This is a genomic window from Kluyvera sichuanensis, assembly GCF_040930405.1.
GTDB classification, from domain to species: domain Bacteria; phylum Pseudomonadota; class Gammaproteobacteria; order Enterobacterales; family Enterobacteriaceae; genus Kluyvera; species Kluyvera sichuanensis.
Genome location: NZ_CP162271.1, coordinates 4,976,904 through 5,092,246 on the forward strand (window position 1 = coordinate 4,976,904; position 115,343 = coordinate 5,092,246).

The 115,343-nt window shown below is 55.8% G+C and carries 105 protein-coding genes, 1 tRNA gene, 2 pseudogenes and 1 other annotated feature (2 of these 109 cut by a window edge); of the genes and pseudogenes, 69 read left to right on the forward strand and 39 right to left on the reverse strand.

Features of this window, described 5'->3' with window-relative positions:
- Positions 1-840, reverse strand: the beginning of a protein-coding gene (gene acrB / locus AB2B48_RS23625) for a multidrug efflux RND transporter permease subunit AcrB (protein WP_185667107.1). It extends 2,307 nt beyond the left edge of the window; only the first 840 of its 3,147 coding nucleotides appear in the window; its start codon is at positions 838-840; its stop codon lies off the left edge, out of view.
- 22 nt (positions 841-862) lie between these two features.
- Positions 863-2,059, reverse strand: a complete 1,197-nt coding sequence (gene acrA / locus AB2B48_RS23630; protein ID WP_220438620.1) for a multidrug efflux RND transporter periplasmic adaptor subunit AcrA — start codon at positions 2,057-2,059, stop codon at positions 863-865.
- A gap of 142 nt (positions 2,060-2,201) precedes the next feature.
- Between acrA and acrR the strand changes: the two genes are divergently transcribed.
- A complete protein-coding gene (gene acrR / locus AB2B48_RS23635; RefSeq protein WP_185667105.1) occupies positions 2,202-2,870 on the forward strand; it encodes a multidrug efflux transporter transcriptional repressor AcrR in 669 nt (222 codons plus the stop codon).
- 102 nt (positions 2,871-2,972) lie between these two features.
- A complete protein-coding gene (gene mscK / locus AB2B48_RS23640) occupies positions 2,973-6,323 on the forward strand; it encodes a mechanosensitive channel MscK (RefSeq protein WP_185667104.1) in 3,351 nt (1,116 codons plus the stop codon).
- Positions 6,324-6,353: 30 nt separating this feature from the next.
- Here the strand turns inward: mscK and AB2B48_RS23645 are convergent, their stop codons facing one another.
- The 3 genes from AB2B48_RS23645 to priC form a co-directional block, all read right to left on the reverse strand.
- Positions 6,354-7,277 carry an Rpn family recombination-promoting nuclease/putative transposase gene (locus AB2B48_RS23645; protein ID WP_368300417.1) on the reverse strand — a complete coding sequence of 308 codons (924 nt, stop codon included), beginning with the start codon at positions 7,275-7,277 and terminating at the stop codon, positions 6,354-6,356.
- A gap of 81 nt (positions 7,278-7,358) precedes the next feature.
- Positions 7,359-7,517 (reverse strand): pleiotropic regulatory protein RsmS, encoded by a 159-nt coding sequence (gene rsmS / locus AB2B48_RS23650; protein ID WP_185667102.1) that lies wholly within the window; start codon positions 7,515-7,517, stop codon positions 7,359-7,361.
- A gap of 12 nt (positions 7,518-7,529) precedes the next feature.
- Positions 7,530-8,057 carry a primosomal replication protein N'' gene (gene priC / locus AB2B48_RS23655; protein ID WP_368300418.1) on the reverse strand — a complete coding sequence of 176 codons (528 nt, stop codon included), beginning with the start codon at positions 8,055-8,057 and terminating at the stop codon, positions 7,530-7,532.
- Between the two features lie 67 nt (positions 8,058-8,124).
- Here priC and AB2B48_RS23660 point away from each other — a divergent pair, with 67 nt between their 5' ends.
- The 15 genes from AB2B48_RS23660 (at position 8,125) to AB2B48_RS23730 (ending at position 24,945) form a co-directional block, all read left to right on the forward strand.
- Entirely contained in the window at positions 8,125-8,502 is a 378-nt protein-coding gene (locus AB2B48_RS23660) for a DUF454 family protein (protein ID WP_368300419.1), read from the forward strand.
- Positions 8,503-8,651: 149 nt separating this feature from the next.
- Positions 8,652-9,203 (forward strand): adenine phosphoribosyltransferase, encoded by a 552-nt coding sequence (gene apt, locus AB2B48_RS23665; RefSeq protein ID WP_035891847.1) that lies wholly within the window; start codon positions 8,652-8,654, stop codon positions 9,201-9,203.
- Between the two features lie 92 nt (positions 9,204-9,295).
- Entirely contained in the window at positions 9,296-11,233 is a 1,938-nt protein-coding gene (gene dnaX / locus AB2B48_RS23670; protein WP_368300420.1) for a DNA polymerase III subunit gamma/tau, read from the forward strand.
- Positions 10,563-10,627, forward strand: a sequence feature (DnaX frameshifting element). (Overlaps the previous gene by 65 nt.)
- A 57-nt stretch (positions 11,234-11,290) precedes the next feature.
- Positions 11,291-11,623 (forward strand): YbaB/EbfC family nucleoid-associated protein, encoded by a 333-nt coding sequence (locus tag AB2B48_RS23675; protein ID WP_052283815.1) that lies wholly within the window; start codon positions 11,291-11,293, stop codon positions 11,621-11,623.
- 357 nt (positions 11,624-11,980) lie between these two features.
- Positions 11,981-12,511, forward strand: coding sequence for a fimbrial protein (locus AB2B48_RS23680; protein ID WP_368300421.1), 531 nt, complete (start codon positions 11,981-11,983; stop codon positions 12,509-12,511).
- A 33-nt stretch (positions 12,512-12,544) separates the two neighbouring features.
- Complete coding sequence (locus tag AB2B48_RS23685; protein WP_368300422.1) at positions 12,545-13,237, forward strand: fimbria/pilus periplasmic chaperone; 693 nt, start codon at positions 12,545-12,547, stop codon at positions 13,235-13,237.
- Positions 13,238-13,328: 91 nt separating this feature from the next.
- Complete coding sequence (locus AB2B48_RS23690) at positions 13,329-15,836, forward strand: fimbria/pilus outer membrane usher protein (RefSeq protein ID WP_368300423.1); 2,508 nt, start codon at positions 13,329-13,331, stop codon at positions 15,834-15,836.
- A 25-nt stretch (positions 15,837-15,861) separates the two neighbouring features.
- Entirely contained in the window at positions 15,862-16,434 is a 573-nt protein-coding gene (locus AB2B48_RS23695; RefSeq protein WP_368300424.1) for a fimbrial protein, read from the forward strand.
- A 24-nt stretch (positions 16,435-16,458) separates the two neighbouring features.
- A complete protein-coding gene (locus tag AB2B48_RS23700; RefSeq protein ID WP_368300425.1) occupies positions 16,459-17,562 on the forward strand; it encodes a type 1 fimbrial protein in 1,104 nt (367 codons plus the stop codon).
- A 94-nt stretch (positions 17,563-17,656) separates the two neighbouring features.
- Positions 17,657-18,262: a recombination mediator RecR gene (gene recR / locus AB2B48_RS23705; RefSeq protein WP_333495126.1), complete on the forward strand. Its 606-nt coding sequence runs from the start codon at positions 17,657-17,659 to the stop codon at positions 18,260-18,262.
- Between the two features lie 107 nt (positions 18,263-18,369).
- On the forward strand, positions 18,370-20,244 hold the full coding sequence (gene htpG / locus AB2B48_RS23710) for a molecular chaperone HtpG (RefSeq protein WP_035891840.1): 1,875 nt from the start codon (positions 18,370-18,372) through the stop codon (positions 20,242-20,244).
- 139 nt (positions 20,245-20,383) lie between these two features.
- Positions 20,384-21,511 (forward strand): integrase core domain-containing protein, encoded by a 1,128-nt coding sequence (locus AB2B48_RS23715; RefSeq protein ID WP_368299760.1) that lies wholly within the window; start codon positions 20,384-20,386, stop codon positions 21,509-21,511.
- 271 nt (positions 21,512-21,782) lie between these two features.
- On the forward strand, positions 21,783-22,427 hold the full coding sequence (gene adk, locus AB2B48_RS23720; protein ID WP_185667094.1) for an adenylate kinase: 645 nt from the start codon (positions 21,783-21,785) through the stop codon (positions 22,425-22,427).
- A gap of 187 nt (positions 22,428-22,614) precedes the next feature.
- Positions 22,615-23,577, forward strand: coding sequence for a ferrochelatase (hemH, locus tag AB2B48_RS23725; RefSeq protein ID WP_368300426.1), 963 nt, complete (start codon positions 22,615-22,617; stop codon positions 23,575-23,577).
- A 63-nt stretch (positions 23,578-23,640) separates the two neighbouring features.
- Positions 23,641-24,945 carry an inosine/guanosine kinase gene (locus AB2B48_RS23730; protein WP_368300427.1) on the forward strand — a complete coding sequence of 435 codons (1,305 nt, stop codon included), beginning with the start codon at positions 23,641-23,643 and terminating at the stop codon, positions 24,943-24,945.
- Between the two features lie 88 nt (positions 24,946-25,033).
- Here the strand turns inward: AB2B48_RS23730 and ybaL are convergent, their stop codons facing one another.
- Both ybaL and AB2B48_RS23740 read right to left on the reverse strand, forming a co-directional pair.
- On the reverse strand, positions 25,034-26,710 hold the full coding sequence (ybaL, locus tag AB2B48_RS23735) for a YbaL family putative K(+) efflux transporter (RefSeq protein ID WP_185667091.1): 1,677 nt from the start codon (positions 26,708-26,710) through the stop codon (positions 25,034-25,036).
- A gap of 255 nt (positions 26,711-26,965) precedes the next feature.
- Complete coding sequence (locus AB2B48_RS23740; RefSeq protein WP_185667090.1) at positions 26,966-28,186, reverse strand: MFS transporter; 1,221 nt, start codon at positions 28,184-28,186, stop codon at positions 26,966-26,968.
- Between the two features lie 174 nt (positions 28,187-28,360).
- Between AB2B48_RS23740 and ushA the strand changes: the two genes are divergently transcribed.
- Positions 28,361-30,013 (forward strand): bifunctional UDP-sugar hydrolase/5'-nucleotidase UshA, encoded by a 1,653-nt coding sequence (gene ushA / locus AB2B48_RS23745; protein WP_368300428.1) that lies wholly within the window; start codon positions 28,361-28,363, stop codon positions 30,011-30,013.
- 67 nt (positions 30,014-30,080) lie between these two features.
- Here the strand turns inward: ushA and ybaK are convergent, their stop codons facing one another.
- The 3 genes from ybaK to copA all read right to left on the reverse strand — a co-directional run bounded on the left by ybaK (position 30,081) and on the right by copA (position 34,146).
- Positions 30,081-30,560: a Cys-tRNA(Pro)/Cys-tRNA(Cys) deacylase YbaK gene (ybaK, locus tag AB2B48_RS23750; RefSeq protein ID WP_185667088.1), complete on the reverse strand. Its 480-nt coding sequence runs from the start codon at positions 30,558-30,560 to the stop codon at positions 30,081-30,083.
- Between the two features lie 201 nt (positions 30,561-30,761).
- On the reverse strand, positions 30,762-31,556 hold the full coding sequence (locus tag AB2B48_RS23755) for a TraB/GumN family protein (protein WP_368300429.1): 795 nt from the start codon (positions 31,554-31,556) through the stop codon (positions 30,762-30,764).
- A gap of 88 nt (positions 31,557-31,644) precedes the next feature.
- On the reverse strand, positions 31,645-34,146 hold the full coding sequence (gene copA / locus AB2B48_RS23760; RefSeq protein ID WP_368300430.1) for a copper-exporting P-type ATPase CopA: 2,502 nt from the start codon (positions 34,144-34,146) through the stop codon (positions 31,645-31,647).
- A gap of 94 nt (positions 34,147-34,240) precedes the next feature.
- Between copA and cueR the strand changes: the two genes are divergently transcribed.
- Positions 34,241-34,651: a Cu(I)-responsive transcriptional regulator gene (gene cueR, locus AB2B48_RS23765; protein WP_185667085.1), complete on the forward strand. Its 411-nt coding sequence runs from the start codon at positions 34,241-34,243 to the stop codon at positions 34,649-34,651.
- A gap of 3 nt (positions 34,652-34,654) precedes the next feature.
- Here cueR and AB2B48_RS23770 read toward each other — a convergent pair whose 3' ends face one another.
- Entirely contained in the window at positions 34,655-35,116 is a 462-nt protein-coding gene (locus AB2B48_RS23770; RefSeq protein ID WP_185667084.1) for an NfeD family protein, read from the reverse strand.
- Positions 35,113-36,030: an SPFH domain-containing protein gene (locus AB2B48_RS23775; protein WP_035891812.1), complete on the reverse strand. Its 918-nt coding sequence runs from the start codon at positions 36,028-36,030 to the stop codon at positions 35,113-35,115. Before AB2B48_RS23775 ends, AB2B48_RS23770 begins: the two co-directional genes overlap by 4 nt.
- Positions 36,031-36,156: 126 nt before the next feature.
- Between AB2B48_RS23775 and fetA the strand changes: the two genes are divergently transcribed.
- Both fetA and fetB read left to right on the forward strand, forming a co-directional pair.
- On the forward strand, positions 36,157-36,816 hold the full coding sequence (gene fetA / locus AB2B48_RS23780; RefSeq protein WP_368300431.1) for an iron efflux ABC transporter ATP-binding subunit FetA: 660 nt from the start codon (positions 36,157-36,159) through the stop codon (positions 36,814-36,816).
- On the forward strand, positions 36,809-37,594 hold the full coding sequence (gene fetB, locus AB2B48_RS23785; protein ID WP_333010202.1) for an iron efflux ABC transporter permease subunit FetB: 786 nt from the start codon (positions 36,809-36,811) through the stop codon (positions 37,592-37,594). The genes fetA and fetB overlap by 8 nt, the downstream gene beginning before the upstream one ends.
- Positions 37,595-37,708: 114 nt before the next feature.
- Here fetB and AB2B48_RS23790 read toward each other — a convergent pair whose 3' ends face one another.
- Genes AB2B48_RS23790 through tesA form a run of 3 tightly spaced genes read right to left on the reverse strand, consistent with a single transcriptional unit; the run spans position 37,709 to position 40,044 of the window.
- A complete protein-coding gene (locus tag AB2B48_RS23790; RefSeq protein WP_185667081.1) occupies positions 37,709-38,563 on the reverse strand; it encodes a co-chaperone YbbN in 855 nt (284 codons plus the stop codon).
- Positions 38,564-38,621: 58 nt separating this feature from the next.
- Positions 38,622-39,425 (reverse strand): SDR family oxidoreductase, encoded by an 804-nt coding sequence (locus tag AB2B48_RS23795; RefSeq protein ID WP_223883158.1) that lies wholly within the window; start codon positions 39,423-39,425, stop codon positions 38,622-38,624.
- Positions 39,412-40,044 carry a multifunctional acyl-CoA thioesterase I/protease I/lysophospholipase L1 gene (gene tesA, locus AB2B48_RS23800; RefSeq protein ID WP_185667079.1) on the reverse strand — a complete coding sequence of 211 codons (633 nt, stop codon included), beginning with the start codon at positions 40,042-40,044 and terminating at the stop codon, positions 39,412-39,414. Before tesA ends, AB2B48_RS23795 begins: the two co-directional genes overlap by 14 nt.
- Here tesA and ybbA point away from each other — a divergent pair.
- The 3 genes from ybbA to AB2B48_RS23815 all read left to right on the forward strand — a co-directional run bounded on the left by ybbA (position 40,012) and on the right by AB2B48_RS23815 (position 44,463).
- The gene (gene ybbA / locus AB2B48_RS23805) at positions 40,012-40,698 is read left to right on the forward strand and encodes a putative ABC transporter ATP-binding protein YbbA (protein ID WP_368300432.1); all 687 of its coding nucleotides are present in this window, start codon (positions 40,012-40,014) and stop codon (positions 40,696-40,698) included. The genes tesA and ybbA overlap by 33 nt on opposite strands.
- Positions 40,695-43,109 (forward strand): putative ABC transporter permease subunit YbbP, encoded by a 2,415-nt coding sequence (gene ybbP, locus AB2B48_RS23810; protein ID WP_368300433.1) that lies wholly within the window; start codon positions 40,695-40,697, stop codon positions 43,107-43,109. The genes ybbA and ybbP overlap by 4 nt, the downstream gene beginning before the upstream one ends.
- A 211-nt stretch (positions 43,110-43,320) precedes the next feature.
- Complete coding sequence (locus AB2B48_RS23815; RefSeq protein ID WP_185667076.1) at positions 43,321-44,463, forward strand: porin; 1,143 nt, start codon at positions 43,321-43,323, stop codon at positions 44,461-44,463.
- Positions 44,464-44,554: 91 nt separating this feature from the next.
- On the opposite strand, the gene mnmH is transcribed toward AB2B48_RS23815, so the two are convergent.
- The 5 genes from mnmH to ppiB all read right to left on the reverse strand — a co-directional run bounded on the left by mnmH (position 44,555) and on the right by ppiB (position 48,667).
- A complete protein-coding gene (gene mnmH / locus AB2B48_RS23820; protein WP_368300434.1) occupies positions 44,555-45,646 on the reverse strand; it encodes a tRNA 2-selenouridine(34) synthase MnmH in 1,092 nt (363 codons plus the stop codon).
- A gap of 107 nt (positions 45,647-45,753) precedes the next feature.
- Positions 45,754-46,821, reverse strand: coding sequence for a 5-(carboxyamino)imidazole ribonucleotide synthase (purK, locus tag AB2B48_RS23825; RefSeq protein ID WP_368300435.1), 1,068 nt, complete (start codon positions 46,819-46,821; stop codon positions 45,754-45,756).
- Positions 46,818-47,327 (reverse strand): 5-(carboxyamino)imidazole ribonucleotide mutase, encoded by a 510-nt coding sequence (gene purE / locus AB2B48_RS23830; protein ID WP_185667073.1) that lies wholly within the window; start codon positions 47,325-47,327, stop codon positions 46,818-46,820. The genes purK and purE overlap by 4 nt, the downstream gene beginning before the upstream one ends.
- Positions 47,328-47,446: 119 nt before the next feature.
- On the reverse strand, positions 47,447-48,169 hold the full coding sequence (gene lpxH / locus AB2B48_RS23835) for a UDP-2,3-diacylglucosamine diphosphatase (protein WP_368300436.1): 723 nt from the start codon (positions 48,167-48,169) through the stop codon (positions 47,447-47,449).
- 3 nt (positions 48,170-48,172) lie between these two features.
- Positions 48,173-48,667: a peptidylprolyl isomerase B gene (gene ppiB / locus AB2B48_RS23840; RefSeq protein WP_035891791.1), complete on the reverse strand. Its 495-nt coding sequence runs from the start codon at positions 48,665-48,667 to the stop codon at positions 48,173-48,175.
- Positions 48,668-48,852: 185 nt separating this feature from the next.
- Here ppiB and cysS point away from each other — a divergent pair, with 185 nt between their 5' ends.
- On the forward strand, positions 48,853-50,238 hold the full coding sequence (gene cysS, locus AB2B48_RS23845) for a cysteine--tRNA ligase (RefSeq protein WP_185667071.1): 1,386 nt from the start codon (positions 48,853-48,855) through the stop codon (positions 50,236-50,238).
- A gap of 49 nt (positions 50,239-50,287) precedes the next feature.
- On the opposite strand, the gene AB2B48_RS23850 is transcribed toward cysS, so the two are convergent.
- The 3 genes from AB2B48_RS23850 to folD all read right to left on the reverse strand — a co-directional run bounded on the left by AB2B48_RS23850 (position 50,288) and on the right by folD (position 52,095).
- Complete coding sequence (locus AB2B48_RS23850; protein ID WP_368300437.1) at positions 50,288-50,809, reverse strand: metal-dependent hydrolase; 522 nt, start codon at positions 50,807-50,809, stop codon at positions 50,288-50,290.
- A gap of 205 nt (positions 50,810-51,014) precedes the next feature.
- Complete coding sequence (gene ybcJ, locus AB2B48_RS23855) at positions 51,015-51,227, reverse strand: ribosome-associated protein YbcJ (RefSeq protein WP_185667069.1); 213 nt, start codon at positions 51,225-51,227, stop codon at positions 51,015-51,017.
- A 1-nt stretch (position 51,228) separates the two neighbouring features.
- On the reverse strand, positions 51,229-52,095 hold the full coding sequence (folD, locus tag AB2B48_RS23860) for a bifunctional methylenetetrahydrofolate dehydrogenase/methenyltetrahydrofolate cyclohydrolase FolD (protein ID WP_185667068.1): 867 nt from the start codon (positions 52,093-52,095) through the stop codon (positions 51,229-51,231).
- Positions 52,096-52,348: 253 nt separating this feature from the next.
- Between folD and AB2B48_RS23865 the strand changes: the two genes are divergently transcribed.
- The 15 genes and pseudogenes from AB2B48_RS23865 to AB2B48_RS23935 all read left to right on the forward strand — a co-directional run bounded on the left by AB2B48_RS23865 (position 52,349) and on the right by AB2B48_RS23935 (position 62,081).
- Positions 52,349-52,425, forward strand: a tRNA-Arg gene (locus AB2B48_RS23865).
- Between the two features lie 164 nt (positions 52,426-52,589).
- Positions 52,590-53,804: a tyrosine-type recombinase/integrase gene (locus AB2B48_RS23870; RefSeq protein WP_368300438.1), complete on the forward strand. Its 1,215-nt coding sequence runs from the start codon at positions 52,590-52,592 to the stop codon at positions 53,802-53,804.
- Between the two features lie 142 nt (positions 53,805-53,946).
- Entirely contained in the window at positions 53,947-54,828 is an 882-nt protein-coding gene (locus AB2B48_RS23875) for a DUF6387 family protein (protein WP_368300439.1), read from the forward strand.
- A 196-nt stretch (positions 54,829-55,024) separates the two neighbouring features.
- Positions 55,025-55,222: a helix-turn-helix transcriptional regulator gene (locus AB2B48_RS23880; protein ID WP_368300440.1), complete on the forward strand. Its 198-nt coding sequence runs from the start codon at positions 55,025-55,027 to the stop codon at positions 55,220-55,222.
- Positions 55,222-55,656 (forward strand): hypothetical protein, encoded by a 435-nt coding sequence (locus AB2B48_RS23885; RefSeq protein WP_368300441.1) that lies wholly within the window; start codon positions 55,222-55,224, stop codon positions 55,654-55,656. Before AB2B48_RS23880 ends, AB2B48_RS23885 begins: the two co-directional genes overlap by 1 nt.
- A 13-nt stretch (positions 55,657-55,669) precedes the next feature.
- Entirely contained in the window at positions 55,670-56,281 is a 612-nt protein-coding gene (locus tag AB2B48_RS23890) for a Bro-N domain-containing protein (RefSeq protein ID WP_368300442.1), read from the forward strand.
- A 25-nt stretch (positions 56,282-56,306) separates the two neighbouring features.
- Positions 56,307-56,597 (forward strand): annotated as a pseudogene (locus AB2B48_RS23895) (ash family protein); the annotation flags it as partial.
- 41 nt (positions 56,598-56,638) lie between these two features.
- On the forward strand, positions 56,639-56,842 hold the full coding sequence (locus tag AB2B48_RS23900) for a host cell division inhibitor Icd-like protein (RefSeq protein ID WP_368302001.1): 204 nt from the start codon (positions 56,639-56,641) through the stop codon (positions 56,840-56,842).
- Between the two features lie 195 nt (positions 56,843-57,037).
- Positions 57,038-57,301, forward strand: a complete 264-nt coding sequence (locus tag AB2B48_RS23905; protein ID WP_368300443.1) for a nicotinic acetylcholine receptor subunit beta — start codon at positions 57,038-57,040, stop codon at positions 57,299-57,301.
- A complete protein-coding gene (locus tag AB2B48_RS23910) occupies positions 57,298-57,594 on the forward strand; it encodes a ubiquinol-cytochrome C reductase (protein WP_265639477.1) in 297 nt (98 codons plus the stop codon). The genes AB2B48_RS23905 and AB2B48_RS23910 overlap by 4 nt, the downstream gene beginning before the upstream one ends.
- 3 nt (positions 57,595-57,597) lie before the next feature.
- The gene (locus tag AB2B48_RS23915; protein WP_368300444.1) at positions 57,598-57,990 is read left to right on the forward strand and encodes a hypothetical protein; all 393 of its coding nucleotides are present in this window, start codon (positions 57,598-57,600) and stop codon (positions 57,988-57,990) included.
- Positions 57,977-60,713 (forward strand): annotated as a pseudogene (locus AB2B48_RS23920) (DUF927 domain-containing protein). Before AB2B48_RS23915 ends, AB2B48_RS23920 begins: the two are co-directional and overlap by 14 nt.
- A gap of 179 nt (positions 60,714-60,892) precedes the next feature.
- A complete protein-coding gene (locus tag AB2B48_RS23925) occupies positions 60,893-61,339 on the forward strand; it encodes a single-stranded DNA-binding protein (RefSeq protein ID WP_368300445.1) in 447 nt (148 codons plus the stop codon).
- A gap of 20 nt (positions 61,340-61,359) precedes the next feature.
- Positions 61,360-61,833, forward strand: a complete 474-nt coding sequence (locus tag AB2B48_RS23930) for a hypothetical protein (RefSeq protein ID WP_368300446.1) — start codon at positions 61,360-61,362, stop codon at positions 61,831-61,833.
- Positions 61,833-62,081, forward strand: coding sequence for a hypothetical protein (locus tag AB2B48_RS23935; protein WP_368300447.1), 249 nt, complete (start codon positions 61,833-61,835; stop codon positions 62,079-62,081). Before AB2B48_RS23930 ends, AB2B48_RS23935 begins: the two co-directional genes overlap by 1 nt.
- A 4-nt stretch (positions 62,082-62,085) precedes the next feature.
- Here the strand turns inward: AB2B48_RS23935 and AB2B48_RS23940 are convergent, their stop codons facing one another.
- Positions 62,086-63,201, reverse strand: coding sequence for a helix-turn-helix domain-containing protein (locus AB2B48_RS23940; protein ID WP_368300448.1), 1,116 nt, complete (start codon positions 63,199-63,201; stop codon positions 62,086-62,088).
- Between the two features lie 678 nt (positions 63,202-63,879).
- On the opposite strand from AB2B48_RS23940, the gene AB2B48_RS23945 reads away from it, so the two are divergent.
- From AB2B48_RS23945 to sbmC, 10 genes are all read left to right on the forward strand, one after another.
- Positions 63,880-64,041: a hypothetical protein gene (locus AB2B48_RS23945; protein ID WP_368300449.1), complete on the forward strand. Its 162-nt coding sequence runs from the start codon at positions 63,880-63,882 to the stop codon at positions 64,039-64,041.
- Between the two features lie 16 nt (positions 64,042-64,057).
- Entirely contained in the window at positions 64,058-64,519 is a 462-nt protein-coding gene (locus AB2B48_RS23950) for a DUF2824 family protein (RefSeq protein ID WP_368300450.1), read from the forward strand.
- Positions 64,513-65,190: a DNA transfer protein gene (locus AB2B48_RS23955; RefSeq protein WP_368300451.1), complete on the forward strand. Its 678-nt coding sequence runs from the start codon at positions 64,513-64,515 to the stop codon at positions 65,188-65,190. Before AB2B48_RS23950 ends, AB2B48_RS23955 begins: the two co-directional genes overlap by 7 nt.
- Positions 65,190-66,494 carry a phage DNA ejection protein gene (locus tag AB2B48_RS23960; RefSeq protein ID WP_368300452.1) on the forward strand — a complete coding sequence of 435 codons (1,305 nt, stop codon included), beginning with the start codon at positions 65,190-65,192 and terminating at the stop codon, positions 66,492-66,494. The genes AB2B48_RS23955 and AB2B48_RS23960 overlap by 1 nt, the downstream gene beginning before the upstream one ends.
- A complete protein-coding gene (locus tag AB2B48_RS23965; RefSeq protein WP_368300453.1) occupies positions 66,491-69,211 on the forward strand; it encodes a lytic transglycosylase domain-containing protein in 2,721 nt (906 codons plus the stop codon). The genes AB2B48_RS23960 and AB2B48_RS23965 overlap by 4 nt, the downstream gene beginning before the upstream one ends.
- Before the next feature lie 47 nt (positions 69,212-69,258).
- Complete coding sequence (locus AB2B48_RS23970; protein WP_368300454.1) at positions 69,259-70,077, forward strand: hypothetical protein; 819 nt, start codon at positions 69,259-69,261, stop codon at positions 70,075-70,077.
- An 865-nt stretch (positions 70,078-70,942) separates the two neighbouring features.
- A complete protein-coding gene (locus AB2B48_RS23975) occupies positions 70,943-71,527 on the forward strand; it encodes a hypothetical protein (protein ID WP_368300455.1) in 585 nt (194 codons plus the stop codon).
- Between the two features lie 88 nt (positions 71,528-71,615).
- On the forward strand, positions 71,616-71,807 hold the full coding sequence (locus tag AB2B48_RS23980) for a hypothetical protein (protein WP_368300456.1): 192 nt from the start codon (positions 71,616-71,618) through the stop codon (positions 71,805-71,807).
- 377 nt (positions 71,808-72,184) lie between these two features.
- Positions 72,185-72,385, forward strand: a complete 201-nt coding sequence (xisR, locus tag AB2B48_RS23985; RefSeq protein ID WP_368302002.1) for an excisionase family protein — start codon at positions 72,185-72,187, stop codon at positions 72,383-72,385.
- 514 nt (positions 72,386-72,899) lie between these two features.
- Positions 72,900-73,370 (forward strand): DNA gyrase inhibitor SbmC, encoded by a 471-nt coding sequence (gene sbmC, locus AB2B48_RS23990; protein ID WP_368300457.1) that lies wholly within the window; start codon positions 72,900-72,902, stop codon positions 73,368-73,370.
- 74 nt (positions 73,371-73,444) lie between these two features.
- Here sbmC and AB2B48_RS23995 read toward each other — a convergent pair whose 3' ends face one another.
- Positions 73,445-74,755: a serine hydrolase domain-containing protein gene (locus AB2B48_RS23995; protein ID WP_368300458.1), complete on the reverse strand. Its 1,311-nt coding sequence runs from the start codon at positions 74,753-74,755 to the stop codon at positions 73,445-73,447.
- 141 nt (positions 74,756-74,896) lie between these two features.
- Between AB2B48_RS23995 and AB2B48_RS24000 the strand changes: the two genes are divergently transcribed.
- Positions 74,897-75,799 carry a LysR family transcriptional regulator gene (locus tag AB2B48_RS24000; protein WP_368300459.1) on the forward strand — a complete coding sequence of 301 codons (903 nt, stop codon included), beginning with the start codon at positions 74,897-74,899 and terminating at the stop codon, positions 75,797-75,799.
- Here the strand turns inward: AB2B48_RS24000 and AB2B48_RS24005 are convergent.
- A complete protein-coding gene (locus tag AB2B48_RS24005; RefSeq protein WP_368300460.1) occupies positions 75,796-76,626 on the reverse strand; it encodes an EamA family transporter in 831 nt (276 codons plus the stop codon). The genes AB2B48_RS24000 and AB2B48_RS24005 overlap by 4 nt on opposite strands.
- Positions 76,627-76,935: 309 nt before the next feature.
- Here AB2B48_RS24005 and AB2B48_RS24010 point away from each other — a divergent pair, with 309 nt between their 5' ends.
- The 6 genes from AB2B48_RS24010 (at position 76,936) to AB2B48_RS24035 (ending at position 85,393) form a co-directional block, all read left to right on the forward strand.
- Positions 76,936-79,128, forward strand: a complete 2,193-nt coding sequence (locus AB2B48_RS24010) for a TonB-dependent receptor (protein ID WP_368300461.1) — start codon at positions 76,936-76,938, stop codon at positions 79,126-79,128.
- Positions 79,129-79,272: 144 nt separating this feature from the next.
- A complete protein-coding gene (gene pheP, locus AB2B48_RS24015; protein ID WP_368300462.1) occupies positions 79,273-80,664 on the forward strand; it encodes a phenylalanine transporter in 1,392 nt (463 codons plus the stop codon).
- A gap of 235 nt (positions 80,665-80,899) precedes the next feature.
- Positions 80,900-82,141, forward strand: a complete 1,242-nt coding sequence (locus tag AB2B48_RS24020) for an MFS transporter (protein ID WP_185667061.1) — start codon at positions 80,900-80,902, stop codon at positions 82,139-82,141.
- 19 nt (positions 82,142-82,160) lie between these two features.
- Positions 82,161-83,189 carry a sugar phosphate isomerase/epimerase family protein gene (locus AB2B48_RS24025; protein WP_185667060.1) on the forward strand — a complete coding sequence of 343 codons (1,029 nt, stop codon included), beginning with the start codon at positions 82,161-82,163 and terminating at the stop codon, positions 83,187-83,189.
- On the forward strand, positions 83,186-84,337 hold the full coding sequence (locus tag AB2B48_RS24030) for a Gfo/Idh/MocA family protein (protein ID WP_368300463.1): 1,152 nt from the start codon (positions 83,186-83,188) through the stop codon (positions 84,335-84,337). The genes AB2B48_RS24025 and AB2B48_RS24030 overlap by 4 nt, the downstream gene beginning before the upstream one ends.
- Before the next feature lie 75 nt (positions 84,338-84,412).
- Positions 84,413-85,393 carry a LacI family DNA-binding transcriptional regulator gene (locus AB2B48_RS24035; RefSeq protein ID WP_185667058.1) on the forward strand — a complete coding sequence of 327 codons (981 nt, stop codon included), beginning with the start codon at positions 84,413-84,415 and terminating at the stop codon, positions 85,391-85,393.
- A gap of 48 nt (positions 85,394-85,441) precedes the next feature.
- On the opposite strand, the gene AB2B48_RS24040 is transcribed toward AB2B48_RS24035, so the two are convergent.
- Together AB2B48_RS24040 and AB2B48_RS24045 are read right to left on the reverse strand one after the other, a co-directional pair.
- Positions 85,442-86,338, reverse strand: a complete 897-nt coding sequence (locus tag AB2B48_RS24040) for a DMT family transporter (RefSeq protein ID WP_368300464.1) — start codon at positions 86,336-86,338, stop codon at positions 85,442-85,444.
- Positions 86,335-87,141 carry an alpha/beta fold hydrolase gene (locus AB2B48_RS24045; protein WP_368300465.1) on the reverse strand — a complete coding sequence of 269 codons (807 nt, stop codon included), beginning with the start codon at positions 87,139-87,141 and terminating at the stop codon, positions 86,335-86,337. Before AB2B48_RS24045 ends, AB2B48_RS24040 begins: the two co-directional genes overlap by 4 nt.
- A gap of 133 nt (positions 87,142-87,274) precedes the next feature.
- Between AB2B48_RS24045 and AB2B48_RS24050 the strand changes: the two genes are divergently transcribed.
- The gene (locus tag AB2B48_RS24050; RefSeq protein WP_368300466.1) at positions 87,275-88,174 is read left to right on the forward strand and encodes a LysR family transcriptional regulator; all 900 of its coding nucleotides are present in this window, start codon (positions 87,275-87,277) and stop codon (positions 88,172-88,174) included.
- Here AB2B48_RS24050 and AB2B48_RS24055 read toward each other — a convergent pair whose 3' ends face one another.
- Both AB2B48_RS24055 and AB2B48_RS24060 read right to left on the reverse strand, forming a co-directional pair.
- The gene (locus AB2B48_RS24055) at positions 88,175-89,419 is read right to left on the reverse strand and encodes a mechanosensitive ion channel family protein (protein WP_185667055.1); all 1,245 of its coding nucleotides are present in this window, start codon (positions 89,417-89,419) and stop codon (positions 88,175-88,177) included. It lies immediately after the preceding gene.
- Between the two features lie 78 nt (positions 89,420-89,497).
- The gene (locus tag AB2B48_RS24060) at positions 89,498-90,925 is read right to left on the reverse strand and encodes an MFS transporter (protein WP_368300467.1); all 1,428 of its coding nucleotides are present in this window, start codon (positions 90,923-90,925) and stop codon (positions 89,498-89,500) included.
- Between the two features lie 131 nt (positions 90,926-91,056).
- Here AB2B48_RS24060 and AB2B48_RS24065 point away from each other — a divergent pair, with 131 nt between their 5' ends.
- Positions 91,057-91,896 carry a helix-turn-helix transcriptional regulator gene (locus AB2B48_RS24065; RefSeq protein WP_368302003.1) on the forward strand — a complete coding sequence of 280 codons (840 nt, stop codon included), beginning with the start codon at positions 91,057-91,059 and terminating at the stop codon, positions 91,894-91,896.
- A 96-nt stretch (positions 91,897-91,992) separates the two neighbouring features.
- Here AB2B48_RS24065 and nfsB read toward each other — a convergent pair whose 3' ends face one another.
- The 3 genes from nfsB to AB2B48_RS24080 form a co-directional block, all read right to left on the reverse strand.
- Complete coding sequence (gene nfsB, locus AB2B48_RS24070) at positions 91,993-92,646, reverse strand: oxygen-insensitive NAD(P)H nitroreductase (protein ID WP_368300468.1); 654 nt, start codon at positions 92,644-92,646, stop codon at positions 91,993-91,995.
- Positions 92,647-92,768: 122 nt separating this feature from the next.
- The gene (locus AB2B48_RS24075) at positions 92,769-93,137 is read right to left on the reverse strand and encodes an MmcQ/YjbR family DNA-binding protein (protein WP_185669552.1); all 369 of its coding nucleotides are present in this window, start codon (positions 93,135-93,137) and stop codon (positions 92,769-92,771) included.
- Positions 93,137-93,712: a TetR/AcrR family transcriptional regulator gene (locus tag AB2B48_RS24080; RefSeq protein ID WP_185669553.1), complete on the reverse strand. Its 576-nt coding sequence runs from the start codon at positions 93,710-93,712 to the stop codon at positions 93,137-93,139. Before AB2B48_RS24080 ends, AB2B48_RS24075 begins: the two co-directional genes overlap by 1 nt.
- Before the next feature lie 189 nt (positions 93,713-93,901).
- On the opposite strand from AB2B48_RS24080, the gene AB2B48_RS24085 reads away from it, so the two are divergent.
- The gene (locus AB2B48_RS24085) at positions 93,902-95,002 is read left to right on the forward strand and encodes an MBL fold metallo-hydrolase (RefSeq protein ID WP_368300469.1); all 1,101 of its coding nucleotides are present in this window, start codon (positions 93,902-93,904) and stop codon (positions 95,000-95,002) included.
- A 32-nt stretch (positions 95,003-95,034) separates the two neighbouring features.
- Positions 95,035-95,382: a RamA family antibiotic efflux transcriptional regulator gene (locus tag AB2B48_RS24090; RefSeq protein ID WP_185669555.1), complete on the forward strand. Its 348-nt coding sequence runs from the start codon at positions 95,035-95,037 to the stop codon at positions 95,380-95,382.
- A 176-nt stretch (positions 95,383-95,558) separates the two neighbouring features.
- On the opposite strand, the gene AB2B48_RS24095 is transcribed toward AB2B48_RS24090, so the two are convergent.
- Positions 95,559-95,807: a DUF1158 domain-containing protein gene (locus AB2B48_RS24095; RefSeq protein WP_185669556.1), complete on the reverse strand. Its 249-nt coding sequence runs from the start codon at positions 95,805-95,807 to the stop codon at positions 95,559-95,561.
- Positions 95,808-96,324: 517 nt separating this feature from the next.
- Here AB2B48_RS24095 and AB2B48_RS24100 point away from each other — a divergent pair.
- Genes AB2B48_RS24100 through AB2B48_RS24110 form a run of 3 tightly spaced genes read left to right on the forward strand, consistent with a single transcriptional unit; the run spans position 96,325 to position 103,272 of the window.
- Positions 96,325-99,042 (forward strand): cation-transporting P-type ATPase, encoded by a 2,718-nt coding sequence (locus AB2B48_RS24100; protein ID WP_368302004.1) that lies wholly within the window; start codon positions 96,325-96,327, stop codon positions 99,040-99,042.
- 54 nt (positions 99,043-99,096) lie between these two features.
- Positions 99,097-100,167, forward strand: coding sequence for an efflux RND transporter periplasmic adaptor subunit (locus AB2B48_RS24105; RefSeq protein WP_368300470.1), 1,071 nt, complete (start codon positions 99,097-99,099; stop codon positions 100,165-100,167).
- Between the two features lie 9 nt (positions 100,168-100,176).
- A complete protein-coding gene (locus tag AB2B48_RS24110) occupies positions 100,177-103,272 on the forward strand; it encodes an efflux RND transporter permease subunit (protein WP_368300471.1) in 3,096 nt (1,031 codons plus the stop codon).
- Here AB2B48_RS24110 and AB2B48_RS24115 read toward each other — a convergent pair.
- Positions 103,269-104,732 (reverse strand): PLP-dependent aminotransferase family protein, encoded by a 1,464-nt coding sequence (locus AB2B48_RS24115; protein WP_368300472.1) that lies wholly within the window; start codon positions 104,730-104,732, stop codon positions 103,269-103,271. The genes AB2B48_RS24110 and AB2B48_RS24115 overlap by 4 nt on opposite strands.
- A 233-nt stretch (positions 104,733-104,965) precedes the next feature.
- Between AB2B48_RS24115 and AB2B48_RS24120 the strand changes: the two genes are divergently transcribed.
- The 4 genes from AB2B48_RS24120 to AB2B48_RS24135 all read left to right on the forward strand — a co-directional run bounded on the left by AB2B48_RS24120 (position 104,966) and on the right by AB2B48_RS24135 (position 107,956).
- Positions 104,966-105,817 carry a transporter substrate-binding domain-containing protein gene (locus tag AB2B48_RS24120; protein WP_035897617.1) on the forward strand — a complete coding sequence of 284 codons (852 nt, stop codon included), beginning with the start codon at positions 104,966-104,968 and terminating at the stop codon, positions 105,815-105,817.
- 62 nt (positions 105,818-105,879) lie between these two features.
- Positions 105,880-106,521, forward strand: a complete 642-nt coding sequence (locus AB2B48_RS24125) for an amino acid ABC transporter permease (protein ID WP_185669560.1) — start codon at positions 105,880-105,882, stop codon at positions 106,519-106,521.
- 15 nt (positions 106,522-106,536) lie between these two features.
- Complete coding sequence (locus AB2B48_RS24130) at positions 106,537-107,202, forward strand: amino acid ABC transporter permease (protein WP_123650079.1); 666 nt, start codon at positions 106,537-106,539, stop codon at positions 107,200-107,202.
- The gene (locus AB2B48_RS24135) at positions 107,195-107,956 is read left to right on the forward strand and encodes an amino acid ABC transporter ATP-binding protein (RefSeq protein WP_368300473.1); all 762 of its coding nucleotides are present in this window, start codon (positions 107,195-107,197) and stop codon (positions 107,954-107,956) included. Before AB2B48_RS24130 ends, AB2B48_RS24135 begins: the two co-directional genes overlap by 8 nt.
- 678 nt (positions 107,957-108,634) lie before the next feature.
- Here AB2B48_RS24135 and AB2B48_RS24140 read toward each other — a convergent pair.
- Positions 108,635-109,399 (reverse strand): SDR family NAD(P)-dependent oxidoreductase, encoded by a 765-nt coding sequence (locus tag AB2B48_RS24140; protein WP_368300474.1) that lies wholly within the window; start codon positions 109,397-109,399, stop codon positions 108,635-108,637.
- Between the two features lie 181 nt (positions 109,400-109,580).
- On the opposite strand from AB2B48_RS24140, the gene AB2B48_RS24145 reads away from it, so the two are divergent.
- A complete protein-coding gene (locus AB2B48_RS24145; RefSeq protein WP_185669563.1) occupies positions 109,581-110,897 on the forward strand; it encodes an aspartate aminotransferase family protein in 1,317 nt (438 codons plus the stop codon).
- 78 nt (positions 110,898-110,975) lie between these two features.
- On the opposite strand, the gene AB2B48_RS24150 is transcribed toward AB2B48_RS24145, so the two are convergent.
- From AB2B48_RS24150 to AB2B48_RS24160, 3 genes are all read right to left on the reverse strand, one after another.
- The gene (locus AB2B48_RS24150) at positions 110,976-112,538 is read right to left on the reverse strand and encodes an AbgT family transporter (RefSeq protein ID WP_368300475.1); all 1,563 of its coding nucleotides are present in this window, start codon (positions 112,536-112,538) and stop codon (positions 110,976-110,978) included.
- A 253-nt stretch (positions 112,539-112,791) separates the two neighbouring features.
- Complete coding sequence (locus AB2B48_RS24155; protein WP_368300476.1) at positions 112,792-114,303, reverse strand: FGGY family carbohydrate kinase; 1,512 nt, start codon at positions 114,301-114,303, stop codon at positions 112,792-112,794.
- A 7-nt stretch (positions 114,304-114,310) separates the two neighbouring features.
- Positions 114,311-115,343, reverse strand: partial view of an L-fucose/L-arabinose isomerase family protein gene (locus AB2B48_RS24160; RefSeq protein ID WP_220438545.1) — the 3' portion only. Its footprint extends 386 nt past the window's final position; the window shows 1,033 of its 1,419 coding nt (coding positions 387-1,419); the start codon falls outside the window, past its right edge — the gene reads right to left on this strand; its stop codon occupies positions 114,311-114,313.

The following is a 115,343-nucleotide window of genomic DNA, read 5'->3' on the forward strand; positions in this document are numbered from 1 at the left end:
CTTCGCTACCACGTCATAGCTTTCGCCGCCGAGCTCAATTTTCGCCACGTCGCGCAGGCGAACCTGCGAACCGTCCTGGTTAACCTTCAGCAGAATGTTGCCAAACTCTTCGGTATTCGTTAGACGGGTCTGCGCCACGATAGAGGCGTTCAGCTGCTGGCCAGGTACAGGCGGCGTACCACCTAATTGGCCTGCCGCCACCTGGGCGTTCTGTGCTTTCAGCGCGCTAATAACATCCACTGGCGTCAACTGGAAGTTATTCAGTTTGTTCGGGTCCATCCAGATACGCATCGCGTACTGGGAACCGAACAGCTGAACGTCGCCCACGCCGCTAGTACGGCTGATGGCGTCCTTCATGTTGGCCGCAACGTAGTCGGAAATATCGTCCTGGTTCATGGTGCCGTTGGTGTTGATAACACCAACAACCATCAGGAAGCTGCTGGAGGCTTTTTCAACGCTGATACCCTGCTGCTGAACTTCCTGCGGCAGAAGCGGCGTCGCCAGAGCGAGCTTGTTCTGTACCTGTACCTGAGCGATATCCGGATCGGTACCGGATTCGAAGGTCAGGGTAATGGTTGCGGTACCGGTGGAGTCGCCGTTGGAGGACATGTACATCAGGTGATCGATACCGTTCATGTTCTGTTCGATAACCTGAGTTACAGTGTTCTGCACCGTTTCGGCGTCAGCACCGGGATACATGGCCGTGATCGAAATCGCAGGCGGCGCAATCGTTGGATATTGCGCTACCGGCAATTTGAGGATCGATAGCCCCCCAGCCAGCATGATAATAATGGCGATCACCCACGCAAATATGGGGCGATCGATAAAGAAATTAGGCATGTCTTAACGGCTCCTGTTTAAGTTAAGACTTGGTTTGTTCTGACTGAGCGGCGCCAGCGGCAGCTTGCTGTTTATCGTCAGAAGTGACTTCCTGGGCTTTAACCTGCACGCCCGGTTTCACTTTTTGCAGACCGCTGATAATCACGCGATCGCCGTCTTTCAAACCACCCGTCACCAGCCATTTGTCGCCAATCGCCTGGCTTGCAACGATCTGACGAACTTCGACTTTATCGCCTTCACCCACAACCATGGCGCTCGCATCGCCACGCGGCGTACGGGTTACACCCTGCTGAGGAACCAGCAGCGCGGTTGGGTTGGTCCCTTCTTCCAGACGTGCGCGAACAAACATGCCCGGCAGCAGCGTATGGTCAGGGTTAGGGAAGATGGCGCGCAGCGTGATAGAACCGGTGGTCTGGTCAACGGTGACGTCAGAGAACTCTAATGTCCCGCTCTGCGGATACTTGATGCCGTCGTTGGTCACCAGGTCCACTTTCGCTTTCCCGTTTTCCTGTTTCAGTTTGCCGTCTGCCAGCTCCTGCTTCAGACGCAGGAAATCATTGCTGGACTGGGTAACATCAACGTAGATCGGGTCGAGCTGCTGAACGGTAGCCAGTGCGGTCGCTTGACCGTTCTGGACCAGCGCGCCTTCGGTGACAGACGATTTACCAATGCGACCGCTGATAGGCGAAGTCACTTTGGTATAGGCCAGGTTGATACGCGCGGTTTCAACGGCGGCTTTTGCGGCCAGAACGGCGGCGTTAGCCTGCTGAGCATCCGCAACGGCAGTATCGTAATCCTGACGGCTGATGTACTGAGTACCCAGCAGTTTGGAGTAACGATTGACGGTCAGTTTGGCGATATTGGCAGCCGCTTCCGCTTTCGCTAAGTCGCCTTTCGCGCTTTCATAGGATGCCTGATAGGTTGCCGGATCAATCTGATAGAGCGACTCGCCCGCCTTGATGTCGCCACCTTCGATAAAGTTGCGCTTCAGAATAATCCCGCTGACCTGCGGGCGAACTTCTGCGACACGATAGGCGTTGGTGCGGCCTGGCAGTTCCGTCGTGATTACAAGAGGTTCAGATTTGAGCGTCACCACGCCCACTTCTGGCATGTGTTGCGCTCCTTGCTGAGCTGGTTTGTCGTCACATCCTGTTAGCGCTAAGCTGCCTGAGAGCATCAGAACGACCGCCAGAGGCGTTAACCCTCTGTTTTTGTTCATATGTAAACCTCGAGTGTCCGATTTCAAATTGATCAATGGAACAAGCGTCCACAAACCCATTGCTGCGTTTGTATTATCGTCATACTATGGTACATACATTCATAAATGTATGTAAATCTAACCCCTGCAAATTCACCGACCTATGGCACGAAAAACCAAAGAAGAAGCGCTGGCTACGCGTCAGCACATACTGGATGTCGCCCTACGGTTGTTCTCACAGCAGGGGGTATCATCCACCTCACTCGCCGAGATTGCAAAAGCGGCAGGGGTGACGCGTGGCGCAATTTACTGGCATTTTAAGGATAAGTCGGATCTCTTTAATGAAATCTGGGCGTTATCAGAGTCCAGCATCGGCGATCTTGAAATTGAGTATCGGGCAAAATTCCCCGGTGATCCACTCTCAGTTTTGAGAGAAATCTTAGTTTATATTCTAGTTGCCACGGTTATCGAAGAGCGCCGACGATTGATGATGGAAATCATTTTTCACAAATGTGAGTTTGTCGGTGAAATGGCCGTAGTGCAACAGGCCCAGCGTAATTTATGTTTAGAAAGTTACGATCGGATTGAACAGACGTTAAATGACTGTGTCACGGCGAAGGTTTTACCGGCAAATTTGTTAAGTCGCCGGGCGGCGATTTTAACCCGCAGCTATATTTCAGGGTTAATGGAAAACTGGCTGTTTGCCCCGACCTCCTTCGATCTGAGGGCCGAGGCTGAGTCCTACGTGGCTATCCTGCTTGAGATGTACCAATTTTGTCCAACGTTACGCGACGAAAAAGACCTCCCTTGTTCTAAGGATTACCAGGAATAATCCTGGCTGCCCTGGCTATTCGCCTGTAGCCAGAAGTGCTATTCTGCGCCGGTATTTATCTCCGGCATGCCGCCGGCTTTAGCCACCACACATGTTAAGATTATGCTGCATAACATCCGCCCTCGGGCCACGATCTCTGCATTTCTCATTATTGCTGTCTGTTTTGTGCTATCTATCGCCGCGGTACAAGCCCGTGCGCTGAACGGCACCGATATTCCTGACCGTTCTGACGTCCAGGATCAGCTTAACGCGCTGAACAATAAAAAAGACCTGACTCCTCAGGAAAAGCTGGTTCAGCAGGATCTGACGGAAACGCTGCAGTTGCTCGATAAAATCGACAGCGTTAAGGCGGAAAGTACCCAGCTACAAAAGCAGATTGATCAGGCGCCCATTAAGCTGCGCCAGGCTACCGACAATCTGAATGACATCAGCGATGTCGATAACGATGATGAGACGCGTAAAACACTGAGCACCCTGTCGCTGCGCCAGCTTGAAGCCCGCGTGTCCCAAGCGGTGGACGATTTACAAAATGCGCAAAACGACCTGGCCACCTATAACAGCCAGCTCGTCTCCCTGCAAACCCAGCCTGAACGCGTACAGAACGCGATGAACTCTGCCTCTCAGCAACTGCTGCAGGTGCGTAACAGCCTGAATGGCAGCACCGTCGGCGATGGTCTGCGTCCTACCCAGCAGACGATGCTACAGGTGCAAAAAACGTTACTCGACGCGGAGATTGAGCTTCAGCGTAAGAGCCTGGCCGGCAATACGGTATTGCAGGACTCCCTGCAGAAGCAGCGCGACTACGTGACCGCCTACAGTACCCGGCTTGAGCATCAGCTTCAGCTGCTGCAGGAGGCGGTCAACAGTAAGCGCCTGATGTTGTCGGAAAAAACAGCCGCCGAGAACGCCACACCGGAAGAGACCGCCCGTATCCAGGGCAACCCGCTGGTAAAGCAAGAGCTCGAAATCAACCATCAGCTGAGCCAGAAATTGATTACCGCAACCGAAAGCGGCAACCAGTTGGTGCAGCAGAATATTAAGGTAAAAACCTGGCTCGACCGTGCGCTGCAGTCCGAACGTAACGTCAAAGAGCAGATTGCGGTGCTGAAGGGCAGCCTGCTGCTGTCGCGTATTCTTTATCAGCAGCAGCAGACGTTACCGTCGGCGGATGAGCTGGAGGACATGACCACCCGGATCGCCGACCTGCGTCTTGAGCAGTTCGAGATTAACCAGCAACGCGACACCCTGTTCCAGAGCGATGATTTTGTCGCCAAGCTGGAAGAGGGACACAGTAACGAAGTTGACAGCGAAGTGCATGATGCGCTGCTGCAAATCGTCGACGCGCGTCGCGAAATGCTGGACCTGATCAACAAACAATTGGGTAACCAGCTGATGATGGCTATCAACCTGCAGGTTAACCAGCAGCAGTTGATGAGCGTCTCCAAAAGCCTGAAATCGATTCTGACCCAGCAAATTTTCTGGGTGAACAGCAACCGTCCGATGGACTGGGACTGGATTAAATCGTTCCCTGAAGCGCTGAAGAGCCAGTTCAAATCGATGAAAATCACCGTGAACTGGGAAAAAGCGTGGCCTGCCGTGTTCATTGCTTTCCTCGCCGGGCTTCCGCTGCTGCTGATTGCCGGGCTGATTCGCTGGCGACTACAGTGGCTGCGCAGCTATCAGGATAAGCTCGGCGATCAGGTGGGTAATCTGCGTAATGACAGCCAACTGCATACGCCGAAGGCGATTCTCATCGATCTCATCCGTGCGCTGCCGGTGGTGCTGATCATTCTGGCGATAGGCCTGATTCTGCTGACCATGCAGCTCAATATCAGCGCGCTGTTGTGGGCGTTCAGTAAAAAACTGGCGATTTACTGGCTGGTCTTCGGCCTGTGCTGGAAAGTGCTGGAGAAAAACGGCGTTGCCGTCCGCCACTTCAATATGCCGGAACACCTCACCAGCCACTGGCGTCGCCAGATTGTGCGCATCAGCATCGCGCTGCTGCCGCTGCACTTCTGGTCGGTGGTGTCGGAACTTTCCCCGCTCAACTTGATGGACGACGTGCTGGGGCAGTTTGTTATTCTGCTAAACCTGTTGGTGATTGCGGTGCTGACGTGGCCGATGTGTCGCGAAAGCTGGCGTGATAAAGAGTCGCACAGCCTGCGACTGCTGACGGTGACGGTGCTGTCGCTGGTGCCGGTGGGGCTGATGGTGCTCACCGCGACCGGTTACTTCTATACCACGCTGCGTCTTTCCGGCCGCTGGATTGAAACGGTCTATCTGGTTATTTTCTGGAACCTACTGTACCAGACGGTACTGCGCGGTTTGAGCGTGGCGGCTCGCCGCATTGCCTATCGTCGTGCGGTTGCCCGTCGCCAGAATCTGGTGAAAGAGGGGGCAGAAGGGGCCGAACCGCAGGAAGAGCCGACGATTGCGCTGGAGCAGATCAACCAGCAGACGCTGCGTATTACCATGCTGGTGATGGTCGCGCTGTTTGGCCTGATGTTCTGGGCTATCTGGTCTGATTTAATCACCGTATTCAGCTACCTCGACAGCATTACGCTCTGGCACTACACCGGCACCGAAGCGGGGACCAGCGTGGTGAAAGACGTCACCATGGGCAGCCTGCTGTTTGCCATTATTGCCTCGATGGTGGCCTGGGCGCTGATTCGCAACCTGCCGGGGCTGCTGGAAGTTCTGGTGCTCTCAAGGCTCAATATGCGCCAGGGGGCCTCGTATGCCATCACCACCGTGCTGAACTACGCCATTATCGCCGTGGGGGCGATGACCGTGTTTGGTTCGCTCGGGGTATCGTGGGATAAACTGCAGTGGCTTGCCGCCGCGCTGTCGGTTGGTCTGGGCTTTGGCTTACAGGAAATTTTCGGTAATTTCGTCTCCGGCCTGATTATTCTGTTCGAACGCCCGGTACGCATTGGCGATACGGTGACCATTGGCACTTTCTCGGGGACGGTCAGCAAGATCCGTATCCGTGCAACCACCATCACCGATTTTGACCGCAAAGAGGTGATCATCCCGAACAAAGCGTTCGTTACCGAGCGCCTGATCAACTGGTCATTGAGTGATACCACCACCCGCGTGGTGATCCGCCTCGGCGTGGCCTATGGATCCGATCTCGACAAGGTGAAAAAGGTGCTGCTGCAGGCGGCAACCAGCCACCCGAAAGTGATGCACGATCCGGAACCGTCGGTCTTCTTCACCACCTTCGGTGCCAGCACGCTGGATCACGAGCTGCGTTTGTATGTGCGCGAACTGCGTGACCGTAGCTATACCGTGGATGAACTGAACCGGACTATCGATCGTCTGTGTCGCGAAAACGACATCAATATCGCCTTCAACCAGCTCGAAGTGCATCTGCACAATGAGAAAGGGGATGTGGTGACGGAAGTGAAACGTGACGCTAAAACCGACGGCCAGGATTTGGTTGCGGATTAAAGCATTAAGGGCGGCGGAAGCCGCCCTTTACTATTCTGCTTGTGCCGTAAGGTCGTCGGCGTTTAATCCGGTCAACTGCTGAACCAGCGCGGCGGAGAGTCCGGCATTCAGCATGTTTCGCGCAATCTTCTGCGCTTCATCGCGCCGACCCAGCGCTTCGCCTTGCTCTATTCCCTGGATAATCCCTTTCTTCCGTCCCTCTTCGGCTAGCCATTCGGCAATGGTCATCAGCTGCTCCTTATGCTGTGGTGAATATTGCGCCAGTGTGCAGAGTAACGCTTCCGGGTGAGATGCACTACCCGCTTGTAGCATATAGGCGATCAGCGCTTCCAACTGTGAGGGCGTTAGCCAATTCTCTATCAGTAAGGCACCCAGTTGTTCTTGTAAAGAGGCCAGATCGCGCTGGCGGATGTGCTTAAACAACAGTTCCAGCATCGCCATGCGCTGATGGGCCATGATTTCGCTGTCCGGTATCACGGTGATATCGACCAGGGGAAAATCCTGGGTGTAGAGGCGATGTGCCAGCGTGGCGTTGTCGAACAGTTCAAGCCAGTTCATACGATACGGCCAGGGGCTGATACTACCGTGATAAAACAGCATGGGGATGACCAGTGGCAGAGTGCTATGTCCGGCGTCCAGATGCTGCTGCATGGCCGCGAGGGTATAGCGCATCAGGCGAAAGGGCATCAGTTTATCCGGCGTGCTTTGATGTTCAATCAGCACATAGATATAGCCTGGCCCATCGCGGGTTTGCAGCGCGTAGAGAATATCGGAATAGCTGGCGCGCAGGTTTTCTTCAACAAAGCTGCCGGAGGCGAGTTGAAGTGTCTCAAGATGACATTGCGCGAGCAGTTCCCGGGGCAGATGCGCCTGTAAGAAATCCCGAGCTATCGCTTTATGGCGTAAAAAATGCTTAAAAATGGCGTCGTGCGGCGTCGCCGAATAGATTTTCATGATGTTCCGTCATCCCCTGTCCTGGAATGGCTGAGAAGATGCCACAGGTAATGACGGTGATGCAGTCCATCGTTTTGCGTTTTACGCGCCGCCTTCCGCGTTTTTCAGCTTATTGATGTAATCGTTGCGCACCATCTCCAGCGCGCTTAGCACTATCTCCGGGGCGATCTCGTTGCTCTCCAGCAGTTCAATCAGATCCACCGCCAGTTTGACATCATCGGGGGCGCTTTCCAGCGACATAGCTTCTCCTTGTTAGCGCGTGATGCGCGCCAGTATGCGTTCAATATCTTCCAGCGCTTCGCGGCAGCGGGTGAGGCGGCCATCAAAGGCGGTGATTTCGCGGGCCAGACGTTGCTGATCCTCAAGCGTTGTAGCCTGTTGGTACTGTTGCTGACGCTGTTGTTTCATCTCCAGCAGACGGCGTTCAAAATCTTGCGTTTCCAGCCGTTTGCGCTGCCAGCGACGCAGGCCGGGCGAGGGGCTATCCCAGACGCGCAGCGACCAGGCTTCACTTTCGCGGCTGATGGCCTCAATCTGTGCCGCCAGACGTTCGGCAAGCCAGGCTACCTGCGGCAGCTGCAGCTGTTCCACTGCGTGTTTTAGCTCCTCAAAATGGGCGTATGCCTCGTCGAGATAGGCCTGCATTTTGGTGCTGCGGGTCTGGAAAAGCTGACGGTCAAAGCGTGCGCTCAGCGTCGCATGGGCTGCCAGCGGCGTAATCTGCGTCTGAAGCCGTGTAAGCTGTTGTTCCAGCGTTTGTAAAAGCCGCGCCGTTTTCACCGGATTCTCCCCTTGATGGTTATCGGCTATGCTAGAGTAGCAGACCCACTTGATAACGATTCGCATTATGCAGCGTACTATTTTAATCATTATTGGCTGGCTGGCGGTAGTCCTTGGCACTATTGGCGTGGTATTGCCTCTGTTGCCAACCACGCCGTTTATTCTGCTTGCCGCCTGGTGCTTTGCGCGCTCTTCGCCGCGCTTTCATCATTGGCTGCTATATCGTTCCTGGTTTGGCGGCTATTTACGCCACTGGCAGCGCTATAAAGCCATGCCGCCGGGGGCTAAACCGCGGGCGAGTATCGTGATTTTACTGACCTTTGGCGTTTCGCTGTGGTTGGTCGATATGGTATGGGTTCGGCTGCTGCTGCTGACGATTCTCTGCGGGTTACTGATTTTCCTCTGGCGTATCCCGGTCGTTGATACAGAACAACAAAACGGATGAACCGCATTTATGGTGTTGCAATTCTACGAGCGAGCCAGTAAATTCTGGCGTTTTCGAGCACAGGCGCGCCCGGTTAAAAATTAAGCAGCATCCGTTTTTAACCCGTTTTGCTCGCCTTGAGTAACACTGTTTCAATCAGGCACAAACCTATGACCGCAACTGCACAGCAGCTTGAATATCTGAAGAACAGCATCCAGAGCATCCAGGACTATCCAAAACCTGGCATTCTTTTCCGCGATGTCACCAGCTTACTGGAAGACCCGAAAGCCTACGCGCTCAGCATTGAACTGCTGGTCGAGAAGTACAAAGACGCCGGTATCACCAAAGTCGTGGGTACCGAAGCGCGTGGTTTCCTGTTTGGCGCGCCGGTCGCGCTGGCGATGGGCGTAGGTTTTGTCCCGGTACGTAAACCACGTAAGCTGCCGCGTGAAACGATCGCCGAAAGCTACGAACTGGAGTACGGTACCGATCAGCTGGAGATCCACGTTGATGCGATCAAAGCTGGCGATAAAGTGCTGGTGGTCGACGATCTGCTGGCAACCGGCGGGACTATTGAAGCGACGGTTAAACTGATCCGTCGTCTGGGTGGCGAAGTGCACGATGCGGCCTTCATCATCAACCTGTTCGATCTGGGCGGCGAACAGCGCCTGGAAAAACAGGGTATCACCAGCTATAGCCTGGTGAATTTCCCGGGTCACTAAGCATTTCCCGATACATAGCCTCGCCGATCCGGCGGGGCTGTGGTAGCATTACCCCCTCGTGAATCCACCTTCCAGCGTTTCAGAGCCTGCCAATGAGTTATCAGGTCTTAGCCCGAAAATGGCGCCCACAAACCTTTGCTGACGTCGTCGGCCAGGAACATGTGCTGACCGCACTGGCGAACGGCTTATCGTTAGGGCGCATTCATCACGCATACCTTTTTTCCGGCACCCGTGGGGTGGGGAAAACCTCTATCGCCCGTCTGCTGGCGAAGGGGCTTAACTGCGAAACCGGCATTACCGCCACGCCGTGCGGCGTGTGTGATAACTGCCGCGAAATAGAACAGGGGCGCTTTGTCGATCTGATCGAGATCGATGCTGCCTCGCGAACCAAAGTCGAAGATACCCGAGATCTACTGGATAACGTCCTGTACGCGCCCGCACGCGGTCGCTTTAAGGTCTATCTGATCGACGAAGTGCACATGCTCTCGCGTCATAGCTTCAACGCACTGTTAAAGACGCTTGAAGAGCCGCCTGCGCACGTCAAATTCCTGCTGGCCACGACCGATCCGCAAAAGCTGCCGGTCACCATTCTGTCGCGCTGCCTGCAGTTCCATCTGAAGGCGCTGGACGTTGAGCAAATTCGTCATCAGCTGGAACATATCCTTGATGAGGAGCATATCGCTCACGAACCTCGCGCCCTGCAACTGTTGGCGCGTGCGGCGGACGGCAGCCTGCGCGATGCGTTAAGTCTGACCGATCAGGCAATTGCCAGCGGTGAAGGCCAACTGACCGCCGTGTCGGTCAGTGAAATGCTTGGCACCCTCGACGACGATCAGGCGCTGTCGCTGATTGAAGCGTTGGTGGCGGCCAACGGCGAACGCGTGATGGAGCTGATCAACGATGCTGCGCTGCGCGGCGTTGACTGGGAAGCCTTGTTGGTTGAGATGCAAAGCCTGCTGCACCGTATTGCGATGGTTCAGCTGTCGCCTGCGGCGCTCGGCAGCGATATGGCCGCCGTGGAGCAGCGGATGCGCAATCTTGCGCGCACCGTGCCGCCAACTGACGTGCAATTGTACTACCAGACGATGCTGATTGGCCGTAAAGAGCTGCCGTATGCACCGGACCGTCGGATGGGCATTGAGATGACGCTGCTGCGCGCACTGGCGTTCCATCCCAATGCGCCACTGCCGGAACCGGAAAGGCCGCCGCAGACCTTTGCACCGGCTGCTGCACCAATGACGCAACAGCAGCCACCGCTGCAGACTTCTGCGCCGATGGCGCCGCCGCCTGCCGCTCCGCTTCCTGATTCAACCAATCAGGTGCTGGCCGCGCGTCGTCAGCTGCAACAGCAGCAGGGCAATCAGGGAGTAAACACCCCAAAAAAGAGTGAACCGGCAGCCGCTTCCCGCGCGCGGCCGGTGAACAGTGCTGCGCTGGAAAGACTGGCTTCGGTAACGGAACGCGTTCAGGCGCGTCCGGCACCGGCCGCATTGACCCAGCCTGCGGCGAAGAAAGAGGCATACCGCTGGAAAGCGACCACGCCTGCTGATGAAGTGAAAAAAGAAGAAGTCGCCACGCCGAAAGCGCTGAAGAAAGCGCTGGAGCATGAGAAAACGCCAGAACTGGCGGCCAAGCTGGCGGTGGAATCTTTAGAGCGCGACCCGTGGGCGGCCGAGGTGAGCCAGATGGCGCTGCCGAAGCTCGTCGAACAGGTGGCGCTCAACGCGTGGAAAGAGCAGAACGGTAACGCGGTGTGCCTGCATCTGCGTCCTACGCAGCGGCATCTGAATTCGCCGGGTGCGCAGCAAAAGCTGACCGAGGCGTTAAGCACTTTATACGGTGCGCCTGTTGAATTGACCATCGTGGAAGATGATAATCCGGCGGTGCGTACGCCGCTGGAGTGGCGACAGGCCATCTATGAAGAGAAGCTCGCGCAGGCGCGCGAGTCGATTATCGCGGATAATAACATTCAGACGCTGCGCCGATTCTTCGATGCGGACCTGGATGAAGAGAGTATTCGCCCCATTTGACCGCAAGCGCTGCTTACGGTCGTTATTGTTTAACGTGACCTACTGAGAGAGAAGCCTATGTTTGGTGGTAAAGGCGGTCTGGGTAACCTGATGAAACAGGCCCAGCAGATGCAAGACAAAATGCAGAAAATGCAGGAAGAAATCGCCCAGCTGGAAGTAACCGGCGAATCTGGCGCAGGTCTGGTCAAAGTGACCATCAACGGCGCGCACAACTGCCGTCGCGTGGAAATCGATCCAAGCCTGCTGGAAGACGACAAAGACATGCTGGAAGATCTGGTCGCTGCAGCGTTCAACGATGCGGCACGTCGCATTGATGAAACGCAGAAAGAGAAAATGGCTTCTGTATCCTCTGGTATGCAACTGCCACCAGGCTTCAAGATGCCGTTCTGATGTTCCCGGTAAGCGGGGCAATAGCGCCGCTTACCGACTATTCCCAGCCTTTCTGATAAATATACCTCTTTTTTCTATAATCTCTGCATTATAAATCGCTCAAGCATTAATATAATGAATTAAATTTTCCCCTTCTATATATTCGATATTTTCGCACCGCCATTGCCTCCTGAATAATAAAAACCTATCAGCCTTACATTGTTTTGATGAATTGTGCGTAAAAAATATTATCGTATGTACACGAACGAATGCGTTGTACTACCATTTTGTTGTTCCAACAGGAGCGACGCATTACATCATGTCGTAAAAGTTAATTATCAAATATCGATATAATTTATTGGAAGGATTCATATTGTAATGGATATTAATACACTAAAGCGTTCAGCATGCCTTTTTATTGCGGTCATGAGTTTATCCTCGCAGGCATTCGCCGCTGATAATGAGGTCACCTTTACCGGTTCCATCCTTGATTCAACCTGTACGGTGAATGTCAACGGTGGCCAAAGTATAATTGATCTGGGTGGGGAGCCTAAGTCAAGCTTCACGCAACAGGGCGATGTCGGCGCCGCTAAAATATTTAACATCGTATTAGAGTCCTGTCCGGCAGATGGCCCAACAAAAGCCTATATTAAGTTTTCTGGCCAAACGGATACGAATAGCTACTGGTTTAAAAACACCGCCACGGATTCCCCGGCATCCAATATTGCGGTGATGGTGAAACAGGGTGAGACCGTTGTCGCAGCAGATGATGGTAACGATGCAATCGATTTGCCAACGACCGGTGGTAACGTCACGGTGAACTACTCTGCGCAGTTTGTGGCTACCGCAACAGGCGTTACCTCAGGGGCGGTTTCAAGCACCCTGACTTATAACGTCTCCTATCAGTAAAAGTGAGGGAGGGGGAAACCCCTCCATAATAAGATGATGATGAATCTATCCAGGTTTATGCTGTGCCTATGCTTGTCCCTTCTCCCTTGTTTGCCAGCGCTGGCCGGGCTGCAAATTGGCGGTACGAGAGTATTGTTTGATGGTACGCGTCAGGCGGCGACGATATCTATTACGAATAAGGATAAAGTCACCAATCTCGTTCAGTCCTGGCTTAGTGCCATTGATGGAAACTCACCGGAGAAAGACAGTTTTATTGTCACCCCACCGTTATTTCGCCTTGAAGCGGACGGTCAGGCGACAATTCGAATTGTGCGTTCTGGTAAGCCATTACCTGAAGACCGGGAATCGATGCTCTGGCTTAATATAAAAGGCATTCCTGCAACGACGCAAGAGAGCGGAAAAAACACATTACAGATTGCCATTAACTCACAAATAAAACTGATATATCGTCCAGCATCTTTAAAAGGGAGTATGCCGGAGCATTATGCGGGTAAATTACGCTGGAACAGCATTGGGGGAAATATTGAGGTGACTAATCCTTCTCCCCACTATATGAACTTATCAACGGCTAGCGTTGGTGGAAAAAACCTGGTGGGCCCTTATTATGTGGCGCCATATTCGAAGACGGTGATTTCGGAAAAAGGCCTTCCGGAACACGGTAAGGCAATATGGCAGGTATTGAATGATTTTGGCATGAGAGGAGAGGTTCAATCTCAGGCGTACTGAAACACCGGCAGGCTTATTTTTATGGATGAGAATGATGATATCAGCATACGGAAATAGCATCTGCCGTTGGTTAAACGCAGGGATCATCCTTTTGGCATTTCAGGATGCGGCATCGGCTAAAGAGTATTTCAACCCACAACTCCTGGACACCTCAAGCACCGCCGTTCCCCAATTGGATCTCTCCCTCTTTGCGCAAGAAGATGTTCCGCCGGGAGAATATAATATTGATATCTATATTAACGGAAAATATATCGATACCCGTACGCTCACCTTTCAGCAGGATGAAGACGAACACCCACCGAGGCTACGGGCCTGCCTTAGCACCTCATTGCTAAAACAGTGGGGCATACGTGTTGAGCAGTATCCGAAACTGCAAAAAAATGACAACCACTGCGCTGCGCTTAAGGCAATTCCGGAAGCGACCGAGAAGCTGGATATTATGACCCAGCGCTACGTGCTTTCGGTGCCGCAGATAGCGATGCTGAACGTGGCCCGAGGTTACGTTGCGGAAAGCCGCTGGGACGAAGGCATCACTGCGGGGTTGCTCAACTACAGCCTGACGGGGCAGCAGACGACCTCCAGAACCGGCGGTGATGATGACCGCAGCCAGTTTCTCAGCGTTCAACCGGGGATTAATATCGGAGCCTGGCGGTTACGAAACTATTCGACCTACAGCCACGATGGCGACGAGCAGCGTTGGGAGTCGACGTATACCTCGGTTTCTCGCGATATTCGTTTCCTGAAAAGCCAACTGGTGATGGGCGAGGCCAATACGCGCGCCGATATTTTTGACAGCATCAGCTTTACCGGTGCGCTGCTCTACTCCGATACGGAGATGCTGCCGGACAGTCGACAGGGATTTGCCCCCGTCATTCGGGGAATTGCGCAGAGCAACGCGGAAGTCTCGGTCCTGCAAAATGGCTACGTGATCTATAAAACGACGGTGTCTCCGGGCTCCTTTGAAATAAAAGATATCTATCCAACCGGGAGTTCGGGGGATCTGTATGTCAATGTGAAGGAGTCGGACGGCAGCGAGCGGCGTTTTATCGTTCCCTACGCCTCTTTGGCCATTATGCAGCGAGAAGGGCAGGGGAATTACTCTGTCGCAGCAGGGAAGACTCGGCACCAGGAGAATCGCGCCCATGAGTTTAACTTTGTGCAGGGTGCGGGAGCTTGGGGGTTGCGCGGCGGGTTTACCGCCTATGCCGGCTTTATTCAGGCCGAGGATCAATACAGCAACGTGCTGGTTGGAACGGGGATGAACATTGGCGGGCTGGGGGCGCTTTCTTTCGATCTTTCTCAATCGTGGGCCCAGTTGCCGCGCGAGGATAATTCTGCCGCCACCTCGCGTGAGTCCGGGCAATCTTACCGTCTGCGCTATAGCAAAATGCTCCAGCAAACGGACACGTCGCTATCGATTGCCGGCTACCGCTACTCGACGGGAGGGTATTATGCTTTCTCTGATTTCACCGATGCCTGGAATACGGCGTATCAGCGCAGTTATGACGGCGGTCGAACGCGGGATCGTGTGGATATTTCTATTTCACAAAATCTACCGCTGGGCTCCCTGGTGCTGTCGTTGGTAAGCGAATCCTACTGGGATACTTCGCGAACGGATTCACTGAGTCTGGGGTACAGCGGCGCTATCGGCGGCATCTCCTATTTTGCTAACTATGCCTATAGCAAAAATGTTTCTGACGACGATGAAGGGCGTCAGTCCACCCGTGATAACGTATTTTCCCTTTCGTTCCGACTGCCGTTTAGCGTCTTTAGCCAGGACGATAAATGGCGGTCGGTATCGGCAAACTATGCCATCAACCATAGTGACGGTGGCAGCACTTCACATAATCTGGGGCTTTCCGGCAGCCTGCTGCGTGACAACGCCTTAAACTGGCAGCTGTCAGAAGGCTATGACGCTGAGGCCCGAGCAACGAGCGGCAATCTTAACGTTGGCTACCAAAGCCGCTATGCGGATCTCTCCGCAGGCTACGGTTACGATGAGTATAGCCGCCGTTTTAGCTATGGCATCAGAGGCGGCGCGGTGGCGCATTCGAAGGGGCTCACGCTTTCCCGCTCATTAAACGAAAGCGTCGCGCTGGTACAGGCGCCTGGCGTTGCAGGCGTTCCCGTTAGCGGCCAGACCAATGTCTACACCGACGGTTCAGGCCATGCCGTCATTCCTTACGCTCGTCCTTACCACTTGAATAACGTCAGACTGGATAGCCGCGATATGGCCATCGCTGAGGTGGATATCGATAACCAGGATAAAAACGTGGTGCCCACGCGCGGCGCTGTGGTGGTTGCAAAATACAAAACCTGGGTGGGCTATAAGGCCATGATGACGCTTCGTTATCGAGGGCGTGCGGTGCCGTTTGGGGCGGTGGTGTCATTGTCGCATCAGGAAGACGATGCCACGCGAACCAATATCGTGGGCGATGACGGGCAGGTGTACCTGGTTGGTCTGGGGAGCAAAGGTTCGCTGCAGGTGAAGTGGGGAGAAAGTGCGGACAAAAGGTGCCAGGTAGACTACGTCCTTCCTGAACCTGACGTGGATAGCCCGATCCTTTTTTATACCGGGGAATGTCGCCCGGTTTCGTGATGGCATGCTTCATGGAGGGAAGTCGATGGTAAAGGAATACAGGGCCAGGAGGCAAAGGGGCGCCGTTTCTGCGCTAAGTATTGCGCCTCTGGTTTTGCTGCTGCTGGCTAAACCAATAGGGGCATATAACAGTCAGGATCTGGTGAATTTTTCCGTTAGCGGAACGATTGTCCAGAGTCTCTGCACGGTAAACGTACCGTCGCAGGTCGCATTGGGAGAGTTTGCCCGCGATACGTTGTCCGTGGCCGGTGCGAGCAGCGCCTCTGTGCCGTTCACGATCGAACTTATTAACTGTACACCGGGGCTGACGAGCGCACAGGTCATGTTTTCTGGAACACCTTATGATGACGGCACCTGGGGAAGCGTCATCTACGCTAATCAGGCGGCCGATGGCGCAAAGTACGTCGGCTTGCAGTTGATGAATGCGGACGGCAACCCCGCGGTCAATCTGGCAAATGGCGTGAGCTATACCTTTCCGGTAAGCGCGCAAACGCGCAGTGGAGCGCTGGATATCGTGGCTCGCCTCTACTCGCCGGAAGGGGCGACGACCGCCGGTAAATTTCAATCTTCCGTCACGCTCAACTTTAAATATCAATAAATTATTGCCTATGGGAGAAGGGTTATGTCTGCCTTGCATTGGCTTCTGGCCGTATTATTTCTGGCCACATTTTCAAGCAGCGCAAACTGTCGACGAGACAGCAATGACAGCGTATCGATTTCGACAATCGCGCTGCCGGACAATATTGTGATTAACAGCCGAGGGTATGCCATTGGGACCATTCTTTATGATTCAGGCTTCGTCAGCGGTAGCGATAATAGCGTGACCATTGAACGATGCGCCCAGAATTACTATGTCGGATTTCTGTACCTTTCCGCGCCGCAAACGGGCAGCGCGCTGGGGGGCAATGTGTACCCAACGAATCTCGACGGCATTGGCGTCAGGGTTTATACGCTGAATCAGGCCGGGCCATTTGATGACGCCAGGGCCGTTGATAATGCCTGGCTGGTGGGGGATGGCGCACTGCTGACCTCGTCCCATACGCTCAACAACTCCTCGTATCGCCTACAGCTTGTGGCAACGAAGCTCAATATTGCCAGCGGCACGCTGACGTTGCCTTCACCGCTGGCGCGCGTCGATTTTCGTGAGAGCAAAAGCATGAGTGGCGATGGCGATGTTGCCTCCGAGTTGTTGGTATCAGCAAGCCAGGTTGCTATCAACGCGATGGGCTGTACCGCCGACGTGGCCTCGCTAAACTTTGCGATGGGCGATATCAATATGACGCAGTTTGATAGCAATCGACGCGTAGGTGGCGTAACCCAAACGATGAACCTGGCCTGTGAACCGGGGACCGAGGTGACGATGACCGTACAGGCGGCGCAGTTAACGGAAGGGGGCAATGCCGATAACACCCTTATTGCGCTGTTGCAGGATGGCTCATCGAGCGTAGCCAGCGGTATTGGCGTGCAGCTGAATCTCCGCCTGACGTCAGGAAAATATGACAGCAAAGAGGAGGGGCTGCCGCTGAATACCGCCATTCCCCTGCTGACCTCTTCGCGAGTGACGAACGTTGAGCAGGGTTATACTCGCTTTGCCGACGCCAGTAACCCTGGCGGCGCGGCGGAAAGCGAACTGCTGACCTTTACTGCCGACTATATCAAAATGCAGGATGCGGTCACGCCGGGGCAGGCCAACGCCGTCGGCGTTTTATCGTTCATTTACAACTGACGATGTTTTGTTGGCTGCGAGATGCTACCCTATGGCGTTTTATTTTTCGCAATTGATCCTATCGATCGATTGGCTATGACAGGAAAGAAGCTTCATGCAAACCAGTCCGCTGTTAACACAGCTTATGGAAGCGCTGCGCTGCCTGCCGGGCGTTGGCCCGAAGTCGGCGCAGCGCATGGCGTTTACCCTGCTGCAGCGTGACCGCAGCGGCGGGATGCGTCTGGCGCAGGCGTTAACCCGCGCGATGTCGGAAATCGGCCACTGCGCCGATTGCCGCACCTTCACCGAGCAGGAAGTGTGCAACATCTGCTCGAACCCGCGTCGTCAGGAAAACGGTCAAATCTGCGTGGTGGAGAGTCCTGCTGACATCTACGCTATTGAGCAGACCGGGCAGTTTTCTGGCCGCTACTTCGTGCTGATGGGCCACCTGTCACCGTTGGACGGTATCGGCCCGGACGACATTGGCCTCGATAGGCTTGAGCAACGTCTGGAAGCGGAGCAGTTGACCGAAATTATCCTCGCCACCAACCCGACGGTGGAAGGGGAAGCCACGGCTAACTATATCGCCGAGCTTTGCGCGCAGTATGGCGTTGAAGCCAGCCGTATCGCCCACGGCGTGCCGGTAGGCGGTGAGCTGGAGATGGTTGACGGCACCACGCTGTCGCACTCGCTGGCCGGTCGCCATAAGATTCGTTTTTAATCAATCGAGAGCAGGATTTTCTGCTCTCGCTTGAAATCCTCTCTACCCATCCCCATTTTCCTCTCATCGCTTTTTTTACCTTGTAATCAGCATTGAGGTATTTTGCAATGAAAGGACAAGAAACCCGTGGCTTCCAGTCAGAAGTAAAACAGCTTCTGCATCTGATGATCCATTCTCTGTATTCCAATAAAGAAATCTTCCTGCGTGAGCTTATCTCTAACGCTTCAGATGCCGCCGACAAGCTGCGCTTCCGCGCGCTGTCCAACCCGGATCTGTATGAGGGTGACGGCGAGCTGCGCGTGCGCGTCTCCTTCGATAAAGATAAGCGTACGTTGACCATTGCCGATAACGGCGTGGGCATGAACCGCGACGAAGTGATTGACCACCTGGGGACTATCGCTAAATCCGGCACCAAAGCTTTCCTCGAGTCCATGGGCTCTGACCAGGCGAAAGACAGCCAGCTTATCGGCCAGTTTGGCGTCGGCTTCTACTCGGCGTTTATCGTCGCGGATAAAGTCACCGTGCGTACTCGTGCGGCAGGCGATAAGCCGGAAAACGGCGTGTTCTGGGAATCTGCCGGTGAAGGTGAATACACCGTAGCGGACATCACCAAAGAAGACCGTGGTACTGAAATTACGCTGCATCTGCGTGAAGACGAAAGCGAGTTCCTCGACGACTGGCGCGTGCGTTCGGTTATCAGCAAATACTCCGACCATATCGCGCTGCCGGTAGAGATCGAAAAACAGGAAGAGAAAGACGGCGAAACCGTGGTTTCCTGGGAGAAGATCAACAAGGCACAGGCGCTGTGGACGCGAAACAAAGCCGAGCTGAACGACGACGAATACAAAGAGTTCTACAAGCATATCGCCCACGACTTTACTGACCCGCTGACCTGGAGCCACAACCGTGTGGAAGGTAAGCAGGAGTACACCAGCCTGCTGTACATCCCTTCGCAGGCGCCGTGGGATATGTGGAACCGTGACCATAAGCACGGCCTGAAGCTGTACGTGCAGCGCGTCTTCATCATGGACGACGCCGAGCAGTTCATGCCGAACTACCTGCGCTTCGTGCGTGGTCTGATCGATTCCAACGATCTGCCGCTGAACGTCTCACGTGAAATTCTGCAGGACAGCACGGTCACCCGTAACCTGCGTAACGCGCTGACCAAGCGTGTACTGCAGATGCTGGATAAGCTGGCGAAAGACGATGCCGAGAAATACCAGACCTTCTGGAAACAGTTCGGCCTGGTGCTGAAAGAGGGCCCGGCGGAAGACAACGGCAACCAGGAAGCAATTGCGAAACTGCTGCGCTTTGCGTCGACTCATACTGACTCTTCCGAGCAGACCGTGTCGCTGGCCGACTACGTGTCCCGCATGAAAGAAGGGCAGGAGAAAATCTACTACATTACCGCCGACAGCTATGCCGCGGCGAAGAGCAGCCCGCACCTGGAACTGCTGCGTAAGAAAGGCATCGAAGTGCTGCTGCTTTCTGACCGCATCGATGAGTGGATGATGAACTACCTGACTGAGTTCGACGGTAAGCCGTTCCAGTCCGTAGCGAAAGCCGACGAGTCTATCGACAAGCTGGCGGATGAAGTGGACGAGAGCGCAAAAGAAGCGGAAAAAGCGCTGACGCCGTTCATTGAGCGCGTGAAAACCCTGCTGGGCGACCGCGTGAAAGAGGTGCGTCTGACTCACCGTCTGACCGACACCCCGGCCATCGTCACCACCGACGCGGACGAAATGAGCACCCAGATGGCGAAGCTGTTTGCCGCTGCAGGCCAGGCCGCGCCGGAAGTGAAATACATCTTCGAGCTGAACCCGGATCACGTACTGGTGAAACGCACCGCGGATACCCAGGACGAAGGGCAGTTTAAAGAGTGGGTTGAGCTGCTGCTTGACCAGGCGCTGTTCGCCGAGCGCGGTACGCTGGAAGATCCTAACCAGTTTATCCGCCGCATGAACCAGCTGCTGGTGTCATAAACCTGTCCTAATCACGTAGCCCGTCCGAGCAACGGTACAAACCGGGAACATAGGTAACACTTTAGACCGGATACATGGGTAACAGTTATAACAGGCATAGAAGAGGAGACTCGCTATGCCCTGGACTGAGACCCGACCTATGCAACGTCTTGATTTTATCCGTGCCAGCCACGCTGGCACGATGTCTTTCTCCGCACTCTGCCGTCTCTTCGGCATCAGTCGTAAAACGGGCTATAAATGGCTCGGGCGTTTCGACCCTTCAGAGCCTGCGACGCTTTTCGACCGCTCACGGGCGCCACTCTCACATTCCCGCACCGTCCCGCCAGATATTGCTGCCCATCTGATGGCATTACGGCAAAAACATCCTGACTGGGGACCTAAAAAACTGCGGATGTGGCTCCTTAATCATCAGGCCGACTTCCCGGTCCCGGCTGCCAGCACTATCGGCGATATCCTCAAGCGTCAGGGGATGGTTCCGGACAGAAAGCGTAGACACAGAACGCCCGGGAATCGTCAGCCGCTGACCACTATCCAGGATATTAATCAGGTCTGGAGCGCTGATTTTAAAGGGAAGTTCAGACTGCTGAGCCGGGAGTACTGCCACCCGTTTACGCTGACGGATAACCACAGCCGCTACCTTCTGAGCTGCCGGGGTAATCATCACGAGAACACCGCCTTTGCCCGACAGTGCCTCACCGACTCCTTCCTTGAGTACGGTCTGCCGGATGTGCTGCGAACCGACAACGGGCAGCCCTTTGCTGGCGTTGGGGTGGCGGGTCTCAGCCGTCTGTCGGTCTGGCTTATCAAACTGGGCATCAGGCCCGAGCGAATCAGAAAGGGGCATCCGGAGGAAAATGGTCGCCATGAGCGGATGCACCGTTCGCTGAAAAGCGCACTGAAACACGGGAATATCTTCAGAACGCTGGAAGAGCAACAGGCCTGGTTCAGTCATTACAGAGAAGAGTTCAACCAGGAGCGTCCACATGAAGCGCTGGGAGGAACCACGCCGGGTGAGGTATGGCGGCCATCATCGCGCAGCTGGGACGGTAAAGTACCTGAGTATGAATGGCCTGAAGGAGCGCGGCTGTACAGAGTGATGTCGAAGGGGGTGATACACATCGGTAAGGAGGTGTTCCTGAGCGAAGCGCTGCTGGGGGAATACATCATGCTGGAAGAAAAAGATGATGGCGTTGAGGCCATCATCTTTAACGGAATAACGCTTGCTTACTATGACCGGAAAAGCCGTAGTATTATCCGGATAGACTAGGAAAGTGTTACCTATGTTCCCGGTCTGAAGTGTTACCTATGTATCCGGTCGTACAAACGCGACGCCGGGTTCGGCTCCGGTTCCCCCGGGGTCGGTATAAATGCCTCGCCCGGGCTACTTCTCCGGGCGAGCGCCCTTAAATCTCCCGCTACGCAAAATATCTGACCATTAACCGTTTCAGCCGTCCCGCCTTCCTTGAGCCAGCGCCGTTCTGGTGGTATCTTTTAGCGCTTTTTAAAAAATATCGACAACCTTTGAGGGGATTTTCGCAATGCGTATCATTCTGCTTGGCGCACCGGGCGCGGGTAAAGGAACTCAGGCACAGTTCATCATGGAGAAATATGGCATTCCGCAAATTTCCACCGGTGATATGCTGCGCGCCGCTGTAAAATCCGGCAGCGAGCTGGGCAAACAGGCTAAAGACATCATGGACGCAGGTAAGCTGGTCACTGATGAACTGGTTATCGCGCTGGTCAAAGAGCGTATCGCTCAGGAAGACTGCCGTAACGGTTTCCTGCTGGACGGCTTCCCACGCACTATCCCGCAGGCTGATGCCATGAAAGAAGCGGGCATCAACGTTGACTACGTTCTGGAATTCGACGTTCCTGACGAGCTGATCGTTGACCGTATCATTGGCCGTCGCGTGCACGCGGCATCTGGCCGTGTTTACCACATCAAATTCAACCCACCTAAGGTTGAAGGTAAAGACGACGTGACCGGCGAAGAGCTGACCACCCGTAAAGACGACCAGGAAGAGACCGTTCGTAAGCGCCTGGTGGAATACCATCAGATGACCGCTCCGCTGATCGGCTACTACTCCAAAGAAGCACAGGCAGGTAACACCAAGTACGCAAAAGTTGACGGCACCAAAGCCGTTGCTGACGTACGCGCTGAACTGGCGAAGATCCTCGGTTAATCTCGTCTTCCGGCACCGAGCGTGCCGGATGGCGGCGTAAGCGCCTTATCCGGCCTACGGGACTCTCTGTAGGTCTGATAAGCGCAGCGCCATCAGACACATTCTCTCCTACCTCTTGCAGCAATTAGTTTTTCTTCCTCACTTTTCCGCTACAATTATCAACAATTTGAATCGATAAGAGGCGGTAATGCATCATAAGAAACCCGGTATCCTGCTGGTCAATCTCGGCACCCCCGATGCTCCAACGCCTGAAGCGATAAAACGCTACCTGACACAGTTTCTAAGCGATAAGCGCGTCGTTGATACCCCTCGTCTGCTTTGGTGGCCGTTGCTGCGCGGCGTTATCCTGCCCATCCGTGCGCCGCGCGTGGCCAAACTCTATCAGTCCGTATGGATGGAAGAGGGCTCGCCGCTGATGGTGTTCAGCCGTCGCCAGCAGCGCGCCCTTGCCGCTCGCCTGCCGGATATTCCGGTGGTGCTGGGGATGAGCTACGGTACGCCGTCGCTGCAAAGCGGCGTAGATGAACTGCTGGCGCAGGGCGTTGACCACCTCATTGTGCTGCCGCTCTACCCGCAATACTCCTGCTCCACCGTGGCGGCGGTGTGGGACGAGCTGGCGCGTATTCTGGCGACCAAACGGGCGATCCCAAGCGTTTCGTTTATCCGCGACTATGCCACCGACCACGGCTATATTCAGGCGCTGGCGGCCAGCGCGCGCGCGTCGTTTGCCCGTCACGGCGAGCCGGACGTGCTGCTGCTCTCCTATCACGGCATTCCTCAGCGCTTTGCGCAGGAAGGCGATGACTACCCGCAGCGCTGTCGCGATACCACCCGCGAACTGGTGTCGGCCCTCGGCATCTCGCCGGATAAGGTGATGATGACCTTCCAGTCGCGCTTTGGCCGTGAACCCTGGCTCACGCCGTACACCGACGAAACGCTGAAGCTGCTCGGCGAGAAGGGTGTGAAACATATCCAGGTGATGTGCCCGGGCTTCTCGGCGGACTGCCTGGAAACGCTGGAGGAGATTGCGGTGCAGAACCGCGAGGTCTTTATGGAGGCCGGTGGTCAGCAGTATGAATACATTCCTGCGCTGAATGACGACGAAGCGCATATCGCGATGATGGTCAATCTGACTGCGCCCTATACCTGATCGCAAGCAGGCGGATGAATGTGCTACTATTCACCGCCTGTTCACAGCCACTCCTGAAAAACCATGAAATTTCCCGGTAAACGCAAATCTAAACACTATTTCCCGGTGGACGCTCGCGATCCGCTGCTAAAGCAGATTCAACCCGAAAGTGAAACCAGCGCCGCCTGGGTTGTCGGTATCGACCAGACGCTGGTGGATATTGAAGCCAAAGTCGACGATGCGTTTATTCAGCGCTACGGTCTGAGCGCCGGGCATTCTCTGGTGATTGAAGATGACGTTGCCGAAGCGCTGTATCAGGAGTTGGTGCGGGAGAATCTGATTACCCATCAGTTTGCCGGTGGCACCATTGGCAACACCATGCACAACTACTCGGTGCTGGCGGACGATCGCTCGGTGCTGCTGGGCGTGATGTGCAGCAATATCGAAATCGGCGGCTACGCCTACCGCTATCTGTGCAACACCTCAAGTCGTACCGACCTGAACTACCTGCAGGGCGTGGAAGGGCCGATTGGCCGCTGCTTTACGCTTATCAGTGATTCCGGCGAGCGTACCTTCGCCATCAGCCCGGGCCATATGAACAAACTGCGCCCGGAGAGCGTGCCTGAATCGGTGATTGCCGGTGCGTCTGCGTTGGTGCTGACCTCCTATTTGGTACGCTGTAAGCCGGGTGAACCGATGCCTGAGGCAACCATGCAGGCCATCGCCTATGCGAAGAAATATGACGTGCCGGTGGTGCTGACGCTGGGGACCAAATTCGTGATCGCCGAAAGCCCGGAGTGGTGGCAGAGCTTTATCAAAGAGCACGTGTCGATTCTGGCGATGAACGAAGAAGAGGCAGAAGCGCTAACGGGCCTCAGCGACCCGCTGCAGGCGTCGGATAAGGCGCTCGACTGGGTAGATCTGGTGCTGTGCACGGCCGGGCCAACCGGGCTGTACATGGCGGGCTTCACCGAGAACGACGCCAAGCGTAAAACGCAGCATCCACTGCTGCCGGGGGCGATTGCCGAGTTCAACCAGTACGAATTCAGCCGCGCGGTGCGCTTTAAAGATTGTCAGGACCCGCTGCGTATTTACTCGCACATTGCGCCGTTTATGGGCGGACCTGAGAAAATCATGAACACCAACGGCGCGGGCGACGGTGCGCTGGCTGCGCTGCTGCACGACATTACCGCCAACGCCTACCACCGTTCCAACGTGCCGAACTCCAGTAAGCACCAGCATAGCTGGCTGACCTACTCGTCGTTAGCGCAGGTGTGTAAGTATGCGAACCGGGTAAGCTATCAGGTGCTGAACCAGCATTCACCGCGCCTGACGCGCGGCCTGCCAGAGAAAGAAGATAGCCTCGAAGAGGCGTACTGGGAACGATAATTCGGCGGATTCCCGGGGTCGCTAGCGCTCGCCCGGGCTACTTCATCATGTAGCCCGGCCAAGCGAAGTGCCGCCGGGATCGTCATATCTACCCGCTAACCGCCTCACTCAACGGTGGCTCACTCAGCAGCCCCAGCATCGTTTTGGCAATTTCACGCTCGCCCATCACCACTTCATTGGCTCCGCGCTCGCTGATATAGGCCACTTCATCGTCGTAGTGCGCACGAGCGATAATCTCAAGATGCGGACACTTCTCGCGGGCGCTGGCGACAATCTCCCCGGCTTCGTAGCCGTTCGGAATGGTCAGCAGCAGCCAGCGGGCGCAGTCCAGATGCGCCAGGTCCATGATCTCTTCGTTCGCTGCATTACCCAGCACCGCACGAATACCGCGTTCGCGCAGCTCATCCACGCGGGTACGCGAGGTTTCGATAACCACCAGCGGGATGCCCTGCGCCATCAGCTTCTCGCCGAGCAGGCTGCCAACGCGACCGTAGCCGACCAGCAGCGCATGGTTACAGATATCCACCGGGATCTGCTTCTCGTCTTCCAGCGCCTCTTCCAGCGTCTGCTCCTCAAGGGTTTCCGTTTTCTCGAGGTATTTTTCCAGCACCGAGAACAGCACCGGGTTCAGCATAATGGAGAGGATAGCACCCGCCAGCACCAGATTCTGCCCCGACTGCGGCAACAGGCCCAGCGCCATGCCGAGGCCGGCAAGGATAAAGGCAAATTCACCAATCTGCGCCAGGCTGGTGGCGATGGTCAGTGCCGTACGCTGCGAGTGGCCGAACAGGCGCACCAGGCCGAAGGCCGCCAGAGATTTGCCGAAGATGATGATGGCAAGCGTTGCCAGCACTGCCAGCGGCTGCTCAATCAGAATCAGCGGGTCGAACAGCATACCGACGGAGACGAAGAACAAGACCGCGAACGCATCGCGTAGCGGCAGCGTATCGTGGGCAGCACGATGGCTCAACTCGGATTCGTTCAGCACCATCCCGGCGAAGAACGCGCCCAGCGCAAAGGAGACATCGAACAACTCAACCGCGCCGAAGGCAATCCCCAGCGCCAGCGCCAGCACCGACAGCGTAAACAGTTCACGAGAACCGGTTGCGGCGCTGCGGGAGAGGATCCACGGCACCAGACGGCGGCCAACCAGCATCATAATGGCGATAAACGCCACCACTTTACCGATGGTGATGGCCATATCAATCGCCAGTGAAGCGAAGCCGATATTCTCTTTTTCCATCATGCCGGCGACGGCTGGCAGCAGCACCAGGGTCAGCACCATTACCAGGTCTTCAACAATCAGCCAGCCGATGGCGATTTGCCCGCGCTGACTATCGATAAGCTGTCGTTCCTCCAGCGCGCGTAACAGCACCACGGTACTGGCGGTGGAGAGACACAGACCAAAAACGATACCGGTCATCATCGACCAGCCTAAGAAGGTGGAGAGCAGCATGCCGAGCAGAGTGGCGACGGCTATCTGCGCAATCGCTCCGGGGATGGCTATTGACTTTACCGCCATCAGATCCTTGAGCGAGAAATGGAGACCCACGCCAAACATCAGCAGAATAACGCCTAATTCCGCCAGTTCAGGGGCCAGTTTGGTATCAGCGACAAATCCTGGAGTAAACGGTCCGGCCAGTACGCCCGCTAACAAATATCCTACCAGTGGAGAAATTCTTAACTTATTGGCAATCATGCCAAGGAAAAAAGCGAGCACAAGGCCACCAACAATGGTGGTGATTAGCGGTGTGGCGTGATGCATTCCGTCTCCTTTCGTCGTGATGCGTGGTCCCATTTTTGGCGCAGAATGCCGGAACAGCCTGAAAACCAAAAAACCTTGTAATAGTTTATGACAATTCCGGTCATTTTGTTTGTGAATAATTCTTGAATTTAACTAAAAATTTGAATTTTGAGGAGTAAATGGCACAAATAAGAAAGTTGAATGCGGGAAGTCAGAGGAGACGTGTGCTTGCGGGAGGAAGAAGGCAGCCAAAACAGACGTTTGGCTGCCCGGAAATCAGTGTTTTTGGCGGTTATCAGGTAAGAATATAGTCAACATACCGATTAATGGTAGGAAGGCGCATATTTTATACACCAGGTCGATGCTGGTGTGGTCCGCAATCAGCCCCAGCACCGCGGCACCCAGGCCACCCATCCCAAAGGCGAAACCGAAGAACAGCCCAGAAACCATGCCGATACGGCCCGGTAACAGCTCCTGCGCGTACACCAGGATGGCGGAAAACGCCGAGGCGAGGATAAATCCAATAATCACCGTCAAAATTCCCGTCCACCAAAGGGTGGCGTAGGGTAAAAGGAGGGTAAACGGCGCTACGCCGAGGATAGAGCCCCAAATAACATATTTACGGCCAATCTTATCACCCACTGGCCCGCCAATCACGGTCCCTGCGGCAACCGCAAACAGGAAGGCAAAGAGATGAATCTGGGCGTTTTGTACCGATAATCCGAATTTTTGCATCAGATAAAAGGTGTAGTAGCTGCTAATACTCGCCATATAGAAGTATTTGGAGAAAATCAGCATCAGCAGAATGAAAACGGCCAGCACCACTTTATTTTTCGGCAGCGGATTAACGATAACGGTTTTAGGTTTGCCTTTCGCTAAACGATGCTGCGCCGCGTACCAGCGGCTAACCTGCGCCAGAACGACGATTGCCAGCAGCGCGGCCAGTACGAACCAGGCGACGTTGCCTTTACCGTAAGGCGCGATAATCACCGCCGCCAACAATGGCCCCAGCGAGCTGCCGAAGTTGCCGCCCACCTGGAAGATGGACTGCGCCAGGCCGTGACGACCGCCGGAGGCCATACGCGCCACGCGGGAGGACTCCGGGTGGAACACCGATGAACCGGTGCCGACCAGCGCTGCCGCCAGCAGAACCCCGCCGAAGCTGCTCGCCAGCGCCAGCAGCACCAGGCCGCTTAGGGTAAAGCACATGCCGACCGGTAGCGACCATGGCATAGAGCGTTTATCGGTGATATAGCCGATAACCGGCTGGAACAGCGATGAGGTGAGCTGGAAGGTCAGGGTAATCATCCCGATCTGCACGAAGCTGAGCGAAAACTCCGACTGAAGCAGCGGATAGATCGCCAGAATCAACGACTGAATCATATCGTTGAGCAGATGGGAGAGGCTTATTGCCCCCAGAATACCAAATGAGGTACGACCCTTCTGCGAAGACGCAGACGGGCCAGGCCGCGTAGGGCTGGTTTCAGAAATTGCCATAGATTCCACTTGTAATTAATAGTGCGATGTTGGGGATATACGCTTTAATAATAATTATCAGACTAAGATACCTGCCTAAGACGTTTGAAGGAAGTCTCATTTCTGAAAACAAATTAGACTAATATTTCAGAGCATTGTAATTTCGGCGATGGTTATTCACTCAGGGAGAGAAACATGCATTTCGTCAAACGGGGCGTGGCGCTGGCGATGCTGTCTGCATTGTCTTTAGTCAGCTTACCTTCTCAGGCTTATCAGCAAGATAAAACCTATAAAATCACCATCCTGCATACCAACGATCATCACGGCCATTTCTGGCGCAGCGAATACGGCGAATATGGACTGGCGGCGCAAAAAACGCTGGTGGACGGCATTCGTAAAGAGGTGGCGGCTGAAGGGGGAAGCGTGTTGCTGCTCTCCGGCGGCGATATTAACACCGGGGTTCCGGAGTCCGACCTTCAGGATGCCGAGCCAGATTTCCGCGGCATGAACCTGGTGGGCTACGATGCGATGGCCGTGGGTAACCACGAATTCGATAATCCGATGAGCGTGCTGCGCCAGCAGGAAAAATGGGCCAAATTCCCGTTCCTCTCTGCCAACATCTATCAGAAAAGCACCGGCGAACGCCTGTTTAAACCCTGGGCGATTTTCAAACGCCAGGATCTTAAAATTGCCGTTATTGGCTTAACCACCGATGACACCGCCAAAATTGGCAACCCGGAATATTTCACCGATATTGAATTCCGCAAACCGGCGGAAGAAGCCAAAGTTGTGATTCAGGAGTTGCAGCAAAAAGAGAAGCCGGATCTGATTCTGGCCACGACCCACATGGGCCATTACGATAACGGCGAGCACGGTTCCAACGCGCCGGGCGATGTCGAAATGGCGCGCAGCCTGCCCGCGGGTTCGCTGGCGATGATTGTGGGTGGTCACTCACAGGATCCGGTCTGCATGGCATCGGAGAATAAAAAGCAGGTCGACTACGTGCCGGGCACCCCGTGCGCGCCGGACAAACAGAACGGTATCTGGATTGTGCAGGCGCATGAGTGGGGCAAATACGTTGGTCGCGCCGACTTTGAGTTCCGCAATGGTGAGATGAAACTGGTGCACTATCAGCTGATTCCGGTGAACCTGAAGAAAAAGGTCACCTACGATAACGGGCAGAGTGAGCGCGTACTTTACACGCCACAAATCCCGGAAAATCCGCAGATGCTCTCGCTGTTAACGCCGTTCCAGAGTAAAGGCAAAGCGCAGTTGGATGTGAAAGTGGGTAGCGTCAACGGGCATCTGGAAGGGGATCGTAGCAAGGTTCGCTTTGTGCAAACCAATATGGGACGACTGATTCTCGCCGCACAGATGGCGCGCACTGGCGCTGACTTTGGCGTGATGAGCGGCGGCGGCATTCGTGATTCCATCGAGGCGGGAAATATCACCTACAAGAGCGTGCTGAAAGTGCAGCCGTTTGGCAACGTGGTGGTGTACGCCGATATGAACGGCAAAGAGGTCACTGAGTATCTGACCGCTGTCGCCCAGATGAAGCCGGATTCCGGTGCTTATCCGCAGTTTGCTAACGTGAGCTTTGTGGCCAAAGATGGGCAGCTTCAGGATCTGAAAATCAAAGGTGAACCGGTCGACCCAGCGAAAACCTATCGCATGGCGACCTTGAGCTTTAACGCTACCGGCGGCGATGGCTATCCGAAGATTGATAGTAAACCGGGATATGTGAATACCGGGTTTATCGATGCCGAGGTGCTCAAGCAGTATATTGAGCAGAACTCACCGTTAGATGTGAATGCTTACGAACCGAAAGGGGAAGTGAGCTGGCAGTAAGGTTTGAGTCTTTATTCCCTCTCCCCGTTGGGGAGAGGGTTAGGGTGAGGGGGACAAGCCGCACCCATCAATCCCGACGCGCAATATCCGCAAACGTCGCGCCAAGAATCTTCGCTAAGTCTACCGCCGCCAGTTCAATATCCAGCCCGCGCTTGCCGCCGGAAACATAGATGGTGGCAAACTCCTGCGACGGCGCATCAATCACCGTTGGCAGACGCTTTTTCTGCCCCAGCGGGCTAATGCCGCCCACCAGATAACCGGTCACGCGCTGCGCCACCATTGGGTCGGCCATATCGACCTTTTTGGCGCCTAACGCCTTGGCCACTTTCTTCAAATCCAACTGCCCGGCAACCGGCGTCACCGCCACGGCGAGCTGTTTCATGTCGCCGTTCATTGCCACCAGCAGGGTTTTGTAAACCTGGTCGGCATTCAGTCCTAATTTACGCACCACTTCGTCGCCAAAGTTGGTCTCATGCGGATCGTGATCGTAGGCGTGGATGTTGAACGGGATCTTGTTCTTTTCGAGTAGTTTAACTGCGGGAGTCATAACGTTCCTTCTTACTACAGACGTGATATGCAGCCAGCATACGCCCAAAAATGCACTAAAAAATAGTATAATCTTGCGCAATAGGTATTGGCAGTTGCGGCAACTTTGAGCGACAATCGAAAGATCCGGAGTGCGAACTCCGGGATAATAATAATGATGAAATTCCTCTTTGACGGGCCAATAGAGATATTGGCCATTTTTTTATCCCAGCATCTGCGGCAGGTTACCTTCCCCGTACAAATGTAGCGCCCCTACGGCGACCACGTAGCGCCCCGGCGGCAGCGCCAGCAGCGCATCGCGCCAGGCCTCATTGCGTTTCACCATCAACACATCATACAGCGACTGGCTAAAGGTATTGGGCAGCGAAGCCGTACCGTTGGACGGCGGCTGTTCTAACCACCAGCCGATCATCACCTGCAGCAGCCGGGCGTTGGTATGCCAGTGCGTCAGCGTATCGTCGAGCAGCGCCATGCCGCCGTCGGGGAGTTCGCAGAGCAGCGCTATCTGACTGTCGGCCCCTTCCAGTTCCTGCACCGGCAGCGACGTTTCGCGGGCCGCCTGCAGCAACTGGTAGTCAATGCCGTAATCCGGGCGCAGCCCCAGCTTTTGCGCCTGAGTGGCCTGCAGCACCATCGCCACCTGCCACAGCGGCTGGGTATCAAAGCGATACAGCGGCATGCCCAGTTCGTCGCTGAGTTTTTCAAGCTGGCTAAACTGCGCTGCGCTGAGCCGTTCGCGCAGCGGCGGGTATTCTGGCAGGTCGCTGAAGGGCGTTTCGTTACCCGAGATATCCGCTTCAACAATAAGCGCATCGGCCTGATGAAGTTTTTTCAGAAGCTTAGCGGGAAGGGGGGCCATGTCGCGAGTCCCCATATGAATGCTGCCCACCAGATGCAGGTGGCGGCCGCCGGGCAAGGTGACGTCCAGCGCAGGCCAGCTGTAGGGTGAACCGCGCAGCGTGCGCCACAGGCGTTGTAGTTGATTTAACAGGCTCATCCGCGCTCCCTGGAAGGAAAATCTCATGCTAGCGCGATGGGGGAAAAGGTGCAAACGCGTCCCTCCCGATGGCGGGAGGGACGGTGGGTTACTGCTTAGGTTTGAAGCGCAGCAGGCGGTTAGCGTTGCTCACCACCGTAATGGAGGAGAGCGCCATCGCCGCCCCGGCAACCACCGGGTTCAGCAGCGTGCCGGTCAGCGGCCAGAGGATCCCGGCGGCAATCGGAATGCCCAGCGAGTTATAGATAAACGCCCCGAGCAGGTTCTGCTTCATATTCCGCAGCGTGGCGCGGGAAATGGCCAGCGCATCGGCGACGCCGACCAGGCTATGGCGCATCAGCGTAATCGCCGCGGTTTCAATTGCCACATCGCTGCCGCCGCCCATGGCGATACCGACGTCGGCCTGCGCCAGCGCTGGCGCATCGTTGATACCGTCACCGACCATCGCCACCTTCTGGCCCTGCGCCTGCAGATCTTTAATCGCCTGCGCTTTCCCGTCCGGCAGTACCCCGGCAATCACCTCATCAATACCTGCTTCCTTGGCAATCGCGTTGGCGGTGACAGGGTTATCCCCGGTCAGCATCACCAGACGATAGCCTTCGCGGTGCAGGCGCTGCAGCGCGGCAACGCTATCGCTGCGCAGCGGGTCGCGAATGGCGAACAGCGCGGCGGCTTTACCGTCGATCGCCAGCAGCACCGGCGTGGCGCCCTGAGCGGCCTGCTGAGCCATCTCATCGTCCAGTTCGCGAGTCACGACCTGATGTTCATGCAGCAGCGCCTGGTTACCGAGCAGCAGGGTGTGACCGTCGGATTCACCGCTCACGCCCAGCCCACGTAAGGTGCGGAAGGCGCTAACCTGCGGCAGTGATTTCTCGGCGGCTTTCTCCACAATCGCGCGGGCCAGCGGGTGGTTCGAGCCCTGTTCCAATGCGGCGGCGAGACGCAGGGCGGTGGCTTCGCTAATCGCCCCGAGGGTTTTGACCGCAACGACCTGCGGTTTGCCTTCGGTCAGGGTACCGGTTTTATCAAACACCAGGGTGGTTAGCTCACTGGCGCGCTGGAGTGCATCGGCATCACGTACCAGTACGCCGTACTCTGCGGCGCGGCCGACGCCGGCAATAATCGACATCGGCGTTGCCAGACCTAGCGCACACGGACAGGCGATAATCAGTACCGTCGTGGCGATAACCAGGGTGTAGACAATCTGTGGTGCCGGGCCAAAGAAGTACCAGATAGCGGCGCTGAAAATCGCAATCGCCACTACCACCGGCACGAACACGGCGGAGATTCTATCTGCCAGTTGGCCGATTTCCGGCTTGCTGCTCTGCGCCTGACGCACCATCTTAATAATGCGCGACAGCGTGGTGTGGCTGCCGACGGCGCTGGCGCGGAACTGTACCGAACCATCTTCTACGACGGTACCGGCATGAATACTGTCGCCGTCGCCTTTTTGCTGCGGGATTGGCTCACCGGTCAACATGGCTTCATCAAACCAGGCTTCGCCCTGGGTAATTTCACCGTCAACCGGAACGCGGTCGCCGGTTGCCAGACGTAAGATCATGCCCGGCTGAACGTCGGCCAGCGGCACGGTTTTTTCACCGTCTTCCGTGACCACGCGGGCGGTCGGCGGTGTGAGGTCGAGCAGTTTTTCCAGCGCCCGGGAGGAGCGCTGACGTGCGCGCGCTTCCAGCATATGCCCGAGGTTTATCAGGCCGATAATCATGGCGCTGGCTTCGTAATAGAGGTGGCGGGCTTCCATCGGGAACCACTGCGGCCACAGGTTAACGCTTATCGAGTAGAGCCACGCGACGCCGGTACCTAAGGCGACGAGGGTATCCATCGTTGCGGTACGGTTCTTCAGGCTTTTCCATGCGCTGGTGTAAAAATGACCACCGGCAAATACCATCACTGCCAGGGTGACGAGACCGATGACCAGCCACAGAGAGCGGTTATCGTCGGAGACCATCATGTTGTCGCCGATCATCCCCCAGACCATCACCGGAACGCCGACCAGCAGGGCGACAATCGCCTGCCAGCGAAAACGTTTCATGGTCGCCAGTGCGGTTTCCTGCTGACGTTCGCGGCGCTTGAGATCGTCCTCAATCGCTTCCGCGCCGTATCCCGCTTTTTCCACCGCCTGGACTAAATCACCGGCGGAGGCGCTACCCATGACCAGGGCCGTGCGCTCCGCCAGGTTTACCCGTGCCTGTACGACGCCCGGTACGGCCTGCAACGCATTTTGTACCCGGGAAACGCAGCTGGCGCAGCTCATACCGTTGATCAGCAATTGTTGGCTGTCATCCAGTTCCTGCGCTGCCGGAAGCTCAGGGGTGGCCGCTGTCAGTGCTTCCGACGGGAGTGATGACTCTGCCAGCGGTTTAGCCTTTGGGTGGCTTAACTCAGCACCATAACCGGCTTGTTTAATGGTTTCGATCAGCGCTTCAGCGCTGGCGCTACCGGTCACGTGCGCGGCTTCGATAGTCACTTCCGCATGGTCAACGTCAGAACGCTGCTCCAGGCTCTCTTTCACGCGTTTCACGCAGTGGCCACAGGACAAACCGTCCAGGGCTAGATCGATGGTTTGAGACATATCACTTTCCTCAATAATGGATGACCAAATTCACCTTATGGTCTACAGTTGTGAAGGTTAAACCTTCCAGCAAGGGGAAGGTCAAGGGGGAAATGTGAATATCAGTGATGTTGCCAAAAAAACCGGTTTAACCAGCAAAGCGATTCGCTTTTATGAAGAGAAGGGTCTGGTCACGCCGCCGCTGCGCAGTGAAAACGGCTACCGCAGCTACACGCAGAAACACCTTGATGAGTTTACGCTACTGCGCCAGGCGCGGCAGGTAGGGTTTAATCTGGAAGAGTGCGGCGAGCTGGTGAATCTGTTTAACGATCCAAAGCGTCACAGTGCCGACGTGAAGGCCTATACGCTGCAAAAGGTGGCGGATATCGAACGCCATATCAGCGACCTGCAGGCGATGCGCGATCAGCTGCTTTCGCTGGCAGCGTCCTGCCCGGGAGATGACAGCGCCGATTGTCCGATTATTGATAATCTTTCCGGCTGCTGTCACCGTAAAACCCAGGCCTGACGATTAGCGAGGAGGGGAGAGCCTGATTCGCAGGACGATCCCTTCCACCGCAATCACCTCTACTTTACTGCCGGCAGGCAGGTCGTCATCGGCGGCAACCGGCCAGGAGCTATCGCCGACCCGCATATGGCCGCGCCCGTTAACCAGCGCGTTATCCAGCGTAAAGCGCTGGCCCAGCAGTTGCTGGCCGCGCTGGTTAAGCTGGCCTTCAGCCGGGCGCTGACGGTTCGTACGGCGGCTCAACCACTTCCACCACAGCCAGGCTGCCAGCAGCGTAAGCACGGCAAACAGCGTGCCCTGCCACTCCCAGCCGATAGGCAACAGCCAGGTGATGATGCCGGTGACCGCCGCCGCCACGCCGCTCCACAGCAGGTAACCGCTGCCGCCGAGCATTTCTGCTGCCAGCAGCAGGCCGCCCAGGCTCAGCCAGAAGAGATGCGGGTGCGTGAGCACCAGGGCAATCATGATGATTTCCGTTCGCTGGCGCTGTCTTTAATCAGCTCGGCGATCCCGGCGATTGAGCCCATCAGGCTGCTGGCATCCAGCGGCATCATCACCACTTTGCTGTTATTGGCGGAGCCAATCTGCTGCAGCGCATCGGTATATTTCTGCGCCACAAAGTAGTTCACCGCCTGAATGTCGCCGGCGGCAATCGCCTCGGATACCATCTTGGTTGCCGTGGCTTCCGCCTGCGCTGAACGCTCACGCGCTTCCGCCTGCAGGAACGCCGACTGGCGCTCACCTTCTGCGGTCAGGATCTGCGCCTGTTTTTCACCTTCGGCTTTGACGATTTGTGCCTGGCGAATCCCCTCCGCTTCGAGGATATAGGCACGCTTGGTACGTTCGGCCTTCATCTGCGCGTTCATAGCGTCGATAAGTTCTGCCGGTGGGCGTACGTCGCGAATCTCGATACGGGTGATTTTGATGCCCCAAGGATTGGTCGCTTCATCGACGATATGCAGCAGACGCGTGTTGATGTTGTCACGCTGGGAGAGCATTTCGTCGAGCTCCATCGACCCGAGGACGGTACGAATGTTGGTCATCGTCAGGTTGATGATGGCGAGTTCAAGGTTGCTGACCTCATAGGCCGCTTTTGGCGCATCGATCACCTGAATAAAGCAAACGGCATCAATCGAGACGTTGGCGTTATCTTTAGAGATGACTTCCTGGGAAGGAATATCGAGCACCTGCTCCATCATATTGATTTTGCGGCCGATGCGATCCATAAACGGCACCACCAGGCTTAAACCAGGGTGCAGGGTTTTGGTGTAGCGACCAAAACGTTCGACCGTCCATTGGTAGCCCTGAGGCACAACTTTGACGCCCGCCGCGACAATCACCAGCGCGACGAAGATAAGAACCGGGATAAATATCAGCATAAAACCTCCTGTTTAACTGTCCGTAACCTGTTCAAGTATATCGGCTATGCAGGGGAAATTCGCCCCCTGAAATAAATAGGGGTTACACTAGAGCCACAAAAGTCAGCTTCAGGACAAAATAAAGCAATGAAGGAAAATAGCGCGATTTTACAGCTTGAGCAGGTGAGCTTTCATATTGGCGAGAAAACGGTCCTTGATAAGATTAATTTAAGCGTGGCCCCCGGTGAGTTTAAGCTGATTACCGGGCCCTCCGGCTGCGGCAAAAGCACCTTATTAAAAATTATCGCCTCGCTGCTGTCACCTACCTCCGGGACGATTTTGTTTGAGGGTAAAGATATCAACGCGCTGACCCCAGAGGCTTACCGCCAGCAGGTTTCCTACTGTGCACAAACCCCGGCGCTGTTTGGCGATACGGTCTACGACAACTTTATTTTCCCCTGGCAAATACGTAATCAAAATCCTGAACCGGATCGTTTTTTGACGCAACTGGCGCAGTTTGGCCTGCCGGAAGAGACGCTGTCGAAATCGATTAACGATCTCTCCGGCGGGGAAAAGCAGCGGGTGTCGCTCATTCGTAACCTGCAATTTTTACCCAAAGTGCTGCTGCTGGATGAAATTACCAGCGCACTGGACGAGCAAAATAAAAAGAACGTGAACGAGATTATTCATCAGTATGTGCGTGACCAGCAGGTTGCGGTGCTGTGGGTGACCCACGATAAAGATGAAATTAGCCATGCGGATGAAGTGGTGACGCTGCCTTCGCATCTGGAGGCGGTCAATGAATAGCGAACATATCATCACTAACCAGTCGCTGGCGCTGTCAATGGTGTTGGTGCTGGTTGCCATCCTGGTCAGCTACCGGGAAAAGCTGGCGCTGGAAAAAGACATTATCTGGAGTATCTGCCGGGCGGTGGTGCAACTGATTATCGTTGGCTACGTGCTGAAGTATATCTTCAACGTTAACCATGCGGTGCTGACGCTATGCATGGTGCTGTTCATCTGCTTCAACGCGGCGTACAACGCGCAAAAGCGCAGCAAATATATCGATAAAGCGTTTGTGTCATCATTTATTGCCATTACTACCGGCGCGGGGCTAACGCTGGCGGTGCTGGTGTTCTCCGGCTCGATTGCCTTTGTGCCGATGCAGGTGATCCCGATTTCCGGGATGATTGCCGGTAACGCGATGATTGCGGTGGGGCTGTGCTACAACAACCTGGGGCAGCGTTTTAGCGCCGAGCAGCAGCAGATTCAGGAGAAGCTAAGCCTGGGGGCAACGCCAAAAATGGCGTCGGCGCGGTTGATTCGCGAAAGTATTCGCGCGTCGCTGATCCCTACCGTGGACTCGGCGAAAACCGTGGGATTGGTGAGTCTGCCGGGGATGATGTCCGGGCTGATTTTTGCCGGTATCGACCCGGTAAAAGCGATTAAGTATCAGATTATGGTAACGTTTATGCTGCTCTCAACCGCCAGCCTGTCGACCATTATTGCCTGTTATCTGACCTACCGGAAGTTTTACAACGCTCGCCACCAGTTGGTGGTGACGCAGTTGAAAAACCGCACATAAATCATGATATAGCCGTTTCGTAGCCCGGCCAAGCGAAGCGCCGCCGGGGATCCCCCGGAGTCAGCGCGCTGCGCTTCGTCCGGGCTACGAACGGCAGATTATGCGACGGTGGTGTTAGTACAGCAGCGAATACAGCTGACGACGATACTTCGACGCCAACGCATCACCGGTACCCAGCGCCGCCAGAATTTCCTGCAGCATTTTGCGCGCCTGACCGTCCGCCGCGCCTAAATCTTTGCGCAGATGGCTGAACAGCAGCTCCAGCGCCTCTTCGTTACGGCCCACCTGATGCAGCTGAAGTGCTAGCTTCGAGGCCAACGCCGCGTCGTCTGGGTTAGCCGCTACTTCTTGCTGCAACTGCTGAATTTCCGGCGTGTCTGCCGCCTGCTTCAGCAGCTCAATCTGCGCAACCAGCCCTTGATAACGGGTGTCCTGATCCTGCAGTGGAATGGTTTTCAGCACCGCTTCCGCCTCTTCTGAACGGTTAAGCGCAATTTGCGTTTCCGCCAGCAGTAGACCAATCTGGCTGTCCTGACCGGAGAGCTGCCAGGCATCTTTCAGCAGCGGCAGCGCGTCGGCATGGTTGCCTTCCTGAATCAGCGCCAGCGCCTGCTGTGCTTTCAGCTCTTCTTCACGAGGCAGCACTTTATCGAGCAGTGCGCGAATCGCTTCTTCCGGCTGAGGGCCCTGGAAGCCGTCAACCGGCTGACCGTTCTGGAACAGGTAAACGGTCGGGATGGATCGCAGGCCAAACTGAGAGGCGACCATTTGCTCGGCGTCGCAGTCGACCTTCGCCAGAATAAACTGACCGTTGTACTGCGCGGCCAGATTTTCCAGCACCGGCGTCAGATCCAGGCAGTGCTGGCTACGGTCTGACCAGAAGTAGAACAGCACCGGTGTGGTAACGGACTGCTCCAGCGTCTGGTGGAGATTAGCTTCAGTAATGTTGACGATATTCTGTACGGACATAAGTCTTTCTCTGTAGTCGGGTTATATTCGAGATGGGGGCAAAAGCGTCGGCTTCAACTTAGCCCTGCAGAATTTTGTCCATCGCGCGCCCCGGCAGCAGGCGTTTCAGCCAGCCAACCGCGTGGGTGACCAGGGTGACCGGATAGCGCAGCTTCGGTTTATCGCTGATAAACGCATGGCGAACTTTCTCCACCACCGCGTCCGGGCCAAGAGTGAAGCGCGCGGCAATGCCGGGATTCTCCACCGGCTTATCACTGGTCTGGTTAACGTTTTCCGTAAAGCGGGTGCGAATGGGGCCGGGTTCAATCAGGCTGACCTTCACCCCCGTATGGCGCAGCTCCATGCGCAGCGCATCGGACCAGGCCTCCAGCGCATATTTGCTGGCGGCATAGGCGCCACGGCCCGGGGTGGAAATCAGCCCCATCACCGATGAAGTCATGACGATACGGCCTTCACCGTGCGGGATCATCGCCGGCAGCAGGCGCATGGTCAGCTGGTGGACGCCGAAAAAGTTGGCGGAAAACTGCTGCACCATCTGCGCGCGGCTGATGCTCTCCAGCGGGCCATAGACGCCATATCCGGCGTTATTAAACAGGCCAAACAGGCGGTTATTGGTCAGGGCGATGACCTGCTCCGCGGCGTTATCGACGCTTTCCGGGCTGTCGAGGTCGAGCAATATTCCGGTAAACCCCATGCCGTTCATGCGCTTCACATCATCGGGTTTGCGGCAGGCGGCCAGTACGCGAAAGCCCTGGCGTTTCAGTTCTAACGCGCTTTCGAGGCCAATCCCGCTGGAACATCCTGTAATTAAGACCGATTTTTGCATAACTTTACCTGAAGACACCGCTTTACTTTCCGGCATCGTGATTAACTAATGGAGCCAGGCGTGTCGCCATCCAGTCTGCAATAAACGGCTGGGCGTCACGATTGGGATGAATGCCATCATCCTGCATCCACTGCGGCTTGAGATAGACCTCTTCCATGAAGAAGGGCAGCAGTGGGATAGAAAACTCGCTGGCGAGCTGCGGATATACAGCGCTGAACGCCTCATTATAGCGGCGTCCGTAGTTTGCTGGCAGACGAATTTGCATTAATAACGGTTGGGCATGGGCGGCCTTTACCTGCTGCAAAATAGTACGCAGCGTTTTCTCGGTTTGCTGTGGTTGAAAACCGCGCAGGCCATCGTTGCCGCCGAGTTCAACCAGCACCCATTGCGGTTTATGCTGTTGCAGCAGCGCGGGCAGGCGTGCCAGCCCCTGGTCTGAGGTATCGCCGCTAATACTGGCGTTTACCACCGTAATGTCAGGCTGCCATTTATCGTTCAACAGCGCCGGCCAGGCCGTATTGGCCGCCATGCGATAGCCCGCGCTAAGGCTGTCGCCAAGCACTAACAGCGTGTCCGCCGCCGCGGCGCGCAGGCTAAACAGAATCAAAAACAGGACAGGCAAATGCCAGCGGAAAACGTACTTGAAGTGCATCATCTTAAGAAATCCGTCGGTCAGGGGGAGCATGAGCTTTCCATCCTTACCGGAGTTAACCTGATTGTCAAACCGGCGCAAACCCTTGCTTTAATTGGCGAGTCGGGTTCCGGGAAGTCGACGCTGCTGGCGATTCTGGCCGGGCTGGATGATGGCAGCGGCGGCGAGGTGAAGCTGCTGGGGCATCCGCTGGAGAAGCTCGATGAAGAGGCGCGAGCGCGGCTGCGTGCCCAGCATATCGGCTTTGTTTTTCAGTCTTTCATGCTGATCCCCACGCTGAACGCGCTGGAGAACGTCGAGCTGCCCGCGCTGCTGCGCGGGGAAAGCGACGGCCAAAGCCGCCAGGGGGCGAAGGCGCTGCTGGAACAGTTGGGGCTGGGCAAGCGCTTGCACCACCTTCCGGCGCAGCTTTCTGGTGGCGAGCAGCAGCGCGTGGCGCTGGCTCGCGCCTTTAACGGTCGCCCGGATCTGCTGTTTGCCGACGAACCGACCGGTAACCTCGACCGTCAGACCGGGGATAAAATCGCCGACCTGTTGTTCTCGCTCAACCGTGAACACGGCACCACATTGATTCTGGTGACCCACGATGCGCAGCTTGCCGCGCGCTGCGACCGACGGCTGCGGCTGGTCGACGGGCAGCTACGGGAGGAGGCATGATTTTACGCTGGTTCTGGCGGGAGTGGCGCTCGCCGTCGCTGCTGATTGTCTGGCTGGCGCTGAGCCTGGCGGTGGCCTGCGTGCTGGCGCTGGGCAGCATCAGCGACCGCATGGACAAAGGGCTCAATCAACAAAGCCGTGAGTATATGGCGGGCGACCGGGTGCTGCGCAGTTCTCGTGAAGTACCGGCGCAGTGGATTGAACGCGCGCGCGCTCAGGGGCTGACGGTTGGCGAACAGATCAACTTCTCCACCATGACCTGGGCGGGCGACACGCCGCAGCTTGCCGACGTGAAGGCGGTCGATGACAGTTACCCGCTGTATGGCGACCTGCAAACCGCACCCGCGGGCCTCAAACCGCAGGCGGGAACGGTGCTGCTTGCGCCCCGGCTGATGGCGCTGCTGAATCTGAAAACCGGCGATAACCTTGACGTTGGCGACGCCACGCTGCGCATTGCCGGGGAAGTGGTGCAGGAACCAGACAGCGGCTTTAACCCGTTCCAGATGGCGCCCCGGCTGATGATGAACCTGGCCGACGTGGCGAAAACCGGTGCCGTACAGCCCGGCAGCCGGGTAAGCTGGAGTTATAAATTTGCCGGCACCCCCGCGCAGCTTGCCAGCTATGAAAGCTGGCTGTTGCCACAGCTGAAGCCGGAACATCGCTGGATTGGCCCGGATCAGGACGACGGCGCGTTAGGCAAATCGCTGCAGCGCTCCCAGCAGTTCCTGCTGCTCTCCGCGCTGCTGACGCTGCTGCTGGCGGTCGCCGCCGTGGCGGTGGCCATGGGTCACTACTGCCGCAGTCGCTACGATCTGGTGGCGGTACTGAAAACGTTAGGTGCCGGGCGAGCGCAGCTGCGTAAGCTGATTATCGGTCAGTGGGTGCTGCTACTGGCGCTCTCAGCGCTGGCAGGTGGGGCGATGGGTCTGCTGTTTGAATCGGTGCTGCTGGCGCTACTTAAGCCAGTGCTGCCGTCGGCATTGCCTGCTGCCAGCGCCTGGCCGTGGCTGTGGGCCGTGGGGTCAATGACGGTGATCTCGCTGCTGGTCGGGTTACGTCCGTACCGATTGCTGCTGGCAACCCAGCCGCTGCGCGTGCTGCGTCAGGATATCGTTGCCAACGTCTGGCCGCTGAAAATCTATCTGCCGTTGGTCTGTATTGTCACCGTGGTGCTGCTGGCATGGCTGATGGGCGGTAGTCCGCTGCTGTGGTCGGTGCTGGCGGGTGCGGTAGTGCTGGCGGCGCTGTGCGGGCTGGTGGGCTGGCTGCTGCTGAAGGTGTTGAAGCGCCTCACTCTGCGCGCGCTGCCGCTGCGTCTGGCGGTGAATCGTCTGCTGCGCCAGCCGTGGTCGACGCTTAGCCAACTTGCAGCATTCTCGCTCTCGTTTATGTTACTGGCACTGCTGCTGGTGCTGCGCGGCGATCTGCTGGATCGCTGGCAGCAGCAGCTACCGCCGGAAAGCCCGAACTATTTCCTGATCAACATTGCCCCGGAACAGGTGAGTGAGGTGAAAACCTTCCTGGCGGAGCATCAGGTGATCCCGGCGGCGTTTTACCCGATCGTCCGCGCGCGCCTCACCCAGATCAACGGTCATAGCACCGAAGGGAATAAAGATGAATCGCTGAACCGCGAGCTGAACCTCACCTGGCAAAACCAACGGCCGCAGCATAACCCGCTGGTAGCGGGCGTCTGGCCGCCGAAAACCGGGGAAGTCTCTATTGAAGAAGGACTGGCGCAGCGGCTGAATATTGGCCTCGGCGATAGCGTAACCTTCACCGGTGATACTCAGGACTTTACGGCGAAGGTGAGCAGCATTCGCAAGGTGGATTGGGAAAGCCTGCGGCCGAACTTCTTCTTTATCTTCCCGGACGGCGCGCTGGACGGTCAGCCGCAGAGCTGGCTCACCAGCTTCCGCTGGGACCACGGTACAACGCTGCTGACACAGCTGAACCGCGAGTTTCCAACGGTGAGCCTGCTGGATATTGGCGCTATCTTAAAACAGGTTGGTCAAGTGCTGGCGCAGGTTAGCCGGGCGCTGGAGGTGATGGTGGTGCTGGTCACCGCCTGCGGCGTGCTGCTGCTATTGGCCCAGGTTCAGGTTGGCATGCGCCAGCGTCACCAGGAGCTGGTGGTCTATCGCACACTCGGTGCCGGAAAGTCTCTGTTGCGCCTGACGTTATGGGCGGAGTTTGCCCTGCTGGGGGCGATTTCCGGTCTGGTGGCGGCCATCGGCGCGGAGACCGCGCTGGCGATGCTGCAAACCAAGGTGTTTGATTTCCCGTGGTCACCGGACTGGCGGCTGTGGGTGGCGCTACCGCTTTGCGGGGCGCTGTTGCTGTCGCTGTGCGGTGGGGGATTGGGGCTGCGCCTGCTTAAGGGTAGGGCGCTGTTCCGTCAGTTTTCCAGCTAGCCATTTCCCCGGCGGCACTGCGCCGCCGGGTTTCCCTCTGTCCTCGCAAAATTGCTCATCCTTTCATCAACATGCCCGCATTAGGGCACCATTCGGTAATTCTGCTGTGCTAAGTCGCACGTTTCATTAAAAATCAGTCAGGTGCAATTTATTAATAAACGATAAGATTTATTTGCCAAATAGATGGCGCGTAATCTATCAAGGAAAAATAATGACTATAAAAATGAAAGCGCTGGCGATCTCGATCGGCGCTGCAGTGGCATTGACGTCTTTCGCATCCCAGGCTGAAATTACCCTGCTCAAGCAGGATCCTCAGGCTGGTAACCCGCTGAGCCGTCTGAACTTCACCGTGGGCGGGAGTATTCGTCCGCAGTTCCAGAACATGACCGGCAACGACGGTAAAAATGCCTATAAGCGTAACGGCTTTGATGGCGGCACCCGTTTCCGTTTCGCCGCTGACTACTACCTGTTTGATGATATCAGTTGGGTCAGCTACTACGAACTGGGTGTCAATATTCCAGCGGTCTTTGACTGGGATAACCACTACGCGGAAGGCGCGAACGACACCACCCGTCGTATGCTCTACACCGGCCTGAAGAGCGATACCTGGGGTACGCTGACCTTCGGTCAACAAAACAGCATCTACTACGATGTGGTCGGTGCGAAAACCGATATCTGGGACTATGACATGATTGGTCAGGCACCGGGTAATGGTATCAACGGTGACTACGATGGTTCTTACCGTACTCGTAAGTCACTGAAGTATAAGAAAACCGTAGGCGATGTAGATCTCTACGCTTCTTACCTGTTCAACGATGATCTGAACCTGAACAACGGCCTGCTGTACAAACGTAAAGGCGGCGGTTCACTGGGTGTGGATTACCATATCACTGACGATCTGAGCTGGGGTACGGCATGGAACTACACCCGTGCTGACATGAACACCACCTACAACAGCGAAAGCAAAACCTACGATCAGAACATCCTGGGTACCGCGCTGAGCTGGACGCCGGACAACTGGACCTTCTCCCTTGGCGGCGGCTGGTACCAGAACTTCATGACCACCAAAAAATCTTCCGTACATGATTACTTCGCGGGCGATGCGTGGGGCGTGGAATACTTCGCGGGTTACAAAATCCCAGTGGGTCAGTACGCGCTTAAATCCGTTCAGCCGTACTTCATGGGTGACCGTATTGAATACGTGAATGGTCGCAACTACCAGCGCATCGACAACGGCGTGGGTATCAGCTTCCAGCTGGATTACGGTTTCCGTGTTGACTACGAACACGTGTTTACCTCCAGCACCGATGATCTGGGTGATATGAACCTGGTTCGTCTGCGTTACGATTTCTAATCGTCAAAAAGGGCGGCAATTGCCGCCCTTTACCGGTATTGCAAACCGTGTAGCCCGGCCAAGCGCAGCGCCGCCGGGAATAGCACCAGACCTACCCTTGTGTTTCCGCCAGCCACTGCGTGACCGCTTCCGACGTTCCCCGAAACACAATCTTGTCCGCCTTCTTCTCCAACTGATAGCAGTACATTGGGTCGTAATACTCCTCCAGCAACGGCACCAGCCAGGCAAAATGCGCCTCCGTTGAGCCGGTACGCTTCTGCTCGGCCAGCGAAGCGTCGAGCGTGGCGGTCAGTTCGGCAAAACGCTGAAGCCCCAGGCGACGGCGAATGGCAAAAAGGCCATGATGTAAATAGGCGCTGTACTCTTCCCAGCCTTTCTCTTCACCAAATGCGGCGGTGAAGTCATGATACATATGGGCAAAATACTCTTCGCGCAGGCGCTCAAGACGTAGATCGAACGGATCTTCCACTACCGCGATCGGCGACTGCGCCATACGATCGCGTAGGCACTCCGGCAGGTGGTTAGCGCCGATCATGTGACCTTCATCTTCCAGCACCCAGCGAACCTTGTCCTGCTGATACGCGCCTTTCAACAGCGCGGTGGCGAGATGATTCTCAAAGGTAGCCTGAGAAAACTGCGGCGTTAACGTACGACCAAACGACGAACCTCGGTGGTGAGCGAGCCCTTCAAGGTCGATCCCCAAAGGTTGTTCGCGCACCAGCGGCGTTTTGCCGTTACCGGTACAGCCGCCGATCAGCACGATCGGATGGCGTACCAGATCCTCGGTGGCCTGAATCGCCGCCTGACGCAGCGCCTTATAGCCGCCGACGATCAACGGATAATCAATACCGCTCTCTTTGATCCAGCTCTGCGTGATATGCGAGCGCTGGCCGCCGCGTGCGCAGCACAAATAGCCCTGCGGCATGCGACGACAGGCATCGAGCCAGGCGTCAATGCGCTGCTGGCGCGTCTGCCCGGAGACCAGTTTGTGCCCCAGCGCCATTGCGGCTTCGGGCCCCTGACGTTTATAGCAGGTACCGACCGCCGCGCGTTCATCGTCGTTCATCAGCGGCAGATTGACGGCGGCGGGCATCGCGCCCTGAGCAAACTCGACGGGGGCACGCACGTCAATGATGGGCGTTTCCGCGCGCAGAATCGCGCAGTAATCCGTCCCATTATTCATGGGGAAATCCTTCTTATTTAAATCGGGGGTCATGCGGTTATGGCGGGATTTTACGCTTCAGAGAGGGGGCCGGGGAAGGATAAGTTACTTTCCCCGGCATTTAAGGCTTAATTCAGGCGTGATTGCGCCCAGGCAATACCGCTTGCGTACTCTGGCGGCAGCAGGGGAACCATCGCTTCCAGCGTGGCGCTGAGGCGGCCGGTATCGCTGTCATTGAGGTTCAGGTGGCCCACTTTACGGCCCTCGCGCACCTCTTTGTCGTACCAGTGCAGGTGCACCAGCGGCAGCTTCAGCCAGTCATAGTTCAGGTCGGTGCCAATCAGGTTCACCATTACCGACGGGCTGTTTACTACCGGCGGTGGCAATGGCAGGTCGGTAATTGCACGCAGGTGCAGCTCGAACTGGCTGATGGATGCGCCGTTCTGCGTCCAGTGGCCACTGTTGTGCACGCGTGGGGCCAGCTCGTTGATCAGCAATCCGGCCGGGGTGATGAAACACTCCATTGCCATGACGCCGACGTAGTTCAGCTCCTGCATAATCGCGCCGAGCATGGTTTCGGCCTGAGCCTGCTGCTGCGCATCCGCCTGTGGGAAGGCAACGCTCATGCGCAGAATACCGTCCTGATGCAGGTTATGGGTCAGCGGGTAGAACACGGTGCTGCCGTCATGGCCGCGCGCGCCCACCAGCGACACTTCACCGGAGAAGTTAATGCCCTGCTCAACGATGCATTCGCCATAGCACTCGTCAGGCAGCTGCGCGGTGTCATCTTTACGCAGACGCCACTGGCCGCGGCCATCGTAGCCGCCGGTGCGGCGCTTGACGATAGCCAGCTCGCCCAGACGACCGAATACTTCAGGCCATTCGTCGGCGCTTGCCAGCAGCTGCCACGGGGCGGTTGCCAGGCTAAGTTTATCGAACAGCTGCTTTTGCGTCAGACGGTCAGCAATAATCGGGAAAACGTCGCGGTTAACAAACGCGGTGTGCTCGGCCAGTTCGCGGGTCAGTGCGGTCTCCGGCCAGCGTTCGATCTCAGCGGTAATCACGCTTTGCTGAAACGGCACGGCGGCCGGGTCAGCTTCCAAACCTACCGGCCAGACGGCGATGCCCAGCGGCTCGCCGGCCTGACGCAGCATGCGGCCTAGCTGACCGTTGCCCAGCACGCAGACCTGCTTCATGCCGCACCTCGTGGGTCTGGGTTATCCAGCACTTCATCGGTTTGCGCTTTGCGCCAGTCGGCAAGGCGCTGATGCAGTTCAGCGTCGTGCTGAGCCAGGATCTGTGCGGCGAGCAGGGCGGCGTTAGCGGCACCGGCTTTCCCGATAGCCAGCGTCCCTACCGGGATACCGCGCGGCATCTGTACGATGGAGTAGAGGCTGTCTACGCCGCTTAATGCCGCGCTCTGCACCGGCACGCCGAGTACCGGCACCAGCGTTTTCGCAGCAATCATTCCGGGTAAATGCGCTGCACCACCGGCACCGGCAATAATCACCTGGTAACCGTTCTCTTCTGCCGTTTCGGCGAAGCTGAACAGCTTATCTGGCGTACGGTGGGCGGAAACCACTTCAACATGGTGAGGAACATTCAGAATATCGAGGATTTCTGTGGCGAACTGCATGGTAGCCCAGTCGCTTTTGGACCCCATCACGATGGCGATACGTGCCGGATTATTGCGGGAAGACATGCGTCTTAAAACTCCTGTGGGTGTGCTGCACACGACGTTAGAGGCCACAGAGAATAACACGGAAAACGGGCAAGGAAAACGGTTGCGTCGCCACGTGACAGGGGAATAAGGGGGAAAAATTAAAATGGGAAGGCGATAAGCGTAACGTCGTCTTGGGTGACGCGAATCATCGAGCCTTCAGTATGCCAGGCACCGAGCACCGCGCGAAATGCCGCGTCGCCGTTAGCCTCAAGAGCGTGGATATCCGGGCGATGAGTATGCCCGTGAATCAGCCACTGCACGTGATGTTTCTCCATCACGTCGACAACGGCCTGCGGGTTCACGTCCATAATGTCCATCGATTTACTGCTGTTGGCGGCCTTGCTGTCATTGCGCATCTTCTGCGCAATACGTCGGCGGATAAACAGCGGTAGGGCGAGGAACAGCTTCTGGATCCACGGGGTATGCACTTTGGCGCGAAAGGCGAGGTAGCCCGGATCGTCCGTGCAAAGGGTATCGCCGTGCATAATCAGAATGCGACGACCGTAGAGGTCAAGCACCTTTTCTTCAGGCAACAGCTGCATCCCGCTTGCTGTCGCAAAACGCTTGCCGACCAGAAAATCACGGTTGCCGTGGATGAAGTAGCAGGGTATGCCAGAATCGACCAGCGATTTGATGGCAGAAGCGACTTCACGGTGCAGCGGGTTCGGATCGTCATCGCCAATCCAGGCTTCAAACAGGTCGCCTAAGATGTACAGCGCATCGGCCTGACGGGCTTCGCCGCCTAAAAAACGCAGAAAACCGGCGGTAATCGCCGGTTCTTCTGTTTGCAGATGAAGGTCTGCAATAAAGAGTGTCGCCACCAATTACTCGCTGACGGTCACGCTTTCGATGATAACGTCTTCTTTAGGAACGTCCTGATGCATACCGCTACGACCGGTAGAGACCGCCTTGATTTTGTCGACCACGTCCATACCTTCAACCACTTCGGCGAAGACACAGTAGCCCCAACCCTGCAGGCTTTCGCCAGAGAAGTTCAGGAAGTCGTTGTCAGCTACGTTGATGAAGAACTGAGCGGTAGCGGAGTGCGGAGCCTGAGTACGCGCCATTGCCAGCGTACCACGGGTGTTTTTCAGACCGTTGTTGGCTTCGTTCTTGATAGCTTCTTTGGTGGTTTTCTGGTTCATGCCTGGCTCAAAACCACCGCCCTGGATCATGAAGCCGTTGATAACACGGTGGAAGATCGTGTTGTTGTAGAAACCTTCGCGGCAGTAGTCCAGGAAGTTTTTAACTGTTTCCGGCGCTTTGTCGTCGAAGGTTTTGATGACGATGTCGCCGTGATTAGTGTGGAAAGTAACCATTTCTGCATCCTGTTCCGTTTAGAGTGGTGCTTCAGCCCGCCTGTGGGCTGCACATAGGCATCTGTTATAGCATAACCGGGCGGCGCGATCATCTTGCATTGTGTGCTGCTTCCGGGTTGAATTATGGGTAGAATATGCCGTTTAAGGCGAAAGCCCGGTTCACACACGTAAACATGGAATTCTCGATGCTAAAAATCTTCAATACAATGACTCGCCAGAAAGAGGAATTTAAGCCCATTCATGCCGGAGAAGTTGGCATGTACGTGTGTGGTATCACCGTTTACGATCTCTGTCATATCGGTCACGGCCGTACCTTCGTCTCCTTTGACGTGGTCGCGCGTTACCTGCGCTTCCTTGGCTACAAGCTGAAGTACGTGCGCAACATCACCGATATCGACGACAAAATTATCAAACGCGCTAACGAAAACGGCGAGAGCTTTGTCGCGCTGGTCGACCGCATGATCGTCGAAATGCACAAAGACTTCGACGCGCTGAATATTCTGCGTCCGGATAACGAACCGCGCGCAACGCATCACATTCACGAGATCATCGAAATCACCGAGCAGCTGATCGCTAAAGGTCATGCCTACGTGGCGGACAACGGCGACGTGATGTTCTCGGTGCCAACCGATCCGAACTACGGCAAGCTGTCGCGTCAGGATCTGGACCAACTGCAGGCCGGCGCTCGCGTTGATGTGGTTGACGTGAAGCGCGATCCAATGGACTTCGTGCTGTGGAAAATGTCCAAAGCGGGCGAGCCAAGCTGGCCATCCCCGTGGGGCGAAGGTCGTCCTGGCTGGCACATCGAATGTTCGGCGATGAACTGCAAACAGCTGGGCAACCATTTCGACATTCACGGCGGCGGTTCGGATCTGATGTTCCCGCACCATGAAAACGAAATCGCGCAGTCTACCTGTGCGCACGACGGCGAGTACGTGAACTACTGGATGCACTCCGGCATGGTGATGGTGGACCGCGAGAAGATGTCTAAATCGCTGGGCAACTTCTTTACCGTGCGTGACGTGCTGAAGTACTACGACGCCGAAACCGTGCGCTACTTCCTGATGTCTGGCCACTATCGTAGCCAGCTGAACTACAGCGAAGAGAACCTCAAGCAGGCGCGTTCTGCGCTGGAGCGTCTGTACACTGCGCTGCGCGGTACCGACAAATCCGTCGCGCCAGCGGGCGGCGAAGCGTTCGAAGCGCGCTTTATTGAAGCGATGGACGACGACTTCAACACCCCGGAAGCCTACTCCGCGCTGTTTGATATGGCACGCGAGGTGAACCGCCTGAAGAGTGAAGATATGCATGCCGCTAACGCGCTGGCATCGCATATGCGTAAGCTCTCTGCGGTGCTGGGTCTGCTGGAACAGGAGCCTGAAGCGTTCCTGCAAAGCGGCGCGCAGGCCGACGACGGTGAAGTGGCTGAAATTGAAGCGTTAATCCAGCAACGTCTGGACGCGCGTAAAGCCAAAGACTGGGCGGCAGCCGACGCCGCGCGTGACCGTCTCAACGAGATGGGCATTGTGCTGGAAGATGGCCCGCAGGGTACCACCTGGCGTCGTAAGTAAGTCACTCATCGTAGCCCGGCCGAGCGCAAGCGACGCCGGGTCTTTCCACTCACCGACGTCGCCACCATAACCATCCCATCACCACCACCCCCGGCAACCATACCCACAGCAGTTCAGAAATAATCACCTGATGCCCGTATGGCGTGTTGTAGCGTGAGAGCGCAAACGGCGCGACCTTAATCACCTGCCACGGGGCGAAAAATCGTTCATCCGACCACGGCCACAGCCAACCCACGCCTTTGCCCCCGGTGGTTATCGAGTCCAGCAGACTATGTGATAGCAGCGAAACGGTTAAAAACAGCCAGCAGCGCATTAAGCCTGCGCCAAACCATCGTCGACCGACTATCACGCAGAGCAGGGGCACCACGAAGGCAAACAGCAGCGAATGGGTAAAGCCGCGATGGCCGAAAATATTGCCGTAGGCAATGCCGAACTTAAAGGCCAGTACATCGGCGTCGGGCAGCATCCCCAGCACAATGCCGGTCAACAATAAACGAGGTGGAATAACGCGGGTGCCGAGCCCTAAACCAAGGCACAGCGGGACGGCGGCGTGGGTAATAATCGTTGGCATCTGGAGTCCGTTTTAGCGTGGGGATTACAGAGTATCGTTGCTGAAGCGGATTTATGCAGCAGGGTGTAATTCTGAAAAATAGGGGGAGGGGATGAAACCCGGCGCCGCGATGCTCGTGTAGCCCGGGCGAGGCATTTATGCCGACCCCGGGGAGGCTCGGCACCGATTCCCGGCGTCGCATTCGCTCGGCCGGGCTACATATGGCTTACGCCGTCACGGTGACGCTCTGACCTTCAAAGCTTACGGTTTGGCCGGCGACAATTTTGCAGCGCTTGCGGGTTTCCACCGCACCGTCAACGTTAACCAGACCGTCGGCGATGGCGATTTTCGCCTGCGCACCGCTTTCGCTCCAGCCTTCCAGCTTCAGTAAATCACAGAGTTCCACATGCGGATGCTTACCCAAAGAAAATGTTGCCATCTTATGCCTTCTCCACGTCGTGATACTCTTCACACGCCTGTAAGGTGTTTTCAATCAGGGTTGCGACGGTCATTGGACCAACGCCGCCCGGTACCGGGGTGATGTAAGACGCGCGCGCGGCGGCATCTTCAAACACCACATCGCCGACTACTTTACCGTTTTCGAGGCGATTAATCCCGACATCAATGACGATGGCACCTTCTTTAATCCACTCACCTGGAATAAAACCAGGCTTGCCGACCGCAACGATCAGCAGATCCGCGTTCTCAACGTGGTGGCGCAGATTTTTGGTGAAGCGGTGGGTCACGGTGGTGGTGCAGCCAGCCAGCAGCAGCTCCATGCTCATCGGGCGACCGACGATGTTGGAGGCGCCAATCACCACGGCGTTCAGGCCGTAGGTGTCGATGTTATAGCGCTCCAGCAGCGTCACAATACCGCGCGGGGTGCACGGACGCAGACGCGGCGCGCGCTGACACAGGCGGCCAACGTTGTAAGGGTGGAAGCCGTCCACGTCTTTGTCCGGATCGATACGTTCCAGCACTTTAACGTTATCAATGCCCGCAGGCAGCGGCAGTTGCACCAGAATACCGTCGATGGTGCTGTCGGCGTTCAGTGTATCAATCAGCGTCAGCAGTTCGGCTTCTGATGTGGTTTCCGGCAGATCGTAGGAGCGGGAGACGAAGCCCACCTCTTCGCAGGCTTTGCGCTTGCTGCCGACATAAATTTGCGATGCAGGGTTGCTGCCCACCAGGACAACGGCAAGCCCAGGGGCGCGTTTTCCGGCCGCAACTCGGGCCTTCACTTTTTCCGCAACCTCAGAGCGCACCTGCTGCGCAATCGTTTTACCGTCAATAATCTTTGCTGCCATCAGGGAAAATTTTCCATCTGTCATTAACGAAGGGGGGATGGACATATTTTGTCAGATGCGAGCCTCGCTGTCAGGTATCGTTTGCGAGTTTTCCGCGGAAAGTGATTTTGTTGAAGAGTTGAACGATAGTTGGCTGCTCTTTGTTCACTGCCTCATCACGCGCAGGTTTCGCAAGGAAATGGATTGACTCACCTGCCAGTGACCGTATAATTCCACGCGTTTCACCCCACCATGAAGTTTTGACTTCCCCAGTGCGCCCTTAGCTCAGTTGGATAGAGCAACGACCTTCTAAGTCGTGGGCCGCAGGTTCGAATCCTGCAGGGCGCACCATTCTTACTTATCCCAACGTCTACTGAAGTCCACAAAACCTAGACAATCCGCCACCTCACAAGAAATCATAGTCTCCTGACGTTTACTGTCGTCTATTGAAATCTACACCCAAATGGGGGCATCATTGGGGGCATTGTCAGGTTCAATGGAATCGATGCCCCCAAATGAAGCTCACAGCAACCGAAATAAAGGCCTCTAAGCCAAAAGATAAAGCCTACAAACTATCCGATGGCGGGGGCATGTATCTTGAGATTTTCCCCAATGGCACCAAAAGTTGGCGCATGAAATACCGCGTTGGGGGGAAAGAGAAGCGGGTTGTCTTTGGAGTTTATCCGGCTGTTTCACTGGCAGAAGCCAGGACAAAGCGTGACGAAGCTAAAAGACTGCTAGCCGCTGGTGGTGATCCAAGCCACGAAAAACAGGTTGAGAAACAGGCTAAAGAGCTGGCGGTATCGAATAGCTTTGAACGGCTTGCTATCGAATGGCACGAACATAAGAGCCAGTTTTGGTCAAAGGGGTATGCAGACGATATCCTGGAGTATCTGAAGAAAGACATCTTCCCCTTCATCGGCCACCGTGCGGTAACGGATATCAAGCCGATGGAGATGCTCTCCATTTTGCGCAAGATGGAACAACGCGGTGTTCTGGATAAGCTGAAGAAAACCAGACAAGCATGTCGCCAGATTTTTACTTATGCGGTCATCACTGGTAGGGCTGAGAATAATCCCGTTACCGATCTTGCCGGCGCACTGAAATCACCAAAGCAAAAGCACTTCCCCCATTTATCCGTAGAACAGATACCTGATTTTCTCCGCGCACTGAATGACTACAGCGGCAGCATAGTCACTCGCAATGCGACGCGCTTGTTGATGCTTACCGGACTGAGAACTAAAGAACTACGAGTCTCTGAGTGGGTTGATATCGATAGCGAAAAAGGGATATGGACCATCCCTGCTGAACGGATGAAGATGCGACGCCCTCACATAGTGCCAATTACCAGCCAGATAACAGATCTGCTCGATGAGATTCGTGGGTATACCGGGCGAGGCAAATATGTATTCCCTGGCAGGAACGACGCAGGGAAGCCGATGAGCGAGGCGAGTATTAACCAGGTGATTAAGCGTATTGGGTATGATGGCATGGCGACAGGGCATGGTTTCCGCCACACGATGAGCACTATCCTTCACGAGCAGAGCTACAACACCGCGTGGATAGAAACGCAGCTGGCCCACGTCGATAAAAACTCTATCCGGGGTACGTACAACCATGCCCAGTATCTGGACGGCCGCCGAGAGATGCTTCAGTGGTATGCCGACTATATGGAGGCGCTGGAGAATGGTGAAAATGTGGTGCATGGCTCGTTTGGGAAAAGTGCCTAACTGTACGAATAGACAGTATTAATTGACGGTAGTAGACTTCAGTGGACGAACAAAGAATAGGCTATGTCTAGGCTGATCCCCGAAAACCCGCACACCTCTGTGGGCTGGCATAGCCGCTAAATCAGAGGGCGCGAGGTGGCGTATGGCAAAAGCGACAAGAAAAGACCTGACGTGGTTTGATATTAATAATTATGATTTTATAAATAATTTGACTTTGGGTGGTTTAATTAAAGAACTAGAGTGGCGGGACTGCCTTTTCAACGAATTAGCCAATCCTGATGATTCTTTTGATTATGAGAATGATATCAAATTCAATCGAATTTTTAGTGGTGATGCAAATATTGAAGTCCTTAATGATGAAGAACGCGATAATTTGGAGTTTATACACTCAGTACAAGAACAAACCCCATCATTAAGCAATCTATACGGGGAGTTACCAAAACTGCCATCAAGAGAAGGGGTCCACCCCGTCACCTTTTCAGAATTATCCATGTATGGATTTACTGCGATAGACCAAGGGTTCTTTAAAAGGGATGAAGATTATACCTATCTGAAATCTAATGCGATGTTGGCAAGTGTAACAGGTAATCTTGAGGATTGTTTTACTTCTAGTGTCTTAACGTCGATTGATCTGGACGGTGCCACTGATGACGAAATTATCACTAATTTAGCTATCCTTCTTCCATTGTGGAGAAAGCAGTTAGATCTCCCTGAGCAAGAGCACATTGCACAAAAAAGAATTGGCGTAAGAACTATACAGAAGCTCGTATCTAACAGAGTTCTTCCAATACTTGATTTACTTCTTTGGGGACAGGCGAAAAGTAAAGAAATAACAAATCCCATGTTGTCTGCTTTAGTTTTTAGTGACGATCCGAAAGATACACAGGCAATAAAGGATTCAATTAAGCCATTTGCAGTTGAAGCAATGAGCGATAAGTATACGCGGCTGCTGCGCCTGTATGCCAACAAAGATACGGAAATCGCTTCATGTAGACTGTCTGAGGTGATGCGTAGAATTTCGTAGCTGACAAAATTCGCTGGTTTTATAGTTATCTTTTTTTGCGACATCTATAAAAAGTATCTTTCTGAGATGTCGCAACTCTCAAATTTCGCGGTTTTTCATTTTTGTGAAGGACTCTTCTCGATTTCTTCGTCACCTGTAAACATCGCGGTAGTCTTGAATCGTCTACTACCGGCAACTACAGAGTTACGAGGTCTATATGTCTCACAATCTTATCCGACTCCCAGAAGTACAGCGTCGCACTGGTTATAGCAAGGCGTGGATTTACCGGCTCATGAGGGCGCAACGCTTTCCATTAGCAGTGAAAATCGGTTCTCGTGCAATCGCATTTGTTGAAAGTGAAATAGATGACTGGGTAAACCAGCGTATTGCTGAATCTCGTGGCGGGGTGGCGTAATGGAAAAGAAAAACCGCCCTATACAGCAGGCGGCTAATTCAGATACTCACACGTCTGATATTACGCCGACCACCAGCCATGAACAAGTGCCAAGGCGTACCCCAAAGAAGCACCGCGCCCGTGTTTATATGCTGCGCACTGGTGTTGAAGGATGGACAGAGAATGACATTCTACGTTATTGCCGTCTTTCTTCCGGCCGCAATTATGCGTCAGAAATGGAGCGTCGTCTGGATATTCAGCTTGAGCGTATCGACGAGAAAAACCCGGACGGCATTGGCGCACACCTGCGCTACCGCTTTGTAAGTCGTGGCGATGTTCTTCGTGTTATCCAGCTGGTTAACCACAACGCTGCCGCTGGTGGATATGAGGGACTTTCTCAGCAGGAAATAACCGACATTCTCAACCTCTACCCAGATACGCTCACTGCCGCATAACGGAGCCTGAAATATGACTATCGAAAAAAACCGATTCAATTCGGAGGCCGCCCCACAATCCAACGCCATCCAGAAGGATATTTTTGCCGTTACTGATAGCGATATTTCCGTTATCCGGTTTGAGGGCGCCAAGGTGCGCATCGTCAAAATCAGTGGAGAGCCATGGTTTGTTGCTGCGGATGTGTGTAAGGCGCTGGAAATTGGCAACCCTTCAAAAGCAGTGGCGGCTCTGGACAGCGATGAGAATACCCTAACTTCAATTCAGGGTATTCATGCTGGCCCGGGTAACCCGGTGGTCAACGTGGTGGCTGAGTCCGGTTTCTACAAACTTATCGCCCGTAGTCGCAAAGCCACTACGCCAGGCACGTTTGCGCAGAGGTTCACTAATTGGGTATTCCGCCAGGTGATCCCATCCATCCGTAAAACGGGTTCCTACGGCGTGCCGTTCGCATTCCTCAATGACTTCACACGCCGTAAAACCCAGTACACCCACAAGGCCAGCAAACGCGGCCATGACCTGCAGGCGTGTCGAAAGGAGAAGGAGAACTTAAGCCAAGAGGAGGCGACGCTCTGGCGTGACCACCAGCCGCAGTTGCCGGAAGTTGAGGGTGAAGCTGATGAGTAATGCCGTGAATCACATTTTGCACCCTATGCACAAAAATTACTTGCCGTCCGCCGCTTACCCGGTCTATGGTTATAGCGCACCAGCAAAATCTGGTGTCAGGATTGGCGTCCTGGTAAAGTACAAGGCGACACACGACGCGCCTAGCGTCTTTTTTTGTGTCCTCGCATCTTCACACCATTTTTTCAGTGATATGGCTATAGCCCGTGTCGCTAATAAAATAATGGTGGGCTGGATGGGGGCGGAGCAATCCGCGCCGGTTACCTTGTACGCCGGTTACGCCAACCCTGTTCAGCTCACCACCAGTGAAATTGGCGTTTCCGGTGGTGGGATTAAATCCCAGTACAAGGAGGCTGCCATATGTTGGCTACTACCCCTACCCCTACCCATAATCCGCAATTCATTTGGATTATCGCCGCTGTTCGCCGCGATTGTCCGACAATCAAACCTGTTCTTCACCATGTTGCTGCTGAGACTGAGCGTGCCGCTCGTCGCTCTCTGGTGCGTGATCACGTCTGTTTCTTCGCTGGACGCGTTTATGTGCGGGAGGCGCGCCATGATTAAGACCTACGATCTCCCTCTAGATCCGGCCGGTCATTCGGCCAACCTCATTTCACTGGCATTACTGATGGGCGAAGTACTGAAAGGGAACGCTGACAACCGGGATGAATACCTAGCCGCTCTTATCTCTCTTTTCGAAGTATATGCTCGAGACTTGCACAGCTTGCTGGAAGGTCACGCATTGCCGGAGGTTGCCCAATGAGCCTGAATCTACTGAATCGTCATCCGGCAGAAGTGGAAGCCGAAGCGATGCTTAGCCATCCGCAACCATACCCTGAAGGTTTCACTTTTAATGATCGCACCTCTGCACGCATGGAACGCGCGCGCCTTGGTCTGGTTCACGTCATGGTCAACTTGCTTCCTGCTGTAGAAGACGAACGTAAAGAAGATATTTATTACTGGCTGGATGCCGTTTTAACGATTGTTGATGTCACCAAAATTGATGCGGAGAGCATAGCATGAGTATTTACAACGATCTGGTGAGAGCGGGGTTTTCTGGCAAAACCAAAGAAGAGCTTAACGCTATCGACAATCATGTCAGCGATGCCTTGGATGACATTCTTATGGGGATGGAGTCTGTTGGGAAACTGATGTTCTGGGCCTCTGACAGCGAGAACTACACAGAGAATCTGGCTGCTGAAGATCTGCGTAATATCGGCGGAATGCTCTCCAGCCTGATGCCAATCTGCCGCGCGCTGCGTGATACCGCTGACAACGCGAGTGTAGCTGCTCAGTTAAAACGCTCGAAGGATTGAACCATGAAAGAACAAAACGAAGTGCTATCAAGCCACGCCGATTACGCGATCAGCTCACAGCTAGCAGAACGCATCGCAAGGGTTTGCGGTGCTGTGTGGGTCAACAATCTGACTTTATCTGGTACCGAATCGATGACAATCACTACGCCAGAGGGGCGCTCAGTGGATACTCCGCTGAAACCTTCAGATGTCGGCGCTCTGATTGATGCCTATCTGTTGCCGGTTATGAAATTGGTACACAAAGAGTCGTGGAAGCTGATAACTCTGGCCGAACTCGAACTATGGCAGAACGAGGACTGGACGCTCTCCGATTACGGCATTGCCAAGTGGGACATGCTGGTGAATTACATAGCTACGCATATCGACAACGTGGGGTATGGCGATGCGAAACATTGATGTGATCCGCCTGGTTTCTGATGCCGCCCGCGGTCGCTGGCCGGACGTACTTTCGCTGATGGGGATTGATGTCCCCGCTTCACCACGCGCGCAGGTAGCCTGTCCGGCATGCGGGGGAAAGGATCGCTTTCGCTTCGATGATGACGGGCGTGGGGCGCACTTCTGTAACTCCTGCGGTGCCGGTGATGGACTGGAGTTGGTGAAGAAGGTTAACAGCTGCGATACCACCCGGGCCAGCGCAGCTGGTGGCCGATGCGCTGGGGATGAATGTACACACCCTGCAAACTCCAATCAGTAATCACAACTCCCTACGACGGCAGGAACAGTCTGAACGCCTGGCACAGCAGCAGGCACAGGAACAGTCGGCTCGTTCTGCCCGCTTCACCTCGAAGCTGGAGGCGCTGGCGGTTCAGGCGCAGCCTGGTGAGTCTGCTTATCTGTCAGGCAAAGGACTGCCCGGGTTTACCTATCCGATCCTGCCTGACGGCACCCTGTTATTGGCGCTGGTGAATGAGACCGGCGAGTCTGCGGCTGCACAGACTATCACGACAGAAGGAGAAAAGCGTCTGCTGGCCGGTTCCGCGAAAAAGGGCTCTTATCACGTCATTAACCCTGCAGATTCGCCGGAGATGGTGATGATTGGCGAAGGGCTGGCAACCGTACTTTCTGTTCACCTGATGCGCCCTGACGCGCTGGCAGTCGTTGCCATTGATGCGGGGAACCTGTTGCCCGTAGCGCAGGTGATGCGCCAGCGGTATCCACAGGCACAAATCGTCATTGCCGCGGATAACGACATCAAGCCGGATGAGCCCAATACCGGGAAGGAGGCCGCAGAGAAAGCCGCAGCGACAGTAACGGGGCTGGTGGCGCTGCCACCTGGTGACCATAAGGTTGACTGGAACGACTACCACCAGCAGCACGGGCTGGCGAATGCCATCTCCGCTTTTAACGATTCGCTTTACCCGCCGCAAGGAGAAGACGTGACTGCGCCAGCAGAAGTGATTGATATCGGCTCTCATGCCAGCCAGAAACGCAACGCACAGAAGCCCTATGTAGATAGCCGTCGTAATGGGCTTTACTGGGTTGAGCCTAAAGAAAAGGGCGGAGAGGTCACCGAGGTAGAGAGTCTGCTTTGTTCTGCGCTGGAAGTGGTTGGTGTGGGCATTGATGACAACAGAACGCGATATCTGGTACTGCGCTGGAGGGCGCTGGGAGCGAAGGAAGAAACGACGCAGGCGATCCCCCTGGCTGATATTGGCGAAAGGGAGGGATGGCGTACACTCAAAGCTGGTGGCCTGTATATCACCACCAAAAGCGGCTTGCGCGCGACGCTGGCTGACTGGCTTCAGAGTCAGGCCCATAAAGGGGAGATCTGGCGTATTGCTCAGGCTACAGGCTGGCAGTGTGGCGCATATCTTATGCCTGATGGCTACATTATCGGTACACCAGAGATACCGGTTCTTTTTAACGGCCGCAGCTCTGCCGCATCAGGCTACACCACCAGCGGTACACCTGAGGGCTGGCGTGACAGTGTGGCGCATCTGGCAGACGGCAACTACTCCATGATGACCGGTGTTGCGGCAGCGCTGGCGGCCCCGCTGATTGGCCTGGCTGGCGCTGACGGGTTCGGGATCCATTTCTATGAACAGTCAAGCGCCGGCAAAACCACTACAGCAAACGTGGCGGCCAGCCTGTACGGCAACCCTGATGTGCTGCGTCTGACGTGGTACGGCACTGCGCTGGGGCTGGCGAACGAAGCAGCCGCACACAATGACGCGCTGATGCCCCTTGATGAAATCGGCCAGGGTGCGGATCCGGTGGAGGTCTATAAGTCGGCTTATGCGCTGTTCAACGGTACCGGGAAATTGCAGGGAGCCAAAGAGGGCGGCAACCGCGAGCTGAAACGCTGGCGGACAGTTGCCATCAGCACCGGAGAGGTAGATCTGGAGACTTTCATTGCCGGTGCCGGAAGAAAGGCAAAGGCCGGGCAGTTGGTGCGCCTGCTCAATATCCCACTCAGTAAAGCTATTCGTTTCCACGGTCATGAAAGCGGTAAGCATCATGCCGATGCGCTGAAAGATGCTTATCAGAGCCACCATGGCGCTGCTGGCCGTGCGTGGGTTCAGTGGCTGGCTGACCATCAGCAGGACGCTGTTAAAGCAGTGCGTGAGGCAGAGGCGCGCTGGCGCGGGATTATTCCGGCTGACTACGGGGAGCAGGTACATCGAGTGGGGGCACGTTTCGCCATTCTGGAGGCTGCGCTTATGGCGGGCCGGGTAGTCACCGGATGGGATGAGCAGACCTGCCGTGATGCTATCCAGTACAGCTTTAATGCATGGATCCGGGAGTTCGGCACCGGGAACAAAGAACATCAGCAAATCATCGAGCAGGCCGAAGCGTTCCTCAATGCTCACGGTCTCAGCAGGTTTGCGCCATTCCCGTATGACCCGGGCAGCCTGCCAATTGCCAATCTAGCAGGGTACCGCCAGAAGGGAGGGCACGAAGCTGATCCGGTAGTGTTCTACACCTTCCCCGCAGCTTTCGAAAAAGAGATAGCGCAGGGATTCAACGCGAAGATGTTTGCTGAGGTGCTGAAAAACGCCGGGATGCTGACCCCACCAAATACCGGGCGAGGCTATCAGCGCAAGTCTCCGCGCATTGATGGCAGGCAAATCAACGTTTACGTGATCCAGTATCAACCGGAGGGGAGCCAGCCAGAGTAATTCATTCTCTCATGTGCGTAATTTAGGTGTTAGTTCAGTTGGTTCAGTTGGTTCAGTGTTTTTATATTGCTGTTATTTAAGGGTTCACGCTCAAAAATTGAACCAACACTGAACCAACAAATGGCCCTTTTGAACCAACACAACCCCCGGATTTCAGCATCACAGACAGGTAATAGACGATGACAGCACAAATTTCAGCATACGGGCGGCTGGTGGCGGATGTGCAGAGCAGCACCACCGGCAACGGTAACCCGATGGCGTTTACCCGCATGGCGGTGACGCTGCCGTGCCAGAAAGCAGAGAACGGAGAGGCAACCTTCTGGCTGGCGATTACCGCGTTCGGCAGACAGGCCGAGGCGCTGGCGAAACACCAGAAGGGCGACATGGTTAGCGTGGCGGGCAATATGCAGGTGAATCAGTGGACGGGTAACGACGGTGGCACACAGACCGGGTATCAGGTGATCGCCGACAGCGTGATCAGCGCCAGAACGGCGCGCCCGGGCGGGAAGAAGGCTCAGCGAGGCAGGCAGTCGCCGCGCCTCAGTTTATGGGGGCTGGTAGTCCCGCATCACTTGGCGCGCAGGGTTGTGAGGAATACGACCAGATCCCGCCTTATGACGATCTAGAGCCGTTCTGAGGGGGTGATATGCGTGTATTACAAAAAACCTTTAATAGAATTTCTGTGATTTTTGGGTTCTATCAGAAAAGCACTCACCCTGCCGTGGTTCCAATGCGTGGGCAGAAAATTAATTTTATGGACTTGATAGTATTCCCATACATAGACCTTTCTGATCCGATGAAAGCCACGCTTTTTAAGCAAGTTATATACGAAATGGAACACCGATTTACAGGGGTATATGGGCGGATTGATATCTGCACGATAAGAGACATCGTTAACTTGGCTGGCATAAATTTGTGGGGTGAATCTGCAGATGCCTATAGATGGCTTGATAGGCTTCATTGCGTGGCATTTGAAAACATGCACCCTGACGTTGCCAAGCAGGTACCGCACCGAATTAACATGGTATTTGCTGGCGGGGATTATGCCTATCCGTGGGAGCGCGCAGTAAACACCGGCGAGAAAGAATGCGACCCGCAAACAGTGGAGGGGCTAAAGTGATGGATACCAAACGTCAGATTCTGAGCCTGAAACGCTCTACAACAGGCGCAGCGGCAAAACCATCCGCTGACACGACAACAGCAGAGAAAACTGCTCACGTAGGCGTTGGCGCAGCGACAGGCACAAAGCGCAGCCGCCACAACCGCAAAAAGCTGGAACTGCTGTTAACCCACTGGCCAGCAGCTTTCAGTCTGGACGCACCGCGCCCGCTTGCGGTTGGCACTACCCCGGTATTTAAGCCGGGGTAGTCAGTTAATCAATAAAACGGAAGCTTTGCTTTAAGTCATTCATCCAAGACGGTGGAATGATATTATCATGTTGTAACCTTCCAACGATTATTCCTGGATGGACTCCAATCTGTTGGGCAAAGTTCTTAACATCTACTTTTGTGTTCAAACTGCTAAGTTTATTTGATACTGAATCAGGAATAAGCCAGTTACCAGCCCAAGCATCAGCTTCTCTTTCTTTAGGGTCTGAGCTTTTTGCAGTTAAAGGGTCGTCAAGAAATACTGCTTTCTTTTCTTCTGCTGTATTTGCATGCAAAAGAATATGAGCTGCTTCGTGGAAAAATGTAAACCAGAATCGGTCGTTAGTTTTTCCATAGAGTGATAACTGAATAATTGGTCTGCTGGGTGTTAACCAACGCGCGATTCCGCTTACATGAGCTTTAGGAATCGCTGGAACTAAAACCAATAAGACTCCAGCATCATCTAAAATTTTACGCATTTGAGGCTCAAAGATTTCTGCTCGTTCCGTTGTTAATGACCGTATAAGCTGTAGAGCGGAAATGAACTTATCTCTGTTGTACTTTGGTATTGAATGATATTTTTCGGCTTCTTGTTCTCCAAGTCTAAGCCAGGCAGATATTGCCCCAATATCGCTTTGTTCAGTTCTAGACCTTCTAAAGGAAACCTGCATCCCTAAATAATGGCTGTTCCATTCATTTGGAGTAGCAATACCAAAAAAACGTAGACACTCTTTCACAATGCTTGGTTTGTTCTTTTCATCAAGACGTGTTTTCTTAATTGCTCCATTGCTCATGAGTTCTTTAACTGGGATGTGAGATAACCAATCAACCCACTCAGAACATTTTTTTTCTTCCTCAATTCTGGCTTGATGTTCACGGAACTTAGCCTCTCTGGAGATCCAGAAACCAGCACTGCTTCCAAGTACGTTGGCCAGCTTAACTGCTGTATCATCGGTTAGCGGCACTTTACCATTCACCAACTGGCTAACATGTTTTTCAGAATAGCCCAGACGCTCAGCCAACTCCTGCTGAGTCCAGCCTTTGTCTTCAATTATGTCAATGATGGTATCGCCAGGAGGGGAGACCCAGTCTGGCGCAAATTTAGCACGCAGATCAGTCATGGTAATCACCTATGTATTCGATGCATATGATAGTAACCTTTGCCCAATCAATGCCCCCGTCAGGGAGCTCAGGACAAGGATCATGGTCAGGAGAAAAGGTCAGTCTGAATCCGCCTGACAAGTCTAATGCGAACTGGCCTTCTCTATCTCCAGTTAGCGGATGAGGTCGGCCTACTGTCAAATCAGTAACGGTATCAGCCGCTTCTAGGTCAGAGAGCCTTGCACGAAGTTTCTTCGCACAATCAGTACCTAATTTCATTTGCGCTTTTTTTTGGTTCTCGCAAAGTTCTCTGATTTTTTTGTCTTTGAAGCCAATCTCCAAACTAACCTCACTTTAGCATCTCTTTACCTATTAGGTAAACTACGTGTGTGCTATTTAGCGCCTAACACAGTTTTGATAGGTCTGCACAAACCGGGATATATATGAACAACAAGGCACAATAGGAATGATATTAAACCAGATTTTAAAAAGCTATCACCTGGTGTTTTATCAGGTATAAGACGTTTTCTTGACCTCTCAGAAGGCCTTGACCAGCAAAGCTATCCAACCCCCTATCAAGAATACCCTCTCATTGTTGATTTTAGATTTATTTTATTTCATATATTGCAACTAAAATGATGATCATTGCGTTTTATGAAACTATAATTGCTGTATCGTTATACAGTAGCGGAGGTCATATGACAGTTTCAGTTAAACCGGTTCTGCTCAGCGAAAAGCAGATGCAGGCCATCAAAAAAATTCAGGACGAACAGCGGAAAAATTCAGGGATTGGCGTTGCGCCATCTCTTCACGAAATCGCGCGAGGCCTCATGGATAAGGCGCTGGCGGGCTGCATGTAGCGGCGGGCGGTAACGCATGGAATTGAAAATCATTGATGACCCACTACGATTACAGGCCTTTCTTAACGATCCCCAAAATACAGGGAATATTGTTGAATCCGGTCTTCATTATCAGATAAAGCCAGATGCCCTTTACCTAGGGGTTTTCGAAGGCTTGCTTCTGGCTGGCGTCCATGAAGTACGGAATTTTTGGCATACGGTTGTAGAGTGTCATGCGATTTACGAGTCGGGATTCCGCGGCGAATACGCACTTAATGGTCACCGCCTTTTCTGCCGCTGGCTTCTCGATAACTCCCCATTCACCAACAGCATCACCATGGTTCCAGACACAACAAAATATGGCAGGGCAATTATCCGCCTGCTTGGTGCTACACGTGTCGGTCACCTGGACGATGCGTATATCAGCAGTGGAAAACCAATCGGCGTAACTCTGTACCAGTTAACACGCCAGCAATATAAGGAATTCTGTGAATGTTAATTACTCAGATAGCAAATAAGCATCTTAACCGTGCTGTATACGCAAAGGGCGGTGATGGTGGAGCATCAAAAGCGCAGGCTCAGGCACAACAGCAGGCAATAGATTTGCAGCGCGACCAGTGGAATACGGTGATGAACAATCTCAAGCCTTATGCTGAGGTTGGCATCCCGGCTCTTCAGCAGCTTCAGGGTTTAATGACCCTGGATGGACAGAACAAGGCTGCAAATGACTTCTTCGGTTCGGGGTTATACAAAACCCAGGCTGATCAGGCTCGCTATCAGAATCTGGCGGCAGCAGAAGCAACAGGTGGGCTGGGTTCAACAGCAACATCGAACCAGCTAAGTGCGATTGGCCCGCAGCTCTTTAACAGTTGGCTCGGCGGTCAAATGCAAAATTATGGGAATCTGCTCAATGTTGGTATGAATGCGGCATCTGGGCAGGCAACGGCAGGGCAGAACTATGCCAATAATACCGGTCAACTTCTGCAGGGGCTGGGGTCTATTCGGGCTGGGCAAGCACAGCAACCTTCGAGCATCGCGCGTGGCATCGGTGGAGCTGCTTCAGGAGCTTTAGCAGGGGCACAACTTGGTACCATTGTTCCTGGTATTGGTAATGTCGCTGGGGCTGTTGGTGGAGGTCTAATTGGTCTTGTTGGGGGGCTTGGATTCTAATGGCGACATGGCAACTTGGTGGGCTTCAGAGCTTGGCCCCTCAAAATACAAATGCTCCAGGTGCTGACGTTCCTCAGCCTATGCAATATCAACAACAACCTAATGTGGGCCTGATGGCCCTTCAGGGATTGCGGGGCGTTGCTGAGATTAATCAGCAGGCGCAGGCAGCCCAGCAACTCAAGGATTATCAGACGCAATTGGGTAGCATGGTAGCTAACAATGATCGTGCCGGAGTCCAGCAGTTAATGGCCCAGTACCCGCAGTTTATGGCTGATTCACAAAAACAGATGGGCTTCATTGACGCTGAGCAGAACCGGCAAACTGCTGACGCAGCAATGAACCTTCGGATTGCTTCGCAGACCGGGGATCCTGCAGCCATGCAGAAAGCCATCATGCAGGCGAATCCTGTCTTACAGCGATTTGGCCTGCCTGCTGAGGAGGTGTATCAGTCCTGGCAGAATGACCCGCAGGGATTCGACAGAATTACTGACCTGATTCACCTTCACTCTGATCCGAATAGTTACTTTAACGTTCAGGATAAGCAGCAGGGGCAGGGTATTGCGCAGCAGAACGCAGACACCTCAGCTTATACCGCCAAGGTTAATGCAGACCAGGGTGAACGTCGTCTTGATCTCGAACAGTTCAAAGCCCAGAGCGATAATCAACTGCGCATGCGGGAAATGGCTCTTAGAGCGAAGCTTGGACGCGCTCAAAATGATATCGAGCGAGACAAACTCAATGCTGAACTTGGAAAGGTACAGCAGGCGAAAATGGAGAAGCAGAACGACAAAATTAATACCGTAGCAGGCAATATCGACTCCCTGAACTCAGCGCTTGGGGTTGGTCATGAGCTGGCGGGAATTGTCGGTCAGCACCCTACCGCAGTGAGCCGAAATCAGGGGGGCACACTCGGATGGCTCCCTAACTGGGCTGACGATACGCGCTCGCTTAATGCTAAAGCCGATGAATATAACCTCAAGGTTATTCTGCCTAGCCTCAAAGGTACTTTTGGCGGCAACCCAACTGAAGGCGAGAGGGCGGCGCTAATGCAGGCTCAGAACGGCATTAAAACTGCCACCAGCAACGATGCGTTCATGCGTGAGTTAAACAAAGCCCAAAACGTTATTGTCGGTATGCAGAAGCGCCAGATCGCAGGCCTCGGCATTCCTGTTACCAAATCGCAGGATGAGGCAACAGATACAAAAATGCTGCTGCAGGATCCCTCACTAGTTAAGGATTACGTAACCGCACATGGCTACCTGCCGGAAAGTTACTATCAGGCGAAGCTTAAGGGAGGGCAATGATGGCTCAGATGACAGAAAGACAGACAGCCTATTCCCGGCACCTTGATGAAAAATACGGGTTCCCATCCGGCACGATGGAAACGTTAGTGGGCAATGAATCCAGTGGCAATGGGAATGCCGAGTCACCGAAAGGTGCCAGAGGTTACGCTCAACTGATGCCGTCGGCAATGAGTGATGCGGGTTATCGTGGGACAGACCCCCGCTCACTGCCCTTTGAAAAGCAAATGGACATAGCTGCAAACCACCTCAACAAAGGGGTGGAGCGCTTCGGGGATATCGGTATGGCGCTGGCCGGATACAATTCCGGTAATGGGCGCGTTAATGCGGTCAGGAATGGCAAAGCCACGCTACCAGCAGAAACAGCGGATTACGTCAGTAAATTTGCCGATGCCGGTATCATCCCTGATGACAGTGAAGTTCTGCAGTATGCGCAGGCAGGTCAACGCCACCACCCCCAACAGCCTGATTACTCAAACCTCGATAAGGCAATTTCACAGGTAGGTGATACCTCTGCCTGGGATGCAAAGCGCCAGCAGTTTAAAAATCAGGAGACAGGGCTGCCAACAGCCAGTTCGTGGGAACAGAAGCGGGCCAAGTTTATCGCCAGTGAGGGAGCAGGGGAGCCGCAACAGCAGGTAGCCCAGTCGAACCTCAACCCTGACATGGAGTATCTTTCTCCTGGCCTGAAAGCAGCGCCTGAGCAAGCAGCCAGAGGGCTAGCGAATATCCCGTTTGATGTAATGGACGCCGGGGTTGGCGTAATCAATGCGGCCCAGTCAGCAGGGGCATGGGCGGGGCAGAAGCTTGGCATGGGAGATGGTACATACAACCCACTATCACCAGTCTATCGCCCCGTGGATCGCCCTACAGACCCATACGCGCAGGCTGGCGAACAACTGGCCCCCTACCTCATCCCGGGAGTGGGGGCTGAAAGGACAGCCGCCGCCGCTGCTTCAGTTGCTAACGCTCCGCGCGCTGAACGTGCGGGCACTCAGGTGGCTGGCATGTTGTCGGAAAACCTGCCGGGAACACTGGTGAACGCGCAAAAGAACGGACAGATTAGCCCAGAGGACTTTGCAAAAGAGACTGGTATTGGCATGGCTGGTTCGTTGGGGGCTCGTGTTTTGATAAAGGGCGGACAGACGGCCACCAGAGCGGTGCGTGATGTAATGCGCGGGAATGCTAACCCAGCAGGCCCCGCTGGTGGAGTAGTAAATGGGCTGGAAACCTCCAATGATGTATCAAAAGCGGCACGCTCTGCTGCCGGTCGCGAAAATATCGCCTCTCAGGCATCAAACGTCAGTGATGATATTGCGAGGGCTGCGGAAAGCACTGGTGTTAATGTCGATGCTCTAACGCCAGGCATGCGCTCAGGTAGTCGCGGAATTGCTCAGTCTGAGGGTATTCTAGCTTCAACCCCTGGGAGCGTACAGGATGCGCACCTGGCAGCCTTTAATGAAATCTCCTCAAAGCTGAATAAACAGTTGTCTGATTTAGGTGCTGAGTCTGGCAGCGCATCGGAAAAAAGCGCAGCGATTAAAGATCGTATCAGCGCCAGCCTAGCCGACATGAAAACTGCCGAGAATACGGCATGGGCAGATCTGCGCAGTACGATGCCACGCGACAGAATGAAGATGAGTAATGGAATGGCTGTTGTTCAGTCTGAGAAATCAGCTGGCGTGCCGCTGAGCCCGGAAATGAAGCAGTTTCAGGCAGCTAACGGGCAGGGGGGCGGCATAACCTTTGACGGCATGAAAGCATGGCGTGCGAAGTTTGCCGATGCGGAACAGGCGAACATCCGTGCCGGTAAGGCCTATGCCGCCAGGACAGCCGGGGAGATGCGTCGAGCTATCACTGATGATATGCGCGCTATGGCTGAAAAAGGCAATTTCCTACCGGAGTGGCAGAAAGCTAACGATTTATCGAAGGGGTACATTACCGCCAAACAAAATGCCGAATCAGTTTTTGGCCGGGATCTGGCATCAGACTCCATGGTAAGAAAAGGTGTCGATATGCTTAAGGCTTCTGCTGATAGCGGCCCCGGGGCATTTCACCGCCTTATCGCCGCACTGCCGGAAGTAGAACGCCAGCCAGCAATAGCCTCTATCCTTCAGCATGCTGCGTCGCAGGGAGAAAAGGGTGGTGTCGGTGAAAGTGCTGGCCTCCTGTCTTTTGCCAAAATAATGACTCCGCAGAATGTAAAAGCCATCAGTCGCCATGCGCCAGAACTTGGGAAAATCATGAAGGAGTACGGCGTGCTCGCTAAAGCCGGTACCAGACCGCAAAGATATATAGAGCACACCGGCAGAACGACAGAGGCCCTCAAAAAGCTCGATACCGGTCTTCCCAAAATTGTCAGCGTAATTATGAATGGCATTCAGCAGTCTGGCGCAATCGCAGGTGGCTTTGGTGGTGGCGTATTGGGCTCGATTGGCGGCATGATCGCTGGTGGTACGCTGAGGAATACAGTAGCGAAAATTGGCGTAACGAGAAGTGGCCGGTATGCCATCGAGAAGGCGGTTCAGGAAGCCACAAAGGCAGTAAACGCGGGAGCATCACCGGCAGCGATAGCCGCAGCTGAGAAACGATTTGCTGCTAATAAGATTGCCATGAAAGCGATCCGGGATGCCGTGGGGGTTGAAGGATTCACTCAACTGACAAGGGCCGGGATTGTCGCTACGCTAAGCGGCATGAAAGATAATGGTGACGAGGAGTAATCATCTTTGCTGGCTATCGGCATCATAAAGGCTAGGGAGGGCTTGTGATGCGCGATGGTGATATTGAGCTAACTCTCATAATTAGCTGCTACATCATAAATGCGCTGCTTACATTTGCTTACAGTGATGATAAATTTACAACCACACAATTCTTGGGTGAGATCGTCATGCTTAAAAAGCTCATAGTGCTATTTGCTCTGTCATTATTGGCTGGATGCGCACAAAAACCGCTGGTAACTGTAAATGCCTTATCTTCTGGGCAATCTGTAGGTAAGAAATTCGTAATTATCCCTGCGAGCCAAGAGCTCTGGAACACTAAACAGATTGAATACACACAAATAGCCGCGGTAGTGGTTGATAGCCTATCGAGACAGGGATATACGCAAGTTAAAGATGAAAAATTAGCGGACCAGGCAATCCTCTTGAACTTTTTGAGAAGTGGCGCTGTTTCAAATACTCGCAATGTTACAGTCCCGATTTATGGGCAAACAGGTGTGAGCTCAGCAACAACATACGGAAGCGCAAACACCACGTTTAATAGTTATGGCGGTGGCTACGGAACTGCTAATACCACTGGAACGGCAACAACTGTTTATACCCCGACTTATGGCATTACCGGTGCCTATAACACGACTGTAACTGATACGTTTTATGGCGCGGGAGTTATTCTTCAGTCATTTGATGCAAAGGCGTACACCAACAACAAACAGGTAAATATGCTATGGAAGGTTGGCAGCTCTGTTGTTTCGCAGCAATCTGATGGAATTGCTGATTACAAAGGACTCGCTCGAATAGCCGCCAGCTATGCAGGACAAAACACAGAAGGTGATGTCACGTTTAATGTTGACCCCAAAGCACCTAACTAATTAATTCGCCCGGTTCGCCGGGCTTTTTTTTACCCAGGCCCTGATAGCTATATCCCACCCACCCTAAGATTACCCTAAGCCTTCCAATGAGCAGTGACGCTCCAAGCGCACACCAGTGTGTTTACCAACTCAAGCCTTGTTGTACGGGATTTCGAGACAAGTACGCGCGCATGGGCGCGCACGTGAAGATTTTCTTACGGTCACCACGCGAGCGGAAGAAGTTTTGTGCGCGCGAAGGTTTTTCCGACATCACTACACGAGGCGAGGGAGTTTCGTGACCAGTACGCGCGCGAAGATTTTAATTACCTCACTATGCGAGCTGGGAAGGTTTTAGCGGAGTCACTACGCGAGGTGGGAAGATTTATCGGTGATCACTACGCGAGGGAAAGCGACTTTATGCAACAGTACGCGCGCGCGCGGTTGACCGGCTGATAAGTCAGTCGATTAAAGATTAATCGTACACCGCTGAGGTCGCAGAATGGCGGAGAGACCCGCTGTATGGAATTTCGCGACAAGTACGAGGCAGGATAATGGGAAGAAAGATTTTTTAGATATCATTGTATGGGTGGAATATTTTTCTAACGTAGTTACGTTAGAGGAAACGGAGCAAGGTTTTTCGAACATCAATACGTAACGAAGATTTTTCCACCATCACAACACAAGAGGAACGTTGGGAAGATTTATCTGACATCACCTTATATTGGAATTTTCGGACATCATAGAGCAAAGGAAGAGGGGTTTTCGGAGTCCATAAAAAGGACGACAAGCCCTGTAATTGGATCGAGGTTTCCACACTGGTATCCAGTAAAATACGCATATTATTTCGTATTCAATTTTTCACAGCAGCGCGCAGGAGTGTTAATCAGTGAGAAGCAGAACGCGCAACTACACGGAGGATTTGCCCCGCATAGGTCTGCCATTTCTGGCAAATATGCGCCGCCGCTTGGAGAGCGCCGCACCCGGCACACAGCTTTATACTCAGACCGAGTCTGGAACCCTCTATACCTTCCTGCAGGCTGGTGGGTATGCGGTAACCATCAACGGCGTAACGCGTGCTATCGGTATCACCACCACGCAGGCGGGCTACGGAGTGCGGCAATGGTACGTTTGCCCTCACTGCGGCACCAGGGCGGCCAAGCTGTATATCGGAAAGAAAGACATCGCCTGCAGGAAATGCTGGAAGCTTCACTATGCCAGCCAGAGTGAGGATCAATTAACCCGAATGCGCAGGGATATTCGCCGCCAGCGTTACGCAATTTGGGGAAATACCGAACTGACTCGTAACTTGGCAAATCACTCACATCTATTCCCGAAGCCTAAAGGAATGCGCTGGGAGATTTTTAATAAACGTCTCGCCCGGCTAGTACAGGCTGAGGCTGCCTATTGGAAAGCGTTCTCTCCCGTTGTGGAGCGGATCACCAGTCGTGTATACCGCAAGGCAGGAGTTTAGGGGGATACGCAGGTATAACCGCGCCAGCCAGTGAAGTATCTCCTGGCGGGCATTATAATGCTGCGTACCACCAGCAGGGAGATAATCCATGACGCCACGTGAAATAGAGTTGCTGACCATTGCTAAGCTTGAACATGACGGCCACCAGCTCGAACCGCTGGAGCTGCGAGAGTTGAAGCGACATTTGGCAGAGGGTACGGCCTTATCCAGGCGGTACCGCGAAATGATGACCGGCCCTGCTTACCAATGGAATAAACCATCGCCGCGTCGTGTGAGATGATCGGCACCATATCAGCACCAGGCAAGTACCATGCTGGTGGATTCCACCCTAACCATTCTCTCTGAATAGCAGTTTTTAAGCGTCGTGTTGGTTCACGGCCTCTTTATGTTGGTTCAAATACTGGACGTGTTGGTTCACTTTTTGTGAATAATTCATTTAAAAACAACAGTCTTTACAAATCGAACCGACTGAACCAACTGAACTAACGCTTTTTAAGTACACATGGAAGAGTTTCCATAGCTTGGGCCTGTTCACGTTAAAAAATAGCGCCTTCGGTATGCTCACTGGCATGATGAGTCAAACTTAATGGTGTCTGTGTGTCAGAGAAGAGCATTATCCAACTAGTTCCCAATAAATGGGTATCCGAAGAGCTATTGATGGCAATCACGGGGCTAACTAAACATGCCATCAAATCTGCCCGGGAGAAGTCCTGGATGGAAGGGCGCGAGTATCGGCATTACTCCGGTGATTGCCAGCCTAAGGAAAACTCCCCTATCCTCTACAACCGCCATGAGGTCGATAACTGGGTTGAGCGCCAGAAGCCCGCAATACCACGAACAAAACGCTCGGACGGATAACCGGGTTTCACTGGCATTGTGTTGATCATGGATTTTATTCAAGGTCGTTGCGAGTTTCCCGAATTCGATGTGATGCCAAAACGCAGAATCTCTATTATTACGCCAGTTTCTTTAGTTTCTGGAGAAAGCGAGACGTTCTCTTCCCCATAAACCTAGGAAACTGGCGTAATAGAAAAAGTGCTTACGCCAGAAACCTAGGAAACTGGGGAATGCGCCGGCATTGCGATAACCCGGAACAAATCTGCGTGAAAAACTCATCAAAAAAGTGGTGATAAAAACATTTGGGGGCATTAAAGGGGGCACGTTGTGAAATTGAATGGTTGATTATCAATTTAAAACAGTGTGTTACCTGTTTATATCGAATCCTGCAGGGCACCATTTTCCTGAAATCCTCCCCTACATTCTTCCCCTGGCAAGAGTGCGAATCTGCTCACATAATGTTCACTGTTCGTTTGTCGAAACCAAAATACGTCAATTATACTGTATGAAATTACAGTATGTTAACGGAGGCAGCATGGACTACGAGATTAAGCAGGTTAAGCAACGTAAAATTGCCGGTTTTCATATGGTTGGCCCATGGGAGCAGACGGTCAAACAGGGTTTTGAGCAGCTGATGATGTGGGTGGATGGTCAGCAAATCCCTGCTCAGGAGTGGCTTGCCGTCTATTACGACAACCCGGATGAAGTGCCTGCCGAGAAGCTGCGCTGTGATACCGTGGTGTCGGTGGCCGATGATTTCGTTATCCCTGCCAACAGCGAAGGGGTGATGCTGGCGGAAGTGGCGGGCGGGCTGTATGCCGTCGCGCAGGCTCGCGTTATCAACCACGACTTCGCCACGCCCTGGTATCAGTTCTTTGATAGCGTCATGAAGGACGAAACCCATCAGTGGGCACCAAAGCCCTGCTTTGAGATTTACCACAATAACGGGGCGGAAGAGGGCTACTGGGATATCGATATGTTTATCGCGGTAGAGCCGAAGGCCTGACCTGAAAACGCCAGAGCGTAAAGTCCGGCTCTGGCGTGGTCATCTGCTGGGCTACTGCCCTGTATCGCGGATGATTAATGCAATGCTTTTGCAATTGCGCTGAACATCAGCGAGGCTTCCAGCGGCTGGGCGTTGAACGACGGTTCTGCCTGCGGCCAGGTTGACCACTGGACGATCACCAGATTTTCCGCGCGGTTGACCATGATCATCTGGCCATAAATCCCCAGCGCCCACATGGATCCTTTCAGCGAATCCTGCGGCGCTGGCACCACGTTTTTGGCGTTGGCAGGCACTTCGTTATTCCACCACTGATAACCATAAAGCCCCTGCGGATGCGCCACGGAGACAGAATTTTTCGCCTTGTTCCAGTCGGCCGACTGAGTAACCCAGTTCTCCGGCAGAATCTGCTTGCCGTTCGGCAGGCGGCCGTTGTTTAGCACGAACTCGCCGAAGCGGCCCCAATCTTCCAGGGTGGCATTAAAGCCGTGTGCGCCAACATCATGTTGGTTTTTGCTGTAGGCGTGCCACACGCCATCGCTCGCCATGCCGTACGGCTGCCAGATGCTTTGCTCAATGTAGGCAGCAAGCGTCATGCCCGTCGCGCGCTCCAGCACGTCGCCCAGCAGCCAGGCGCCGCCGGAGGAGTAAGACCAGACTTCACCCGCCGGATGGGCGCGTTTCAGGCCTGAGACCAGCGTGCGGACGCAGTCATAGGTACCCGAGTGTGCTTCACACTGCGTGAGCCTGGCGAAATCAGACTGCGGATTCGCGTAATCTTCATTCCATGCCACGCCGGAGGTGTGCTGAATCAGCTGTTTTAGCGTCACGCCGTCCCAGGCGGTGCCCTTCAGATCGGGTTCATACTGCGTAACCAGATCGTCCATCGAGTGGATTTTTCCCTCTTTTAACGCCACGCCTACCAGCGTAGACACCACCGATTTCCCTACCGACCGGGAGGTCCAGAGCGTGGTGTCGGTGTTGCCTGCCCCCAGGTATTTCCAGGCAATTTTACCGTCTTTTAGTACCAGCATGCCGCTGACGTTCTGGCGTTTAAGGTAGTCCTGAAGCGTCCACTGTTTGCCGTTGATCTGATAGCTCGCCTGCGTCAGCGGTTTTTCCGCCGTCACTAACGGCACGGATTTCCCGTGATGGAAAACATCGCCTTGATAGTTGCGGTAGTCGTTACGAAAACCGATAACGCGCTCGGCCTGATCCCAGGTCAGCATGGTTTTGGTATCGGGCAGGGTGGTATCAAAAGGGGCCGGGCAGGCGGTGAGCTCCGTGCCTTCACAGGCCGCCATGGCGGGAGAAGAGAGAAGTGCTCCAGCGACCAGGCTTGCCAGCAGACAGGACTTTGCAGGTAAGGATTTATGTTTATTATTCATAGCATTCTCGATTTTAGTTATACCCATAGACACGTTGTCCCGGCGGGGTGACGGGATGGGTGCAGTATAAAAATCGCCGCACTATAATAAAAAACGCGTAATGGGGGAAAAACCCCCACATGCACTGCAAAAGGAGCCAGCGTGCCGTCACTGTCTTACTCATTTTCTCAGCTTGAAGCCTTCACCGCCGTTGCAGAGCACGGCAGCCTGATGAAGGCCGCGATGAAGCTGGAAAAAGATCGCACTACGCTTCGCGATCTTATCGATCTGCTGGAAGATGGTCTTGGCTACCCGCTGTTTGTCCGTCAGGGGCGAGCGCTGCAACTGACGGCTGAAGGCGAACAGCTTCATCGCCAGGCGCACCTGTTGATGCGTCAGGCCAGGGCGTTCGAACAGTTTGCCCGTCAGGTGCCATCAACGGAGGTGCAGGAGCTGGGCGTTGCCTACGATCCCTTTACGCCGCGCCGTTTTTTGCAGGCGTTAATTACCCAGATGGCGAAGCGGGGGATCCGTCTGAGCCTAAGATGCACCTCACGCGCTGAAGGTGAAAAAGCGCTGGCGAGCGGGCAGGCCGATCTGGGCTTCTTTCAGGCCAACAACCACAGCGTCGGCAGCGATATGGAGTGGCGCGCGCTCGGTGCTATCGACATGGATTTTTACGCCGCAGAGTCGCTGTTTGTCGATGTCGTGCGCCCTTGTTCACTGCTTGATCTCTCTTTAACGCCGCAGGTGGTGATGCACTCTGCAAGCGATGTACCCATGGCGCGGCGGCTGCAAATCTCCGGCAATATCATTGTGGCCAACGAGCTTGAGATGCTGCGCAGCCTGATGGAGGCAGGGTGCGGATGGGGATTTTTACCGACCCATTTTGAGGCGGCGCGCTGGAAACATGTTTCCGCGATTCCCACGGTGGTGGGTAATGAAGGTATTAGCCAGACTATGGTGACCATCTGGCGACCGGGTAGCGAAAAGCGGATGTTAATTGATGACACGCTCACCCGCCTGTCTGCGCTGTGGCGGGAGGTGAGTAGGCGCGCGGATTAAATCCGCCGTCTGTCCGCCGCAATGACCAGACCAATGCCGGAAAGGGTGATAACAATCGCCAACAGCATGCGCATATCAATGGCTTCGCCCATAAAGATCAGCCCGCCCAGTGCGGCCAGGCAGGGGACGCTGAGTTGCAGCGTACTGGCAGTGGTGGGGCTGAGCTGAGGTAATAGCGAATACCAGAGCAGATAGGCCCCGCCGGACATCAGCGCCCCGGAGAGCACTGCCAGCATCAGCCCCACGGCATCCGCATGGACGTGAAAACCACTGAGCAGCAACACCGCCAGCGCCATCGGAACCGCCAGAATGAAATTCCCGGTGGTGGCCGCTGCCGCATTCTGTACCCTCTTGCCGGTAATGCAGTAAACGGCCCACGCCGCGCCGGACAGGATCATCAACAGTGATGCGCTGCCAGAAGGATGCCCCGCACCGGGCAGCAGCAGCAGCGCCAGCCCACCCATCGCCCCCAGCATACCGAGACTTTTCAGCGCGGTCAGGCGCTCGCCGCGCATCAGCCCCCATCCGGTCATCACGCACTGTACGGTGCCGAACAGCAGCAGCGCCCCGGCGGCGGTGGTTAACGACAGATAGGCCAGTGAGAAGGCAAATACATAGGTTGCCAGCAGCGCGGCATTAAGCCAGTTAAACTCCGGCTTGCGACGAAGCCCCGGTAGCTGCAGCAGCAGAAAAAGCGCTATTGCTCCGCTCAGCAGGCGCATGCTGCTAAACGATACCGCATCCATATGCAGCCCCTTTAACGCCAGTCGACAAAGCAGAGAGTTGGCGGCAAAGGCGATCATAGCCAGGATAATTTTGAGCAGCACGGAAGAGTCCTCTGAGGGCGATGGAATAATTATGCATGAAGCCACACGGTGGCGGCATATTGTTTTGTGCGCTGGCCCGATAACAACAGCATGAAATTTTTGTGGTTATTCCCCGTTGCTACTACTGATTGATACTTGATCACATCTTGATAATGAGTATAGTTCTCGATCTCATTTTTATTCATTGTTGTTATCCGGCTGGCTCAGTAATCGGTGAGAGCATTTCACAGGGTGATTCTGGGGCGTGAGAAGCGAGAAACCCGTTGGGACCGACAATGGATTTTTTATTCGATACCAAGGGATGCTCTCATGAAAACAAAACTCTCCGTGCTGGCACTGGCGATAAGCACCGTGCTGCCTGCGGCCTATGCCGCAACCTCTGAAGATGCCACAACCGGGAAAAATCAGCCTGAAACGATGGTGGTTCAGGGCGTTGACGGCAGCGATTTCAAAGCCGGTGGTGAAGATCTGGTGCCCGCTTACCTTGATGGACAAATTGCCCACGGTGGTCGCCTGGGCATGCTCGGTGAGCAGAAGGCGATGGACGTGCCGTTCAACGTTATCGGCTACACCTCGAAGCTGGTGCAGGATCAACAGGCTAAAACCATTGCTGACGTGGTCAAAAACGACGCGGGCGTTCAGGCGGTGCAGGGCTACGGTAACTTTGCGGAAACCTACCGTATTCGTGGTTTTAAGCTCGATGGCGATGATATGACCATGGGCGGTCTTTCCGGCGTGGTGCCGCGTCAGGTGATGGACACCCAGATGCTGGAGCGCATCGAAGTCTTTAAAGGGGCGAACGCGCTGGTTAACGGCGCGGCAAGCTCCGGCGTGGGTGGGATGATTAACCTTGAGCCTAAACGCGCTGAAGATATCCCAACCACGCGCGTCGGCGTGGACTACACCTCTGACTCCCAGGTGGGCGGCTCGCTGGATGTTGGGCGTCGTTTCGGCGATGACAACCAGTTTGGCGCGCGCGTGAACGTGTTGCACCGCGAAGGGGAAGGGCGTATCGACAACGACAAGCGTCGCACCACCCTGGCGTCGCTGGGCCTCGACTATCGCGGTGACCGCCTGCGCTCCTCGCTGGATTTTGGCTATCAGAAAAAGACCTTCCACGGCGGTGAGATGGGCGTGGGCGTCGCCAATATTGCCGAAATTCCAGCGGTGCCGGACGCCACCAAAAGCTACGCGCAGAAGTGGGGCTATAGCGACATCGAAAACGAATTCGGCATGGTTAAAACCGAGTATGACCTGACCGATAACTGGACAACCTACGCCGGGCTGGGTGCGCAGCACGCGCATGAAATCGGCACCTACGCCGCGCCGAAGCTGACCAACGTTAATGGCAATGCCACCGTTGGTCGTCTGGATACCAACCGCATTATCGACAGCTTTAGCGGTATGGGCGGTATCCGCGGGAACTTCAATACCGGCGTAGTCTCCCATAAAGTAAACGTGGGCTACTCGGCGCAGATACGTCGCGATGCGACGGCCTGGCGTATGTCAGACAGTACCAAAAACCCGACTATCAATATCTACAATAGCCATGACGTGGACATGCCGGATTACAAGCCGAATCCAAAAGGCGGCCACTATGACGATCCGCTGACCACTGCGCGCAACCGTACCCAGGGCTGGCTGCTCAGCGATACGCTGGGCTTCTTCGACGACAGCCTGCTGTTTACCGCTGCCGCGCGCCACCAGAAGGTGGTGATCCGTAACTACGATAACCAGACCGGTCTTGAAACCACCACGTCAAGCTTTACCGAAAGCCGTTGGATGCCAACGTTTGGCCTGGTGTACAAACCGTGGGAGACGCTCTCGCTGTACGCTAACCATACCGAAGCGCTGCAGCCTGCAAACAATGCGCCGATAACGGCGAAAAACTACGGCCAGAGCATTGGTATTGCCCACTCTAAGCAGGACGAAGTGGGCATAAAAATTGACTACCAACGCGTAGGTGGCTCGCTGTCGCTGTTCCAGATAACCAAGCCTTCTGGCGTGCTGGATAGCGATAAGTACTACCGGATGGACGGCGAGCAGCGTAACCGCGGCGTGGAGTTGAACGTCTTTGGTGAGCCGGTGCTCGGACTGCGCCTGACCGGCAGCACGCTGTGGATTGATCCTGAATTGACCAAAACCGCAGGCGGCACTAATGATGGGAACGATGCGATTGGCGTATCCCGCTTCTACGCGGTGCTGGGGGCAGAATATGACATCAAACCGATTGATGGACTCACGGCCACCGCGCGGGTGAACCACACTGGATCTCAGTATGCTGATACCGCCAACACCAAAAAGCTCGATAGCTACACGACGCTGGATCTGGGAATGCGCTACCGCATGCGCCTGAATCAGGAGCAGAACGATCTGGTGTGGCGCGTGGGCGTAACCAACGTGACCAACCAGAACTACTGGTCTGGCGCTGATGACACCGGCGTCTATATCTACCAGGGCGAGCCGCGCACCTTAAAAGTCTCGGTCAGCTACGACTTCTAAGTCATTGCTAAAATAGGGTTATTGCCCCGAAAGCGCGTGCGTTTCGGGGCTTTTTACATCTGGGGAGCCGGTGCTGATGGCCTTGCGGCAAGCGGCGCTAAGTGTTAAAAGGTGCCCCTTCATAAAAATGCTAAGGGGATAGACGTGAAAAACGCGTCATCAGCATCCAGCCAGAATCAACCGGATGCCTCGTCGGATAATAGCCCGACGCTTCACCGCGGATTACAGAACCGCCATATTCAATTAATCGCCCTCGGGGGCGCTATCGGCACCGGCCTGTTCCTCGGCATTGGCCCGGCCATCCAAATGGCAGGCCCGGCGGTCGTGCTGGGCTACGCTATCGCTGGCGTTATCGCTTTTCTGATCATGCGCCAGCTTGGCGAGATGGTGGTGGAAGAGCCGGTATCCGGGTCATTTGCCCATTTTGCTTATAAATACTGGGGGCCGTTCGCCGGATTTCTCTCTGGCTGGAACTACTGGGTTATGTTCGTGCTGGTGGGCATGGCTGAACTGACCGCCGCCGGGATCTATATGCAATATTGGCTGCCGCACGTCCCTACCTGGATCTGGGCGGCGGGTTTCTTTGTGCTGATTAACGCCGTGAACCTGGTCAACGTGCGCCTGTATGGCGAAACCGAGTTCTGGTTTGCGCTAATTAAAGTGCTGGCGATTATCGGCATGATTGGCTTCGGTATCTGGATGCTGACGACCGGCAACGGCGGTGAGCATGCCAGTATCAGCAACCTCTGGCGCGACGGCGGCTTCCTCGCCACCGGCTGGAAAGGGCTGATTCTGTCGCTGGCGGTGATCATGTTCTCCTTCGGCGGGCTGGAGCTTATCGGTATTACGGCGGCGGAAGCGCGCAGCCCGGAGACTACGATCCCGAAAGCGGTTAACCAGGTGGTGTACCGTATTTTGCTGTTCTATATCGGCTCGCTGATTGTGCTGCTGGCGCTCTACCCGTGGCAGGGCATTCAGTCTGACAGCAGCCCGTTTGTGATGATCTTCCACAATCTTGACAGTAATGTGGTGGCATCAGCGCTGAACTTCGTCATTCTGGTGGCCTCGCTGTCGGTCTACAACAGCGGCGTTTATTCCAACAGCCGCATGCTGTTTGGCCTCTCCGTGCAGGGAAATGCTCCGCGCTTCCTGACCAAAGTGAGCAAGCGCGGCGTACCGGTGAACTCACTGCTGCTCTCCGGGGCTATCACCTCGCTGGTGGTGCTGGTCAACTATCTGCTGCCGCAAAAAGCCTTTGGCCTGCTGATGGCGCTGGTGGTGGCAACGCTGCTGCTGAACTGGATAATGATCTGTATGGCGCACCTCAAGTTCCGTGCCGCCATGCGCCGTAAAGGCCGCGAAGCGAAGTTCAAAGCGCTGTGGGCGCCGGCCAGCAACTACGTATGTATCGCCTTCCTGCTGATGATCCTCGTGCTGATGTGCACCATGGACGGCATGCGCCTGTCGGCGATCCTGCTGCCGGTGTGGGTGCTGTTCCTGTTCGTTGCCTTCAAAACCTTGCGCCGCGAAGCGTAAGTTTTCCCGCCCGGGCTGCTTATCTCACGTAGCCCGGGCGAGCGCATGCGACCCCGGGAATGCACCGCCCATTTCCGTCGTGTTCCTATCCCCAGCGATTCCCTTCCGACAGCCGCCTGTTTTTTAATCGTGACGCTTCTCCCAAATTGACAACGGCAGACGGGATCTTCTTTTTGTAATCGATTACTTTTCTCCTGAGTCAGTTTTGTAATCGATTACTTTTGAGGGTAAAAACATGGTGTCTACAACGGAAAGTCGTGAACAAAGCGGCGTACAGCACCGGCTGTTAGTCCCGCGCCTGTCGTTAATGATGTTTATGCAGTTTTTTATCTGGGGAAGCTGGTCGGTGACGCTTGGCCTGGTGATGACCCAGTACAACATGTCGCTGCTGATTGGCGATGCTTTCTCGGCGGGGCCGATTGCCTCGATCCTGTCGCCGTTCGTCCTCGGGATGCTGGTTGACCGCTTCTTCCCGTCGCAGAAGGTGATGGCGGTGATGCACCTGCTCGGCGCGGCGATTCTGTGGTTTGTGCCGCAGGCGCTGGTAGCGGAAAACGGCGCGCTGCTGATTGCGCTGCTGTTCGGTTACACGTTGTGCTACATGCCAACGCTGGCGCTGACCAACAACATTGCGTTCCACAGCCTGAGTAATATCGATAAAACCTTCCCGGTGGTGCGCGTGTTCGGCACTATCGGCTGGATTGTCGCCGGGATCTTTATCGGCGTGACCGGCATCTCCGACACTACCGGTATCTTCACGCTGGCAGCGCTGTGCTCGGTGGTGCTGGCGGTTTATAGCCTGACGCTGCCGCACACGCCGGCACCGGCGAAAGGGCAGCCGCTTAAGCTGCGCGACCTGTTCTGTGCCGACGCCTTTGCATTACTGAAAACCCGTCACTTCCTGGTGTTCGCCGTCTGCGCCACGCTGATTTCCGTACCGCTCGGCACCTACTACGCCTACACCGCCTCGTTCCTGGCGGACGCGGGCGTGGCGGATGTCAGTACTGCGATGTCCTTCGGCCAGATGTCGGAAATCTTCTTCATGCTGATTATTCCGCTGCTGTTCCGCCGCCTGGGCGTGAAGTACATGCTGCTCATCGGCATGCTGGCGTGGTTTGTGCGCTATATGTTCTTTGCGCTGGGCATCAACGAAGAGACGCGCTTCCTGCTGTATCTCGGCATCCTGCTGCATGGTGTCTGCTATGACTTCTTCTTCGTGGTGGGCTTTATTTACACCGACCGCGTGGCGGGCGAAAAGGTGAAAGGGCAGGCGCAGAGCATGGTGGTGATGTTCACTTACGGCATCGGTATGCTGCTGGGCTCGCAGATTTCTGGCTCGCTCTACAACCATCTGGTTGCCGGGCAAACCATTCCGGCAGCCTGGGTAAACTTCTGGTGGATCCCGGCGGTGGCCGCAGTGGTTATTGCACTGATTTTCCTTGTCTCGTTCAAATATGACGAGAAAGCACAGGCGTAATTTTTTGAAAGGAGGGGGTATGAAAACCATCAAGGGACCGGGCATTTTTCTGGCGCAGTTTATTGGCGCAGAGCCGCCGTTTAATACGCTCGATGGGCTAGCAGAGTGGGCCGCAGGGCTGGGGTTTAAGGCGCTACAGCTGCCGTGCAACCACCCGGGGATTTTCGATCTGCAGCAGGCGGCGACCAGCCAGACCTACTGTGATGAGATTACCGGAAGGCTTGCCGAGCACGGGCTGGTTATTAGCGAACTTTCTACGCACCTTGAAGGCCAGCTGGTAGCCGTAAATTCGGCCTACGACAGCGCGTTTGATGCCTTTGCCCCCGCGGCGTTACGCGGCAACCCGGCGGCGCGTCAGCAGTGGGCGGTTGAGAGCGTGAAAAATGCGGCACGTGCGTCGGCGCGTCTAGGATTGAAGGCGCATGCCACTTTCTCCGGGGCGCTGGCGTGGCCTTACTTCTACCCGTGGCCGCCGCATAACGCGCTGCTGCTGGACGAAGCGTTTAACGAACTGGCTAACCGCTGGCGGCCTATTCTGGACTGTTTTGACGAGCACGGCGTCGATTTGTGCTACGAAATTCACCCCGGTGAGGACCTGCACGACGGCGTGACCTTCGAGCGTTTCCTGGCGAAGGTAGATAACCATCCGCGCTGCCACATGCTCTACGACCCGAGCCATTTGCACCTACAGAATATCGACTACCTGGCGTATCTCGATATCTACCATTCGCGCATTCGGGCGTTCCACGTCAAGGACGCGGAGTTCGAGCGCAACGGGCGCAGCGGCGTCTACGGCGGTTATCAGAACTGGCTGGATCGCGCCGGGCGTTTTCGCTCGCTCGGCGACGGCGATATCGATTTTAAAAAGATTTTCAGCAAACTCAGCCAGTACGATTTTGACGGCTGGGCGGTGATGGAGTGGGAGTGCTGCCTGAAGGACGCGCAGACCGGCGCGCGCGAAGGCAGCGAATTTATCAAACGGCATATCATTCCCGTATCCGCACGGGCCTTTGATGACTTTGCCGCGGGCAGCGAGGTACGCGGATGATTCAGGTAGGTATTGTAGGCTCAGGTTTTATTGGCCCGGCGCATATTGAAGCGCTGCGCCGCCTGGGGTTTGTTGAGGTGGTAGCGCTGTGCGACGCTTCGCTGGAGCAGGCGCAGGAGAAGGCGCGGCAGCTTAATATTCCGCACGCTTATGGCGACGTTGATGCGCTTTTGGCGCACCCTGGGCTACAGGTGGTGCATAATTGCACTCCGAACTTTTTACATGCCGAGGTGAATCGGAAGATCCTGCGGGCGGGGAAACATGTTTTCTCTGAAAAGCCGTTATGTATGACCTCCGATGAGGCGCGCGAGCTGGTTAAGATGGCGCAAGCAGCGGGCGTGGTGCACGGCGTGAGCTTCGTCTATCGCCAGTTTGCCATGGTGCAGCAGGCGGCGAGCATGATGCGTGACGGTAGCGCTGGTCGACTTTTTTCCGCCTACGGCGGCTACCATCAGGACTGGATGCTGCTGGAAAACGACTTCAACTGGCGCGTGGACGCGCAGCAGGGCGGGGTTTCCAGGGCGGTGGCCGATATAGGCTCGCACTGGTGCGACACGGTGCAGTTTGTCACCGGGCGGCGCATCGTTGAAGTGATGGCCGACCTCGCTATCGTCTGGCCGACGCGCAAGGCCAGCATTGGGGCGCAGGCAACCTTCAGCGAACAGCAAAATGCTACCGGATACCAGGACGTGCCGGTAACCACTGAAGATGCCGGTTCGGTGCTGTTCCGCTTTGATGACGGCAGCAAAGGCTGTTTTAGCGTCTCGCAGGTGAGCGCCGGGCGTAAAAACCGCCTCCACTTTGATATCAACGCCAGCGCCTGTTCACTGGCCTGGGATCAGGAAACGCCGCAGCAGCTGTGGATTGGCCATCGTAGCCAGCCCAACCAGCTGCTGAGCGACGACCCCAGCCTGTTGAACCGCGACGTCGCCGGGCAGGCCCACTTCCCCGGTGGGCACAACGAAGGCTGGCCGGACGCGTTTAAAAACATGATGCTCAATTTCTACCAGGCGGTGCGTGCAGGGAGGATGCCGCAGGAGCATGAGCGCCGCTTTGCCTCATTTAGCGAGGGGGCGAACGTGATGTATCTTATTGACGCAATTGTGAAAAGCCATCAGCAGCGGCGCTGGGTCAGCGTCGAACAATAACCGTGCGCCCGGTACGCCGGGCCCGTTTTTATGGTAGCCTGCACGCAAAGCGTTAATTGCAGGGAACGGCATAGCATGTCAATTCAGAAAATCGCCCAGCTGGCGGGCGTGTCGGTAGCCACCGTATCGCGGGTGTTGAACAACAGCGAAACGGTGAAAGCAAAGAACCGCGAGCGGGTGCTTCAGGCTATCAAAGAGAGTAACTATCAACCGAACCTGCTGGCGCGCCAGCTGCGCACGGCGCGTAGCTCAATGATCCTGGTGATGGTGTCAAACATCGCCAACCCGTTCTGTGCGGAAGTGGTAAAGGGCATTGAAGAGGAAGCGGAGAAAAACGGCTATCGCATTCTGCTGTGTAATTCCGGTTCTGATATCGAACGTTCGAAGTCTGGCCTGCGTCTGCTGACCGGCAAGATGGTGGACGGCATTATCACCATGGATGCCTTTGCCCGACTGCCGGAATTGACCACGGTGATTGGCGACGCGCCGTGGGTGCAGTGTGCCGAATATGCCGATGCGGGGGACGTTTCTTGCGTGGGTATTAACGACGTTGATGCGGCTCAGCACGCGGTAGGCTATCTGGCGGCGCAGGGGCATCAACGTATTGCCCTGATTAACCATGATTTAAGCTATAAATACGCCCGCCTGCGCGAGCAGGGCTATCAGGACGTGCGGCAACAGCAGGGGCTCGATTTCGCGGCGGTGGAGTATGCCGACGATCTCAGCGCGGCGGCGGGCAAGGCGGCGATGAAAAATCTGCTGGCGATGAACCCGCGCCCGGATGCGGTATTTGCTATCTCGGACTCACTGGCGGCGGGAGCTATTCGCGCCATCGAGCAGGCCGGGCTGCGCGTACCGGAAGATATCGCCGTAGTCGGTTTCGACGGCACGGAGCTGGCGGAGATGGTCTCGCCGCAGCTTACCACCGTGCAGCAGCCATCAAGAGAGATTGGCGCCAAAGCGGTCACGCTGCTGCTCAACAAAATCGACAACCCGGACGTTGCCCCAGAGCGGGTGATGCTGGAGTGGCGTTTTATTCCCCGCGCCAGCGCCTGATATTAGCGTTGCCGGATGGCGTTTCGCCGCCATCTGGCAATGTTTATCCTACCGCCTGATAACCACCAGCAGCCCGCATACCACCAGCCCCGTACCCAGTAACTGCTCCACCGACAGCGGCTCGTCCAGCAGCCACCAGCTAAACAGAATGGTCAGAATCGGCCCAATTAACCCAATCAGCACCGCTTTTGCCGCGCCGATGCGGTGAATAGCCGACGACAGCCAGAATATCGGCATCACCGTGGAAAACACCGCCATCCCTGCGCTATAGGCATACACCTGCCACGGCAGATTGAGTGCGGCAACGGGGCGGGTGGCAAAAAAGTGCACCTGGGTTGCCGCAATTGACACCAACAGCGCCAGCATTGAAAACGGGATTGCCCCCATGCGCCCGATAGCCACCTCCGCCCCGGCGTTGTAAATGGCGTAGGTGATAGCGCAGCCAAACACCAGTGAACCGCCAATCAGTACCGAATGGCTATCGGCGGTGAGCCCGAGGTCGTGCACAAAGGCAATCAGAATGCCGCCGTAAGAGAGCAGCATCGCCAGCAGCAGTTTCTTCTCAAAGGTTTTGCCGAGAAAAAAGACGCCAATCAAGATAGTCAGCATCGGGTAGGTAAAGAGAATCAGCCGCTCCAGCCCGGCGGTAATGTACTGCAGGCCCATAAAATCGAGCATCGCCGAAGCGTAATAGCCCGCCACCCCGAGCACCACCAGCAGGATGTAATCCTGGCGATGCAGCGTGGGTATTTTACGCAGCACCGGCAGCGCGGTGAGCGCAATCAGCGGCAGGGACATCGACATACGCAGCATCAGCAGCGTGACCGGGTCAACCGGTGCGACCTCATAAGCCAGCTTGACGAATATCGCCTTAAATGAAAAACCGAACGCCGCGAGTATCGCCAGCGAAAACCCGGCAACCCGGGAAGTGAGATGCAGTTTCACCGTGCCTGTTCCTGGTGCTCGCTGATGCGTTGCCACATCACTACCGGGTTGGAATACATCGGGAAGTGCCCGCAGTGGGGAATTTCAGCAAGCGTCACGCCGCGCTGTTCAATATCCGCCAGATAGCTCAGGGTGTTGTTCTGCTCGCCGTACATAAACATTTTTGGGAACGGCAGGTTCAAAAACTTCGCCATCAGGTCGCCGTGGTCGGAATAGTCCACCATCGAGGTAAAAATGGGCCTGACCGCTGCCGCTCGCACCTTATGCTTGAGGCTGGCGGCATACAGCGCGCTGGCCCACGCCGGGGAGTGATGAGTACGGACGATAAAATCGTCGAAGAACTGTTCATCGTCACCGTCCGGATAATCAATCGCCTGGCGGCTCAGGAAGCAATCTTCCGGGGCGATATTGCCCTCGATATCGACAAAACTTAGCACCCGCTCGGGGTGGGCGTGCGCCAGCATCAGCGCGGTCAGGCCGCCCATGGAATGGCCGACGAGGTGGAAGCGCTGGAAGCCCAGTTGGTCAATCAGCGCCAGCGCCGTCTCGACTAAAAACGGAATCGAAATTTTTTGCAGGTTTGGGCATTGCGTCTCCCCGCAGCCGGGGGCGTCGTAGGCGAGAAACGGTCGCCCGTCGAAGGCGGCGTGACGCACGATATCGGCATAGTCTTCTTTGGTTGAACCGAAACCGTGGAGAAACACAATCGGTTCACGGTTACCGGTGCGATGAATGGCGGCCACCTGCATTGGTGTTGCTTGTACCGTTAGCGAAAGGCGCGCGCGGTGAAATTCGTGGGGCATGGTCACTCTTCTTATTCATTCGTGGGATGGCTATCGTCGCCGTGATTCTCTGATATGTAAAATCGTATTAAAGTAATGATCTGATATATTTTTAATATCGTTTGGTGTGGGCATTGAAAGGAGCCATGCAGAGATGATCAATTTTCGCATTATTCGCCATATGTGGCTGTTTCTCGCCGTGGCGGAGGAGAAACATTTTGGCCGCGCGGCGAAGCGGCTTGGCATGACCCAGCCGCCCTTAACCCAGCAGATTCAGGTGCTGGAGCAGTCGTTGAAGGTGCAGCTGTTTGACCGTTCAAAGCGTAACGTGCAGCTCACGCCCGTCGGGCTGGCTATTCTTCCGGCGGTCAAACGCTTTGCCGAGCAGGTTGAGCGGCTGGAACTGGCGGTGAACGAAGCGGTGGCTGGGCATACCGGCATGCTGACCATTGGCGCCATCAGCACCGCCATGCTCGACGTGCTGCCGCCGCTGATTGATAAGATGAAAGCGCGCTACCCCGATATCGTGATTTCCATTAAGGAGATCGACAGCGCCGAAGCGGTGCTGGCGCTGCAAAACGGCGAGATCGATCTGGCTTTTGCGCGCCTCACCGGGGAGATGGGCGAGGGCATTACGCTGTTGCCGCTGTCCAGCGCTGAACTGGTAGTGGCGCTGCCCCGTCAGCATCGGCTGGCCGCCGAGCCTCGGATTGCGCTGCATGATTTGATGCAGGAAGAGTGGGTGATGTTCTCTCGTCACCTGAGCCCGGTCTATTTCGACAGCATTACCGCTGCTTGTCGCAGCGAAGGCTTTTCACCGCGGATTATCCACCACGTCCGTTCGGTCTCTTCGCAGATTGCTTTTGTCGGTTGTGGGCAGGGGATTGCGCTGGTGCCGGATTCGCTGGAGCGTCTGTCACCGGCCAACGTGGTGACGGTGCCGCTCGACCAGACGATTGAGGTGATCACCACGGCGGTGGCCTGGTCAGCCAGCCGGAAAAATCCGCTGGCTGACAAGTTTATCGCCCTGATTCAGACGCCTGAGGTGGCGTGATTACTGCCCGATAGCACCCGCGAGGGCGCGAATATCATTACCGGTTGGCGACTGATGTATCCGCAGGCCAAACTCTTCGACCACAGCGAAAATATGGTCGAAGATATCAGCCTGAATACTTTCATATTCTGCCCAGATAACGGTGTTGGTAAACGCATATATCTCAATGGGCAGGCCGTTATTATCCGGCGCCAGTTGGCGTACCATCAGCGTCATATCCTTGCGAATTTTCGGATGGTTACGAAGATATTCGTTGAGATAGGCGCGGAAGGTGCCGATATTGGTCATTTTACGCAGGTTAAGCACCGAATCATCGCTGCCGTACTCCTGATTCCACAGGCTAATTTCCTGGTAACGAGAGTCCATATACGGTTTTAACAGTCGCGCCTGAATTAAGCGCTGCTGCTCTTGCTCATCGAGGAAATGGACGCTGGTGGTATCAATGTTCAGGCTGCGTTTAATTCGACGCCCACCGGAAGCCGACATGCCGCTCCAGTTTTTAAATGAATCAGAGACCAGCGACCAGGTGGGAATCGTGGTAATGGTGTTATCCCAGTTACGCACTTTAACCGTGGTTAAGCCAATATCGGTGACCGCACCATCGGCGCCGTATTTCGGCATCTCCAGCCAGTCGCCGAGCTTCAGCATATCGTTCGCCGACAGCTGAATACCGGCCACCAGACCGAGGATCGGGTCTTTAAAGACCAGCATCAGCACCGCCGCCATGGCCCCCAGACCGCTTATCAGAATCGCCGGTGACTGCCCCAGCAGCAGGGAGATCATCAGGATGCCAATCAGAATCGCACTCACCAGTTTCACGCCCTGGAATATGCCTTTAAGCGGAAGCTGAGAGGAGAAGGAGAGCTTTTGCGACAGATTAAAAATAACGTCCAGCAGTGAGAAGAACGACAGCAGGGCATATAGCATTACCCACAGTTGCGCCACCGTGGTTAATATTTCCGCCGCTTCACTGCCTTTTTGCAGCCACAGCACGGCCTGCACGTTAACAATGATCCCCTGTAACGTAAACGCCAGTCGGTGAAACAGCTTATTCTGCGTGATGATTTGCAGCCATAAATGGCTGCTGGCCTGCGCCCGCTTTTCGAAGGTGCGCAGCACCAGACGGTGTAAAATCAGATGAACAATGATGGCAGTGAGAAAAATAATACCAAAGATGATCACCAGCGAATTGGTATGGTTTATTTCAATGCCCATCTCTTCTATCTGGGAAATGAGTTCCTGCATAACGTCTCCTATATAGCCAGCCTTTAATAATGACCAGGCTGGCTATAATATGCAAACAGGTATACAGGAACTTAATAATCAGGAAGTTGCCATCGTCGGGCTACGGTTTAAATGATGGCGCAGGCCAATGGCAATGACCGCCAGCAGCAGCATCATCACCGCCTCTACGCCGAGAAAGCCGATCATCGCCTGCGGATAGCTACCGTGATGGTTACGCATCAGCATCAGCAGCAGCGAGCCAAATACCGCCGGGCCCAGCCCCAGCGTGGCCTGCTGCAGCGTACTTAGCAGCGCGCTGCCCGCGCCCGCATCGTTAGCGGTAATATCGCGCATTCCCACCCGATAGAAGCAGTTCACAATCAGCGCCTGACCGTAGCCAATCAGCGCCGTGGCGGGTACCAGCGTCAGCGTGGTGGTCGCCTGGCCGTAGTGGTGGAAGGTCTCCATCAGCAGCAGCAGGCCGCTAATCTGCACCACCAGACCGGCCACCAGAATGCGTCCCATGCTGTGGCGCGCAATCAGCTTCGGTGCGTACATCGCCGACAGGAAATAAGCCACGCCAAGGGCGATAAAGCTGTTGCCCGACTGCCACGGTGCCATGCCGAGGCCAGACTGCATGGTCAGCGCCATACAGAACATAAACCCGGACCAGGCGCTGAAGAACAGCAGTGCAATCACCATACCGAAGCGAATGCTGGCCAGCTGCAATAGGCGTGGCGGCAGCAGCGGATGCTCGCCGCGTTGTTCTTTGCGCAGCGCGGTGGCGCGCATCCAGAACAGCAGGGGGATAATCGCCAGCAGCATCAGGCGCATCGACCACGGCCAGTGCAGCTCCGGCCCCAGAGCCATCGGGAACAGCAGGCAGCAGAGAATAAGCCCAAGGCTAAAGGTGCCCTGCCAGTCGATGGTGGAGTGTTCATCACGGTGGGTTTCCGGCACGTAACGGCGGCTGAACGCCAGCACCAGCAGGCCAATGGGCACGTTGATAAAGAAGGCGTTACGCCAGCCCATCCCGGCGATATCCGCCGACACCAGCCAGCCGCCGAACATCTGCCCGACGATAAACGAAATGCCGCCAATGCCGCCGTACAGACTAATGGCGCGGGCATGCGCCGTTCCTTTTAGCGTAACGTGCAGCGTGGCGAGGATCTGTGGCACGATAAGCGCCGCGCCGGCGCCCTGAAGCGTACGGGCGGCGAGCAGGGCGGTAATTGAGTTAGCGACGCCGCACAGCAGCGACGCGAGGCTAAAAATCGCCACGCCCCACATAAACAGACGGCGGCGACCATAGTTGTCGCCAAGCTTGCTGCCCATCGCCAGACAGACGGCGAACGCCACGCCGTACAGCGCCACAATCAGCTCAAGCTGGGTGGGGCTGGCATGCAAAGACTCGGTAATGGAATCCAGGGCGACGTTGGTAATCGAGGTATCGATTTGGGGTAACATCAGGCCGGTCAGCAACAGGAAAAGCCCTGCGCGACCGGGTGAAACAGCAGACGTTTTCATGGTGACTCCATTGCGTCATTCAGCGATTGGACGTAGCATCGCTGATTAAATAAACGGGTACCAGTTCCTGGTTATACTGGTACTGGCACTACTATGCTGGAGATACCATGAGCCTCATCAGCCACAGTGAAATGGACGTATTGCAGATACGGCAGATGGATAACCGTAAGCAACTGGGTGCATTTCTTCGGGCGCGACGGGAAAGTCTCGATCCACAGCGGTTGGGGTTACCGCGCAGCGGGCGACGGCGCACGCCGGGCCTGCGTCGTGAAGAGGTGGCGATGCTGGCGGACGTTGGCGTGACCTGGTATACCTGGCTTGAGCAGGGGCGCGAGGTTAATCCGTCGGTGGCGGTAATGCAAGCGATCGCCGAGGCGCTCCAGTGCAGCGAACTTGAGACGCGCCACCTGTTCGTGCTGGCGGGGCTGACGCCGCTGGAGTCCGCCAATGTTCCTCAGTGCGAGGGCATCAGCCCCGGCACGCGCCGTATGCTGGACAGTTTGCTGCCTCAACCGGCCAGTATTCAGAAGCCCAATTTTGACATCGTGGCGTGGAATGAGGCATTTTGTCGGCTGATGGGCGTCGATTTTTCCATCATTCCCGAAGATGAACGAAATTGTATCTACCTGTATCTGACCCATCCCGGCTGGCGTAGTCGACTGGCTAACCCTGACGTACTGGGCAACTTCGTCTCCTATTTCCGCGCTGCGATGGCCGAACACCGGGGAGAACCGGCGTGGGAAAACAAGCTTGCCCGCTTCTTCGCCGCCTCCGCCGAGTTTGAAGCCCTATGGCACCAGCGCTACGAAGTGCGCGGCGTCGAAAACCAGATCAAAACGTTCCGCCATCCCGAGTTCGGCGAATTTCAGCTCCAGCAGATGTACTGGTACTCCGCGCCGCGCAACGGCTCGCGTCTGCTGGTGTATTTACCGGTAGATGAGGTTGGGGAAGGGGTGTTGGCGAGGTTGTAGTACAGAGTAGATCCCGGCGGCGCTTCGCCTGGCCGGGCTACAATATTCGAGTAGCCCGGCCAGGCGAAGCGCCGCCGGGAAGGCACAGAAGCTAAATCAGATCTCGGTAATCACCGCTTCTTCCGGCAGACGAGATTTGGGCAGCGCCTTATTGAAGTCTTCCACGCTATGGTGGCCAACCGGCACCACGACCAGGCTGGTGAAGCCTTTCTCTTTCAGACCAAATTCGGCGTCCATGATCTCGGCGTCGAAGCCTTCGATCGGTACTGCGTCGAGGCCCATTGCGCCCATCGCCAGCAGGAAGTTACCCACGTTCAGGTAGGTCTGGTTAGCTGCCCACTGCGCGTCGTCGTGACGTTCTTTACGGTGCAGGTCGGCGAAGAAGATACGACCTTTGTGGTTGGCGGCTTTGGCTTCTGGCGTGGCGAAACGGCCATCGGCATCTTCCTGATCCACCACTTTTTCCAGCCAGGCATCGTCGATCGCGGTTTTGGCGCAGAACACCACCACGTGAGAAGCATCCAGCATTTTGCGTTCGTTGAACACGTAGCCGCCCGCTGCGGATTTCGCCACGCGCGCTTTACCTTCGTCGGTGCTGGCAACGATAAAGTGCCACGGCTGGGAGTTGGTGCTGGAAGGGCTATAGCGCAGCAGAGTTTTCAGAGCAGCAGCCTGCTCGGTGGTCAGCTTTTTGCTGGCATCAAAGGCTTTGGTGGAATAGCGCGCTTTAGCAACGGAAACGATGTCCATAAACACTCCTGAATGATAAAAAACACCGCAAATCGGTGCGTCGTATCAAAGCAGGGTACCGCGCGATTTAACAAATGAGAAGGGTGTAAAATGCGATAACACTTATCGCATTTAACGCAAAATCAAACGGGACGCACGCGCTGTTGCACGCGTTTTGGCAGCTTGTTCACCACCAGATTCCACGAATCTTCAATCAGGCTGTTGAGCAGATCGACCGTGATCTCATCGCCAGGGTGAACCGAAATCCAGTGCTTTTTGTTCATATGGTAGCCAGGCTTGATGTGCGGGTAGATAGCCTGATGCAGCAGCGATTGTTCCGGGTCAACCTTCAGGTTGATGATAGGTTCGCCGCGCAGATAGGCCTTGAGCATAAACATTTTACCCTCAACCGTGAAGACATCGTACTCCGGGCCGAAAGGCCAGTAGATGTCGGAGAAGGGCAGGGTTAGCGCAAACTCGTGCGCCCGTTCATGCAGCGTTTTACCGTCCATTACTCACCTTCCGCCAGGGCCAGCCACATCGCTTCGAAGCCCAGCGCTTTGAACTTATCGGCACGCTGCGGTTCCCGGCTGGCAAATTCAATCGTGGTTTCCGCCAGCGACAGGAACAGCGCATCGCCAAAGGCGCGGAAGTCATCAGACATAAAGACCGGGCGTACCGAGCGCTGGCAGAGCTTTTGCAGCTCCGGGAACATGGCTTTAACCTGGGCGGTGGTCTCTTCGGTGATTTTTTCGCTCACCGCCATGCGGCGCAGCGCGTGGTGTCCGGTCGGGTTGCGAACGCCCCAGTCGATGTAGCTGTTCCAGATGCTATGGGTAAAGTCTTTTGGTACTTCGGTATCCACCAGCCCGGCTTTCATCGCCTCGCACAGGCCGGTTTTCAGATGCAGATAAAGCGCATTAAGCAGGTCGTCTTTGGTGGCGAAATAGCGAAACAACGTACCCTCAGCAACCCCCGCACTGCGCGCAATCAGCGCAGTCGATGCGGCAATGCCGGATTGGGCAATGGCGCTGGTCGCAGCGTCCAGTAACGCTTGTTTTTTATCTTCACTCTTCGGACGAGCCACTACACTTTACCTCTCTGACTGTAAAAAACGTGATTGAAACATGCCGACCCCAGGGACTTCAACGTCGATTGTCAAATTTTGAAAATTGCTTGACGATTTTTTCCCCGCCTTTCTATAATGAGTGCCTACTCACTCATAATCAACCTTTTTAGTGTGGCTTCCTGGACGAAGCCGGTCCAGGGTCAGGATATGAAACCTTTTATCATCAGTGTGGTTGCCATCATGCTTATTGCCAGTGCTGCAAGTTTACCCTTTGTCCTGAACGCCGGTTTTGGTCAGGCACCGCAAGGGGTTGAGAAAAGTCAGATTGAACGTTCGCCGAACTACCGTGACGGCGCGTTCCAGAACACCTTGCCAACGCCTGGCTTTACCGGTGACAAAAACATGGTGATGGCGTGGTGGGAGTTTTTAACCGCCAAACGCGAAAATGCGCGCCCAACACAGCCGCTGCCGATGGTGCCAACCGATCTCGCCAGCCTGCCGCTGGGGCAGGACACCATGATTTGGCTCGGCCACTCCTCGTGGTACCTGCAGCTGTCGGGCAAACGTATTTTGATTGACCCGGTATTCAGCAGCTATGCCGCGCCGTTCTCGTTTCTGAATAAGGCGTTTGCGGGCAACTACCCGTGGCGCACGGAGAACATGCCGGAGATAGACCTGCTGATCATCTCTCACGACCACTACGATCACCTGGATTACGCCACCATCAAAGGACTGATGCCGAAGATCAAACGTGCTGTGGTGCCGCTAGGCGTGGGTTCGCACCTGCGTTACTGGGGCATGAAAGATGACGTGATTACCGAAGCAGACTGGCAGCAGAGCGTCACCATCAGCGATGCGCTGAGCGTGCACGTGCTGCCCGCGCGTCACTTCTCCGGTCGCGGCTTGAAGCGTAACCAGACGCTGTGGGCGAGCTTTATGTTCGTGACGCCGACGCAGAATATCTACTACAGCGGCGACACCGGCTATGGCCCGCACTTTAAGGCGATTGGCGAGCAGTTTGGTCATGTGGACGTCGCCATTATGGAAGACGGTCAGTACGACCAGGACTGGCGCTACATCCACATGATGCCGGAACAGACGGCGCAGGCGGCGGCGGATCTCAACGCTCGTCGTGTGCTGCCGGGTCACGCCGGACGCTTCGTGCTGGCAAAACACACCTGGGATGATCCGTACAAACGTCTGGCGCAGGCCAGCAAAGACAAAGCGTATCGGCTGCTGACGCCGATGCAGGGCGAGCCGGTGTGGCTTGCTGATACCGCACAAACATTTGGTGCCTGGTGGGAATAACCGCCGGCAGTCGTTAAACGAGGGGAGGGTGTATGACCGAATTAGCCACTCAGGTTGTCGACACACTGGTCGAATGGATTGACGACAATCTGCATCAGCCATTGCGTATTGATGAAATTGCCCGTCGGGCAGGGTACTCAAAATGGCATTTACAGCGTATTTTCCTGCAGCACAAAGGGGAGAGTCTGGGGCGCTACATTCGCCACCGGAAGCTGAATCTGGCGGCCGATGAGCTGTGTACGACCGATCAAAAGGTTTACGACATCTGCCTGAAGTACGGGTTTGATTCCCAGCAGACCTTTACCCGCATTTTCACCCGCACGTTCCATCAGTCGCCGGGTGCCTATCGCAAAGAGAATCATCGTCCGCAGACGCATTGATTCTGCCCCGGGGTCGGCGTCGCTGTAATCAATCTTCCAGCGAAAACAAGCGCTGATTGCCCCCTCTCCCTCTCAGGGAGAGGGCTAGGGTGAGGGTGTGACTCAGTTGCCCATCTCCCCTCACCCTAACCCTCTCCCCAAAGGGGCGAGGGGACCGTACGTGCTAATCGTGGCGATCAATCCGCCAGCGAAAACCAGCGCCGCCATACGAAACGAATCACCAGATACTCAATCGTCCCCAGCGCCAGAAACCACACGCAGAACAGCACGGTGTACAGCTGGCTCAGATCCATAAAATGGAAGGTCTCAACCAGCTTTTGCGCCAGCGTCAGCCCCAGCGACGGCGCAGGCAGCAGCAGGCAGGAGAGGAGTGCCAGCAACAAAATACCGGCGGCGGTCATCAGGGATTCGAGCGGATGCTTCATATAATGTTAATCTTTGGTTAAAGATATTATTGTCCGGTAATTTTTAATAGAACGCAATGTTTCTAATTAAACAAATCCCTTAGCGAATAATTAATATAAATCACCAGACCTACGATAATAATCGCATGGCGATAAATAAAATAATGTTCTGGTTTAAATTAAATATAGCTTTCGTAAATTAACGTCATGCTCCCGATAATATTTTTACAAAAGTATAAGTACTATATCCAATCAACGTAGCAATCACGATAGCCAGCGCTACGTACAGCGCCAGGCGGCGTCCTTTGTAGATTCCAAACATAATAACCTCGTTTAGATGGGGTTTAGGAACATTCTGTAATATTAATATTAGTTATTCAGCTTAATGTCATTCTGAAAATTTAAAAAGCAAAAAATATTGTGGCTCGATAAAAGATTTTTTGCTCGCAAATATGATTCAGTGATATCGCCTTGGCCAGAAATGGAATTCAGGCTTTCCGTTCGCAGGAATTTAAAAGGAAACCTTATTGTGTCTAAAATGATGAACGCCCAGAATGTGCCGCACGCGGGTCACGACCCGCATGAGCACGCCTACCAGCAGACCACCGAGCAGGTGCTATCACACCTGAACAGCCAGCCTGATGGTCTGAGCATGGACGACGCCGCCGCGCGTCTGAACACCTACGGCCCGAACGCGCTGCCGGAGAAAAAAGGCAAACCCGCGTGGCTGCGTTTCCTTGCCCACTTTAACGATGTCCTTATTTACGTCCTGCTGGCCGCGGCGGCGCTGACCGCCGTGATGGGCCACTGGGTCGATACCTTTGTCATTCTCGGCGTCACGGTGATTAACGCCCTGATCGGCCACATTCAGGAGAGCAACGCAGAGAAATCGCTGAAAAGCATCCGCAATATGCTCTCCAGCGACGCGCGCGCCATTCGCGGCGGCAGCCATAAAACGGTGGCGACCACCGACCTGGTGCCGGGCGATATCGTGGTACTGCGTGCGGGCGACCGTATTCCGGCGGACATGCGCCTGATTGAAGCGCACAACCTGCGCGTGGAAGAGGCGATCCTCACCGGCGAGTCCACCGTGGTCGACAAGCACACCGACGTGCTGCATGGCGAACTGCCGCTGGGCGACCGTACTAATATGGTCTTCTCCGGCACCACCGTCAGCGCCGGTGGCGGCGTGGGCGTGGTCGTGGCGACCGGGCAGGAGACCGAACTGGGTCACATCAACCAGATGATGGCGGGTATCGAGAAGCACCGCACGCCGCTGCTGGTGCAGATGGACAAGCTCGGCAAAGCGATTTTCGCCATTATTCTGGCGATGATGGGCGCGCTGTTTGTCTTCAGCATGGTGCTGCGCGACATTCCGCTGGGCGAACTGCTGCTGTCGCTGATTAGCCTCGCGGTTGCCGCGGTACCGGAAGGTCTGCCGGCGATTATCTCAATTATTCTGTCACTGGGCGTCCAGGCGATGGCGCGTAAGCGGGCGATTATCCGCAAGCTGCCGACCGTTGAAACCCTGGGCGCGATGACCGTGGTCTGCTCGGATAAAACCGGCACCCTGACCATGAACGAAATGACCGTTAAAGCGATCATTACCGCCGACAGTTGCTACCGCGTTGACGGCAATAGCTACGAGCCGCACGGCAGCATTTACCTGGAAGGCAGCAACGAGCCGGTCAAAGTACAGCCGTATACCGTGCTGGAGAAATACCTGCGCACCATCGACCTGTGCAACGACAGCCAGCTGATTCAGGATGCGCAGGGCCACTGGGGCATTACCGGCGGTCCAACCGAGGGCGCGCTGAAAGTGCTGGCAGCGAAAGCCAACCTTGAGCCGATGCGTACCCAGCTGATTGCCAAGATCCCGTTCGACTCGCAGTACAAATACATGTCCACCCACTTCCAGCTTGCTGATGACGAAGTGGTGATGGTGACCGGCGCACCGGACGTGCTCTTCGCCCTGTGCCAGCAGCAGCAAACCGCACGCGGCGTCGCCCCGTTCGACCGCGGCTACTGGGAAGCGGAGATGGCGCGTTTTGCCAGCCAGGGCTTGCGTATGGTGGCCGCAGCGACCAAGCCAGCCGCGCCGGGGGCGAAAACCCTCGACCATAGCGACCTGCAGGAAGGCCTTATCTTCCTCGGCATTGCCGGGATGATGGACCCGCCGCGCCCGGAAGCCGTTGAAGCTATCCACACCTGCCAGAATGCAGGGATCCGCGTGAAGATGATCACCGGCGATCACCCGCAAACCGCCATGAGCATTGGCCAGATGCTGGGGATCCGTAACAGCAGTGAAGCGATGACCGGCTACCAATTGGAGCACATGGACGACGCCGAGCTGGCAAAAGCGGCGGTGGAGTACGACATCTTCGCCCGCACCAGCCCGGAGCATAAGCTGCGCCTGGTGAAAGCCCTGCAGGAGAACGGCGAAATCGTCGGTATGACCGGCGACGGCGTAAACGATGCGCCCGCACTGCGTCAGGCAGACGTTGGTATCGCGATGGGTATTAAAGGTACCGAGGTGACCAAAGAGGCCGCCGATATGGTCCTGACCGATGACAACTTCGCGACCATTGCCAGTTCGGTCAAAGAGGGGCGTCGTGTCTACGACAACCTGAAGAAGACGATTCTGTTCATCATGCCGACCAACCTGGCGCAGGGGCTGCTGATTATCATCGCCCTGCTGGCGGGGAACATCATCCCGCTGACCCCGGTGCTGATTCTGTGGATGAACATGGCAACCTCCGCCACGCTCTCCTTCGGCCTCGCTTTTGAAGCCGCTGAGCGTAACGTAATGAACCGGCCGCCGCGTAAAACTGGCCAGCACGTGATGGATGCCTTTGCCGTCTGGCGCGTTGCCTTTGTCGGCTCGATGATTGCCATTGCCGCCTTTATTCTTGAGGCCTGGCTGGCACCGCGCGGCCACAGCGCCGAGTTCGTGCGCACCGTGCTGCTGCAGATGCTGGTGACCGCGCAGTGGGTCTATATGATCAACTGCCGCAGCAGCGACCGCTTCTCTCTGAACCGCGGCCTGCTGAAGAACAAAGGCATCTGGCTGGTGACCGGCGTACTGCTTCTGCTCCAGCTGGCGATTATCTACCTGCCGCTGATGCAGACGCTGTTCGGCACTGAAGCGCTGCCGCTGCGCTACTGGGGCATTACCCTGGTGATTGGCGTCGCGATGTTCCTGGTGGTTGAAGTGGAAAAACGTCTGACCCGCCGTTTCCGTAAAACGACCTCGTAACTCATACGCCCCTCTCCAGCCGGAGGGGGGCGCTTGCCCTGCAAGGATTTCTCCATGAAAAACACTTTCCGCCTCGCCCTGCTGGCCTGTGGCCTGGCCGCCTGCGTGCAGGCTTCCGCCTCGGTGCCGGTGCGCATCATCACCGTTGAACAGGCACCGCACGCTGCCGAGCGTCAGGTACCGGGCCGCGTTGAGGCCATTCATTCGGTCGAGATCCGCGCCCGGACCGAAGGGGCCATCGTGCAGCGCCATTTCCAGGACGGGCAGGAGGTCAACAAAGGTGACCTCCTGTTTACCCTTGATGATGCCCAGCCTCGGGCGGCGCTGGCGCTGGCGCAGGCGGAACTGAAAAGTGCACAGGCCTCGCTGCGTCAGGCACAGCAACTGCTTTCGCGCTATCAGAGTCTGAAAACCAGCCAGGCTATCAGCCGTAACGATGTCGATAACGCGCAGATGCAGCGCGACGTGGCGGCGGCGGCCGTTGAACAGGCGAAGGCTCGCATCTCTGCCCAGCAAATTACCCTTGATTACACCCGCATTACCGCACCGGTCAGCGGACGCGTCGGCCACAGCGTCTTTCACGTCGGGACGCTGGTTAACCCCGCCAGCGGCGTGCTGGCTGAGGTGGTGCAGCTTGAACCTATCCGCGTGAGTTTCGCGCTGGATGAGTCGGCGTTCTACAGCAAAGCCGGGCAGCATGCGGATATCCGCGCGCTGAAGGCGGCGTGGCGGGCGCAAATCACCCTCGACGGTCAGCGTGAAGATGGCGTGCTGACCTCGGTCGATAACCGAATTGATACCCGAACCGCCAGCGTGACGATGCGCGCGGAGTTCGCTAACCCTCAGCACCGTTTGCTGCCGGGCGGCAACGTTTCGGTCACGCTGCGTCCGCAGGCGACAACCGAGCGGGTGATGATCCCGGCGGCGGCGGTACAGCAGGATGCGCAGGGCTACTTTAGCTGGGTACTGACGCCAGAGAATAAGGCTGGGCAGCGTCGTCTGTCGCTGGACGGCCAGCAGGGACAAACCTTTGCGGTCGCGCAGGGGCTAACCGCGGGTGAGCGCGTGGTCGTTGAGGGCGCACAGCGCCTGACCGACGGCGCCGCCGTGACGCTGCTGAATTAAGGAGAGAGCATGCTGACCTTCTTTATTCGTCGCCCGCGTTTCGCGATGGTGATTGCGCTGTTGATGACCTTTGTCGGGGCAGTCGCGCTCAAGCTCATTCCGGTAGAGCAGTATCCGCAAATCACTCCGCCGGTGGTTAACGTCAGCGCCAGCTGGCCAGGCGCCAGCGCGCAGGACGTCGCCGAAGCCATCGCCGCGCCGCTGGAAACGCAGCTGAACGGCGTTGACCATATGCTCTATATGGAGTCGACCAGCTCGGACGACGGCGGCTACAGCCTGAACCTGACCTTCGCCGCCGGAACCGATCCGGATATGGCGGCGATTGATGTGCAGAACCGCGTCTCTCAGGCGGTTGCGCAGCTGCCCACCGAAGCCCAGCAGAACGGCGTGCAGGTGCGTAAACGCGCCAGCAACCTGCTCATGGGGGTCAGCCTCTACTCCCCGCAAGGCTCACTCTCTGCTTTACAGATAAGCAACTACGCCAGCACCCAGGTGCGCGAAGCGCTGGCGCGTCTGCCGGGCGTCGGCCAGGTGCAGATGTTCGGTGCGCGCGACTACAGCATGCGCATCTGGCTGCGACCGGACCGCATGAACGCGATGAATATCACCAGCGAAGATATCGCCCAGGCGCTCAACGAACAGCACGTGCAGGGGGCATCCGGGCAAATCGGTACGCCGCCGGTGTTTAACGGCCAGCAGCAGACGCTGACCATTAACGGCCTGGGCCGACTGACCGACGCCGACGAATTCCGTCGCATCGTGATACGCAGCGGTGAACAGGGGCAACTGGTGCGTTTGTCCGACGTGGCGACCATTGAGCTTGGCGCGCGCAGCTACAACTCCAGCGCCCAGCTTAACGGCGTGGAGTCGGCGTATATGGGGATTTACCCGACGCCAACCGCCAACGCGCTGCAGGTGGCAAACGTGGTGCGTGCCGAACTCACCCGCCTGCAAAGCCGCTTCCCGGCGGATCTGATGTGGGAAGTGAAGTTCGATACCACCCGTTTCGTCGCGGCAACGATTAAAGAGATTGGCACCTCGCTCGCGCTGACGCTGCTGGCAGTGGTCGCCGTTGTCTCCCTGTTCCTGCAAAGCCTGCGCGCCACGCTGATTGTGGCGCTGGCGATTCCGGTGTCGCTGGTGGGCACGTTTGCCGTGCTCTATCTGCTCGGCTACAGCGCCAACACGCTCAGCCTGTTTGCGATTATTCTGGCGCTGACCATGGTGGTGGATGACGCCATCGTGGTGGTGGAAAGCGTCGAAGGGCATATGGCGGAAGGGATGAACCGCCTGGAGGCCACCGGGCTGGCGCTGCGCCAGATTGCCGGGCCGGTGATTGCTACCACGCTGGTGCTGCTGGCGGTGTTTGTGCCGGTGGCGATGCTGCCGGGGATTGTCGGCGAGCTGTATCGCCAGTTTGCGGTCACGCTCTCTACGGCGGTTACGCTCTCCAGCATCGTGGCGCTGACGCTGACTCCCGCGCTGTGCGCGCTGCTGCTGCGTCCTCGCCTCAAGCAGCCTGCCCGTTTCTTCCAGTGGTTTAACCTCGGGCTGAACGCTACCCGCGACGGCTACGGCAAACTGGTAGCGTGGATGAACCGTCGCCCGCTGGTTGCGGTAGCCGCTACTACGCTTGCTGCGCTGCTGGTGGCGTTCAGCTTCACCAGTATGCCGAAAGGCTTCCTGCCGCAGGAAGATCAGGGCTACCTGTTTGCCAATATTCAGCTGCCGGAGTCCGCGTCTCTGGAGCGTACCGAAGCGGTGATGGCGCAGGCGCGTAAGCTTCTGGGCGCGCATCCGGCGGTCGAGGATGTGATTCAGGTGTCTGGCTTTAGCATTCTGAGCGGTACCAGCGCTTCAAACGGTGGCTTTATCTCGCTGATGCTGAAGGACTGGTCGCAGCGTGCGCCGCTGGAGACGGTGATGGGCGAGCTGCAGCGCCAGCTGATGGCGATGCCGGAAGCTAACATTATGCTGTTTGCGCCGCCGACGCTGCCGGGGCTTGGCAGCGCGGCAGGTTTCGATCTCCGTATTCTGGCGCAGGCCGGGCAAACGCCTGCCGAGCTGGAGCAGGTGACGCGCACCATTCTGATGAAGGCCAATCAGCACCCGCAGCTTAGCCGCGTGTTCACCACCTGGAGCAGCAACGTTCCGCAGCTGACGCTCACCGTCGACCGCGACCAGGCTGCCAGGCTGGATGTGCCGGTGTCGCGCATCTTTAACAGTCTGCAAACGGCCTTTGGCGGCGCGCGTGCCGGGGATTTCAGCATCAACAACCGCGTCTATCACGTGGTGATGCAAAATGAGATGCAGTGGCGCGAGCGCGCCGAGCAAATCAGCGAGCTGTTTGTGCGCAGCAATCAGGGGGAGCGGGTGCGTCTGAGCAACCTGGTGACGGTAACGCCAACCGTCGGCGCGCCGTTTATCCAGCAGTTCAACCAGTTCCCGTCGGTATCGGTCAGCGGTTCGGCGGCGGAAGGGGTCAGCAGCCGTACGGCGATGACCGAGATGGAAAACCTGCTGATGGCCAATCTGCCGGAAGGTTACGACTACGCCTGGAGCGGACTCTCCTGGCAGGAGCAGCAGACCGGCAATCAGGCGGTGTGGATTGTGCTGGCGGCGGTGGCGATGGCGTGGCTGTTCCTCGTGGCGCAGTATGAGAGCTGGACGCTACCGGCGAGCGTGATGCTATCCGTGCTGTTTGCCATCGGCGGTGCGCTGCTGTGGCTGTGGACGGCGGGCTACGCCAACGACGTGTACGTGCAGATTGGTCTGGTGCTATTAATCGCGCTGGCGGCCAAAAACGCGATATTAATCGTCGAGTTTGCCCGCGAGCGCAGGCAGTCCGGGCTCTCTATCGTCGAGGCCGCGCGTGAGGGGGCAACCCGCCGCTTCCGTGCGGTAATGATGACCGCGGTGTCGTTTATTATCGGTATCATGCCGATGATGTTCTCCACCGGGGCCGGGGCGCAGAGCCGCCGGATCATCGGCACCACGGTGTTCAGCGGTATGCTGGTGGCGACGGTGATTGGCATTCTGTTTATCCCGTCGCTCTACGTGCTGTTCCAGCGTCTGCGCGAGTGGGCGCACCGCAAGGCGGGCTAACCCATCTGTGCCAGCTGGCTGCGCAGCATGTCTACCCCCGGCGCAATGGCGTCGGGGTTAATGGCATGAAAGCCCATGCGGAAGAAATTGTCCGGCGGCGTTGCATCGAGAAAATGCCGGGCGCCGGGTTCAATCAATACCCCGGTGTGGGCGGCGCGCCAGGTGAGCTGCTGGGTGCTGATGCTGGCGGGCGTGCGCAGCCAGAAAGCGTTGGCGTGTTCGCTGCCGGGCAAGGGCTGACATTCCGGCAGCAGCGTCGACAGCGCGGTATGCAGCCGGTCCCAGCGCCGGGCGGAATCATCGCGATAGCGCCGTAGGTGCGTTTCATAATGGCCCTGGGCAAGAAAGTGTGCCATCTGGTACTGAATGTTGGTCGGTGGATGGCGGTAAACCAGCCGGCGCAGGGCGCGGGCTTCATCAATCAGGTCCGGGTCGGCGACCATAAACCCTAACCGTAATCCGGGCGACAGCGCCTTCGACAGACTGCTAACGTAAATCACCCGTCCGCTGCGGTCGCTGGCCTTCAGCGCGGGCAGCGGGTTAGCCTGGAAGTTACTCTCCGAATCGTAATCATCTTCGATAATCACCGCATCATGCTGCGCGGCGTGCGCCAGTAGCTGGCTGCGTCTGGCCTTGCTCATGGTAATGCCGGTTGGCACCTGATGACCTGGCGTCACGTAGTAGTAATCGCACGGCGCGTCGTTGAGCACGATCCCTTCTTCATCCACCGGGTGCGGTACGATATCGCAGTCGCTGAGCAAAAAGGTATTCATCGCCTCGCGAAATCCGGGGTTCTCCACGCCCACTCGCGTCTGGCGCGACATCAGCAGGCGGGTGAGCAGGTAGAGCGCATTCTGCGAACCGAGGGTAATCAGAATTTCATCCGGTGCGGCGACGATGCCACGTTTGGGCAGCACGCGGGTGCGGATCTGTTCAATCAGCATCGGCACGTCCTGGTCGATATGGTCGACGACCCACGCCGGGTCGCGCATGCCGCCGTGTAGCCAGTTCGCCGCCGACCGCCAACTTGCTAACGGAAACTGGCGGGTATCGGGCTGGCCGTAGATAAACGGGTAGCGGTAGTGCATCCAGCCGGCGGGCTTGAGGATCGACTCCTGCTGGCTGGGGGTAATGTTGAGCCGTTTGCTCCACGATGGTGCAGCATCGCCGCTGGCGGGTGCAGGCGCGGCGGCAGAAACGCGCGGCGCGTGGTAGTCCGGATGCAGGTAATAACCGCTGCGCGGGCGGCTCACCAGATAGCCTTCGTTGACCAGGCTTTCAAACACCAGCGCGGTGGTGTTGCGCGAAACCTGAAGCTGTTGCGCCAGCTGCCGACACGATGGCAGCGGCGTGTCGACGGCGAAAATGCCGCCGAGAATGGCGTTGACCAGCGATTCACGAACCTGCTCCTGCAACCCGCGCTGGTGGTCAAAATCCACGTGCAATAAGTGCCGAATCATACGCTGCTCCTTCGAATATCCGCTTTCCCTGAGTGCAGCAATTTCTGTACCAGCCTGAAATCGTCTGACACAAGCGCGCGCGAAAACTGGCTCTATTCAGAATGCAAAAAGTCTCCCTACAGTAAAAACGTCGTCGGCCAGAGTAAAAAATGGCGTCAGGCGGCACACATCTTGCAACGCTTTCAGGGCGTCTGGAATAAACGTGTTCGGCATATTTACGTAGGGGTCAAACGATGAAAAAAACGATGGGTTCGTATTATCTGGCCGCCGTGATGGCGATGACCTTTTCATTACAGGTCGCCGCCGCTGATTTGCCAGAAATTGAAAAGTCCGGGACTTTAAAAGTGGCCACCGAGGATGATTACGCACCGTTTAACTTTATGAATAACGGCAATGCCGATGGGTTCAACAAAGATATGCTGGCGGCGCTGCGCGAATACGCCAAATTTAACGTCACGCAAAGCATTCTGCCGTGGACCGGGTTATTAGCGGCGGTCTCCACCGGGCAGTACGATATGGCATTAACCGGTGCCGTCGTCACCGATGAACGCCTCAACGTGTTTAATTTCACCCCGCCGTGGGCCTCGGCGCAGCACTATTTTGTCAAGCGTGCGGGCGATAACTCATTAAATACCATTGCCGATCTCAGCGGTAAAAAAGTCGGCCTTCAGGCGGGCAGTGCGCTATTAGCTCGCCTGCCGGAACTGAAAGCGATGATTGAGAAAACCGGCGGCAAACTGGGCCCGGTAGTGGAATACCCGTCCTATCCGGAAGCCTACGCCGATTTAGCCAATAAACGTCTTGACTACGTGATTAACGTCGTTATCTCCGTTAACGATTTGGTGAAAGCCAAACCGAAGGTGTTTGCCAAAGGGCTGCCGGTCTCCGGCCCGGGCTATATGGCCTGGCCAATCCCGAAAAACTCACCGGAGCTGCTGGCGTACATGACCAAATTTATCAATCACATGCGTGAAACCGGCAAGCTCGCTGAGCTGCAGAAGAAATGGTTTGGCGAAACCTATGACGACCTGCCAACCGAGCCTATCACCAGCGCCGCGCAGTTCCACAAACTCGCCGGACAGTAAATGGTAGCCCGGCCGAGCAACGCGACGCCGGGAGTGACACCCACGACTCTCAGGAGGGCACCATGGACGCAATAGCATGGCAGTTACTGATTGAAGGCGCATGGACGACCCTCTGGATTTCGGCCATCGCCATCGCTTTTGGGGTGGTGATAGGGCTGATTATCGCCTTTGTGCGCATGATGAAAATCCCGGTCATCGACCAGATTCTGGTTATCTATATCAGCCTCGCCCGCGCCACGCCGCTGGTGACGCTGGTGCTGTTTCTCTTTTTATCGCTGCCGACGGTGGGCATTAATCTCGATAAAACGGTGGCGGCTATCGTTGCGCTGACCCTCAATACCTCGGCGTTTAACGCTGAAATCTGGCGTAACGCTTTTCGCACCTTCCCGCGCGAACAGCGCGAAGCCGCGGAGTCGGTGGGGATGCGCCGCTGGCCCTATTTCCGCTACATCATGCTGCCGCAAATGTGGCTGGAGAGCCTGCCCGCGCTGGTGAACGAAATGTCCTTCCTGATTAAGGGCAGCCCGGCGATTGCGGTGATAGGCGTGGTGGATCTCACCCGCGTCACCAACCGCATCGCCTCCGTCACCTATGAACCGCTGTCGCCCATTCTGGCCGCCGGTCTGCTGTACGTGGTGATTATTGGCCTGCTGCTCAAGCTTCAGAGCATGGCGGAACGCAAAGCAAAACGACTGGCGCGATAAGCCTCGGGAGGACACATGAACCAATGGGCCATTATTTGGGCCGAGCACGACAATTTTATTGCCGGGCTGCTGGCGACGCTTGAACTGTTTATTATTGCCGCAGTATGTGGGTTATTGATTGGCACGCTGCTGTGCTATTTCACTGAATATCAAAAGCGCGTGCTGAATAACGTTATTGTCGGCTTTGTGAACCTGATGCGGGCGATTCCGTTTTTGATTCTGGCCTATTTACTCTATTACGGACTGCCGGAGTTGGGGATTAGCCTGGATGCGTGGACGGCGGGGCTGGTGGCGTTAATTATCTATCACGGTGCCTATTTCTTTGAGATTCTCCGTAGCCAGCGGCGAGTATTTTCCAACGGCTATATTGAAGCCGCCGTGGTGCAGGGGTTTTCCCGTTACACCATTTTTCGCCGTATCGTCCTACCGAATATTTTCTCCTCCGCGCTGCCGCTTCTGGGTAATCAGCTGATTATCTGCCTGAAGGATACCGCGTTTCTTAGCATTATTACCGTGCAGGAAATTACCGCCGCCGCGAACAGCGTGCAGGCAACCTATTTTATTCCGTTTAACGCCTTTATTGTCGCCATTGCGCTGTATTGGGCTATCAGCATCGTGCTGGAACTGCTGGTGAAACGGTTGAGTGTGTATAGCGCCAAAAGAGGAATGAGCCATGTCTGATACCACGGCGGTAAGCGTAAAAAATGTCTCCAAGCAGTTTGATAACGTAGAGGTGCTGCGCGATATCAACCTGACGGTGGAGAAGGGGACGGTGGTCAGCATTCTCGGCTCGTCCGGTTCAGGGAAATCGACGCTGCTGCGCTGCATGAACTGGCTGGAGCAGCCTGACCGCGGTGAGATCCACATCGGCGGGCAGCGCATTGGCGTTGACGATCGCTCCGGGAAAAGCATGTCGCACCGCGAACTGTCGAAGATCCGCGAGCGGGTAGGGATGGTGTTTCAGAGCTTCAACCTGTGGCCACACCTGACGGTGCTGCAAAACGTGATGGAGGCGCTGCTGCATGTAAAAGGCATGAAGCGCGACGAAGCGCGGCAGATTGCCCATCAGCAACTGGAGAAGGTGGGGATGGAGCATAAAGCGGATGCCTATCCGATTACGCTCTCCGGCGGGCAAAAGCAGCGGGTGGCGATTGCCCGTTCGCTGGCGATGTCGCCAGAGGTGCTGCTGTTTGATGAACCGACCTCGGCGCTCGACCCGGAGCGCGTGAACGAAGTGCTGAGCGTGATGAAATCGCTGGCGGCGGAGGGGTATACCATGGTGGTGGTGACGCACGAGATGGAGTTTGCCCGCCAGGTGTCGAATGAAGTGGTGTTTCTTGAGAAGGGGATTTTAATTGAGAAAGCGCCGCCGGAGATTTTCTTTACGGCACCGAAGTCGGAGCGGGTGAGGCAGTTTTTGCAAAGTAGCCGTTAATGCAAAGAGGGAGATCCCTTTAGGTTTATCACCCTGTTGCGCTCCCTTTCAGAGCTAGCCATATAAATTGCTCGGGAGCAGGGAGCGCGCAAGGGGCGGCCAATCGCCGCCGCCCCCTGCACCCCCGGGCTCTGGCGGCAAAATCGCCGCTGCGCGGTTCCCTCAGCTTATCCCTTCCGGCTTCGGGTCGGGCGCGAGGCAACGTCCCTGTAAAACCGCGCCCTCAGCCCACATCCATGTGGGCTGACCCGGCCTACAGGGAACGCTTCGGCGATTTAGACGCCACCAAAAACCGTGCGGTCTTTTAGCTAACAGCAAAAACCAAAGTAACTGAAACCGATGAGTCCCCGCTGGAAATCGGCGAGCCGTAGCACGGAAGACAAGGTCAGTCCGCCATGGATGGCGGACTGAGGCGAACCGAGACAGGGACGTCGAGTTTCGCCGTGCCGCAGGCTGGAGTCGTAGGCGAGCGTAGTGCGAAGCACCGATTTCCCTGCGGGGCCGCGGGGATTGCGAAGGGGTGCGCGGCCGCACCCCTTGGCCCGTTCACCGGTGATGGAACTTCATATTCCACCTAACGTAAAGTGAACGGAACCCTTCACCTTACTGACAAATATCAGTTTTTACCCTGCAATTCGTGCATAAAAGACCGCTACCTGGGGGCGGAAGAAAACCCCACTAATCCCTATCAATCGCAAATGGCTGCCACGCCTGACGCACCGGCATCACCTCCACGCGGTTAATATTCATATGGTCCGGCAGGGTGGCGATATAGAACATCTGCTCGGCGATATCCAGCGCCGACAGCGGCGTCGTACCGCGATACAGCGCATCCGATGCTGCCTGATCGCCCTTGGTGCGCACCAGCGTAAACTCGGTCTCGGCAATCCCCGGTGCAAGGTCGGTGACGCGCACGCCGGTGCCTAACAGATCGCAGCGCAGGTTATAGCTAAACTGCTTCACAAACGCCTTGCTGGCACCATAAACGTGGCTGCCGGGATAAGGCCACTGCCCGGCAATTGAGCCGATATTAATAATGCTCGCCCCCGCGCCGTGGCGAATCAGCGTCGGCAGCAGGGCGTGCGTCACGTTCACCAGCCCGGTGACGTTAGTATCAATCATGGTATGCCAGTCGGACAGATCCACCTTTTGCGCCGGCTGCGGCGCCAGCGCCAGCCCGGCGTTATTGATAAGGGCGGTGACATCGGCAAAGTCCAGCGGCAGCGCGGCGACGGCGGCGTCCACTGCCGCGCTGTCGCGCACGTCCAGCTCAATCACATGCACCGGTACCAACTGTGCCAGCTCGGCCTGCAGCGCCTGTAGCCTTGTGAGCCGACGCCCGCTCAGCACCAGCGCCCACCCTGCGCGCGCAAACACGTGCGCCGCCGCTTCCCCAAAGCCGGAGGTCGCTCCGGTAATAAACACCACTTTACGCTTTTGCATTGTGCTCTCCTGTGCAGGTTGTTCCGGCCACTATAAAAACCGCCGCGCGGCCTGCCGAGAGCCAGTCGGCGGATGGCGATGTGACACCGTTGTCACAGCGCCGCGACTACACTGGCTCTATCACTTTTTTTTGTGCCGACGACATGATGAATCACAGCCAACGGTATGCGAGGAACGACGAATGACAGAGTTGAACAACAAAGCGGTTCGCCAACTGGACAGAGAGTATGTTTTTCATTCCTGGTCGATGCAGGGCAACCTGAGCCCGCTGGTGATTGCCGGCGCGAAAGGGTGCGAGCTATGGGATTACGACGGGAAAACCTATCTTGATTTCAGCAGCCAGCTGGTGAACGTGAATCTTGGCTACCAGCACCCACGCGTGCTGGCGGCGATGAAAGAACAGCTGGAAACACTGGTCACTATTGCCCCAGCCACCGCTAACCTGGCGCGCGGCGAAGCGGCAAAACGCATTATTGGGCTGGCGCCGGAGGGCTTTAGCAAGGTGTTCTTTACTAACGCCGGGGCTGATGCCAACGAGAACGCCATCCGCATGGCGCGTCTGTACACCGGGCGCGACAAGGTGCTGTCGGCGTATCGCTCCTATCACGGCAATACCGGCAGCGCGATTGCCGCCACCGGCGACTGGCGTCGTGTGCCGAACGAATATTCGCGCGGCCACGTCCACTTCTTTAACCCGTACCTCTACCGCACGGAATTTAATGCCACCTCCGAACAGGAAGAGTGCAGCCGCGCGCTGGCGCACCTGCGGCGGATGATCGAGTGCGAAGGCCCGTCTTCCATTGCCGCTATTCTGCTGGAATCCATTCCGGGCACGGCTGGGATTCTGGTGCCGCCGGAAGGTTATATGAAAGGCGTGCGGGCGCTGGCAGATGAGTTCGGGATTATCCTGATCCTCGATGAAGTGATGGCCGGGTTTGGCCGTACCGGTAGCTGGTTTGCCTTCGAGCAGGATGGGATCGTGCCGGATCTGATCACCTTCGCTAAAGGGGTAAACGCCGGGTACGTGCCAGCCGGTGGGGTAATCATCAGCGACAAGATCGCCCACTATTTTGACGATCACTTCTTTGCCGGTGGGCTGACCTATTCCGGGCATCCGCTGGCGATGGCGGCGATTATTGCCACCCTTGATGCGATGAAGGACGAAGGGATCGTGGAGAACGCGGCGCGTATCGGTAACGGCGTACTGCGTCAGGGGCTGGAAGCGCTGGCCGCCGCGTCACCGCTGGTGGGTGAAGTGCGCGGGCGTGGGGTGTTCCAGGCGCTGGAACTGGTGAGCGACCGAGCGAAGAAAACGCCGCTGGCGGCAGGGGATATGGCAGAAATTAAAGGCGCGTTAACCGAAGCGGGGCTGTTGAGCTTCGTGGTGGAAAACCGGATTCACGTGGTGCCGCCGTGTACCATCAGCGCCGAGCAGGTGCAGAAAGGGGTGGGGATTTTGCACAACGTATTAGGCAATTTTGCCCATTTAGCCGTGTAGCCTCGTCCGGGCGACGAACGGTTCCCTCTCCCCATTGGGGAGAGGGTTAGGGTGAGGGGGCGGTTCAGAACCTGATGCTTAACTCGGGCTCCAGGTATACGGCGCCGCGATACCCAACGGCAGACCCACACCCCACCACACCAGCAGCAGGATGCTCCACGCCACGAAGAAGGCGATGGAGTACGGCATCATCATCGAGACCAGCGTACCCACCCCCGCGCCCTTCACGTAGCGCTGGCAGTAGATAACAATCAGCGGGAAGAAGACCATCAGCGGGGTGATGATGTTGGTGCAGGAGTCACCGATACGGAACGCCGCCTGGGTCAGCTCCGGCGAAATCCCTACCGCCATCAGCATTGGCACCATAATCGGCGACAGCAGCGCCCATTTAGCCGATGCGGAGCCAATCAGCAGGTTCACCACCGCCGTCAGCACAATCATACCGATAATCGTTGCCTGGCCCGGTAACTCCAGCGCTTTCAGACCGTCGGCGCCCATCAGCGCGAACAATGTACCAATGTTGGAGTCGCTGAACGCTTTGATAAACATGGCGCAGAAGAAGGCCATCACCATGTACGAACCCATTTTGCTCATGGAGTCGTTCATCGCGCCAATCACGTCTTTGCCGGTTTTAAAGGTGCCGGAGACAAAGCCGTAGACGATACCCGGCAGAATGAAGATCAGGAAAATCAGCGGCACGATGGACTTCATAATCGGCGCGCTGTAGGAGGTCAGTGAACCGTCGGTGCCACGCAGCATCGACCCTTCTGGCCAGGCCGCCGCGGCCAGTGCCGCCAGACCGAGCATCATCACCAGCGATGCGCGGTGGAAAGCGCGGCTCTCTTGCGGCGTGACGTTAGACATATCTTCATCGTGTTTGAAGTCGCCGTCGATGGCCATTTTGCTGACGCGCGGCTCGACGATGCGCTCGGTGACCCACCAGCCAACCAGCGTAATGATGATGGAGGAGGCGATGCCGAAGAACAGGTTGCACAGGGTGTTAACGGTGTAGGTGCTGTCCAGCAGCTGGGCGGCAGCCTGGGTAAATCCCTGCAGCAGCGCATCGTTACCGGTGGGTACCATGTTGGCGGCAAAGCCACCGGATACGCCGGAGAACGCGGCGGCAATCCCGACCAGCGGGTGACGGCCTGCAGACATAAAGATAATCGCGCCCAGCGGAATCACCAGCACGTAGCCCGCATCTGCCGCCACGTGGCTGAACATCGCCACAAAGATCAGCATTGGCGTCAGCAGGCGCTTTGGCGTCACGCGCAGCATCTTTTTCAGCGCGACGTTAATAAAGCCGGAGCTTTCCGCCACGCCCACGCCCAGCATCGCCACCAGTACGATCCCCAGCGGTGCAAAGCCGGTGAAAGTGGTGACCATATTGGCCAGCGTATTGGTCAACGCTTCAGGAGAGAGCAGGTTGTTCACCTTCACCGCTTCCTGCGTCATCGGGTTTATCACATCAAAGGTCACCATCGACAGCACTGCCGACAGGCCCATCACAATCAGTAAAAAGTAGAAAAAGATCATTGCCGGTTCGGGTAACCGGTTCCCTGCTTTTTCTATCGCGTTAAGAAAGCCCGTCATCAGGCGGCTTTCACCCACTTCATTCCGTGTCCGTGTTTGGGTATTCATTCGGTTCCTTAATTCAGACAATTGTTTCATTGTTTGTATGAATGTTTCAGGAGAATAATAGGGGTAATTGCCGTGCGGAACTATATTTTTATGGTGGATAAATCTGACTAAAGCCGCAATTTTTGATTTTTTATTTTATCAATGAGGTTGTGTCTGGCGGTTGATTCGGTATTTTCGATGGCTGGTCATATTTATGGCTATGAATAAGCGGGTAAGGAGGGGGAAGCCATCGCTTCGCCCCTCCGGCAAGGCGTCAGGCGGATGTTTTTTGCAGCCGGGTCAGTTCAACGGCAGATTGCCATTCATGCCAGCGTTTTTGCAGCCGCCCGTGGCGAGTCATATCCGGCAGGAAGCTAACGTGCTCTGGCAAAAACGGCCGCAGCTCCTGCACTGGCAGGTTGAGCAGGGCTTTGCGCGCCAACAGCGCTGCGCCCATTGCCGACAGCTCGGTCACGTCGCTGCGCATCACCGGGCAGCCGAGCAGGTCAGCCTGGTACTGCATCAGCCAGTCGTTGCGCGTCGGGCCACCGTCGACCATCAGCGCCGTGAGGTGGAAATCGCTATGCTGGCGCATGGTCATCACCACGTCGGCAATCTGATAGGCGATGGACTCCAGCGCTGCACGAATCAAGTGCGCGCGCTTCACGCCGCGGCTGAGCCCGCGAATCATCCCGCGAGCATTTTCATCCCACCAGGGGGCGCCGAGCCCGGTTAAGGCCGGCACGAAATAGACGCCAAGCGTGGAGTCCACCGACGCCGGAAGCTGGCTGAGCTGCTGCGCCAGCTCGGCAGGAGATAGTAGATCCAGCCCCGTGCTTTCGACCATCCAGGCGACCGCATCGCCGGTATGCGGGATATTGCCTTCAAGCCCGTACACCAGGCGTTCGCCGTCGTGCCAGGCTACGGTGGTCGCCAGCGAATTCACCCCGGACTGCGCCGAATTGACCGGTGCCATCACTGAAGATCCGGTACCGTAAGTGGCTTTGACGCAACCCTCGCTGCCGAGGCCGTGGGCGAACAGCGCCGCGTGGGAGTCGCCGATGGCCGCCATGATTGGGATACCATCAGGGATCCCGTGGCAGCCGCGGGTATAGCCGAAAAGCCCGCTGGAAGGACGAATCTCGGGTAGCGCTTCACGCGGAATGGCGAAGAGATCCAACATCTCGTCATCCCATCCGGCGGTGTGCAGATTAAATAGCTGCGTACGCGCTGCGTTGGAGTAGTCGCAGCAGAAGGCTTCTCCGCCGGTCAGGTTCCACAGCAGCCAGCTGTCGACGGTGCCCAAACAGATCTCACCGCGCGCCGCCAGCTCCGCACCGTTAGGCACCGAGTCCAGCAGCCAGCGCATCTTAGAGGCAGAGAAAAGCGGCGCGATCGGGAGACCGGTTACTGCTTTGATACGCGCCTCTTTTCCCTGTTGACGGAGAGACTGGCAGAACCCGGCGGTGCGCGAGCACTGCCAGGTCAGCGCAGCGCCGAGCGGGCGGCCGTTGCGACGGTACCAGCCAACGGCGGTTTCGCGCTGGTTGCTGATGGCCAGCGCGGCAACGTTTTCCGCGCCTACCGTCTCAATGACTTGTGCGAGTACGCTGATGGAGGCCTCAATCAGCAACTCCGCGGGCTGTTCTACCCAGCCATCGCGCGGTGTGCTGATGGTCAGCGGCTGCGAGCAGGACGCCAGCACGCGGCCGTGCGCATCCAGCGCGACGGCTTTGGCGTTAGTCGTGCCCTCGTCGAGGGCAATAATTACCTCTTTACTGGCCACGGTCGCCTCACTGGTGCAGGTAGGTGTTAACCCCAAGATAGCGGGTAAAGGCTTCATGCAATACCCCCGCGCAGGCGGAGTGGTTCATGGCGACGTGGTGCTCGAAGCCTTCGCGGCAGATCCACGACAGCAGGTTTTCCAGGTGTGGAACCTGAATCACCGCGCGGCAGCCGACAGTATCCAGCGGATCGTCGACCGAACGGCCTTCGCCCACGTAGGCTTTGATTTCACCGGTGAGATCGTCAGTGCTTAAGCGGAAGTAGGTGAGTTCGCCGCTTTTCATGCGCCCATGCACCGCGCCGCAGGTGTTCTCTTTGCCGACGGTGGTGCCGATGATATCAGCGGTCCCCATGTGCGGCGATTCGAGGCTGGCGGAGGCAAAGTTGCCGCAGTGGAACAGCACGCATTTGTCGCGATCGTCGCCAAAGTTATTGTTCCAGTCGGCGATAGAGGCCGGGCTGAGGTTGCTGCTGGCAAGCGCGTACATCGACAGCGCCCCCATCACGTCCACTTCGCAGGCGCTCGGCATCAGCTGGCCGGACATTACGCTCATGATCGAGCAGACGTTAATGCCTAAGTTCTCCTGCAGCGAGGTCCAGCACTGGATAGCCGTAGTGTCGATGTCGTTGGCGATAACCCATTCGCTGATAACCACAAACAGTTTCGCCATGGTGACCAGCTTATCGGCAGGAATGCGGCTGGCATCGGCGTTGTCGAGCAACAGGCGGCGCTTCTCATCGACACGAATATCGTCGTCGCGCAGCTGTTTAATGCGGGTGAAGACTTCGGACAGGTCGAGGGTTTCTACAGCGATCCCTAATCTTTCAAGCAGTTTTTCGCTGTAGCGGACGGTGTTGAAGCCCGCCGGACGCGCGCCGATAGCGCCAACGCGCACGCCGCGCATACTGCTTACTACACGGCAGACCTGAGCAAAGCGCTGCAGGTCCTGGGCGAACACGTCACCCTCAAGGGCGCAAACGTGCTGGGTGGTGAGGGTAAACGGAATGCCGTACTGGCGCAGGTTGTTGCACAGTGAGATT

Excerpts from the sequence above, each read along its gene's own strand:
- acrA (WP_220438620.1), bottom strand. The coding sequence starts at position 2,059 with ATGAACAAAAACAGAGGGTTAACGCCTCTGGCGGTCGTTCTGATGCTC.
- acrR (WP_185667105.1), top strand. The coding sequence starts at position 2,202 with ATGGCACGAAAAACCAAAGAAGAAGCGCTGGCTACGCGTCAGCACATA.
- mscK (WP_185667104.1), top strand. The coding sequence starts at position 2,973 with ATGCTGCATAACATCCGCCCTCGGGCCACGATCTCTGCATTTCTCATT.
- AB2B48_RS23645 (WP_368300417.1), bottom strand. The coding sequence starts at position 7,277 with ATGAAAATCTATTCGGCGACGCCGCACGACGCCATTTTTAAGCATTTT.
- rsmS (WP_185667102.1), bottom strand. The coding sequence starts at position 7,517 with ATGTCGCTGGAAAGCGCCCCCGATGATGTCAAACTGGCGGTGGATCTG.
- AB2B48_RS23660 (WP_368300419.1), top strand. The coding sequence starts at position 8,125 with ATGCAGCGTACTATTTTAATCATTATTGGCTGGCTGGCGGTAGTCCTT.
- apt (WP_035891847.1), top strand. The coding sequence starts at position 8,652 with ATGACCGCAACTGCACAGCAGCTTGAATATCTGAAGAACAGCATCCAG.
- dnaX (WP_368300420.1), top strand. The coding sequence starts at position 9,296 with ATGAGTTATCAGGTCTTAGCCCGAAAATGGCGCCCACAAACCTTTGCT.
- AB2B48_RS23675 (WP_052283815.1), top strand. The coding sequence starts at position 11,291 with ATGTTTGGTGGTAAAGGCGGTCTGGGTAACCTGATGAAACAGGCCCAG.
- AB2B48_RS23680 (WP_368300421.1), top strand. The coding sequence starts at position 11,981 with ATGGATATTAATACACTAAAGCGTTCAGCATGCCTTTTTATTGCGGTC.
- AB2B48_RS23685 (WP_368300422.1), top strand. The coding sequence starts at position 12,545 with ATGATGATGAATCTATCCAGGTTTATGCTGTGCCTATGCTTGTCCCTT.
- AB2B48_RS23695 (WP_368300424.1), top strand. The coding sequence starts at position 15,862 with ATGGTAAAGGAATACAGGGCCAGGAGGCAAAGGGGCGCCGTTTCTGCG.
- AB2B48_RS23700 (WP_368300425.1), top strand. The coding sequence starts at position 16,459 with ATGTCTGCCTTGCATTGGCTTCTGGCCGTATTATTTCTGGCCACATTT.
- recR (WP_333495126.1), top strand. The coding sequence starts at position 17,657 with ATGCAAACCAGTCCGCTGTTAACACAGCTTATGGAAGCGCTGCGCTGC.
- htpG (WP_035891840.1), top strand. The coding sequence starts at position 18,370 with ATGAAAGGACAAGAAACCCGTGGCTTCCAGTCAGAAGTAAAACAGCTT.
- AB2B48_RS23715 (WP_368299760.1), top strand. The coding sequence starts at position 20,384 with ATGCAACGTCTTGATTTTATCCGTGCCAGCCACGCTGGCACGATGTCT.
- adk (WP_185667094.1), top strand. The coding sequence starts at position 21,783 with ATGCGTATCATTCTGCTTGGCGCACCGGGCGCGGGTAAAGGAACTCAG.
- hemH (WP_368300426.1), top strand. The coding sequence starts at position 22,615 with ATGCATCATAAGAAACCCGGTATCCTGCTGGTCAATCTCGGCACCCCC.
- AB2B48_RS23730 (WP_368300427.1), top strand. The coding sequence starts at position 23,641 with ATGAAATTTCCCGGTAAACGCAAATCTAAACACTATTTCCCGGTGGAC.
- ybaL (WP_185667091.1), bottom strand. The coding sequence starts at position 26,710 with ATGCATCACGCCACACCGCTAATCACCACCATTGTTGGTGGCCTTGTG.
- AB2B48_RS23740 (WP_185667090.1), bottom strand. The coding sequence starts at position 28,186 with ATGGCAATTTCTGAAACCAGCCCTACGCGGCCTGGCCCGTCTGCGTCT.
- ushA (WP_368300428.1), top strand. The coding sequence starts at position 28,361 with ATGCATTTCGTCAAACGGGGCGTGGCGCTGGCGATGCTGTCTGCATTG.
- ybaK (WP_185667088.1), bottom strand. The coding sequence starts at position 30,560 with ATGACTCCCGCAGTTAAACTACTCGAAAAGAACAAGATCCCGTTCAAC.
- AB2B48_RS23755 (WP_368300429.1), bottom strand. The coding sequence starts at position 31,556 with ATGAGCCTGTTAAATCAACTACAACGCCTGTGGCGCACGCTGCGCGGT.
- copA (WP_368300430.1), bottom strand. The coding sequence starts at position 34,146 with ATGTCTCAAACCATCGATCTAGCCCTGGACGGTTTGTCCTGTGGCCAC.
- AB2B48_RS23770 (WP_185667084.1), bottom strand. The coding sequence starts at position 35,116 with ATGATTGCCCTGGTGCTCACGCACCCGCATCTCTTCTGGCTGAGCCTG.
- AB2B48_RS23775 (WP_035891812.1), bottom strand. The coding sequence starts at position 36,030 with ATGCTGATATTTATCCCGGTTCTTATCTTCGTCGCGCTGGTGATTGTC.
- fetA (WP_368300431.1), top strand. The coding sequence starts at position 36,157 with ATGAAGGAAAATAGCGCGATTTTACAGCTTGAGCAGGTGAGCTTTCAT.
- fetB (WP_333010202.1), top strand. The coding sequence starts at position 36,809 with ATGAATAGCGAACATATCATCACTAACCAGTCGCTGGCGCTGTCAATG.
- AB2B48_RS23790 (WP_185667081.1), bottom strand. The coding sequence starts at position 38,563 with ATGTCCGTACAGAATATCGTCAACATTACTGAAGCTAATCTCCACCAG.
- AB2B48_RS23795 (WP_223883158.1), bottom strand. The coding sequence starts at position 39,425 with ATGCCGGAAAGTAAAGCGGTGTCTTCAGGTAAAGTTATGCAAAAATCG.
- ybbA (WP_368300432.1), top strand. The coding sequence starts at position 40,012 with ATGCCAGCGGAAAACGTACTTGAAGTGCATCATCTTAAGAAATCCGTC.
- tesA (WP_185667079.1), bottom strand. The coding sequence starts at position 40,044 with ATGATGCACTTCAAGTACGTTTTCCGCTGGCATTTGCCTGTCCTGTTT.
- ybbP (WP_368300433.1), top strand. The coding sequence starts at position 40,695 with ATGATTTTACGCTGGTTCTGGCGGGAGTGGCGCTCGCCGTCGCTGCTG.
- AB2B48_RS23815 (WP_185667076.1), top strand. The coding sequence starts at position 43,321 with ATGACTATAAAAATGAAAGCGCTGGCGATCTCGATCGGCGCTGCAGTG.
- mnmH (WP_368300434.1), bottom strand. The coding sequence starts at position 45,646 with ATGAATAATGGGACGGATTACTGCGCGATTCTGCGCGCGGAAACGCCC.
- purK (WP_368300435.1), bottom strand. The coding sequence starts at position 46,821 with ATGAAGCAGGTCTGCGTGCTGGGCAACGGTCAGCTAGGCCGCATGCTG.
- purE (WP_185667073.1), bottom strand. The coding sequence starts at position 47,327 with ATGTCTTCCCGCAATAATCCGGCACGTATCGCCATCGTGATGGGGTCC.
- ppiB (WP_035891791.1), bottom strand. The coding sequence starts at position 48,667 with ATGGTTACTTTCCACACTAATCACGGCGACATCGTCATCAAAACCTTC.
- cysS (WP_185667071.1), top strand. The coding sequence starts at position 48,853 with ATGCTAAAAATCTTCAATACAATGACTCGCCAGAAAGAGGAATTTAAG.
- AB2B48_RS23850 (WP_368300437.1), bottom strand. The coding sequence starts at position 50,809 with ATGCCAACGATTATTACCCACGCCGCCGTCCCGCTGTGCCTTGGTTTA.
- ybcJ (WP_185667069.1), bottom strand. The coding sequence starts at position 51,227 with ATGGCAACATTTTCTTTGGGTAAGCATCCGCATGTGGAACTCTGTGAT.
- folD (WP_185667068.1), bottom strand. The coding sequence starts at position 52,095 with ATGGCAGCAAAGATTATTGACGGTAAAACGATTGCGCAGCAGGTGCGC.
- AB2B48_RS23870 (WP_368300438.1), top strand. The coding sequence starts at position 52,590 with ATGAAGCTCACAGCAACCGAAATAAAGGCCTCTAAGCCAAAAGATAAA.
- AB2B48_RS23875 (WP_368300439.1), top strand. The coding sequence starts at position 53,947 with ATGGCAAAAGCGACAAGAAAAGACCTGACGTGGTTTGATATTAATAAT.
- AB2B48_RS23880 (WP_368300440.1), top strand. The coding sequence starts at position 55,025 with ATGTCTCACAATCTTATCCGACTCCCAGAAGTACAGCGTCGCACTGGT.
- AB2B48_RS23885 (WP_368300441.1), top strand. The coding sequence starts at position 55,222 with ATGGAAAAGAAAAACCGCCCTATACAGCAGGCGGCTAATTCAGATACT.
- AB2B48_RS23890 (WP_368300442.1), top strand. The coding sequence starts at position 55,670 with ATGACTATCGAAAAAAACCGATTCAATTCGGAGGCCGCCCCACAATCC.
- AB2B48_RS23900 (WP_368302001.1), top strand. The coding sequence starts at position 56,639 with ATGTTGGCTACTACCCCTACCCCTACCCATAATCCGCAATTCATTTGG.
- AB2B48_RS23905 (WP_368300443.1), top strand. The coding sequence starts at position 57,038 with ATGAGCCTGAATCTACTGAATCGTCATCCGGCAGAAGTGGAAGCCGAA.
- AB2B48_RS23910 (WP_265639477.1), top strand. The coding sequence starts at position 57,298 with ATGAGTATTTACAACGATCTGGTGAGAGCGGGGTTTTCTGGCAAAACC.
- AB2B48_RS23915 (WP_368300444.1), top strand. The coding sequence starts at position 57,598 with ATGAAAGAACAAAACGAAGTGCTATCAAGCCACGCCGATTACGCGATC.
- AB2B48_RS23925 (WP_368300445.1), top strand. The coding sequence starts at position 60,893 with ATGACAGCACAAATTTCAGCATACGGGCGGCTGGTGGCGGATGTGCAG.
- AB2B48_RS23930 (WP_368300446.1), top strand. The coding sequence starts at position 61,360 with ATGCGTGTATTACAAAAAACCTTTAATAGAATTTCTGTGATTTTTGGG.
- AB2B48_RS23935 (WP_368300447.1), top strand. The coding sequence starts at position 61,833 with ATGGATACCAAACGTCAGATTCTGAGCCTGAAACGCTCTACAACAGGC.
- AB2B48_RS23940 (WP_368300448.1), bottom strand. The coding sequence starts at position 63,201 with ATGACTGATCTGCGTGCTAAATTTGCGCCAGACTGGGTCTCCCCTCCT.
- AB2B48_RS23945 (WP_368300449.1), top strand. The coding sequence starts at position 63,880 with ATGACAGTTTCAGTTAAACCGGTTCTGCTCAGCGAAAAGCAGATGCAG.
- AB2B48_RS23950 (WP_368300450.1), top strand. The coding sequence starts at position 64,058 with ATGGAATTGAAAATCATTGATGACCCACTACGATTACAGGCCTTTCTT.
- AB2B48_RS23955 (WP_368300451.1), top strand. The coding sequence starts at position 64,513 with ATGTTAATTACTCAGATAGCAAATAAGCATCTTAACCGTGCTGTATAC.
- AB2B48_RS23960 (WP_368300452.1), top strand. The coding sequence starts at position 65,190 with ATGGCGACATGGCAACTTGGTGGGCTTCAGAGCTTGGCCCCTCAAAAT.
- AB2B48_RS23965 (WP_368300453.1), top strand. The coding sequence starts at position 66,491 with ATGATGGCTCAGATGACAGAAAGACAGACAGCCTATTCCCGGCACCTT.
- AB2B48_RS23970 (WP_368300454.1), top strand. The coding sequence starts at position 69,259 with ATGCGCGATGGTGATATTGAGCTAACTCTCATAATTAGCTGCTACATC.
- AB2B48_RS23980 (WP_368300456.1), top strand. The coding sequence starts at position 71,616 with ATGACGCCACGTGAAATAGAGTTGCTGACCATTGCTAAGCTTGAACAT.
- xisR (WP_368302002.1), top strand. The coding sequence starts at position 72,185 with ATGGCAATCACGGGGCTAACTAAACATGCCATCAAATCTGCCCGGGAG.
- sbmC (WP_368300457.1), top strand. The coding sequence starts at position 72,900 with ATGGACTACGAGATTAAGCAGGTTAAGCAACGTAAAATTGCCGGTTTT.
- AB2B48_RS23995 (WP_368300458.1), bottom strand. The coding sequence starts at position 74,755 with ATGAATAATAAACATAAATCCTTACCTGCAAAGTCCTGTCTGCTGGCA.
- AB2B48_RS24010 (WP_368300461.1), top strand. The coding sequence starts at position 76,936 with ATGAAAACAAAACTCTCCGTGCTGGCACTGGCGATAAGCACCGTGCTG.
- AB2B48_RS24020 (WP_185667061.1), top strand. The coding sequence starts at position 80,900 with ATGGTGTCTACAACGGAAAGTCGTGAACAAAGCGGCGTACAGCACCGG.
- AB2B48_RS24025 (WP_185667060.1), top strand. The coding sequence starts at position 82,161 with ATGAAAACCATCAAGGGACCGGGCATTTTTCTGGCGCAGTTTATTGGC.
- AB2B48_RS24030 (WP_368300463.1), top strand. The coding sequence starts at position 83,186 with ATGATTCAGGTAGGTATTGTAGGCTCAGGTTTTATTGGCCCGGCGCAT.
- AB2B48_RS24035 (WP_185667058.1), top strand. The coding sequence starts at position 84,413 with ATGTCAATTCAGAAAATCGCCCAGCTGGCGGGCGTGTCGGTAGCCACC.
- AB2B48_RS24045 (WP_368300465.1), bottom strand. The coding sequence starts at position 87,141 with ATGCCCCACGAATTTCACCGCGCGCGCCTTTCGCTAACGGTACAAGCA.
- AB2B48_RS24050 (WP_368300466.1), top strand. The coding sequence starts at position 87,275 with ATGATCAATTTTCGCATTATTCGCCATATGTGGCTGTTTCTCGCCGTG.
- AB2B48_RS24055 (WP_185667055.1), bottom strand. The coding sequence starts at position 89,419 with ATGCAGGAACTCATTTCCCAGATAGAAGAGATGGGCATTGAAATAAAC.
- AB2B48_RS24060 (WP_368300467.1), bottom strand. The coding sequence starts at position 90,925 with ATGAAAACGTCTGCTGTTTCACCCGGTCGCGCAGGGCTTTTCCTGTTG.
- AB2B48_RS24065 (WP_368302003.1), top strand. The coding sequence starts at position 91,057 with ATGGACGTATTGCAGATACGGCAGATGGATAACCGTAAGCAACTGGGT.
- nfsB (WP_368300468.1), bottom strand. The coding sequence starts at position 92,646 with ATGGACATCGTTTCCGTTGCTAAAGCGCGCTATTCCACCAAAGCCTTT.
- AB2B48_RS24075 (WP_185669552.1), bottom strand. The coding sequence starts at position 93,137 with ATGGACGGTAAAACGCTGCATGAACGGGCGCACGAGTTTGCGCTAACC.
- AB2B48_RS24085 (WP_368300469.1), top strand. The coding sequence starts at position 93,902 with ATGAAACCTTTTATCATCAGTGTGGTTGCCATCATGCTTATTGCCAGT.
- AB2B48_RS24090 (WP_185669555.1), top strand. The coding sequence starts at position 95,035 with ATGACCGAATTAGCCACTCAGGTTGTCGACACACTGGTCGAATGGATT.
- AB2B48_RS24095 (WP_185669556.1), bottom strand. The coding sequence starts at position 95,807 with ATGAAGCATCCGCTCGAATCCCTGATGACCGCCGCCGGTATTTTGTTG.
- AB2B48_RS24100 (WP_368302004.1), top strand. The coding sequence starts at position 96,325 with ATGATGAACGCCCAGAATGTGCCGCACGCGGGTCACGACCCGCATGAG.
- AB2B48_RS24105 (WP_368300470.1), top strand. The coding sequence starts at position 99,097 with ATGAAAAACACTTTCCGCCTCGCCCTGCTGGCCTGTGGCCTGGCCGCC.
- AB2B48_RS24110 (WP_368300471.1), top strand. The coding sequence starts at position 100,177 with ATGCTGACCTTCTTTATTCGTCGCCCGCGTTTCGCGATGGTGATTGCG.
- AB2B48_RS24115 (WP_368300472.1), bottom strand. The coding sequence starts at position 104,732 with ATGATTCGGCACTTATTGCACGTGGATTTTGACCACCAGCGCGGGTTG.
- AB2B48_RS24120 (WP_035897617.1), top strand. The coding sequence starts at position 104,966 with ATGAAAAAAACGATGGGTTCGTATTATCTGGCCGCCGTGATGGCGATG.
- AB2B48_RS24125 (WP_185669560.1), top strand. The coding sequence starts at position 105,880 with ATGGACGCAATAGCATGGCAGTTACTGATTGAAGGCGCATGGACGACC.
- AB2B48_RS24130 (WP_123650079.1), top strand. The coding sequence starts at position 106,537 with ATGAACCAATGGGCCATTATTTGGGCCGAGCACGACAATTTTATTGCC.
- AB2B48_RS24135 (WP_368300473.1), top strand. The coding sequence starts at position 107,195 with ATGTCTGATACCACGGCGGTAAGCGTAAAAAATGTCTCCAAGCAGTTT.
- AB2B48_RS24140 (WP_368300474.1), bottom strand. The coding sequence starts at position 109,399 with ATGCAAAAGCGTAAAGTGGTGTTTATTACCGGAGCGACCTCCGGCTTT.
- AB2B48_RS24145 (WP_185669563.1), top strand. The coding sequence starts at position 109,581 with ATGACAGAGTTGAACAACAAAGCGGTTCGCCAACTGGACAGAGAGTAT.
- AB2B48_RS24150 (WP_368300475.1), bottom strand. The coding sequence starts at position 112,538 with ATGAATACCCAAACACGGACACGGAATGAAGTGGGTGAAAGCCGCCTG.